111 protein-coding genes, 2 tRNA genes and 1 pseudogene (1 of these 114 only partly in view) are annotated in these 112,143 nt (G+C 63.6%); 60 read left to right on the forward strand and 54 right to left on the reverse strand.

Annotation, left to right across the window (positions count from 1 at the left end; genetic code table 11):
- The 3 genes from FJ988_RS00005 to FJ988_RS00015 form a co-directional block, all read left to right on the forward strand.
- Positions 1-3,426: S-layer family protein (locus FJ988_RS00005; protein ID WP_140814535.1), on the forward strand; the 3,426-nt coding region annotated here is incomplete at its 5' end.
- A 93-nt stretch (positions 3,427-3,519) separates the two neighbouring features.
- Positions 3,520-3,888 (forward strand): hypothetical protein, encoded by a 369-nt coding sequence (locus tag FJ988_RS00010; protein WP_140814537.1) that lies wholly within the window; start codon positions 3,520-3,522, stop codon positions 3,886-3,888.
- A 42-nt stretch (positions 3,889-3,930) separates the two neighbouring features.
- A complete protein-coding gene (locus FJ988_RS00015) occupies positions 3,931-5,310 on the forward strand; it encodes a penicillin-binding protein activator (RefSeq protein WP_140814538.1) in 1,380 nt (459 codons plus the stop codon).
- Between the two features lie 12 nt (positions 5,311-5,322).
- On the opposite strand, the gene FJ988_RS00020 is transcribed toward FJ988_RS00015, so the two are convergent.
- From FJ988_RS00020 to FJ988_RS00055, 8 genes are all read right to left on the reverse strand, one after another.
- Positions 5,323-6,462 carry a hypothetical protein gene (locus tag FJ988_RS00020; RefSeq protein ID WP_140814540.1) on the reverse strand — a complete coding sequence of 380 codons (1,140 nt, stop codon included), beginning with the start codon at positions 6,460-6,462 and terminating at the stop codon, positions 5,323-5,325.
- A 2-nt stretch (positions 6,463-6,464) separates the two neighbouring features.
- Entirely contained in the window at positions 6,465-7,136 is a 672-nt protein-coding gene (locus FJ988_RS00025; protein ID WP_140814542.1) for an isoprenylcysteine carboxylmethyltransferase family protein, read from the reverse strand.
- Entirely contained in the window at positions 7,126-7,971 is an 846-nt protein-coding gene (locus tag FJ988_RS00030; RefSeq protein WP_140814544.1) for a sterol desaturase family protein, read from the reverse strand. Before FJ988_RS00030 ends, FJ988_RS00025 begins: the two co-directional genes overlap by 11 nt.
- 91 nt (positions 7,972-8,062) lie before the next feature.
- Positions 8,063-8,584 (reverse strand): prepilin peptidase, encoded by a 522-nt coding sequence (locus tag FJ988_RS00035; RefSeq protein ID WP_140814545.1) that lies wholly within the window; start codon positions 8,582-8,584, stop codon positions 8,063-8,065.
- A gap of 8 nt (positions 8,585-8,592) precedes the next feature.
- Positions 8,593-9,129, reverse strand: coding sequence for a tetratricopeptide repeat protein (locus tag FJ988_RS00040; RefSeq protein ID WP_140814547.1), 537 nt, complete (start codon positions 9,127-9,129; stop codon positions 8,593-8,595).
- 17 nt (positions 9,130-9,146) lie between these two features.
- Positions 9,147-10,097 carry a type II secretion system F family protein gene (locus tag FJ988_RS00045; RefSeq protein ID WP_140814548.1) on the reverse strand — a complete coding sequence of 317 codons (951 nt, stop codon included), beginning with the start codon at positions 10,095-10,097 and terminating at the stop codon, positions 9,147-9,149.
- 15 nt (positions 10,098-10,112) lie between these two features.
- Complete coding sequence (locus tag FJ988_RS00050; protein ID WP_140814550.1) at positions 10,113-11,084, reverse strand: type II secretion system F family protein; 972 nt, start codon at positions 11,082-11,084, stop codon at positions 10,113-10,115.
- Complete coding sequence (locus FJ988_RS00055) at positions 11,084-12,463, reverse strand: CpaF family protein (protein ID WP_140814551.1); 1,380 nt, start codon at positions 12,461-12,463, stop codon at positions 11,084-11,086. The genes FJ988_RS00050 and FJ988_RS00055 overlap by 1 nt, the downstream gene beginning before the upstream one ends.
- A 499-nt stretch (positions 12,464-12,962) precedes the next feature.
- Here FJ988_RS00055 and FJ988_RS00060 point away from each other — a divergent pair, with 499 nt between their 5' ends.
- From FJ988_RS00060 to FJ988_RS00110, 11 genes are all read left to right on the forward strand, one after another.
- Positions 12,963-13,151, forward strand: a complete 189-nt coding sequence (locus tag FJ988_RS00060; protein ID WP_140814553.1) for a Flp family type IVb pilin — start codon at positions 12,963-12,965, stop codon at positions 13,149-13,151.
- Positions 13,152-13,249: 98 nt separating this feature from the next.
- Complete coding sequence (locus tag FJ988_RS00065; protein ID WP_140814555.1) at positions 13,250-13,441, forward strand: Flp family type IVb pilin; 192 nt, start codon at positions 13,250-13,252, stop codon at positions 13,439-13,441.
- 129 nt (positions 13,442-13,570) lie between these two features.
- Positions 13,571-14,614, forward strand: a complete 1,044-nt coding sequence (gene cpaB, locus FJ988_RS00070; RefSeq protein ID WP_140814556.1) for a Flp pilus assembly protein CpaB — start codon at positions 13,571-13,573, stop codon at positions 14,612-14,614.
- Between the two features lie 52 nt (positions 14,615-14,666).
- On the forward strand, positions 14,667-16,112 hold the full coding sequence (locus FJ988_RS00075; RefSeq protein ID WP_140815310.1) for a type II and III secretion system protein family protein: 1,446 nt from the start codon (positions 14,667-14,669) through the stop codon (positions 16,110-16,112).
- On the forward strand, positions 16,099-16,410 hold the full coding sequence (locus FJ988_RS00080) for a hypothetical protein (RefSeq protein WP_140814558.1): 312 nt from the start codon (positions 16,099-16,101) through the stop codon (positions 16,408-16,410). The genes FJ988_RS00075 and FJ988_RS00080 overlap by 14 nt, the downstream gene beginning before the upstream one ends.
- A 66-nt stretch (positions 16,411-16,476) precedes the next feature.
- On the forward strand, positions 16,477-17,931 hold the full coding sequence (locus FJ988_RS00085) for a pilus assembly protein TadG-related protein (RefSeq protein ID WP_140814560.1): 1,455 nt from the start codon (positions 16,477-16,479) through the stop codon (positions 17,929-17,931).
- Positions 17,932-17,936: 5 nt separating this feature from the next.
- Complete coding sequence (locus FJ988_RS00090; protein ID WP_246688392.1) at positions 17,937-18,461, forward strand: TadE/TadG family type IV pilus assembly protein; 525 nt, start codon at positions 17,937-17,939, stop codon at positions 18,459-18,461.
- A 41-nt stretch (positions 18,462-18,502) separates the two neighbouring features.
- Entirely contained in the window at positions 18,503-19,099 is a 597-nt protein-coding gene (locus tag FJ988_RS00095) for a TadE/TadG family type IV pilus assembly protein (RefSeq protein WP_246688393.1), read from the forward strand.
- The gene (locus FJ988_RS00100) at positions 19,096-20,259 is read left to right on the forward strand and encodes an AAA family ATPase (RefSeq protein ID WP_140814564.1); all 1,164 of its coding nucleotides are present in this window, start codon (positions 19,096-19,098) and stop codon (positions 20,257-20,259) included. The genes FJ988_RS00095 and FJ988_RS00100 overlap by 4 nt, the downstream gene beginning before the upstream one ends.
- Entirely contained in the window at positions 20,246-20,827 is a 582-nt protein-coding gene (locus tag FJ988_RS00105) for a L,D-transpeptidase (RefSeq protein ID WP_140814565.1), read from the forward strand. The genes FJ988_RS00100 and FJ988_RS00105 overlap by 14 nt, the downstream gene beginning before the upstream one ends.
- The gene (locus FJ988_RS00110) at positions 20,824-21,384 is read left to right on the forward strand and encodes a hypothetical protein (protein WP_140814567.1); all 561 of its coding nucleotides are present in this window, start codon (positions 20,824-20,826) and stop codon (positions 21,382-21,384) included. The genes FJ988_RS00105 and FJ988_RS00110 overlap by 4 nt, the downstream gene beginning before the upstream one ends.
- A gap of 29 nt (positions 21,385-21,413) precedes the next feature.
- Here the strand turns inward: FJ988_RS00110 and FJ988_RS00115 are convergent, their stop codons facing one another.
- Positions 21,414-21,950: a hypothetical protein gene (locus tag FJ988_RS00115; RefSeq protein ID WP_140814568.1), complete on the reverse strand. Its 537-nt coding sequence runs from the start codon at positions 21,948-21,950 to the stop codon at positions 21,414-21,416.
- A 207-nt stretch (positions 21,951-22,157) separates the two neighbouring features.
- On the opposite strand from FJ988_RS00115, the gene FJ988_RS00120 reads away from it, so the two are divergent.
- Both FJ988_RS00120 and FJ988_RS00125 read left to right on the forward strand, forming a co-directional pair.
- Positions 22,158-22,862 carry a thermonuclease family protein gene (locus tag FJ988_RS00120; protein WP_246688394.1) on the forward strand — a complete coding sequence of 235 codons (705 nt, stop codon included), beginning with the start codon at positions 22,158-22,160 and terminating at the stop codon, positions 22,860-22,862.
- A gap of 267 nt (positions 22,863-23,129) precedes the next feature.
- A complete protein-coding gene (locus tag FJ988_RS00125; RefSeq protein ID WP_246688395.1) occupies positions 23,130-23,876 on the forward strand; it encodes a GGDEF domain-containing protein in 747 nt (248 codons plus the stop codon).
- Between the two features lie 45 nt (positions 23,877-23,921).
- Here the strand turns inward: FJ988_RS00125 and FJ988_RS00130 are convergent.
- Positions 23,922-23,996, reverse strand: a tRNA-Thr gene (locus FJ988_RS00130).
- A 326-nt stretch (positions 23,997-24,322) separates the two neighbouring features.
- Here FJ988_RS00130 and FJ988_RS30710 point away from each other — a divergent pair.
- The 10 genes from FJ988_RS30710 (at position 24,323) to FJ988_RS00180 (ending at position 30,630) form a co-directional block, all read left to right on the forward strand.
- Complete coding sequence (locus FJ988_RS30710; protein WP_181183379.1) at positions 24,323-24,499, forward strand: hypothetical protein; 177 nt, start codon at positions 24,323-24,325, stop codon at positions 24,497-24,499.
- A 140-nt stretch (positions 24,500-24,639) separates the two neighbouring features.
- Positions 24,640-25,932: a UDP-N-acetylglucosamine 1-carboxyvinyltransferase gene (gene murA / locus FJ988_RS00135; protein ID WP_140814572.1), complete on the forward strand. Its 1,293-nt coding sequence runs from the start codon at positions 24,640-24,642 to the stop codon at positions 25,930-25,932.
- A gap of 346 nt (positions 25,933-26,278) precedes the next feature.
- Complete coding sequence (locus tag FJ988_RS00145; protein ID WP_140814574.1) at positions 26,279-26,713, forward strand: DUF2948 family protein; 435 nt, start codon at positions 26,279-26,281, stop codon at positions 26,711-26,713.
- Positions 26,714-26,715: 2 nt separating this feature from the next.
- Positions 26,716-28,008 carry a histidinol dehydrogenase gene (hisD, locus tag FJ988_RS00150; protein WP_140814576.1) on the forward strand — a complete coding sequence of 431 codons (1,293 nt, stop codon included), beginning with the start codon at positions 26,716-26,718 and terminating at the stop codon, positions 28,006-28,008.
- 2 nt (positions 28,009-28,010) lie between these two features.
- Positions 28,011-28,496: a UPF0262 family protein gene (locus FJ988_RS00155; protein ID WP_140814578.1), complete on the forward strand. Its 486-nt coding sequence runs from the start codon at positions 28,011-28,013 to the stop codon at positions 28,494-28,496.
- Between the two features lie 32 nt (positions 28,497-28,528).
- Positions 28,529-28,948, forward strand: a complete 420-nt coding sequence (locus FJ988_RS00160) for a low molecular weight phosphatase family protein (protein ID WP_407067692.1) — start codon at positions 28,529-28,531, stop codon at positions 28,946-28,948.
- Between the two features lie 198 nt (positions 28,949-29,146).
- Positions 29,147-29,365, forward strand: coding sequence for a translation initiation factor IF-1 (gene infA, locus FJ988_RS00165; protein ID WP_006200926.1), 219 nt, complete (start codon positions 29,147-29,149; stop codon positions 29,363-29,365).
- Positions 29,366-29,377: 12 nt separating this feature from the next.
- Complete coding sequence (locus FJ988_RS00170; RefSeq protein ID WP_140814581.1) at positions 29,378-30,004, forward strand: Maf-like protein; 627 nt, start codon at positions 29,378-29,380, stop codon at positions 30,002-30,004.
- Complete coding sequence (gene yacG, locus FJ988_RS00175) at positions 30,001-30,222, forward strand: DNA gyrase inhibitor YacG (RefSeq protein ID WP_140814583.1); 222 nt, start codon at positions 30,001-30,003, stop codon at positions 30,220-30,222. Before FJ988_RS00170 ends, yacG begins: the two co-directional genes overlap by 4 nt.
- A gap of 332 nt (positions 30,223-30,554) precedes the next feature.
- Positions 30,555-30,630 (forward strand) — tRNA-Phe (locus FJ988_RS00180).
- A gap of 181 nt (positions 30,631-30,811) precedes the next feature.
- Here the strand turns inward: FJ988_RS00180 and FJ988_RS00185 are convergent.
- Positions 30,812-32,389 (reverse strand): XylR N-terminal domain-containing protein, encoded by a 1,578-nt coding sequence (locus FJ988_RS00185; RefSeq protein ID WP_140814584.1) that lies wholly within the window; start codon positions 32,387-32,389, stop codon positions 30,812-30,814.
- Between the two features lie 362 nt (positions 32,390-32,751).
- Here FJ988_RS00185 and FJ988_RS00190 point away from each other — a divergent pair, with 362 nt between their 5' ends.
- The 10 genes from FJ988_RS00190 (at position 32,752) to FJ988_RS00235 (ending at position 41,946) form a co-directional block, all read left to right on the forward strand.
- The gene (locus tag FJ988_RS00190; protein WP_246688397.1) at positions 32,752-33,552 is read left to right on the forward strand and encodes an SDR family NAD(P)-dependent oxidoreductase; all 801 of its coding nucleotides are present in this window, start codon (positions 32,752-32,754) and stop codon (positions 33,550-33,552) included.
- A 62-nt stretch (positions 33,553-33,614) separates the two neighbouring features.
- A complete protein-coding gene (locus tag FJ988_RS00195) occupies positions 33,615-34,916 on the forward strand; it encodes an ABC transporter substrate-binding protein (protein WP_140814587.1) in 1,302 nt (433 codons plus the stop codon).
- Between the two features lie 13 nt (positions 34,917-34,929).
- Positions 34,930-35,658 (forward strand): ABC transporter ATP-binding protein, encoded by a 729-nt coding sequence (locus FJ988_RS00200; protein WP_140814589.1) that lies wholly within the window; start codon positions 34,930-34,932, stop codon positions 35,656-35,658.
- Complete coding sequence (locus FJ988_RS00205) at positions 35,655-36,383, forward strand: ABC transporter ATP-binding protein (protein ID WP_140814591.1); 729 nt, start codon at positions 35,655-35,657, stop codon at positions 36,381-36,383. Before FJ988_RS00200 ends, FJ988_RS00205 begins: the two co-directional genes overlap by 4 nt.
- The gene (locus tag FJ988_RS00210; protein WP_140814592.1) at positions 36,370-37,227 is read left to right on the forward strand and encodes a branched-chain amino acid ABC transporter permease; all 858 of its coding nucleotides are present in this window, start codon (positions 36,370-36,372) and stop codon (positions 37,225-37,227) included. The genes FJ988_RS00205 and FJ988_RS00210 overlap by 14 nt, the downstream gene beginning before the upstream one ends.
- A gap of 4 nt (positions 37,228-37,231) precedes the next feature.
- Positions 37,232-38,260, forward strand: a complete 1,029-nt coding sequence (locus FJ988_RS00215; RefSeq protein WP_140814594.1) for a branched-chain amino acid ABC transporter permease — start codon at positions 37,232-37,234, stop codon at positions 38,258-38,260.
- The gene (locus tag FJ988_RS00220; protein ID WP_140814595.1) at positions 38,257-39,294 is read left to right on the forward strand and encodes a zinc-binding dehydrogenase; all 1,038 of its coding nucleotides are present in this window, start codon (positions 38,257-38,259) and stop codon (positions 39,292-39,294) included. The genes FJ988_RS00215 and FJ988_RS00220 overlap by 4 nt, the downstream gene beginning before the upstream one ends.
- On the forward strand, positions 39,291-40,070 hold the full coding sequence (locus FJ988_RS00225; RefSeq protein WP_140814597.1) for an alpha/beta fold hydrolase: 780 nt from the start codon (positions 39,291-39,293) through the stop codon (positions 40,068-40,070). Before FJ988_RS00220 ends, FJ988_RS00225 begins: the two co-directional genes overlap by 4 nt.
- Before the next feature lie 42 nt (positions 40,071-40,112).
- Positions 40,113-41,342: an acyl-CoA dehydrogenase family protein gene (locus tag FJ988_RS00230; protein ID WP_140814598.1), complete on the forward strand. Its 1,230-nt coding sequence runs from the start codon at positions 40,113-40,115 to the stop codon at positions 41,340-41,342.
- A 28-nt stretch (positions 41,343-41,370) separates the two neighbouring features.
- Positions 41,371-41,946: a flavin reductase family protein gene (locus FJ988_RS00235; RefSeq protein ID WP_140814600.1), complete on the forward strand. Its 576-nt coding sequence runs from the start codon at positions 41,371-41,373 to the stop codon at positions 41,944-41,946.
- Between the two features lie 131 nt (positions 41,947-42,077).
- On the opposite strand, the gene FJ988_RS00240 is transcribed toward FJ988_RS00235, so the two are convergent.
- Entirely contained in the window at positions 42,078-42,578 is a 501-nt protein-coding gene (locus tag FJ988_RS00240) for an SDR family NAD(P)-dependent oxidoreductase (protein ID WP_140814601.1), read from the reverse strand.
- Between the two features lie 11 nt (positions 42,579-42,589).
- Between FJ988_RS00240 and FJ988_RS00245 the strand changes: the two are divergent.
- Positions 42,590-42,808 (forward strand): annotated as a pseudogene (locus FJ988_RS00245) (NAD-binding protein); the annotation flags it as partial.
- 158 nt (positions 42,809-42,966) lie between these two features.
- Here the strand turns inward: FJ988_RS00245 and FJ988_RS00250 are convergent.
- From FJ988_RS00250 to FJ988_RS00290, 9 genes are all read right to left on the reverse strand, one after another.
- On the reverse strand, positions 42,967-43,848 hold the full coding sequence (locus tag FJ988_RS00250; RefSeq protein ID WP_140814605.1) for an intradiol ring-cleavage dioxygenase: 882 nt from the start codon (positions 43,846-43,848) through the stop codon (positions 42,967-42,969).
- A gap of 8 nt (positions 43,849-43,856) precedes the next feature.
- Complete coding sequence (locus FJ988_RS00255) at positions 43,857-45,611, reverse strand: FAD-dependent monooxygenase (protein ID WP_140814607.1); 1,755 nt, start codon at positions 45,609-45,611, stop codon at positions 43,857-43,859.
- Positions 45,604-46,686, reverse strand: coding sequence for a branched-chain amino acid ABC transporter permease (locus FJ988_RS00260; protein WP_140814608.1), 1,083 nt, complete (start codon positions 46,684-46,686; stop codon positions 45,604-45,606). The genes FJ988_RS00255 and FJ988_RS00260 overlap by 8 nt, the downstream gene beginning before the upstream one ends.
- Positions 46,687-46,688: 2 nt before the next feature.
- On the reverse strand, positions 46,689-47,552 hold the full coding sequence (locus FJ988_RS00265; RefSeq protein ID WP_140814610.1) for a branched-chain amino acid ABC transporter permease: 864 nt from the start codon (positions 47,550-47,552) through the stop codon (positions 46,689-46,691).
- Positions 47,549-48,259 carry an ABC transporter ATP-binding protein gene (locus tag FJ988_RS00270; RefSeq protein ID WP_140814612.1) on the reverse strand — a complete coding sequence of 237 codons (711 nt, stop codon included), beginning with the start codon at positions 48,257-48,259 and terminating at the stop codon, positions 47,549-47,551. Before FJ988_RS00270 ends, FJ988_RS00265 begins: the two co-directional genes overlap by 4 nt.
- Positions 48,259-48,978, reverse strand: coding sequence for an ABC transporter ATP-binding protein (locus FJ988_RS00275; RefSeq protein ID WP_140814614.1), 720 nt, complete (start codon positions 48,976-48,978; stop codon positions 48,259-48,261). Before FJ988_RS00275 ends, FJ988_RS00270 begins: the two co-directional genes overlap by 1 nt.
- A gap of 156 nt (positions 48,979-49,134) precedes the next feature.
- The gene (locus FJ988_RS00280; protein ID WP_140814615.1) at positions 49,135-50,412 is read right to left on the reverse strand and encodes an ABC transporter substrate-binding protein; all 1,278 of its coding nucleotides are present in this window, start codon (positions 50,410-50,412) and stop codon (positions 49,135-49,137) included.
- A gap of 22 nt (positions 50,413-50,434) precedes the next feature.
- Positions 50,435-51,496, reverse strand: a complete 1,062-nt coding sequence (locus FJ988_RS00285; RefSeq protein ID WP_140814628.1) for a maleylacetate reductase — start codon at positions 51,494-51,496, stop codon at positions 50,435-50,437.
- Entirely contained in the window at positions 51,493-52,347 is an 855-nt protein-coding gene (locus FJ988_RS00290) for a dioxygenase (RefSeq protein WP_140814630.1), read from the reverse strand. Before FJ988_RS00290 ends, FJ988_RS00285 begins: the two co-directional genes overlap by 4 nt.
- Positions 52,348-52,425: 78 nt before the next feature.
- Between FJ988_RS00290 and FJ988_RS00295 the strand changes: the two genes are divergently transcribed.
- Positions 52,426-53,376: a LysR family transcriptional regulator gene (locus tag FJ988_RS00295; RefSeq protein ID WP_140814632.1), complete on the forward strand. Its 951-nt coding sequence runs from the start codon at positions 52,426-52,428 to the stop codon at positions 53,374-53,376.
- A gap of 105 nt (positions 53,377-53,481) precedes the next feature.
- Here FJ988_RS00295 and FJ988_RS00300 read toward each other — a convergent pair whose 3' ends face one another.
- The 8 genes from FJ988_RS00300 to FJ988_RS00335 form a co-directional block, all read right to left on the reverse strand.
- On the reverse strand, positions 53,482-54,264 hold the full coding sequence (locus FJ988_RS00300; protein ID WP_140814634.1) for an ABC transporter ATP-binding protein: 783 nt from the start codon (positions 54,262-54,264) through the stop codon (positions 53,482-53,484).
- A gap of 13 nt (positions 54,265-54,277) precedes the next feature.
- Positions 54,278-55,129: an ABC transporter permease gene (locus FJ988_RS00305; RefSeq protein WP_140815313.1), complete on the reverse strand. Its 852-nt coding sequence runs from the start codon at positions 55,127-55,129 to the stop codon at positions 54,278-54,280.
- A gap of 23 nt (positions 55,130-55,152) precedes the next feature.
- Positions 55,153-56,154 (reverse strand): ABC transporter substrate-binding protein, encoded by a 1,002-nt coding sequence (locus FJ988_RS00310; protein ID WP_140815314.1) that lies wholly within the window; start codon positions 56,152-56,154, stop codon positions 55,153-55,155.
- 283 nt (positions 56,155-56,437) lie between these two features.
- The gene (gene hutC, locus FJ988_RS00315; RefSeq protein ID WP_140814636.1) at positions 56,438-57,169 is read right to left on the reverse strand and encodes a histidine utilization repressor; all 732 of its coding nucleotides are present in this window, start codon (positions 57,167-57,169) and stop codon (positions 56,438-56,440) included.
- Positions 57,170-57,200: 31 nt separating this feature from the next.
- Positions 57,201-58,223, reverse strand: coding sequence for a zinc-binding dehydrogenase (locus tag FJ988_RS00320; RefSeq protein WP_140814637.1), 1,023 nt, complete (start codon positions 58,221-58,223; stop codon positions 57,201-57,203).
- A gap of 12 nt (positions 58,224-58,235) precedes the next feature.
- On the reverse strand, positions 58,236-59,558 hold the full coding sequence (gene hisD / locus FJ988_RS00325) for a histidinol dehydrogenase (protein WP_140814639.1): 1,323 nt from the start codon (positions 59,556-59,558) through the stop codon (positions 58,236-58,238).
- Between the two features lie 93 nt (positions 59,559-59,651).
- Positions 59,652-60,425 carry an SDR family NAD(P)-dependent oxidoreductase gene (locus tag FJ988_RS00330; RefSeq protein ID WP_140814640.1) on the reverse strand — a complete coding sequence of 258 codons (774 nt, stop codon included), beginning with the start codon at positions 60,423-60,425 and terminating at the stop codon, positions 59,652-59,654.
- 153 nt (positions 60,426-60,578) lie between these two features.
- On the reverse strand, positions 60,579-61,502 hold the full coding sequence (locus FJ988_RS00335) for an SMP-30/gluconolactonase/LRE family protein (RefSeq protein WP_140814642.1): 924 nt from the start codon (positions 61,500-61,502) through the stop codon (positions 60,579-60,581).
- Between the two features lie 131 nt (positions 61,503-61,633).
- Between FJ988_RS00335 and FJ988_RS00340 the strand changes: the two genes are divergently transcribed.
- From FJ988_RS00340 to FJ988_RS00350, 3 genes are read left to right on the forward strand one after another with little or no spacing between them, the layout of a single operon-like run.
- On the forward strand, positions 61,634-63,127 hold the full coding sequence (locus FJ988_RS00340; protein ID WP_140814643.1) for a sugar ABC transporter ATP-binding protein: 1,494 nt from the start codon (positions 61,634-61,636) through the stop codon (positions 63,125-63,127).
- Positions 63,128-63,136: 9 nt separating this feature from the next.
- Positions 63,137-64,231, forward strand: coding sequence for an ABC transporter permease (locus FJ988_RS00345; RefSeq protein ID WP_140814645.1), 1,095 nt, complete (start codon positions 63,137-63,139; stop codon positions 64,229-64,231).
- Positions 64,232-64,244: 13 nt separating this feature from the next.
- The gene (locus tag FJ988_RS00350) at positions 64,245-65,342 is read left to right on the forward strand and encodes a substrate-binding domain-containing protein (RefSeq protein ID WP_140814647.1); all 1,098 of its coding nucleotides are present in this window, start codon (positions 64,245-64,247) and stop codon (positions 65,340-65,342) included.
- 76 nt (positions 65,343-65,418) lie between these two features.
- Here FJ988_RS00350 and FJ988_RS00355 read toward each other — a convergent pair whose 3' ends face one another.
- From FJ988_RS00355 to FJ988_RS00365, 3 genes are read right to left on the reverse strand one after another with little or no spacing between them, the layout of a single operon-like run.
- Positions 65,419-66,438, reverse strand: a complete 1,020-nt coding sequence (locus tag FJ988_RS00355) for a LacI family DNA-binding transcriptional regulator (RefSeq protein WP_181183380.1) — start codon at positions 66,436-66,438, stop codon at positions 65,419-65,421.
- 48 nt (positions 66,439-66,486) lie between these two features.
- The gene (locus tag FJ988_RS00360; protein WP_140814648.1) at positions 66,487-67,521 is read right to left on the reverse strand and encodes an L-idonate 5-dehydrogenase; all 1,035 of its coding nucleotides are present in this window, start codon (positions 67,519-67,521) and stop codon (positions 66,487-66,489) included.
- Between the two features lie 13 nt (positions 67,522-67,534).
- Positions 67,535-68,482 (reverse strand): 2-hydroxyacid dehydrogenase, encoded by a 948-nt coding sequence (locus FJ988_RS00365; protein WP_140814650.1) that lies wholly within the window; start codon positions 68,480-68,482, stop codon positions 67,535-67,537.
- Between the two features lie 78 nt (positions 68,483-68,560).
- Here FJ988_RS00365 and FJ988_RS00370 point away from each other — a divergent pair, with 78 nt between their 5' ends.
- Genes FJ988_RS00370 through FJ988_RS00385 form a run of 4 tightly spaced genes read left to right on the forward strand, consistent with a single transcriptional unit; the run spans position 68,561 to position 71,034 of the window.
- The gene (locus FJ988_RS00370; protein WP_140814652.1) at positions 68,561-69,316 is read left to right on the forward strand and encodes an SDR family oxidoreductase; all 756 of its coding nucleotides are present in this window, start codon (positions 68,561-68,563) and stop codon (positions 69,314-69,316) included.
- Positions 69,285-69,821: a gluconokinase gene (locus FJ988_RS00375; protein ID WP_140814653.1), complete on the forward strand. Its 537-nt coding sequence runs from the start codon at positions 69,285-69,287 to the stop codon at positions 69,819-69,821. The genes FJ988_RS00370 and FJ988_RS00375 overlap by 32 nt, the downstream gene beginning before the upstream one ends.
- Positions 69,818-70,702 (forward strand): NAD(P)-dependent oxidoreductase, encoded by an 885-nt coding sequence (locus tag FJ988_RS00380; RefSeq protein WP_140814655.1) that lies wholly within the window; start codon positions 69,818-69,820, stop codon positions 70,700-70,702. Before FJ988_RS00375 ends, FJ988_RS00380 begins: the two co-directional genes overlap by 4 nt.
- Positions 70,699-71,034: a hypothetical protein gene (locus FJ988_RS00385; RefSeq protein WP_140814656.1), complete on the forward strand. Its 336-nt coding sequence runs from the start codon at positions 70,699-70,701 to the stop codon at positions 71,032-71,034. Before FJ988_RS00380 ends, FJ988_RS00385 begins: the two co-directional genes overlap by 4 nt.
- Before the next feature lie 36 nt (positions 71,035-71,070).
- Here FJ988_RS00385 and fghA read toward each other — a convergent pair whose 3' ends face one another.
- Positions 71,071-71,904: an S-formylglutathione hydrolase gene (fghA, locus tag FJ988_RS00390; protein WP_140814658.1), complete on the reverse strand. Its 834-nt coding sequence runs from the start codon at positions 71,902-71,904 to the stop codon at positions 71,071-71,073.
- Between the two features lie 176 nt (positions 71,905-72,080).
- Here fghA and FJ988_RS00395 point away from each other — a divergent pair, with 176 nt between their 5' ends.
- On the forward strand, positions 72,081-72,866 hold the full coding sequence (locus FJ988_RS00395; RefSeq protein ID WP_140814660.1) for an SDR family NAD(P)-dependent oxidoreductase: 786 nt from the start codon (positions 72,081-72,083) through the stop codon (positions 72,864-72,866).
- Positions 72,867-72,888: 22 nt separating this feature from the next.
- On the opposite strand, the gene FJ988_RS00400 is transcribed toward FJ988_RS00395, so the two are convergent.
- From FJ988_RS00400 to FJ988_RS00415, 4 genes are read right to left on the reverse strand one after another with little or no spacing between them, the layout of a single operon-like run.
- Positions 72,889-73,542, reverse strand: coding sequence for a hypothetical protein (locus tag FJ988_RS00400; RefSeq protein ID WP_140814661.1), 654 nt, complete (start codon positions 73,540-73,542; stop codon positions 72,889-72,891).
- A 1-nt stretch (position 73,543) separates the two neighbouring features.
- Positions 73,544-76,435 (reverse strand): 2Fe-2S iron-sulfur cluster-binding protein, encoded by a 2,892-nt coding sequence (locus tag FJ988_RS31345; RefSeq protein ID WP_140814663.1) that lies wholly within the window; start codon positions 76,433-76,435, stop codon positions 73,544-73,546.
- A gap of 1 nt (position 76,436) precedes the next feature.
- Positions 76,437-76,688, reverse strand: coding sequence for a sarcosine oxidase subunit delta (locus FJ988_RS00410; protein ID WP_140814664.1), 252 nt, complete (start codon positions 76,686-76,688; stop codon positions 76,437-76,439).
- Between the two features lie 7 nt (positions 76,689-76,695).
- Complete coding sequence (locus FJ988_RS00415; RefSeq protein WP_140814666.1) at positions 76,696-77,937, reverse strand: FAD-dependent oxidoreductase; 1,242 nt, start codon at positions 77,935-77,937, stop codon at positions 76,696-76,698.
- Positions 77,938-78,066: 129 nt separating this feature from the next.
- Between FJ988_RS00415 and FJ988_RS00420 the strand changes: the two genes are divergently transcribed.
- Positions 78,067-78,960: a LysR family transcriptional regulator gene (locus tag FJ988_RS00420; RefSeq protein WP_140814668.1), complete on the forward strand. Its 894-nt coding sequence runs from the start codon at positions 78,067-78,069 to the stop codon at positions 78,958-78,960.
- An 18-nt stretch (positions 78,961-78,978) separates the two neighbouring features.
- The gene (locus FJ988_RS00425) at positions 78,979-80,898 is read left to right on the forward strand and encodes a M23 family metallopeptidase (RefSeq protein WP_140814669.1); all 1,920 of its coding nucleotides are present in this window, start codon (positions 78,979-78,981) and stop codon (positions 80,896-80,898) included.
- Between the two features lie 4 nt (positions 80,899-80,902).
- Here the strand turns inward: FJ988_RS00425 and FJ988_RS00430 are convergent, their stop codons facing one another.
- From FJ988_RS00430 to cyoA, 7 genes are read right to left on the reverse strand one after another with little or no spacing between them, the layout of a single operon-like run.
- Positions 80,903-81,448 carry a response regulator transcription factor gene (locus FJ988_RS00430; protein ID WP_140814671.1) on the reverse strand — a complete coding sequence of 182 codons (546 nt, stop codon included), beginning with the start codon at positions 81,446-81,448 and terminating at the stop codon, positions 80,903-80,905.
- The gene (locus tag FJ988_RS00435) at positions 81,426-82,766 is read right to left on the reverse strand and encodes an ATP-binding protein (protein ID WP_140814672.1); all 1,341 of its coding nucleotides are present in this window, start codon (positions 82,764-82,766) and stop codon (positions 81,426-81,428) included. The genes FJ988_RS00430 and FJ988_RS00435 overlap by 23 nt, the downstream gene beginning before the upstream one ends.
- Positions 82,763-83,554, reverse strand: a complete 792-nt coding sequence (locus tag FJ988_RS00440; protein WP_140814674.1) for an SURF1 family protein — start codon at positions 83,552-83,554, stop codon at positions 82,763-82,765. Before FJ988_RS00440 ends, FJ988_RS00435 begins: the two co-directional genes overlap by 4 nt.
- Positions 83,551-83,928, reverse strand: coding sequence for a cytochrome o ubiquinol oxidase subunit IV (cyoD, locus tag FJ988_RS00445; RefSeq protein WP_140814676.1), 378 nt, complete (start codon positions 83,926-83,928; stop codon positions 83,551-83,553). Before cyoD ends, FJ988_RS00440 begins: the two co-directional genes overlap by 4 nt.
- Positions 83,925-84,551, reverse strand: a complete 627-nt coding sequence (gene cyoC, locus FJ988_RS00450; RefSeq protein WP_140814678.1) for a cytochrome o ubiquinol oxidase subunit III — start codon at positions 84,549-84,551, stop codon at positions 83,925-83,927. Before cyoC ends, cyoD begins: the two co-directional genes overlap by 4 nt.
- A gap of 9 nt (positions 84,552-84,560) precedes the next feature.
- Positions 84,561-86,558, reverse strand: a complete 1,998-nt coding sequence (gene cyoB, locus FJ988_RS00455) for a cytochrome o ubiquinol oxidase subunit I (RefSeq protein ID WP_140814679.1) — start codon at positions 86,556-86,558, stop codon at positions 84,561-84,563.
- A gap of 10 nt (positions 86,559-86,568) precedes the next feature.
- Positions 86,569-87,744, reverse strand: coding sequence for a ubiquinol oxidase subunit II (cyoA, locus tag FJ988_RS00460; protein ID WP_140814681.1), 1,176 nt, complete (start codon positions 87,742-87,744; stop codon positions 86,569-86,571).
- 198 nt (positions 87,745-87,942) lie between these two features.
- Here cyoA and FJ988_RS00465 point away from each other — a divergent pair, with 198 nt between their 5' ends.
- Together FJ988_RS00465 and FJ988_RS00470 are read left to right on the forward strand one after the other, a co-directional pair.
- Complete coding sequence (locus tag FJ988_RS00465; protein WP_140814683.1) at positions 87,943-89,262, forward strand: MFS transporter; 1,320 nt, start codon at positions 87,943-87,945, stop codon at positions 89,260-89,262.
- Between the two features lie 190 nt (positions 89,263-89,452).
- Positions 89,453-89,893 (forward strand): hypothetical protein, encoded by a 441-nt coding sequence (locus FJ988_RS00470; RefSeq protein ID WP_140814685.1) that lies wholly within the window; start codon positions 89,453-89,455, stop codon positions 89,891-89,893.
- 33 nt (positions 89,894-89,926) lie between these two features.
- Here FJ988_RS00470 and FJ988_RS00475 read toward each other — a convergent pair whose 3' ends face one another.
- The gene (locus FJ988_RS00475) at positions 89,927-90,829 is read right to left on the reverse strand and encodes a LysR family transcriptional regulator (protein WP_140814686.1); all 903 of its coding nucleotides are present in this window, start codon (positions 90,827-90,829) and stop codon (positions 89,927-89,929) included.
- Between the two features lie 145 nt (positions 90,830-90,974).
- Between FJ988_RS00475 and FJ988_RS00480 the strand changes: the two genes are divergently transcribed.
- Genes FJ988_RS00480 through FJ988_RS00490 form a run of 3 tightly spaced genes read left to right on the forward strand, consistent with a single transcriptional unit; the run spans position 90,975 to position 92,648 of the window.
- Positions 90,975-91,298, forward strand: a complete 324-nt coding sequence (locus FJ988_RS00480; protein WP_140814688.1) for a MoaF-related domain-containing protein — start codon at positions 90,975-90,977, stop codon at positions 91,296-91,298.
- 59 nt (positions 91,299-91,357) lie between these two features.
- Entirely contained in the window at positions 91,358-92,257 is a 900-nt protein-coding gene (locus tag FJ988_RS00485) for an MBL fold metallo-hydrolase (protein ID WP_181183382.1), read from the forward strand.
- Between the two features lies 1 nt (position 92,258).
- Complete coding sequence (locus FJ988_RS00490; protein ID WP_140814691.1) at positions 92,259-92,648, forward strand: nuclear transport factor 2 family protein; 390 nt, start codon at positions 92,259-92,261, stop codon at positions 92,646-92,648.
- Between the two features lie 62 nt (positions 92,649-92,710).
- Here the strand turns inward: FJ988_RS00490 and FJ988_RS00495 are convergent, their stop codons facing one another.
- Both FJ988_RS00495 and FJ988_RS00500 read right to left on the reverse strand, forming a co-directional pair.
- On the reverse strand, positions 92,711-93,853 hold the full coding sequence (locus FJ988_RS00495) for an NAD(P)/FAD-dependent oxidoreductase (RefSeq protein WP_140814693.1): 1,143 nt from the start codon (positions 93,851-93,853) through the stop codon (positions 92,711-92,713).
- A 120-nt stretch (positions 93,854-93,973) separates the two neighbouring features.
- Positions 93,974-94,639, reverse strand: coding sequence for a peroxiredoxin (locus FJ988_RS00500; RefSeq protein ID WP_140814695.1), 666 nt, complete (start codon positions 94,637-94,639; stop codon positions 93,974-93,976).
- Positions 94,640-94,753: 114 nt separating this feature from the next.
- Here FJ988_RS00500 and FJ988_RS00505 point away from each other — a divergent pair, with 114 nt between their 5' ends.
- The 3 genes from FJ988_RS00505 to FJ988_RS00515 all read left to right on the forward strand — a co-directional run bounded on the left by FJ988_RS00505 (position 94,754) and on the right by FJ988_RS00515 (position 97,965).
- On the forward strand, positions 94,754-96,457 hold the full coding sequence (locus FJ988_RS00505; RefSeq protein ID WP_140814697.1) for a BTAD domain-containing putative transcriptional regulator: 1,704 nt from the start codon (positions 94,754-94,756) through the stop codon (positions 96,455-96,457).
- Positions 96,458-96,618: 161 nt separating this feature from the next.
- Complete coding sequence (locus tag FJ988_RS00510) at positions 96,619-97,104, forward strand: hypothetical protein (RefSeq protein WP_246688398.1); 486 nt, start codon at positions 96,619-96,621, stop codon at positions 97,102-97,104.
- 108 nt (positions 97,105-97,212) lie between these two features.
- Complete coding sequence (locus FJ988_RS00515; RefSeq protein WP_140814698.1) at positions 97,213-97,965, forward strand: pseudouridine synthase; 753 nt, start codon at positions 97,213-97,215, stop codon at positions 97,963-97,965.
- Between the two features lie 258 nt (positions 97,966-98,223).
- On the opposite strand, the gene FJ988_RS00525 is transcribed toward FJ988_RS00515, so the two are convergent.
- A complete protein-coding gene (locus tag FJ988_RS00525) occupies positions 98,224-98,805 on the reverse strand; it encodes a histidine phosphatase family protein (RefSeq protein WP_140814702.1) in 582 nt (193 codons plus the stop codon).
- 158 nt (positions 98,806-98,963) lie between these two features.
- On the reverse strand, positions 98,964-100,301 hold the full coding sequence (locus tag FJ988_RS00530) for a dicarboxylate/amino acid:cation symporter (protein WP_140814704.1): 1,338 nt from the start codon (positions 100,299-100,301) through the stop codon (positions 98,964-98,966).
- 236 nt (positions 100,302-100,537) lie between these two features.
- Here FJ988_RS00530 and FJ988_RS00535 point away from each other — a divergent pair, with 236 nt between their 5' ends.
- From FJ988_RS00535 to FJ988_RS00545, 3 genes are all read left to right on the forward strand, one after another.
- Positions 100,538-102,403: a sensor histidine kinase gene (locus tag FJ988_RS00535; protein ID WP_246688399.1), complete on the forward strand. Its 1,866-nt coding sequence runs from the start codon at positions 100,538-100,540 to the stop codon at positions 102,401-102,403.
- A complete protein-coding gene (locus tag FJ988_RS00540; protein ID WP_140814706.1) occupies positions 102,400-103,749 on the forward strand; it encodes a sigma-54 dependent transcriptional regulator in 1,350 nt (449 codons plus the stop codon). Before FJ988_RS00535 ends, FJ988_RS00540 begins: the two co-directional genes overlap by 4 nt.
- Positions 103,750-104,008: 259 nt before the next feature.
- On the forward strand, positions 104,009-104,356 hold the full coding sequence (locus FJ988_RS00545; protein WP_246688400.1) for a hypothetical protein: 348 nt from the start codon (positions 104,009-104,011) through the stop codon (positions 104,354-104,356).
- A gap of 52 nt (positions 104,357-104,408) precedes the next feature.
- On the opposite strand, the gene FJ988_RS00550 is transcribed toward FJ988_RS00545, so the two are convergent.
- The 5 genes from FJ988_RS00550 to FJ988_RS00570 form a co-directional block, all read right to left on the reverse strand.
- Positions 104,409-105,287 carry a hypothetical protein gene (locus FJ988_RS00550; protein ID WP_140824739.1) on the reverse strand — a complete coding sequence of 293 codons (879 nt, stop codon included), beginning with the start codon at positions 105,285-105,287 and terminating at the stop codon, positions 104,409-104,411.
- Entirely contained in the window at positions 105,251-106,042 is a 792-nt protein-coding gene (locus tag FJ988_RS00555; protein WP_140814709.1) for a hypothetical protein, read from the reverse strand. The genes FJ988_RS00550 and FJ988_RS00555 overlap by 37 nt, the downstream gene beginning before the upstream one ends.
- Positions 106,043-106,246: 204 nt before the next feature.
- Positions 106,247-107,980, reverse strand: coding sequence for a gamma-glutamyltransferase (ggt, locus tag FJ988_RS00560; protein WP_140814711.1), 1,734 nt, complete (start codon positions 107,978-107,980; stop codon positions 106,247-106,249).
- Positions 107,981-108,079: 99 nt separating this feature from the next.
- On the reverse strand, positions 108,080-109,372 hold the full coding sequence (rhaI, locus tag FJ988_RS00565; RefSeq protein ID WP_140814712.1) for an L-rhamnose catabolism isomerase: 1,293 nt from the start codon (positions 109,370-109,372) through the stop codon (positions 108,080-108,082).
- A gap of 95 nt (positions 109,373-109,467) precedes the next feature.
- The gene (locus tag FJ988_RS00570; protein WP_140814714.1) at positions 109,468-111,570 is read right to left on the reverse strand and encodes a bifunctional rhamnulose-1-phosphate aldolase/short-chain dehydrogenase; all 2,103 of its coding nucleotides are present in this window, start codon (positions 111,568-111,570) and stop codon (positions 109,468-109,470) included.
- A 188-nt stretch (positions 111,571-111,758) separates the two neighbouring features.
- On the opposite strand from FJ988_RS00570, the gene FJ988_RS00575 reads away from it, so the two are divergent.
- On the forward strand, positions 111,759-112,143 hold the 5' end (the start) of the coding sequence (locus FJ988_RS00575; protein ID WP_140814715.1) for a DeoR/GlpR family DNA-binding transcription regulator. Its footprint extends 425 nt past the window's final position; the window shows 385 of its 810 coding nt (coding positions 1-385); its start codon is at positions 111,759-111,761; its stop codon lies beyond the right edge, outside the window.

Raw genomic sequence — 112,143 nt, forward strand, 5'->3', positions numbered from 1 at the left:
TTCACCTACAGCTATACGCTCGGCGCCGCGCAGACCCATCCTGCCGGCAACGGCAACAACACGCTGCCCGACAGCGTTTCGGTCGCGGTCGACGGCATCGGCGGCACCCATGGCGCCGGCAGCGTAAACATCACTATCGTCGATGACATTCCGAAGGCCAATGCGGACACCGGCAATGTGACGGAAGGCGCGCTGCTGCAGGTCAACGCCGCCAATGGCGTGCTGTCGAACGACGTGTCGGGCGCGGACGGCTATGCCGCCGGCGGCGGCGTGGTCGGCGTGCGCGCCGCAAACGGCGACACCACCACGGCGGTGGCCACGGGCATCAACACCCAGATCGTCGGCCAGTACGGCACGCTGACGCTGCAGGCGGACGGCTCGTACTCATACAAGGCGACCGCGAACGCAATCTCGTCGAACGCGACCGACACGTTCGTCTACACGGTCAAGGACGGCGACGGCGACACCTCGACCACGACGCTGACCATCAATGTCGCCAACGTGACGCTGGCCCCCGTCAACCAGACCGGCCAGGTCAACGAAGCCGCGCTCGACCTGACCAAAGATCCAACCGACCTTGCCGCCGGCACGGTGACGGGCTCCACTCCGGCAAGCACTGCCGAGACGGTGACGGGCCAGCTTACGGTGGCGGGCACGGGAATCGCCTACACGCCGATCAGCCAGACGACGGCGCATGGCGTGTTCGAACTGCAGGCAAACGGCGCCTGGACCTACACCTTGACCACGCCATTCAACAGCGGCGCGGTCCAGGGCGCCAACACCGTGGCGGGAGCCGAAAGCTTCACCTACACGGCCACCGACGCCAACGGCAACACCGTCCAGGGAACCGTCAAGATCGACGTCGTCGATGACATTCCGAAGGCCAATGCGGACACCGGCAATGTGACGGAAGGCGCGCTGCTGCAGGTCAACGCCGCCAATGGCGTGCTGTCGAACGACGTGTCGGGCGCGGACGGCTATGCCGCCGGCGGCGGCGTGGTCGGCGTGCGCGCCGCAAACGGCGACACCACCACGGCGGTGGCCACGGGCATCAACACCCAGATCGTCGGCCAGTACGGCACGCTGACGCTGCAGGCGGACGGCTCGTACTCATACAAGGCGACCGCGAACGCAATCTCGTCGAACGCGACCGACACGTTCGTCTACACGGTCAAGGACGGCGACGGCGACACCTCGACCACGACGCTGACCATCAATGTCGCCAACGTGACGCTGGCCCCCGTCAACCAGACCGGCCAGGTCAACGAAGCCGCGCTCGACCTGACCAAAGATCCAACCGACCTTGCCGCCGGCACGGTGACGGGCTCCACTCCGGCAAGCACTGCCGAGACGGTGACGGGCCAGCTTACGGTGGCGGGCACGGGAATCGCCTACACGCCGATCAGCCAGACGACGGCGCATGGCGTGTTCGAACTGCAGGCAAACGGCGCCTGGACCTACACCTTGACCACGCCATTCAACAGCGGCGCGGTCCAGGGCGCCAACACCGTGGCGGGAGCCGAAAGCTTCACCTACACGGCCACCGACGCCAACGGCAACACCGTCCAGGGAACCGTCAAGATCGACGTCGTCGATGACATTCCGACATTGGGCACGGTGCAGAGCCAGCAGGCAAGCAATGATCCGCTGCAAGCACCAGCGGTCGGAACGCTCCACTTCAGCGCGGGCGCCGATGGGGCCGGGGCCGCCATGACGATCACGGCCAACACCACGGGCATTACCTCCGGCGGGCACAACCTCATCACGGAACAGGTGGGCAATGTCTTGACCGCCTATGCCGACAACAACAACAACGGCTCGCATGATGCGGGCGACACCGCGGTCTTCACCATCACTGTAAATCCCAACGCCGGCACGTCGGGCCAGTATACATTCGACCTCCTGGCGCCGCTGGACGGCACCGTGAGCAATGTATCCATCGCGTCGAGCGGATCCTACGGATCCGGGCCCAGTAATTCTATTGTCGTGACGGCCGGTGGGCAGAACGTCGTGATGGTGACCGGGTGGGCTCCAGCCGGAGGCTTCAATGAAGCAAACTGGCTTGCCGGCGGCAATCCGGCGCTGACGCAGACCTCAAATGTCAACGGATCGAACGCCGGTTGGGGACTTGGCAACAACAATTTCGATGCCGGCGAGTTCATGCGTTTCGATTTCGGCACGCCTAACGACTATGATGGTGCCGGCGCATACGTCCCTCCTGCCATCACCATTGCAAGCGTCAGCTATGCCAAGTTCACGTTCGATGCGGTTTCGGCAAGCGACAAGATCGAGTTCGTCGCCCACTATACAAATGGAAGCACCGCTTCCTTCATCCCGACCACCGGTGCGACGTCGCTAACGATCAACTCGCCTGCGGGCCTACAGATCGCATGGGTCGACGCGTACGAATCGTCGGGCAAGACCAAGCTCAACCTGACGGATCTCGGCGTCAGCAGCACCACCGTCGACCATACCATTCCAGTAACGCTGCAACTTACGGATGGAGATGGCGACAAGACCGGTACGGCGAATTTCACTGTCCACGTGGCCGCCGGCCTGACGCCTTTTACCGTAGCTGCCCCGGTCGTGCTCGATCTCAACCATGACGGGATCCACACCACCGACCTTACGCATTCGACGGTATCGTTCGACTACAATGGCGATGGCGTCGCTTCGAAAACCGCCTGGGTCGATTCCCACGACGGCATCCTCGCGATCGATCTCAATGGCGACGGCAAGGTCAACAACGGTTCTGAAATCGTGTTCACGCAGCATGTTGCTGGCGCCGCGACCGATCTTGCCGCACTTGAGCAGCTCTACGACACAAACCATGACGGCAAACTGACCGCCGCCGACCACGATTTCTCGAAGTTTGGTGTCTGGCAGGATGCCAATGGAAACGGTGTCGCAGATGCTGGCGAGTTCAAGTCTCTTGCCACCCTGGGCATTGTAGAGATCGGTCTCGAAAGCAACCACCAGCAGTCGATTTCGGCTGACGGCTCGGTGGTAACCTATGGCGAAGCGACCTTCACCACTGCCGACGGTCAGACCGGTGCGGTCGCCGACATCGGCTTCGGCAACTACGATGGTGCCGGCTCTGGCGGCAATTCGACCCTCGCCGGCACCTCGGGCGCCGACACGTTCAAGATCGAAAATCTGAACATAAAGGATCTGATCAGCGACTATCACGGCTCCGAAGGCGACAAGGTCGACCTATCCGCGCTGTTCGAAAAGGCACCGGCTGGCAACATTGCCGATTATGTCCACTACAACAGCGCAACCAGCACCGTCAGCGTCGACACCAGCGGCTCGGGCAATCCGGCCAACTTCGTCGACGTCGCGGTGCTGCAGAACGCACCTGCCGCCGGAACGATCAACATTCTCTACGACGACTCGAACCATCAGCAGCACACGGCCACGATTTAGCACCTATGTGTGGCGGCTCGGCACTTATGTGTGGCGGCATTCCCATGCTATGCATTAGCGAAGCGTGAATTCGTAGTTTGGAGAGGGACTTACATGAAGCGTTACGCAAGATTGCTGGCTTCGGCCACGGCGCTGCTCTTGGCCGGATCGATAGGTTTCGCCGCCGACATCATCGGTGAGCCGGCGATCAATTACTGCCGTACCGTCGGCACCTCGGACCTGGTGCTGACCGACAACATGGTCGAGCTCAAGGACCATGTGGTGAAGCTGATGGATGAATCGGTCGCCGTCGCCAACAGCCCGGAATGGATCCACTCCTCGCGCCCCGCCTTCGTCTGGGCTTCGGAAGCCAAGGTCGCCTGCGGCATGGCCTATGGCTACCTCAAGACGAACTACAAGGACGAAGATACGCTCAACAAATGCGAGTGCTTCCACGACCGCATGGTCGAGTACATGCACTGAGCTGATGGGCGTGCGCTGCGCCGACCGGTTGCGATGATGGATATGAGAGCCTGGGGGGAGGCGGACGCCTGCGCGACCCTAGCGCCGACTGCAGCCCATGCCGGCGTGACACGGCCAGCCGGCTTCCGACGCGAGCCTTGGCGAGCCCTGGCGCTCGTCTTCGTCGTTGCCGCGGCCGCCTCCGGCTGCCAGTCGAAAAGCGGCGCGTCGGACGTGCTCGATCCATCGGCGATCGCGGCGCCGACAGGCCAGGCAGGCAGCGCGGCCGCGCCTGCCCAGCAGGCAAACAGCACGGTTCAAAGCGACTCGGCCGTGGGCAGTTCGGCTCTGGCCGGTCCGCCCCAGGGCAGCGCGACCGCGGGCGGCCCGACTTCGGCCGCCGCCGCGCAGGCCAATCTGACACTCGGCACCGGGCCGACCAGGGTGGCCATGCTGCTGCCGCTTTCGGCTCCCGGAAGCGCGGGCGAGAACGGCCGCAAGATGTATGACGGCGCGCGGCTCGCCATGGCCGATCTCGGCGACAAGCTTCTGACGCTGACGATCCAGGACACACGCGGCGACAGCGGCTACGCCAAGGATCTCGCGATGAAGGCGATCACGTCGGGCACGGCGAAGGCCGTCATCGGCCCGTCGGAGCTGGCGGCCACGCAGCATCTTGCCAAACTGTCCGGCTCGAAGCGGCCGCCGGTGCTGGCGCTGGCCGACAATTTCGCCGGCGGCCCGGGCGTCTATGCGGTGCGGCTCAGCGAAGCCGACAGCGCCGCCGCCGGCGCGGCTGCAATCGCCGGCAAGGGCGCCAGGAAATTCGTGCTGATGGTGCCGGCGGGCGCGGACTCGAGCGCGATCGAATCACGGGTCGCCAATGCGCTCAGCATCTATGGCGCGACGCTTGCGGTGACGCTGCCCTATTCGGCGACGGATGGCGGCGCCAAGGTGGTGTCGGACATGAGCTCGCTGGTCGAGGCGCCCGACGCCGTCGTCGTCGCCTGCGGCGACGGCAACCCGACGGCGGTGCTTGCGGCGCTGAAGGCGAAAGGCATCCCGGGCAAGACGGTGACGCTGATCGGCACCGACCGCTGGCTCGAGCGCCCGATGGATCCGCTCTACGAAGGCGCCTATATCGCAACGCTCGACCAAGGCGAGACCGGGCCGATCGCCGACCGCTTCAAGGCGACCTACCACTACCAGCCGGACATGAATGTCGCCTATGCCTACGACATGGTGGCGCTGAGCGCGGGCATAGCGAGCGCGGCCGGCCCCGACGGCTTCAACAAGCAGGTGCTGGAGAACGCCCGCGGCTTCCGCGGCTCGACCGGCCTATTCCGCTTCCGCGCCGACGGCTCGAGCCAGAGGTCTATGCCGTTTTTCAGGGTGGAAAAGGGGCAGCTGAAGCTGGTGGAGAAGTCGACGTCGGGGTTTTGAGGGGATCTATGTCTATTTGAATAGATATCTTGACACCTCTGGGTTACCTCGCCGCCACATCACGTTGTCAAGAAAATAGTGATGAACGTTGATAAATACCCAAAAAATAAATAGAAATATTGTAGAACCCATAACCTCCCTATTATAGGGAACCAATTGGTTCAACGCCATTGGAACCAACCAAAATCCTAAAGCTCCGATTATTCCACCGACAATGATAAAGGCTGCAACACGAAGCTTGTACCTTGGTGAAAGCGGAGAAAGTATCTTAAGTTCAACACCCTGTCCCGCATCTTTCTGATCCCGCTCGACATTGGTCTGGTAGCGCCAAACCACTGCCAGATACTGTGTCGAATGCAGCGCCGGTATCACTAGCAACCAGAGTGGATTGTATGTGCCGAGCAGTATCCAAGCGTACAGGGACACACTGTATGCAATGACACCATTGTACGGGAGCGTGTTGCCGTTCTTGCGCCAGCGGTTGATCAGCATCACTATGGTGGCAGCGGTTGAAGCCGCCGCCGCGGTTATCACAACATTTATGATCCAAGATGGGGCGGAGAACGTATAGTAGTTTAATCCCCAGAGTTCAAGCCTCGTAATTACTGAGTTTACTTCTAGCCAAGCTAATATCCATACGGCATAGCTATTGATCAGTAGCACCTTCTTATCGCCGTCGTTGAAGAATTTCCTTTTAAGCACAGCGTCGACCATGAGCATTCCATAGCCTTGTTTGACGTAGTGCCAGCCGACAAAAAACGCCATTGCGTTGCTCGCATAGCCCAGCAGCCGAGTGTTTCCGGTGCCAAACGCGTATGCGAAAAAGACAACCATAATGATTGGAACGATAATTCCGGCAAAGATGTAACGAACCTGCAGGTCCTTTCCGTATCCTTCTCCACGGACCTTTCTGCCAAAATTCCGATAGAATATCTGATACGAGTGAGCAAAATGCGGATGATTTATCAGGTTCGCCAGCAAAAGCATCGCTGCAGAAATCACGCCCTCATATCGGAGCGGAACGAAAAATAGTGGAGGCAGAAGAACGAAGGCGCTGCCGCCAAGCATCAGGAAATCAACGATCGGCCCGAAGAGATAAGCCTTTCTTTGCGTTACCTCCGGCTCCGATTTCGCTGCGGCCTGAAGTGTCATAGTTACACCTCCGTGTCGGACGAGAGCGCCGGCGCTGGGGCAAGCCAAGGCACCAGCATCGGCACGCGCTTGGCATATTCTTCATACTCCGGAAAGGTCTGGCGTAGGATGAGTTCTTCGTATCTGGCGCGCCTGAACTGCAACAAAAACTGGATGATTCCCAGCGCCAGCATGATCGCCGAGAAATGCGAGACAATCATCCCAAGAACAAAGACGGCCTCGCACACGTACAAGGGATGGCGCACGATCGAATAGGGCCCGGTGGTGACCAATCGGCGTGCCGTGGCCATGATCGAGAAGGAGCGGCCAAGCCAAAACAGGCAAAAAATCGAGCTCGCCGTGCCAACCAGAATCAAGCAAAGCGCCACCACTTGCAGCAACTCGCTGTCGACTGGCTCGGTCAAGAACATGGCCACCAGCATCATAAACGAGCCTGCCACTGATATTATTCTCGGCTTGACGCCCGCTGCCGTCCCCTTCGGCGGAAGACGGGCAGTGGTCATGATAATCTGCAAAAGCAGCAACGTTACGGAAAATATCTTTGTAGTAAAAGCAAGAATACTCGCTGGCGTTTCTCCATTAAAATGAAATAAAAGCGCGATGAAACTTAGTACAGCTAACACCGTTGTGACGACAACGATCAGAATTCTTCCAATAAAATCCTCAGTCAACATTCGCGCCACCCTCTTGGATAGATCCAGGGAGCGGTTCCACGCTATAACCGACCCTTCCGTTCCTTTTCCATTCCCATTTTGGAGCCAGTGGATAAACGAGTTGTTCGACGTAGGTCGGGGGAATCGGCTCATCGACACCGTACCGCTCCGGCACCGCGTTGCCAGGCAGGTGCATCGTACCGAAGAGCGCATCGATAAGTGAAACCTGGGCGGCGAAATTCTTGTCGTATGCGGCGCGGTCATTGGCATGGTGCCAATGATGGAATTGAGGGGACGCGATCAGCCACCGGAAAGGCCCGATGTTGAGCTTGATGTTGGAATGCAGAAGAATGGCGTGGCCACAGGAAATGAACGCAAATATTGCTATCGCTTCGTTGCTGAAGCCCAGCAAAAAAACCGGCACCAATGACGAGCCCTTCATAAGAATCTGGTCGACTGGATGAACCCTTGATCCGGCAAGCCAATCAAGCTCTTCAATGCTGTGGTGAATCGCATGAAAGCGCCACAGGACCGGAATGGCATGAAAGGCACGATGCGCCCAATAGAGCCCGACGTCTGCAACCAGGACAATCTCAAAAACCTGCAGCCAGACCGGCTGCGAAGATACTGCGGCCGCAACATAGGCGGGCAGCAGTTGCCCTATCGTGCCCGTCGCCAGCGCAAGAAGCGCTGCCATGCCAAGTTTGATGGGAACACCGTTGAACAGGGCGTAAATGAGGTCGTTGAAAAACGCCTTCCTCAATATCTTCTGGTGCGGTCTTAGGGCGAGCAGGTGCTCAAGCGGCAAGAAGATCATAGCCGCGATCAAAAGACCCTTCAAATTCAGGATGTCCATACAGCACCCTCACAGCCAAGCTCCGATTCAACCATCTGGCCAATTTCAGCGCAAGCTAATGGTTTCCAAAGGGTTAACCGGCAGCGTCTTGTCAAACCGGCATAACGAACGCGCCAGCGCTGACCGCAACTTGAAACGCTATTGTGCAGATTGCGGCGGCGGCGATCGGCACACCAAACGGTACCACCCCCTTGCGGTCCAAATGCTGGATATAGACGCGGAAGGCACCTTCCGGCAGCATGAAGGGAAATTTCATGACCATAGCGGTGGCGAGGGCAAGCACCAGGAGCAGGATGGAAAAGAGGGCGAGGCCGCTGCCTCCGATCAAAAACGGCATGACAGCCATAAGCTTCACGTCGCCGGCGCCAAGCTTGCGCAAAGCCCAGAACGGAAAGAGCACGACGAAGAGCAGCAATCCCGCGAGCGTGCTCATTCCCATGTCCCACCAGGACCCGGACTCGACGGACATGAGTTGCAGGGAACCGAGCCCCAGGCAGAGCAGGACGCCTACATTGCCGTTGGATATTTTTTGGGTTGTGAAGTCCGTCCATCCGACTCTTGCGAGCACCGGGATGGCAAGAGCCTTGAGGATAATCGATACGGCGAGAAGCATGGCCTGCCCTACCGCTCGATGTTCTGCACGCTGGACGACAACAGCTTCAGATTGTTCGCTACGGTAGGATCGTTTGGCGCCAGCTCGTATGCCTTGAGAAAATTCGTCCGCGCCTGCTGTAGCTTGCCGCGCAGCAGATAGGAATAGCCGACATTGTTGTAATATTCCGGCGTCGCGCCGAGCAGTCGATAGGCTCGGCCATAGGCCATATCGGCCAGATCGAAGCGCCCTATGCGGTCACAGGACGCGGCGAGACCAAGCCAGGCGACACCATCATTCGGCGCGAGCCTGGTTGCCTTGTAGAACAAGGCGCCGGCGTTGCCGTAATTTTCGGAACGGAACTGGGTCTTGGCCTCGGTAACCGCCTGGTCCGATGCGTAATAGTCGACATCGCTCACCGTCTTCAGCCCGTCGAAGGCGTCACCGAAGGCGGTGTAATCGCCCTTGGCGGGTTCGTTGGTGCGCACGACCCCGCCGGTGTCGGACTGACAGCCGGCAAGTGCTATCATCAACAGGCCGGCCGCGGCGGCAATCAGCTTCTTCATGTGGCTTCCCCGTTCAACTAGAAGAAAATGCCTTTCATCCGGATTATCACCGGTAGCATCACGACCATCATCACCACCGGGAAGATACAGAGACCCAGAGGGATCATCATCTTCACCGGCAAAGCATTCGCCCGCTCTTCAGCCCGCAGAATGCGTTGTCCTCGCATTTCGTCACTGTAGATACGAAGCGCCTCCGTAAGGCTGGTGCCGAGTTCCTCGGACTGCCGAAATAAGACGGCCAAGGCCTTCGCTTCATCGAGACCGATACGATCGGATAATTCGCGCAGTGCCTCACGCAGTGGTTTGCCGGCCCGCAACTGCAAATTCATGATGGCAAGCTGAATGCCGAGCCACTTGTGAGTTCCAGCAAGCTCGGCGCCGACACGCTCGACTGCCGCCTCCAGACTCATGCCGGCATCGGCGCAGGTGATCATCATATCCATGAAGTCCGGAAAGCTTCGCCGATAAATCTGCTTCTGGGTGCTCTCGAAGCGGTCCAGCATAATGCTGGGGATGACAAGGCAACCGAGCCCGAGCATGGCCGCACCGAGGAAAGCAAGAACACTGGGCAGTTGGGGCGGCAGCAGATAAGAAAATAACACAAAACTAACAAGAAATCCGACGCCTACGGCACCGAGGCGACAAATCGTATAGATGATCGGGGCGCTCGGTTGATGGAAGCCGGCGCGAAATAACTTTGCTTCTAGCGCGTTTGGTTCGCCTCGTTCCTTTTCCAGAGCTTTGAAATACGCATCGACGGGCCGTTGGGCTGAGATCCTGTTTATTTCCTGTTGTGCTGTAAGAGAACGACGACTGACGAGACCCTCGGATACCAGGCGGTCCGCGATTCGCCGCCTCGTTTCGAAGACCGGCACCAAGATCAGAGCTGCAACCAGAAAGATCGCGCCCGCCGCCAGAAACACAGCGATCGACAACAGCAGCGGCGAATTTCCGAGATCATTTAGCAAGATTTGCGCCCGGTCCTAAAAGTCGAAATTGACCATCCGATACATGATGTAGTCGCCAAGAAGCGCCCAACCTCCGAACAAGACGAAGACTGGCAGTATGAGGGGGCTACCCCAAACATCTCCATAGTAACTCGGCGCGATACCCCAAAGAACTAGGAACATCAGCACCGGAAACAGAGAAATGATCCAAGCCGACATTCTTCCCTCGGCCGACAGCGACTTGATCTTCAACCTGAGCTTCCGTCGCTCCCTCATAACCGAAGCAAGATTGGACAGTATCTCGGTAAGGTTACCGCCCGTTTTCGCCTGAATGGAGAGCGATACGGACAAAAGCTGCACCCCTTCGAAGCCAACCCGCTCGGACAACTTGCGCACTGCCTGCTCTAAGCTAAGACCGAACGAGATTTCATCGAACACAATGCCGAATTCGGTACCAAGCGGGTCAGGCATTTCGCGCGCGACAAGCCCAATAGCCACGGTTGTGGGGTGGCCGGCGCGCAACGAGCGGACGATCATGTCGAGCGCATCTGGGAGTTGAGCCGCAAACTTGTTGATTCTTCTGTTTTTGGCGCGCCTCATCACAAGCAAGGGAAGGGCCAATCCCACGAAGAGGAAAATCAGGCTCGCTACCAGGACCGAGGAGCTCAACAGTAGAATTGCGATCAAGGCAAGCACAAGGCCAGCCAACGCGAAAACCGCTGCAAAGCTCACCGGACTGCCGGTTATGCCTGACTGTGTATAAAGTCGATTGAGGGCTACAGCGCCAAAAGCGAAATCGCCCGATGCCGTCAGGCCACGTTCCTGCAGAAGGCTTTGCAGACTTTGTTCCGCCGGGGCGTCCTGGCCGATGAATTGAAGGCGGCGATTGATAACGCCGGCTCTTGCACGAGTGCCGGCAATGGAAAGGTACATGACCTCCACGGCGATAATAACTGATGCCGCCGCCAGCACGTAGATGAGGTACAGCAAAGTCTGGCCCGTCAACATCAGAGCGGAACCTGCGGATTGAAGGCATCCTTGACGAAATGATGCCCGAGGGTGGCGACTTCAGCCGCAAAGCGCGGGCGCACGCCGGTGGCGCGGAATTCGCCCGTGATGCTGCCATCCGCAGCGACGTCGCGTCGAACGAAATGATAGATTTCCTGGAGTTGGACGACGTTGCCCTCCATGCCTGTGATCTCGGAAATGGAGACCACACGCCGGCCGCCATCCGAGAGGCGCTGGGTCTGCACTATGATGTCGATGGCCGACGCTATCTGTGCCCGGATCGAATCATTCGTCATCGGCATGCCCGCCATGCCCACCATCTGCTCGAGCCGCGAGATCGCATCGCGTGGCGTGTTGGCATGGATCGTCGTCATCGAGCCTTCATGGCCGGTGTTCATGGCCTGAAGCATGTCGAAAGCTTCCTCGCCGCGCACCTCGCCGACGATGATGCGGTCGGGCCGCATGCGCAGCGCGTTTTTCAAGAGTTCGCGCTGACGGACTTCGCCCTTGCCTTCTATATTGGGCGGTCGCGTTTCCAGCCGGCCGACATGCGGCTGCTGCAGTTGCAGCTCAGCCGCGTCCTCGATCGTGACAAGACGTTCCTTCGTCGGAATGTAGCTCGACAGCGCATTCAAGAGCGTTGTCTTGCCGCTGCCGGTGCCACCCGACACCAGGATCGACTTGCGCGATTGCACAGCGATCCTCAGCAGGTCGACCATCGGCGCCCGGATCGAATTGAAGGCAATCAATCGCTCCAGCGAATATGGACGCTTGGAGAATTTGCGGATCGACACCAAGGGGCCGTCGACCGAAATCGGCCGCACGGCAATGTTGACGCGCGAGCCGTCGTCGAGGCGCGCGTCGACCATCGGCGTCGACTCGTCGACACGCCTGCCGATGTTCGATACGATCTTGTTGATCACCCTCAGAAGATGCGCCTCGTCGCGGAAGCGGATCGACGTTTCCTCGAGCACGCCGCGCCGCTCGATAAAGACCCGCTTGTGGGTGTTGATCAAAATGTCGGCAATGGAATCGTCCTTGAGCAGCGGCTCGATCGGGCCCAGGCCGAGCATCTCGTCGGCAGTGTCGCTGGTCAGCTGGTCGAGCTCGCGCGCATTCAGCGGCACGTTCCGGGCACGAACGAATTCGCGCACGATCGGGCGAATGTCGTTCAATATCTCTTCCTTGCTGGCCGACTCCAAAGCCGCAAGGTTGAAACGGTCGATGAGATGGCGGTGCAGATCGACCTTCAGCGCCAGAAAGTCGTCATCCTTGGTCTCGACCTCGAGCTGAGTGTCCGTCGACGGCGATGAAAGTGATGACGCCACGGGCTGCGGCAACCGCGCATCGCCCTGCCCTTTGATGAAGCGACCCAACATGCCGCACAGCCCCTTATATATCCCCTCCTTGGAAACTATGCGTTAACCACGGGAGGCACAAGCGGCGCGAAGCCATGAAGCGTGTATTACTTGCAACATAGTTAAGGAAACAAACGCCCTAACTGCCGATCTATTTACAATTGGTCCGCCATGTCCCCGACCAAGGTCCTAGGACCTTTGGTGACATGTGGCTGGATATCCCATTAAACCCTTAGATATAAAGCCTTATATTCAATCTCTAATACCTCCTCACTTGGGGTGGCCTTGTGGCCGAATTGTGAATGAATGGTTAAGATCGCTTGAAAAATGAAGCGAATCAAAGCGTTGTCAAAACTTAAAGTGCCGCGGATCGAGTATTGAAAGGTTAAAGCTCCGTTAATCCGTTTGACACTGCTTTTTCGCACGACCTAGGATTGAAGGTGACGGGGGATGCTTGGGTATGGGGTTCATCCTTAGCTCTGTCTCGTCGGGTTCAAACCTCCAAAGGGAGATATTTCGCATGAACAAGCTCATGACGATGGCCCGGCAGTTCCGCGACGATGAAAACGGCGCTGCTATGGTCGAGTATACGGTCCTGCTCGGCATCATCACGGTTGCCGTGATCGCCACTATCATCACCGTGGGTGGCTGGGTCTCGGGTCGCTGGTCGGCTCTCAACAGCGCCCTGCCCACCACGCCGGCCTCCTGATGTTGCCCGCCCAAGCGATAATGTCGCTTGGGCGTACCACTAGTCGAGACAAGGCCTCGGCTAGTGGCTGGCTTAAGGCTTCGAAGGGAACAGTTGCGATGATAACGCTCGTTACGATGGCCAAGCAGTTCCGCGACGATGAGGACGGTGCTGCCATGGTCGAATATACCGTCCTGCTCGGCATCATTACCGTCGCGGTTATTGCCACGATCATTGCCGTGGGTGGGTGGGTCAGCGGTGAGTGGACGACGCTTAACACGTCGCTCGCTTCAGCGACTCCAGCTTCTTAATTGGAACTTCTGGGACAACAGAAGAGCAACTAAGGCGGCAACACTAACTCTGGATGCCGGCGCAATTGCCCCGGCGTCCAGGGGCAGCAACGTAAAAGCAAGGCAACAAGCGTTCAGGCGGGGGCCAAAATGCGCGCAAACACGGTGATAATGATTATCCTGGCTGGCGTGTTCGGCGTGCTGGCTGTCGTGCTGGCCAATATGTGGCTGGCTAACCAACGCAGCGCCATGGCAAAGCCCGGCGACCTGCCGCGCGATACGATCGTCGTGGCAGCGACGCAGCTCAAATTCGGCGATTCTTTGAGCGCCGACAAATTGCGCGAAATACCATGGCCGGCCGGCGCCGTTCCGGCAGGCGCCTTCAAAACGACGAAGGATCTTCTGGCCGGCGACGGCGCGAAGCAGGCGCTTCAGGCGATCGGCGTCAATGAACCGGTGCTTGCGACCAAGATCACCGGGCCAGGTCAGCGCGCCACGCTATCGGCCGTACTGGCGGAGGGCATGAAGGCCGTCTCAATCCGCGTCAACGACGTGCTTGGCGTCGCGGGCTTTGTATTCCCCGGCGACCGCGTCGACGTGCTTTTGACGCGCACTGTTCGCAGTGACGAAGGCGCCGACAAGAGCTTCGTCGATGTGCTTTTGCAGAGCGTGAAAGTGCTGGCCGTCGACCAGGTGGCCGATGAAAGCAAGGACAGCCCGACGGTCGTGAAGGCCGTGACGGTCGAAGTCAACACCAAGGATGCACAGAAGCTGACCCTTGCCGCCGGCGCCGGTCAATTGTCGCTGGCGTTGCGCCAGGCGGCGGCCAACAAGGCGGAAACCACCGAGCGGATCACCCTCTCCGACCTTTCCGGCGACACGCCGGATGACGTCGCCAAGCGGCAGGCGGAAGCCCAGAAGCAGGCAGCGGCCGACGCCGCGGCTGCAGCCGACCGCCAGCGGGCCGACGACCAGCGCAAGCAGGCCGACGCCAAGATGGATGGACTGGCCAAGGCCGTGGAGCGCGTTGGAAGCCAGGTGGATGAGCTGAGCAAGAAGCCTGCAACGATCGTGCAGGCGGCGCCCGAGGCCGAGCCCTTAAAGGTCGTTCAATCCGAACCGCCGGTACGGGCAACGGTCGGGGTGTTTCGTGGAGTGAAACTCGAGACGTACGACGTGCCGCGCCAACCCTAAAAGGGGGGCGGCAAACGAGGGCTGCCAAGTGGCAGTGTATGGGGAGACGGGGATGAGTTTGTTTTGGGTCAGGATGGCCGCGGCCGCGCTATCCTTTTTCGGATTGGCGGCGATCTTTGGCCAGGCGGCCAATGCGGCCGACCGCTTCATCGACGTGTCCCGCCCCTCGCTCCACCGGGTGTTCGTGCCGGTTTCCCAATCCGCCACGATCCAGGTGAATGCCACGCTGGGCGATATCGTCGTCGGCGACGAGAAGATCGCCGACGCGCAGCCGATGACTGACAAGACGCTTTACATTATCGGCAAGGCTGTTGGCACCACTACGGTGAACCTGTTTTCGGACGACAAGCGCTCGCTTGGCACCATTCAGATTGAAGTCGGCCAGGATGTCAGCGACATGGCGGCGGCGATCCGCCAGGTGGCTCCGAAAGCCCGCATCGAGATTGGTTCCTTGAACGGCAAGGTTCGGCTTTCCGGTCACGTCAAGGATGCCGCGACGCTCGCGCAAATCATGGAGGTCGCTCAGCAATATGGGCCCGAAGGCGTCATCAATTCGGTCTCCATCGACGACAGCCAGCAGGTAAACCTGTCGGTTCGCATTCTGGAGGCCAAACGCAATGCCGGCCGCGATCTGGGGGTCTCGCTCAGGGGCTCCAACAAAAGCGGCAAAACCATATTCGGAACCGGCGATGCGACTGTCGACAAGGATGGGACGGTGCTGGGCGCCGGTGATCTGGTAAGCGGTCTTCTTTCGGGCAGCAATCCGTTCGGCGCTTTGATCACCCGCGTCATCGACAGTAACATCAAGGTGGATTTGATCATCCAGGCGCTGGAGTCGAAAGGCGTCGTGAGACTGCTGGCGGAACCCAATCTTACTACCCTTTCGGGCGAGACCGCGAGCTTCAATGCCGGCGGCGAAGTGCCCATCCGTCAGGTTGTCAACAACGACCAAGTGACCATCGTCTACAAGCAGTTCGGTGTGAACCTGAACTTCACGCCGGTGGTGCTTGACGATGACAAGATCCATATCAAGCTTTCTCCGGAAGTAAGCGACCTCACAGGGTTCACGACGGCCGGCGATCCGATTTTCACCAATCGCAAACTCGACACGGTGGTTGAGCTGCGCGACGGCCAGAGCTTCGCAGTCGGCGGGCTGCTGTCGAGCAAGACCACCAAGGAACAGGATCAGGTGCCGTGGCTCGGGCAGGTGCCGATCGTCGGCGCTTTGTTCCACAATTCCAGTGCACAGAAGGAAGAGACGGAGTTGGTCGTCATCGTGACACCGCACCTGGTGCGGCCGGTGAAACCAGGCGAGCAGTTGGCAACTCCGCTCGACAAAACCAGGCCAGCCAACGACCCGGAACTTTTCCTGCTCGGACAGCTCGAAGTCAGCAAGGACATGATCCGCAGGTATGAGCATGGGGACGGCGTCACCGGCCCCTATGGCCACATGCTGGACGTCAAATCGAAGGACAAGCTGGTCTATGTCAAGAAATAAGCTCCTCCTGGTCCTTCTCAGCTCTGGCCTGCTCGCCGGCTGCGCGGCGGACTATCTGAACAACTACGACACGATGACGCTGGCTTCCGGCGATGCGCAGAAAACCAACCAGCTGCTGCAGACCGTCGACTCGTACAATCCGGCGTCCAACAACACGAAGATCGAAGGCGATGGCGCACGGTCCGTCGGCGTCGTCCAGAAATACAAGCTGCCGCCTAGCACGCCCGCACCAACCACGAACATGACAGTTAATGTCGGCGGCGGGGGTGTAAGCGAGCCGCCAACGGCGGCGCAGTGAGGTGAACCGCAGTACGCGGCCAGGTCAGGCGAGGAGGGCCTGAGCGGGAGAGTAGAGGGTGGGGTAATGTTGGGGACCGTTCGCAAGTTCTGGCGCGATCAAAGGGGTGTAGCGCTCCTGCTGGTAAGCATCATGCTGCCAGCGATCATCGGCTTCTCGCTGCTGGCGATCGACATGAGCCGGGTCAACAACCTGCACGCCGATCTCCAAAAAGCCGCGGATGCGATGTCGCTCGCCGCGGCGGCGGAGCTCGACGGCCAGTCCGACAGCATCACGCGCGCGAATCGCGCTATCGCTAACCTGGTCGCCAACAACTACACCTTCTCCACAGCCGGACCGCCGCAGATCTTGCAGCAATCCGGGATCACTACGCGCTACCTGAAGTCGTTGCCTGTCAACGACACCACGGCCGTCGCCACGTCCATGGTCATCACCGACGAAGTCACCGACGCCGCGCTTGCCCGGTTCGTGGAAGTCACCGTCACGCCGGTGGGCTTCTCGGCGATATTCCCGGTTTCCTACATCTCCTCCACGGCCAGCGGATCGTTCAACGTCGGGGCCAAGGCCATCGCCGGATTCAGCACCTCGGTCTGCGACTACACACCGGTTTTCATCTGCAATCCGTATGAAGGCAATCCGGGTGGCGTGTCGTTGGAAATGGCTGCCCAGCAGCGCCAATATCGCCGCCGGCAGATCATCCTGCGCAACAATGGCGCCTGGCAGAACGGGAACTTCTCGTTCCTCGCCTCGCCCGACGGCAATGGCGCGAACCAGCTTGAATTGTCGCTTGCCAGGGTGAAGCCGTCGGGCTGCTATGCGCAGGACGGCGTCGACACAGAGCCGGGACAGAATGCCGGCCCCGTTCAGGACGGGCTCAACGCCCGGTTCGGCATCAGCAAATCCTATATCGGCACAGCCAACGGACCGGCCCTCAATGTCCGCATGGGCCTGAAGAGCTTCAACTGCAACAACAAGACCACATTCGAGACCGATCCCACGAAGGGCATCGGCCTTGAAGAAGACCCCTGCATCTCCGCCGGCAACTGCACACTGATGGGCGGCCGGATGGGCGAAGGCAACTGGAATCTCGCGAGATATTGGTCCGCCAATCACCCGACGCGCGGCGCCCTGCCATCGGCTCTTTCGGGGACCGGCAACGATCTGCCGACCCGCTACGAGACCTATAGGTACGAGATCGATCCCAACGGCGACGGAAACACGTCCGATAACATTATCGGCGACGCCTCCGTCGGCGGCGAGACCGGAAATCCATCCTGCAGCCAGACGCCCGTGACAACGGTCGACCGGCGCATCCTATACGGGGCAATCATCGACTGCACCGCCAACGGCTTCAACGGACGCGCGACAAGCGTCCCGGTCCACGCCTTCGGCAGTTTCTTCATCACCGAGCCGATCAAGGACGGCAAGGACATCTATGTCGAGTTGGTCGACATCACCGGCAAAGGCGGTCGCGGCACGCTGGACAATTTCCTCCGCGACGAAGCGCAGATTTATCGGTGACAGCGATGTTTCGGTCGATTGCGCGTCAGTTCAGGAAGTTCCGGAAGGACCAGCGCGGGGCGGTGCTCGTCGAAATGACCATTGTCGCGCCTGTGATGCTTGTGCTGTGCGCCGGAGTCTTCGAGTTCGGCAATCTGATCCACGACAAATTGTTGATGCAGGCGGGACTTTCCGATGCAGCCCGCTACGGAGCTCGCTGCAACACCAAGCTCTATACCGACGCCGGCTTGGCGATCAACTGCGCTACCGTCGCCTCGAACATCGCGCTGTATGGCAATGTGGGCGGCACCGGGACCGCGCGCGTTCCGGGTTGGAACACTCAGAGCCCCAACGTGACCGTGACCATCGGAACCAACTGCAAGGACGCGGTTGTCAGCGGTGTCACGCAATATCGGTCGGTGACGCCGCAGGTTTGCGTCGTCAGGGCCGACGGCACCTATGCCTATAGCGGCGTTGGCCTGCTCTCGCTGGTCGGGATCGGCACGATCACGCTCACCGGCTACCACGAGGAGCGGTTGATCCGGTTTTGATGATGATCAGGCGTTTCACAAAAGCAGAGGACGGCGCGGCAATGGTCGAAATGACCATCGTGTCCACTCTGCTTTTTGCGATCACGCTTGGCTTTGTCGACTTCGGCTACGCCTTCTACCAGTGGAACGCAGCGACCAAGGCCGTGCAGGTCGGTGCCCGACTGGCCTCGATTTCCGACCCCATCGCAACCAATCTGACGACAGCGGGCCCCACTACCACGCCCGGCGCACCAGTCGTCGCGGGCGCGTACGGCCCGTTTGCCTGCAGCTACACCGGGACGACAGGCTCCTGCACCAACAGCGGGACGTTCAACGCGACCAACTTCAGCCGCATCTTTCGCGGTGACACGGCAGTGACCAATGACGATGCGTGCCCCGCGCTCACTGGAACGCAGAGGCCGGGCATGTGCCATTTCTTCCCCGGACTGCTGCGCACAAATGTGGTCGTCACCTATGCGGCGACAGGTCTCGGCTACCAGACCCGGCTTGGTGGCCCCGTGCCGACCATCACCGTCAGCCTTCAGAACCGAACTTTCCAGTTCTTCTTCCTCCAGGGACTGATGGGATTCGCAAACATCAACATGCCCTCCATGCTTAGCACGGTTACGGGCGAGGATATGAAAACCACTTGGCCATGAACGCGATCGACACCAGAGTTGTACCCACCAAAAGAAAGCAGGTGGCGCTGTTTTCGTCGGATGCGAATTTCAAGCGCGACGTCACCACCCGTCTCGATGCGCTGGCGATTTATGACGTCAAGGTTTCGGACGCAGCGGAATTCCTCAAGGGGCCGCCTGTCGACAGCCGCCCCGGCATCATCATCCTCGATCTCGGAAATGGCGAGCTGCTCGGCAATCCGGCAATCGTCGAGGCACGGGCGGCCTGGGCTTCGGTGCCGCTGATCGCGATCTCCGACGAGCTCACCTCCGAGCAGACGCGCGTTCTGGTGCGCATGAACGCGTCCGACTGGCTGCACAAGCCGCTCGATGCCAAGGAGTTGCTCAACGCCGTCACCTTCCACGACACCGGCAGCCAGGGCACCAAGAGCCGCATCGTCACCTTCATCGCCGCCAGCGGCGGCGCCGGCGCGACCACGCTGGCAATCTCGGCGGCGGAGCACCTTGCCTCGAAGTCGGGCGAGCGTGCGGCCTCGACCTGCCTGGTCGACCTCGACTTCCAGAGCGCCAATTGCGGCGCCTATCTCAACCAGTTCAACCAGTTCGACCTCTCCGGCATCATCGCCCAGCCGGAGCGGCTCGACGTCGAGCTGATGGACGTCATCAAACTGTCGCGGCCGTCCGGCCTCACGCTCTATTCCTTCGAGCGGCCGCAATTACCGTTCGAGCCGCATGGTTCCGACTTCGTCTTCCGGCTGCTCGATCTGGTCGCCTACCGCTTCGACGACATCGTCATCGACCTGCCCAACATCGAGACGCCCTGGCACGATTCGGTGCTGCGCACGAGCGACGAGATCTTCATCGTCTTCGAGCTCAACGTCGCTTCGCTCAGGCAAGGCAAGCGGCTCTACAAGAAGATCCGCGAGTTGCGCGGCAACAAGGTCAACATCACGCTGGTCGCCAACAAGCACAAGCGCAAATGGTTCGGCAACCACTTCTCGCGCAGCGAACTGGAGAAGATCTTCAAGGCGCCGCATATCAAGTCGCTGGCGCTCGACAATGCGCTCTTGGCCGACTCGCTCAATCGCGCCATCCTGCCCTCCGAGGTGGACGGGCGCGCGCGCTTCAACAAGGACCTGAAGCGCATGTTCAAGGAACGGCTGGACAATGCCCAGGGTTAGCCCCGACCGGCGGATGGCGACGCGGCTTGCGGGCGCCTGCCTGATCGGCCTGGCGCTGGCTTCGGCCTGCGATTTCGCGCAAGCCGGATCGGCACTGCCGACGCTGCCCGCGATGGGGCCCAGCCTGCGCAAGGCGGTCGCCTTCCAGACCGGCGAGCCGCCCGGCACGATCGTCATCCGCAAAAACGAGAAGGCGCTCTATCTGGTGACGGGACCGGGCCAGGCGCTGCGCTACCAGATCAGCGTCGGCCGCGACGGTTTCGGCTGGACCGGGACGGTCACCGTCGCCTCCAAGACCGAATGGCCTGAGTGGCGTCCGCCCAAGGAGATGCGGGCGCGCCAGCCGGAACTGCCTGCGATGGTGCCGGCCGGTCCGTACAATCCGCTCGGCGCCAGGGCGCTTTATCTGGCGCGGGACGGGCGCGACACGCTCTATCGCATCCATGGCACCAACGATCCCAAGGGCGTCGGTTTCGACGGCACGTCCGGATGTTTCCGGCTGACGAACACCGATGTGATCGATCTCTTCAAGCGCGTCGCAGTGGGCGCAAAGGTGGTGGTTGAATGACTATGATCAGCGACCCGGACGTTCCGGCAATCGAACTTAGCCAACGCGAGGCCGCTCCGGGAAGGCCCAGCCGGGCCAGACTGATCGGTGTCGTTGCGGTGAGCGCCTTGCTCGTCACCGTCGTCAACGTGACGGCCGCGATCTATCTCTATCGCGGCGTCAACGACCTCAAGGCGATCGAGGCACGGCTGGATGATCTCGGCCAGTTCGAACAGCGGATCGGCGCCCGCATCGACACCGTCAACAACGGCTTCCAGAGCCGATTCGAGACGCTGGACCGCCAGTTGCAGGCGAGCTTCGGCCAGATCAACGGCAATGTTGCCAAACTGGGGCAGGGCCAGCCCGTGGCCGCCAGCGAGCCGGCGCCCAGCGTGGCCGAGCCGAGCATGCTGGAAAACACCACGGTGGCGGATGCATCCCAGGTCGACGACAGCGGAGCCGGTTTCGCCGACGCGCAACCCTCGTTCAAGCGCAAGGTCTCGCCTCCAGGCCCCAACCCTTCCTATCAGCGCATCCAGCAGCCCGACGGCAAGGTCTATTACAAGAAGATCAACTGAGCTCGCGGATTGCCGCCGGAACCGAGAAACTACAGATCGCGCTGCAGCGCCAGCATACGGACCGCGCGGGTCTCGGCGCGCGCCTTCGCCTCGCGCAGGAACGTGACGTGGCAGTAGGCGCAGGCCGCGAGGCCGAGGCACAGCACCAGGCAATTCTGCAGGTTGAAATCGACCATAACCGAGAACTGAAGCCGGGGAGACATGGTGAAGGCGGCAATGGTGCTCGCCGTCTCGGCATGGCTGCTCAACGCCATCATCAGTCCGGCGAACATCATTGCAGCATGGTTGGCGAGGAAGAAGCCGGCGGATCTCCTTGCCTGGCAGACCATCCAGCAAGCGCCGGCAGCGAAAACAAGAATGGCGGCGTCGATGGCCAGCGATCCGCCGAGATAGGCATGGACCTGCTGCCAGAACGTCGTCGAGAACGGGCGCAGCTCCAGCCACGCGTGCCACACGGCGGGGCTCGCCGGATAGAAGCCGAGAAGCATTGACGCCACCCGCTCCGCCGCCAGCAGAAGCAGCACCAGTGCCGGAAAGGCAAAAAGCAGGATCGGCTTGCGCGTCATGTCATCCCCTCGACATCCGATGGTCGATTGTAGGACGTATTGGTTGCGCGAGACTTAACGCAACGCCTTGCTTTTCAAGGAATGTCGCTTGCGTCTAATGTATGATCCGGTGCAAACGGTCGGGGCGGCGGGCGTGTTGACGCAATCCATCGGGTTGGGTTCGAGAGGCATCGCCGGCGGTCGGCCTGGCCCCGCGAGGCCGCGCGCGTGAGCCCGGCCGAACTGCGCCGACTGCTGGCGCCGGCGCTTGGTGGTCTGGGACTGCTCACCGGCGTGCTGCTGATCGCCGAGGGCAAACGCTGGCTGCCGCCCGCCCCGCCTTCGATCGCACGGGGCCAGGGCGCCGGTGAGCAGCAACCGGCGTCCTCTGTCCTGCTCCACGACACGCGACCGGGCCAGCCGGCGCGCAGGATCGCCGAGGATCGTATCGCGCCGCCGCCGCTCGACCCATCCAGGATCGAGCGCATCGGGCCGCGCCCTCCCCTTGGCGAACTCGGGCTCGCGCAGTGGCCAAAGACGCCGATGCCGCAGGATTGGCAGGAGGCGCTGCTTTTCCGACCGGTCGCAACCTCTTCCGCGGTCTTCGAAGCCATGGGGCGCACAATCGCCATCAGCGGCACGCTCGAGATAGGCCCCGACCAGACCTGCACGTTCGACACCGCCGCGTGGCCCTGCGGCCAGCGCGCCCGCGCCGCCTTCAACGGCTGGCTGCGCGGCCGCGCGCTCAAATGCCTGCTGCCGCCGGACGCCGACCGCTTCGCCATCGCCGCGCCCTGCATGCTCGGCAAACAGGATGTCGGCGCCTGGCTGGTCTCCAACGGGTGGGCGATGGCCGCTCCCACCGGCATTTACGGCAAGGCGGAAACGGTGGCGAGAGAAGCCGGGATGGGGATTTTCGGGCCGCCGCAATAGTGTGAAGCGGGACAGTCGGGACCGGCTTCGACCCGGAATTGCGTGAAAGCAGAATGGTCGGAGCGGGCCGGCGCTTCTAGAATCACGGCCTGTTCGAACCTCACGTAGGTCACCAGACGCAGCAGCCGCGGCTGGGGCCGCTTGCAGGGACGGGATCCTGGCCTGCCACGGAGAAGACGTCGACTTTGCATCAAATTGTCGGCTTGCCTGAAGCCGAAATCGTAACGGACCTCCTGTAAGCCGATGCGTCGAACAGGAGATTGGCCCGTGATTCCGAAAACCCAGACCGCGCCGGTTCGGACCTGGAAGCAGGTCGTTTGGCTGACCTTGCTCGGCACCGCCGCCTGCGTCGTCCTTTCGCTTGCATTGAACTATTTGCTCATGTTCAGCGACGGCCTGACGCCATTCGTGCGCGGGGCGGCGACGGCGATCATCGTGCCGATCGCCATCGGACTGCCGCTGTTTGCCCTACTCGGTTGGCAACAGATTGAAATCCGCCGCTACCGGCAGGAACTGACCAGGTCCGGCACCTATGACCAGTTGACCGGCTGCCTGAACGGCAAAGTATTCACCTCGATGGTCGACCGAAGGGCCGCAAGACCGGCCGGCCCCCGCTCCGGCGCCTTCCTGGTGATCCATCCGCAACATCTGGCATCGATCAACCTGCGCTTCGGCCTGGAATGGGGTGACGAGGCCTTGCGGCTGATCGCGTCGGCCATCCGGTCCGCGGTTCGCAAGGACGACCTGATCGGCCGGCTCGGAACCTCGATGTTCGGCGTCTTCCTCCCGGGCGCGAGCGAGCAGGACGCCAGGGATATCGGCGAGCGCATTCGCGGCGCGGTCGGCGAAATCTATTTCGCGCCGAAAGGCGACAAGGACGTGCTGGCGATCAGCGTCGGCGGCGTCGTCTTCGAACACGAACTCGATTTCGAGGACATGTACCGCTTCGCCGAGGAAGGCATGGCAGAAATCCCGGACGAAGCCGGCATGCGGCTATCGCATGTCACCAACTGAGCCGACGTGGTCACTGCATAGGGTTGGCTTGATGTATCGGGAAGCTGGTGCTGCGAGAGAGGATTGAACTCTCGACCTCTCCCTTACCAAGGGAGTGCTCTACCACTGAGCTACCGCAGCCTGCGATGGCGGCGCTTCTGCCATATCGAATCGGCAAGCGCAAGGCCAAGAAAAACCCAAAGCGTCGCATGTGATTGCCGCTGCAATCGTGAGGTTTGAGGCGGCTGCGCGGGTAATCCACAGCGCGAAACCCGGCCTGGCTGCCGCCTTCCATGACAGGAGCGCGCCAAAATGCTAAAGCGCGTCGCGCTGAAACGGATTCCGGCGACGCGCTTTAGGTTCTTGTTTTTATGCATGTCGTTCTCCCAAACCGATGTCAATTTTGGGCGACATGCATTAGCCATTTTGGATTCGCAGCCGGCTGACAATCGGCGAGGGACGAGACGATGGACGACAAGGCAAATCCACCGAAAAAGGCAGAGGCCGGGCGCAAGGACCGGCTCGCCGAGGCGTTGCGCGCCAATTTGCAGAAGCGCAAGGCGCAGGCGCGTTCCAGGCGGACCGGCAGTGCGGACGAGCGGCCGGAAGGGTTGCCGGCTGCTGGAAAAATGCACAAGGACTGACCAAATCAGCCATACTGGCCGGCGATAGTCGGTTCGGTTTTAAGAAAATGCTATTTCTTGAACCAAGCCGGCCAATGGTCTAAGCCGGGCACCACTCAACCGATTGAAGCGGCCTGTTCGGGCCGAGGGGATTTTATCTCATGGATCGCATCAGAATTGTCGGCGGCAATAAGCTTGCCGGTACCATTCCGATCTCGGGCGCCAAGAACGCGGCTTTGCCGCTGATGATCGCCTCGCTGCTCACCGACGACACGCTGACGCTCGAAAACGTGCCGCATCTGGCCGATGTCGAGCAGCTGATCCGCATCCTTGGCAATCACGGCGTCGACTATTCCGTCAACGGCCGCCGCGAAAAGCAGCAGGAAGGCTATTCGCGCACCATCAATTTCTCGGCCCGCAACATCGTCGACACGACCGCCCCTTACGAGCTGGTCTCGAAGATGCGCGCCTCCTTCTGGGTGATCGGGCCGCTGCTTGCCCGCATGGGCGAGGCCAAAGTGTCGCTGCCCGGCGGCTGCGCCATCGGCACGCGCCCGGTCGACCTGTTCCTCGAAGGCCTGCAGGCGCTGGGCGCCGAGCTCGACGTCGACAATGGCTATGTCATGGCCAAGACCCGGAACGGCCGTCTCACCGGCAACCGCTACGTCTTCCCGAAGGTCTCGGTCGGCGCCACCCATGTGCTGATGATGGCCGCCTCGCTGGCCAAGGGCGAGACGGTGCTGGAAAACGCCGCGCGCGAGCCGGAAATCGTCAATCTCGCCGAATGCCTGATCGCCATGGGCGCCAAGATCCATGGCGCCGGCACGGCCACCATCACCATCCAGGGCGTCGAGGCGCTGTCCGGCGCGCGCGTCAGGGTCATTCCGGACCGCATCGAGACCGGCACCTATGCCATGGCCGTGGCGATGACCGGCGGCGACGTCATGCTCGACGGCGCGCGGCCCGACCTGTTGCAGAGCGCGCTCGACATTCTCGTCGAGACCGGCGCCGAGATCACGCCGACCAATGAGGGCATCCGCGTCAAGCGCAACGGCGCCGGCATTTCGCCGGTCGACGTCACCACCGCCCCCTTCCCCGCCTTCCCGACCGACCTGCAGGCGCAGTTCATGGGGCTGATGACCATGGCCAAGGGCAAGTCGCGCATCACCGAGACGATCTTCGAGAATCGCTTCATGCATGTGCAGGAACTCGCCCGCCTCGGCGCCCACATCACGCTTTCCGGCCAGACGGCGATCGTCGACGGCGTTTCCAAGCTCAAGGGCGCGCCTGTGATGGCGACCGACCTGCGCGCCTCGGTGTCGCTGGTCATCGCCGGCCTTGCCGCCGAGGGCGAAACCACCGTCAACCGCGTCTACCACCTCGACCGCGGCTTCGAGCGGCTGGAGGAAAAGCTCTCCGGCTGCGGCGCAGTGATCGAGCGCATTTCGGGCTGAACGACTGCAAGCAAGCCTTGCAGATAAGAGTGGCCTTTCCCTGCTGGAAGGCCAATGGCCGAGGTCGGCGCCGCCCCTCATCCGCCCTTCGGGCACCTTCTCCCCGTAAACGGGGAGAAGGCCGCGACTGCAGCTTTGGCGACTTTCCTGCACGTTCGCGATTGGCGAAATCCTCGCGAAAGCGCTCCTTCTCCCCGTCACTATACGGGGAGAAGTGCCCGGCAGGGCGATGAGGGGCAACGCCGACCTGACGTGATTACCTTTGGCCGGATCCGTACCGAGGTTGCACGGACCCGAAAGACCGCCTAACAGAGGGCTGAAATCAACCTTCAGGTGCGCATTCCGCATGGCAGCCCTCAAGCTCATCGCGCTCGACGACCAGGATCTGAGCATCGTTTCGGCGCATGTCCAGGACGCCGTGATGAAGGTCTCCGACCTACAATATCTGCCTGCGGCCAAGCGTTTCGTGCTGACCATGAACCGCTTCGTCTGGGAGGCGAAATCCGGCCTGTTGCGCCAGCATAACGAGCGGCGGCAGGCAGTGCTGCATTTCGACCGCGTGCTCAGCGCCAAGACCAGCGGGATCCCGCGCGACAAGCCGGCCGAGGTGTTGTCGCTGCTGGCGATCAGCTTTATCGCCATCAGCAAGCCGGCCGGCATCGTCGAGCTGGTGTTTTCCGGCGGCGGCACCATCATGCTCGACGTCGAATGCGTCGAGGCGCGGCTTGCCGATATCGGCGGTTCCTGGGAAGCCACCTCGCGACCTGTGCACAGGGGCTGAACATGGCCATCACGCTTAGCCAGACCGACGCCGATTTCGAGCAGCGTTTTGCCGCCTTCCTCACCACCAAGCGTGAGGTTTCGGCCGATGTCGAAGCGGTGGTGCGCGACATCATCGCCCGCGTGCGCGCCGAGGGCGACAAGGCGCTGATCGACTACACGCTGAAATTCGACAAGGCCGATCTCGGCAAGCTCGGCATCGCCGTCTCGAAGGACGACATCGCCAAGGCTTACGCGGCGGCCGATCCGGCAACGATCGAGGCGCTGAAATACGCGCGCGACCGCATCCGCTCGCATCACGAGCGGCAGAAGCCGAACGACGACCGCTATACCGATGCCGCCGGTGTCGAGCTCGGTTCGCGCTGGACCGCGGTCGAAGCCGCCGGCCTCTATGTGCCGGGCGGCACGGCCAGCTATCCGAGTTCGGTGCTGATGAATGCGGTGCCGGCCAAGGTCGCCGGTGTCGAGCGTATCGTTATCGTCGTGCCGGCCACAGGCGGCGTCATCAACCCGCTGGTACTGGTGGCGGCGGATCTCGCCGGCGTTTCGGAAATCTACCGCGTCGGCGGCGCGCAGGCAGTTGCCGCGCTCGCCTACGGCACCGAGACGATCCGGCCGGTGGCAAAGATCGTCGGCCCGGGCAACGCCTATGTCGCGGCGGCCAAGCGCCAGGTGTTCGGCACGGTCGGCATCGACATGATCGCCGGCCCGTCGGAAGTGCTGGTGGTGGCCGATCGAGACAACGATCCGGACTGGATCGCCGCCGATCTTTTGGCGCAGGCCGAGCATGACGTCTCGGCGCAGTCGATCCTGATTACCGACAATGCAGAGTTCGGCAAGGCGGTGGAGCAAGCGGTGGAACGCCAGCTCAAGGTGCTGCCGCGCGGCGAAACGGCGGCGGCAAGCTGGCGTGATTTCGGCGCCGTCATCCTGGTGCCGACGCTTCAGGCCTCGCTGCCGCTGGTCGACCGCATCGCGGCCGAGCATGTCGAGCTCGCCTTCGACGATGCCGAGGCGTTTCTCGCAAAAATGCGCAATGCCGGCGCCGTGTTCATCGGCCGGCATACGCCGGAAGTCATCGGCGACTATGTCGGCGGCTCCAACCATGTGCTGCCGACGGCGCGCTCGGCGCGTTTTTCTTCGGGGTTGTCGGTGCTCGATTTCGTCAAGCGCACTTCGATCCTCAAGCTCGGGCCAGAGCAGCTCAAAGCGCTGGCGCCGGCCGCCATCGCGCTCGCCAAGGCCGAAGGCCTCGACGCGCATGCGCGCTCCGTCGGCATCCGGTTGAACATGTAGCCATGCCGGGCCACGACCAAACCCGCGACAGGCTGATCGACGTCGAGCTCGACGAGACGATCGGACGCTCCACGCCCGATGTCGAGCATGAGCGGGCGGTGGCGATCTTCGACCTGATCGAGGAAAACAGCTTCCGGCCGGTCAATGACGACGGCGCCGGCCCTTACAAGCTGAAGCTGTCGCTCGCCGAGTCGCGCCTGGTCTTCGCCGTCAGCCGCGAGGATGGCGCCGACGTGGTCACCCATATCCTGTCGCTGACGCCGCTCAGGCGCATCGTCAAGGACTACTACCTGATCTGCGAAAGCTACTACGAGGCCATCCGCTCCTCGACGCCGAGCCACATCGAGGCGATCGACATGGGCCGGCGCGGCCTGCACAATGAAGGCTCGCAGACGCTGATGGACCGGCTCGCCGGCAAGATCGAGATCGACTTCGACACGGCGCGCCGGCTGTTCACGCTGGTCTGCGTGTTGCACTGGCGAGGCTAGTCCTGACAGTCCTGCCCCACTCGATCCTGTTCCTGTGCGGCATGAACGTCGTGCGTTCACCGATCGCCGAGCAACTGGCGCGGCGCATGCTTCCAGCCACCACCTTCGTCGCTTCGGCCGGCGTGCGCGCCGGTGAGCGCGATCCCTTCGTCGACGCGGTGCTGGCCGAAGACGGGCTTTCGCTCGGCACGCGCCAGCCGCGAACCCTGGACGATCTGGAAGACGACTATTTCGACCTGATCGTGACGCTGGCGCCGGAGGCGCATCATGCCGCGCTCGAGCTGACCCGCTCGCTCGCCGTCGAGGTCGAATACTGGCCGATGCCCGACCCGACCGACACCGGCGGCACCCGCGAGCACATCATGGCCGCCTATCGCGACGTGCGCGAGCGGCTGAAAACGCGCATGAGCCGACGTTTCCTGCCCCCGGTGGCAAAAAACCCGGCGGATTAAGCGTGTTCACAAGCGCACGATTATCATATAGGTTCCGCCGCAATTTCCGGCCGGAGTCGGATGGTTTCAGGTCGAACGGACCTGAAACCATCCGACTCCGGATCGAAGACGTAGAGCACGATGCCGTCCGAAAACCGCTTCACACTTTTCGGCATCATGCTCTAAGTGCCGGAACTACCATCCAAGCAAAGGTATCGAATGCCGAAGGAAGAAGTCCTCGAGTTTCCAGGTGTGGTCACCGAACTGCTGCCCAATGCGATGTTCCGCGTGAAGCTCGAAAACGAACACGAAATCATCGCCCACACCGCCGGCCGCATGCGCAAGAACCGCATCCGCGTGCTGACCGGCGACAAGGTCCTGGTCGAGATGACGCCCTACGACCTGACCAAGGGCCGCATCACTTACCGCTTCAAGTAACAGTTCGGCGCGATGAGCATCCTGCAGAAGCTCGTGCTTGCCTCGGGTTCGCCGCGCCGCATCGAATTGTTGCAGCAGGCCGGCATCGAGCCGGACCGCATCTTGCCAGCCGATGTCGACGAGACGCCGTTGCGCGCCGAGCATCCGCGCTCGCTGGCCAAGCGCCTTGCCAAGTACAAGGCCGAGAAGGCCTTTGCATCGCTGAAAAGCGAGGAAGATTACGCGCCGGCCTTCATTCTCGCCGCCGACACGGTGGTGGCCGTCGGACGCCGCATCCTGCCCAAGGCGGAAACGCTGGACGATGCCGCCAACTGCCTCGGTCTGCTTTCCGGCCGCTCGCACCGGGTCTATTCCGGCATCTGCCTGATCACGCCAGGCGGCAAGCAGCGCTTGCGGCTGGTGGAGACACGTGTCCGCTTCAAGCGTCTGCCGCGCGAGGAGATCGACGCCTATGTCGCTTCGGGCGAATGGCGCGGCAAGGCCGGCGGCTATGCCGTGCAGGGCCTGGCCGGCTCCTTCGTCGTCAAGCTGGTCGGCTCCTACACCAATGTGGTCGGCCTGCCGCTCTACGAGAGCGTGGCGCTGCTTTCCGGCGAAGGCTTCAAGGCGCATCAGAACTGGCACGCCGCGCGCTCATGAGCCTGGACGACAAAGTGACGCCGCTTCGGCCGAAGCGGCCCTGCCCCGAATGCGGCAAGCCATCCTCGCGCGAGCACTATCCGTTCTGCTCGGCACGCTGCAAGGACATCGACCTCAATCGCTGGCTGAAGGGTGCCTATGTCATCCCCGGCCGCGACGGCGAAGAAGAAGAGGACGACGCGCCCAAGCCAGTTCCCGAACCCAAGGACGGGGATTGAGCGGCGCGAGGCGCTGTCTTCACTGATTTTCTTTCCCGACCAAAATCTATGGCTCGCTAAGCCTTTGTTTTCATGCGATTCCGGAGCGAAAAACGCCGCGCATTTTTCCGGGATTTGCGCTTACTTTTCTCGCAATTCCGGACGGAAAACCGCCGAGCACTTTTCCTGGAATTGCGCCTAACTTTCACGCAATTCCGGACGGAAAACCGCCGAGCACTTTTCCTGGAATTGCTCTGGACAGGCAGGATTGCCGTGCTATAACCCACGCGCTTTCAAGGGGCGCCGCTAGGCGTCGCCGTGAAACCCGGCAGACGATCCGTTAGCCGGCACAGGCCCAGATAGCTCAGTTGGTAGAGCAGCGGACTGAAAATCCGCGTGTCGGTGGTTCGAATCCGCCTCTGGGCACCATGTTCCCTTCTCAGCCGGTGCCAGATAAGATCAAAAGCAGCGAATTTCGCTGTGCTTCCGGTGCCTTATCTGTACTTTGAGCCGAACTGACGTCCAAAGTCGCCTTACACCGACCCGACCGGATGGAGAGGTGCGGCAGTCCGATCTGCCGCATTTCGACACCGGGTTCAGGACGTCGGCTTCATGAACCAAGCCGGTATGCAAGCTGCGGACGAGACAAGCCAAGGAGGCGCGCGGCGGCGGAAAGGTTCCCATCGGCCAAGTCGACAGCGGCTTGGTAGACTGCACGCTCCATGTCGCTCAACGAAACCTTGTTTCTTTCCATCAGTTCGAGCATCTGCCGGCCCAAGCCTTGCGAAGCGTCGTCATTCGGAGTCGGGCCACTTGCCCATTTCGCAAGTTGGACTTCTATCTGCTCTCCCGTAATCGAGCCGCCCTGATGAAGGGCAAGCACGGAGGTCAGTACGCCGCGCAATTGGCGCAGATTGCCTCGCCATTGCGTTTGGGCGATCACGCTTGTCGCCGTTTCGTCGAATTCAGGCAGATCGATGCCCATCCGTGACGCGAGCAACCGGACCATAATGCCAGCCAGGTTCAAGCAATCCTGCCTTCGCTCCACAAACGACGGCATGCGAACATGCAGGGGCGAAAGCACGGACCAGAGCGCCGGCGACAATCCAAAGAACGCGTCGACGCTATCGGCAAGCGCAATTACCCTTGGTCCGCCGAGCAGGATGCCGTCCTCAATGGCGCGGGAAAGGCGCGATTGCATCTCCACAGGAATGGCTTGAGCCTCATCTATTATCACCGTTTTCGGAATCGGACCGCGTCGGCTTTGCTTACCCGGCTGGGCAATCTCCGAACACAGTGCAACGTCAACGTCCGAGCCAATGACATGGCGCGGCTCCGGCGGGGAACTGTGCCCTAGGCGGTGGAGATAACACGCCGCGCGGCTGCGCCCTGTGCCAGCGGCACCGGTCACCAGCACCGGAAGTCCCATCATGGCAAAACGGTCCAGCAGATCCTTCACCGGCCTGAGCAAGACGCCGTCAAGCTCGGAAAGATGGCTATGGGCAATGTGAGTCCGCGCCACCGACACAGACGGCGTTATCTCTTGCTGCCCGACGACCCGCTCACGGAAAAAGATGACCTCAGGGTCAGAGGCGCCCCAGGCACTCGCCGGCTTGCCCACGACCCGGCAGTGTCGGTGGCCCTGGGCAGCGCATTCGATTTCCTTGTAGATGACCAATGTATTGAAGAATTCGGTCGCGTAGCCGGACGCATAACCAATCTGTGTCCAGCACATCGGCTCCGCGGCATGGTGCGGGTTACGAAAATGCGAGGCCTCGACGCTATCGTGCCAAAGGAATTCCGCCGCAAAGCGTCCTTTGCGGAAATCGAAGTCGTTGTAGACGGTCTCGACGCGTACGACGCCACTGAAGGTGTGCATGCGGGTCCCGGCCGTAAAGGCGTCCCCGATATCAAGATGCGGCCAGCGCGTACGTACAAATCGGGCGTCCGCCTGACCGGTTAGAAATCCCAGCCGGATCAGGAATACCTTTGCCTCCTCGGCGCCGAGCAACCGGATCAGTTCGCGCCGTAGTTCGGAACCGACCGCAGCCCGTTGCACGACTATGCGATCACCGTTCAGGCTGATTGTTCCGTCGACCGGATTGAATACCAGGCTGCTCAGTAGTTCGCGCACCGTCGGGCGGCCGCCCCGATCGAGGAGCTTGGACGGCTCGGCCTGGGGTCTCATCGTAAGCTCCTCGTCAGATTCGGCACGGCATTGGTGGAAGCCAATTCATCAAATCATAAAATCGATTTGGTTATTTGATCAATCGCCTCGGTCATCATTCTTCATATCATACACCGGTCGGAAAATAATTATCTAACGATCCCAATGCTTTAACTTGAAAATCCGTACTCCGGTCCAACTCCGCTCGCAGTGAGTTTGACAGCACCCCCCTACCGGAACTCCTAATCTCCTCAAATCGGGAGGCAGCGAAGAGTGGAGCCCACAGGACCTTACGCGTTTCGGCGCGCGAGACTGGATCGTGCGTCCGGTCGTGGTCCCCGGTGAGGTCCCAACGCGGAGGGCGCATGGCGAGCTTGCATCAAATGTTTGACGTGGGCGGCAAGTCGGTGATCGTGACCGGCGGAGCCAGCGGCATAGGACGCGCTTACGCGGAGGTCATGGCCGAGAACGGCGCGCGCGTCTGCATCTTCGATCTCGACGCCGAGCGCCTCGACAAGGTGATTTGCGAGATGAAAGCCGGCGGGGGCGACGTCTGGGGACAGACATTGGATGTCGCCGACCGTTCGCGGATGGCATCGGCGTTCGACACTGTTGCGGACAGACATGGTCGGATCGACGTGGTTTTCGCCAATGCCGGCATCGATGCTGGCCCGGGGTTTCTCTCGACCGAGGGACATCGCATTGCCGAGGGTGCGATCGACCTGCTCGAGGACCACCATTGGGACCGGGTCATCGAGGTGAATCTGACCTCGGTCTACACAACGGTGAAGAACGCGGCCAGGCACATGAAGCAGACTGGCGGGGGCCGCATCATCGTCACCTCATCGATCGCCGCGCAAATCAACGAGGCAATCGTCGGCACGCCATATATGCCCGCCAAGGCCGGTGTAGACCACTTCGTCAGGCAGATGGCGATGGAACTCGGCACGTACGGGATCCTGATCAATTGCATCTCGCCCGGCCCCTTCATGACCAACATCGCCGGCGGCAGGCTGCAGATACCGGCCGACCGAAGGGCCTTCGAGCAGCAGTCGCTGATCGGCAGGATCGGCGATCCGGAAGACATCAAGGGGCTGGCGCTCTACCTGGCCTCCCCATGTTCGTCCTACGTGACGGGGAGCCAGATCGTCATCGATGGAGGATCGATGCATCGCATCAAATGAACCTGCGGCGGGAGGCCGTAAGGTGGAGGAAGTCAACCTATCAATACCAGAGGGAGGAAACCATGGTTGAACTGAAATCACGCGACGCGCGCGTGTCGCGGCGCACCATAATCAAGGGAATCGGCGCGGGTACCGTGGCCGCGGCACTCGGCGCTCCTATGATCGCCCGTGCGCAGGACGCGGGCACCATCAAGCTCGGGTTCCTGACGCCGACGACAGGTCCGCTGGCCCTGTTCGGCGAGACCGACGGCTGGGCGGTCGGCAAAGTCAAGGAACTCCTCAAGGATGGACTGGAGACATCGACCGGCAAATATGCCGTCGACATCCTGGTGCGCGATAGCCAGTCCGATCCAAACCGTGCCGCCGAGGTCGCAGGCAACCTGTTGCTGAACGAGAATGTCCATATGCTGCTGCCGGCTTCGACCACCGACACGGTGAGCCCCGCGGCGGATCAGGCTGAGTTGTACGAATGCCCATGTCTGTCGACCGGCGCTCCGTGGCAAGCCATAATCTTCCCGCGCGGCGGCAAGGATAAACCGTTCAAGTGGACCTATCATTTCTTCTGGGGCCTTGACGAGGCGCTCAACACTTTCGTCGGCCTTTGGAACACGATCGAGACGAACAAGAAGGTCGGAATGCTGTTTCCGCAAAACGCGGACGGCGAGACCTGGGGCAACAACGACTACGGGCTTCCGGTTCCGACACAGAAGGCAGGCTTTCAAATCGTGGTGCCCGGCTTCTTCCAGCCGCGCACCAATGACTACACGGCGCAGATCAAAGCATTCAAGGATGCCGGCTGCGACATCGTGGGAGGCATCACATATCCCGATGACCTCAAGACTTTCGTGAACCAGTGCGCCCAGCAAGGCTACAAGCCCAAAGCGGTGACAGTTGCCGCCGCGTTGTTGTTTCCGTCCGGTGTCCAAGCGCTTGGGCCGCTCGGCGACGGTATGTCCTCGGAGGTCTGGTGGACCCCCGCATTCCCGTTCAAGTCGACTATCACCGGGCAGACCAGCAAGGACATTGCCGGTCAATGGGAAAGCGAGACCAAAAAACAATGGACCCAGCCTCTCGGCTATAGCCACGCGCTGCTTGAGATGGCCATCGACATCCTCAAGCGCTCGAAGAACCCGCTAGACCGTGAAGCAAACCGCGAGGCTCTCGCGGCGACCAAGATGCAGACCCTGATCGGCCCGGTCGATTTCACATCAGGTCCGCACCCGAACGTCTCGACGACGCCGATCTTCGGCGGCCAGTGGGTCAAGGGCGAGAAATGGCCCTACGACCTGAAGATTGTCGACAACTCAGTCAACAAGCTGTTCCAGCCGGAGCAGAAGATGAAGCTGATGAGTTGGCCGGCCTGAGGAGTTCGGACCTATGGCCGATGGCGCACTTCTCGAAGCGCGAAGCCTGGGCAAGTCGTATGGGGCACTGCGTGTCCTGCACAACATCAGCTTCGACGTGCGCCGCGGCGAGGTGCTCGGCGTTCTCGGCCCCAACGGGGCCGGGAAAACCACGCTGTTCAACCTGGTCAGCGGCGACACCAAGACAGACGAGGGCGATCTGTTCCTCGACGGCCAGACGCTGGTCGGACAGCCGCCATACCGGCGCTGTCGGATGGGGATCGGGCGAACCTACCAGATTCCACGTCCCTACGTCGGACTGACGACCTTCGAAAACCTGCTCGTCGCCGCGTCCTTCGGCAGCGGCAGCTCGGAGGCAGAGTGCTACGGTCGCTGTGCCGAGATACTGCGAGGTTGCGAGTTGGGCGGCAAAGCCAATCGGCTGGCCGGGTCCCTGACGCTCCTCGACCGCAAGCGGCTCGAGCTCGCCCGTGCGCTTGCGTCCGGGCCGAAGCTTCTGCTGCTTGACGAGATAGCCGGCGGGCTGACGGACGAGGAAGGCAAGGACCTGGTTGCCCTCATCCGAAGAATTCGGGCCAACGGGGTGACGATCATCTGGATCGAACACGTACTGCATGCCCTGCTCGCCGTTGCCGACCGCATGATGGTGCTGAACTTTGGCGAGAAGATTGCCGAAGGCGTGCCGGATGAGGTTATCAAGGACCCCGAAGTGCGCCGGGTCTACATGGGGATCGAGGCATGAACACTCCCCTTCTCTCGACCCACGGGCTTGTTGCCCGGTACGGTGACTTCCAGGCGCTTTACGGCATCGACTTCGAGATCGGCAAAGGCGAGGTCGTGGCGTTGATAGGCGCCAACGGCGCAGGCAAATCCACCCTGCTCAGGTCTATCATCGGCTTGCTGCGTGTCGCGCCCGAAATGGTGATTCTGGACGGCCGTCCCGTCGGCGGCTGCCGCCCCCACCGGATGATCGCCGACGGAGTCGCCATCGTGCCGGAAGGCCGCCGGCTTTTCACCGGCATGTCGGTCGAAGACAATCTCCGCGTGGCGATCGACCACGCCAGGGTGACACGCAACGCTGCCTGGACGCTCGAAGGGATATTCGCCCTCTTCCCGATCTTAAGGGAGAAGCGTCGCGTTCCGGTGGAATCGCTCTCGGGTGGACAGCAGCAGATGGTGGCGATCGGACGCGCCCTGCTCAATCAGCCGCGACTGCTTTTGTGCGATGAAATCAGCCTTGGACTGGCGCCCAAAGTGGTCCGCGAAATCTATCAGTCGATACCGTCCATCTCCCAGAGCGGCACGTCGATTGTGCTGGTCGAACAGGACGTGGGGCTGGCAAAATCCGCTTCCGACCGCCTCTATTGCATGCTGGAGGGCCGGACGACTTTGACCGGGCGATCGCGCGACATCTCGCGCGAAGCCATTGCCGAGGCGTATTTCGGAGGCTCGCATGCATTGGCTTGACGGGCTGATCCAGGGCGTCCTGCTCGGCGGACTTTATGCTCAGTACGCGCTCGGCATGGCCCTGATGTTCGGCGTCATGCGGATCGTGAATCTGACGCATGGCGACTTGATGATCCTGCTCGCTTTGACAGGCATCAGCCTCGCTGCCAGGTTTGCGCTCGGACCATGGCCGGTTCTGGTCATCCTCGTCGTGCTGGGGGCGATCATCGGCCTGCTGCTGCAGCGTCTGGTTCTGGATCGCGTGGTGGGGTCCGATCCACTGCCTTCGCTGATAGCGACCTTCGGTCTTTCGATGGCGCTGCAGAACGCCATGCTGCAGTTTTGGTCGGCCGACACGCGCTCGCTCGGCGCCGGCGGAATCGCGCAGGCGTCGTTCCAGATCGGCTCGCTCTTTGTCGGCGTCCTGCCGCTGATCGTGCTGCTGACGGCAACCGTTCTGACCGGCTCCCTCGATGCAACGCTGCGCCACACCCGCTTCGGTCGCGCCCTGCGCGCGTCTTCGGTGGATGTCGAAGCGGCGGCAATGACCGGCGTAAACCCGAAGAACGTCTACGCCGGAGCCACCGCCATCGCCGTTGCGATCCTCGGTTTTGCCGCCGTGTTCCAATCCATGCGCGCCACGGTCGCCCCAGCCGATGGTCCCTTCCAGCTGATCTATGCCTTCGAAGCGGTGATCATCGGCGGCATGGGCTCGATCTGGGGAGCCTTCCTCGGAGCGATGGTGCTCGGGATCAGCCAGTCGATCGGGTTTCGCATCGATCCCGGCTTCGGCATCCTGGCAGGGCATCTCGTCTTCCTGCTCGTGCTCGCATTGCGGCCGCAGGGCCTCATGGGAAAGGTGTGAGGCCATGACCGAAACGGTTGCAATCAACAGCGACGGACCGGGCATCGTGCGCGTCCAGCGTCAAACGACATCCGGCTTCGTCGCCATGGCGCTGGGCACGAGCATGATCGCAGCTATTGGCTCCATGCCGTGGTGGGCGAGCCAGGGACAAATCCGCGATGTCGTCGAACTGTGCTGCTACATCGCCGTGGCTGCGATGTGGAATCTTCTGGCCGGTTACGCCGGCCTCGTGTCAGTCGGCCAACAGGCCTTCGTAGGCGTAGCGGCTTACGCCATGTTCGTGATGGCCCAACTCTGGGGCGTCAATCCCTTCTTCGCCGTCATTCTCGCGGTGAGCGCACCGGCGCTGCTGGCCATTCCGACCTATGCTCTCCTGCATCGGCTGGATGGCCCCTATTTCGCGATCGGCACCTGGGTCATTGCCGAGGTCATGCGGCTTGCGACTTCCATTTTCGCCTATGTGAACGCCGGTGCCGGAATGAGCCTGCGGGTGATGACTGGTTACTCGGCCGATCAACGGGCGATGGGCGTTTCGTTCCTATGCGCCTTCATGCTGCTCGTCACGGTGGGCGGTTCCTATCTGCTGCTGCGCTCCCGCTATGGGCTGGCGCTGACCGCGGTCCGCGACAACCCTGTTGCCGCCGCCAGCCAAGGCGTGAACGTCGGTCGTCTGCGCTTTCTGATCTGGATGGCCGCGGCGGTCGGAACCGGATTGGCAGGTGCAGTCTATTTCCTCGCGCAACTGCGCATCACGCCGCCCTCCGCCTATGATCCCAACTGGGCCAGCATCGCAATTTTCGTCGTCATGGTGGGCGGGCTGGGCTCCTTGGAGGGGGTGATCATCGGCGCGTTGATCTACTTCTTTGCCGACCGCTGGTTTGGCGAATATGGCGCCATCTATCTCGTCGTGCTCGGCCTTCTCACCCTGTTCATGGCGATCTTCGCGAGAGGCGGCGTGTGGGGCGTGATATGCAAGATCGTCGACGCGCCCTGGTTTCCGACCCGACGGACGCTGCTGGAGGACAAGCCATGAGAGCTGCCCTCTTTCATGATATTCGGGAGCAGCTGCGTATCTCCGAGCTGGCGCTCCCGACACCGTCGCCAGACGAAGTCCTGCTTCGGATCGCCGCCTGCGGCATCTGCGGTTCGGACCTGCATATGTCCGACGATCCGGCCACTTTCGGGGTCAATCGGGGCGACGTGCTGGGGCATGAGTTCGCCGGCGAGATCGTCGAGTGTGGCCGCGATGTCACCGGTCTCAAGCCGGGCGATCGCGTTGCCATCGCGCCGATGCGCGGCTGCGGCCACTGCGCTTCATGTCTTGGCGGCGAGCCTGCCTGGTGTGCGCAGATGCGACTGATCGGCGGCGGATACGCCGAATATGCCGCTGTCGCGGCCCGGCAATGCCGCATCCTGCCTGACGACCTGCCGACGGCAGAGGGCGCACTGGCCGAGCCTGTTGCAGTCGGCCTGCACGCAGTCGCGCGTTCCGGCCTCAGGCCGGGGGATCGCGTGCTGATCCTGGGTGCCGGACCGATTGGCTTGCTGGTTGCCTTCTGGGCCCGGCGGCTCGGCGCGCGAGATGTCGTCGTCGCCGATCTCAACCGCCACCAGGAATCGCGCGCGGGGGCCATAGGCGCGACTGCATTCGCTCTATCGGGACCGCGCCTGTCTGACGAGTTCCTGGCTCTGAGCGGAGGAGAGCCGGACGTCGTGTTCGAATGCGTCGGCAAGCGCGGGCTGATCGACTTCGCCTGCCGCCTGGTGCGCCCCCACGGGACGGTCGTCGGCGTGGGGCTTTGCGTGGGTGGGGATGACTGGGACCCTTTTGCCGCGCTGTCGAAAGAGATTCAGATCGTGTTTGCCGTGTTCTTCACTATGGCAGAATTCGAGGCCGCTCTGGACGCGCTAGGCCCGGGGCAGTTTCAGCCGCAGTCACTAGTCACCGGGCAGATCGGCCTCGTGGACGTGCCCGAAATCTTCGAGGGCCTCAAGCGACGCACGACGCAGTGCAAGGTGCTTATCCGGCCAGACTCGACCAGCGCGACGCATCGGAGGAACTCATGACGTTCGAAACGCTCTCCTACGAGATCGACGGTGTACACACGGTCGTGAAAGCCATCGGAAATGGCCCCGCCGTCTTGGCATTGCACGGGGCTGCAACCATCGAGGGGCACGATTGGGCGCGAGGCCTGGCTGATCGCTTCCGCGTCTATCTCCCTTTCCATCCAGGGTTCGGCGAAAGCGGTGATGCCGCGCATGTGTGCGGTATGCAGGACATGCTGGTGCACAATCTAAGGCTCGTTGCCGTGCTTGGCCTCGACCGTCCCCATCTCGTTGGTCATTCGATGGGCGGCTGGATGGCGGCCGAGATGGCCGTGCTTGCTGGAGAACGCTTCGGCAAGCTCGTGTTGAACGCGCCGGCGGGGCTGAACCATCCAGACCATCCGGCGACAGACCTTTCGTCGATCGAACCGGAGGCACTGCCCGGCTATCTTACAAACGACGTCGCCGTGGCACTGCACTACTTCCCCGGCGGCGCGCAGTGTCCGCCGCTTGAAGAGTTCGTCGCCGCGCGCGCGAAGGAAGCAAGAGGGCTCGAACGCATCCTCAACCCGCACGGAATGGGGCACCCGAACCTCGGCCGGTGGCTGCCCCGCATTCCAAACCGGACCTTGATCGTGTGGGGCGAGGCGGACCGTCTGGTTCCCGCCTCGCAGGCTCCGATCTGGGCCGAGCGCATCCCGAATGCCAACATGTTCATCGCGCCGGGCATCGGACATCTCGCAATGCAGGAAGACCCTAAGATCGTTGCGGCGATCGGCGATTTCCTCGCCGCATAGCCGCAAATCGCAACGAAGATATCCATGCAAGGAGGAAGAGGCATGAACGCACCATTGAATCACCGTTCCGGATATTGGGGGACCACGGCCGATCTCCCCTCGCTGCTTGCGCAGATTCACAAGATCGGGCCGATCCTCGAAGCGAACGCACCCGAGAACGACAAGCTCGGCAAGTTGAACGACGCGACCTTCGAAGCACTGAAGCCACTGCGCATGTCGCACATCTTCGCCGGTGAAGATATTGGCGGGTCGCAGCTCTCGCCCACCGATGGTCTGCAGTTGATCGAGGCGATCACCTACTATAGCGGTGCGGCCGGCTGGGTCTCGATGGTGCATGCGTGCATCGGCGCGATGTCTGCCGCCTTCCTACCCGATACGGCGATCGCACGCCTGTTCGGCGGTGATATCGACAATCGCTTTTCGGGCCAGGGCACGCCGACAGGCATGCTTAGGAAAGTGGATGGCGGTTACCTGCTGAACGGTAAGTGGTCCTATGCGAGCGGTATCTATCACGCCACATATACCCACACCGCGGCATTGCTGGACGATGGAAAGGGGCAACCGGCAAAGGACGAGGACGGCAACGTGATCGTGCTGTGCGCGCATGCGCCGGTCAGCGATCATCAGTTGCTTGGCAACTGGGATGTGCTCGGCCTGAAAGCGACCGGCAGCATCGACTACGGCGCCAAGGATGTCTTCATACCCGACGACATGGTGTTTCCGATCATGACGGCGGAACCGCAGCGGCTGAAGGAGTTTTTCAGCCTTGGCGTCGTCGGGCTTGCCGCGATCGGTCATTCGGGATGGGCCATCGGTGCGTCCCGGCGAATGCTCGACGAGATGGCGCGTTATGCCGTTTCAAAAACCGGTCGCGCCGGCCTGCTTGGCGAGAGCGACAAATTCTGGTTCGACTACGGGCGGGCCGAGGCTCGAGTGCGTGCCGCGCGAGCCTTCCTGTTCGAGGTCTGGCGCGACGCCGAGTCGTCCATCGAGGCCGGCGACCGCGTCTCGACGCGCCAGGTCAGCCTCATTCATCTCGCCAAGTCGGAAGTGCACGAGGCAGGCGTCGATGCCTGCCAGTTCGTCTACCGCGCAGCCGGCGGCGCATCGCTGCGCGAGGGCATCATGCAGCGCACCTATCGCGAGATGCTGACCGCGGCCAACCACTTCACGATCAACCCCAATATGGTCGCCGCAGCCGGGCGGGATCTGGGTGGCCTGTGGAGCGAGCGCAGCTGGCAATTCTACGACCTTGTCGACAAGAAGAAATAGCACTCTCTGCCAGAGGGTGGATGATCGAATGACAAAGAACGGCGCAACAGACTCGGCCGCACAGGTGGCGGAGGCCTTCCTCACGGCCTTCCGCCATCACCCTTCCGGCGTAGCGATCATCACCGCCGACCCCGGCGACGGACCGGTCGCGCTGACCATCAGCTCACTCATTTCCGTCAGCGTCAAACCGCCCACCATTGCTTTCTCGCTCTCGGACATTTCATCCAGCGCGCAGGCAATCCGGCAAGCTGCCACCGTCGTCGTCCACTTCGTCAAGCGCGACGACATGCAGCTGGCGCGGTTGTGCGCAACGAGCGGCGCGGACCGTTTCGGTCCCGATGTGGCCTGGGCACGGCTGCCGACGGGAGAGCCCCATTATCCCCAAGTGGACCTGTGGTTCCGGGCCGTTATCCGCGGCAGGCTGGCCGTGCCGGGCGCGGGCCTCGTAACGGCTGAACTGATCCAATCTTCGACACATGCACAGCGCACCGATGAGCACGACGCGCTCGTCTATGCCAATAGGACCTGGCACGGCCTGCGGCCGATCGCCGATTCAATCCGGACGCCGCTGATCCTTTGGCCAGACGATTCCGCAACGTTCTGAACTGCCTGCGGCAGCCTCTTAACCGTGGCATTTCGCCGAGGCTGGCGTCTGAGAGAATAGATATCGAGTTCATTGTCCATCAGGCCGCGCTCCGCCTGATGGACATCAAATCGACCGGATGTCACGCCTGTTCAATTGTAGACGCCGCCGTCGATAGAATAGGCCTGAGCGGTGATATAGACGGCTTCGTCCGACAGCAGGAACGTGTATAGCGGCGCGATTTCTTCCGGTGTCGACTGGCGGCCAAGCGGCACCATGGCCTTGACCAGCTGGGCCTGAGCTTCACGTCCGCCCATGAAATCGATGGCTGGGTTGTTGAAAGGTGTATCGATAAAGCCGGGGCAGATAGAATTGACGCGAATGTTGTCCGCCGCAAGCTCGAGCGCAGAAGCGGTGGTGAAAGCCATGACCGCCCCCTTGGACGCGGCATAGGCCGTGATACCGGGGCCACCGCGCTTGGCAGCCAGCGACGCCGTATTGACGATTGATCCGCCCCCAGCCTTTCTCAAGTGAGGGATGGCGAAGCGGGTGGCGAGATAGACACCTCTGGCGTTGACGGCCATCAGGGCGTCCCAGTCCGCAAGCGCGGACGTCTCCAGCGGTCCGGCCTTCTGAAGGCCGGCATTGTTGATTCGACGCCGGCTTCGGGCTTGATCTCATGGTGAAGGATCTGGGAATTGCGCTCGGTGTTGCGCAAGCCACGGATACGCCTGTGCCCTTCGCCGGCCTCTGCCATGACCTTTGGTCAGGCGCCCAGAAAGTGCTCGGCAAAGGGCAGGATCACACAGCCGTGGCTCGCTTTGCCGAATTGCTGGCTGGAACAGAGCTCACCGGCGGATCGGGATCGTCCGAGCAGCCATAAGAGAGCAGTCGCCGCAGGAGCGGCTGGCGACCGCTTGCGCATGCATTGGAGCCGGATTGGATCGGATGCGCCACGATCGAAGCGACAGCGACCGGCAAAAACTCGACCGAAACCGCCGAGCGGCAGGCACGCTCAGTCGGCGGGCCTGCCGCTGTGGTTCAGCCGCAAGGCGCCAGTACGAAATCGTACTCGACGTCCCAGAACGGCCCAGCGAAGTCGAGTTCCTTCGAGCGAACCGGATCCTGCACGCGCTTGAACTCGGCAAGCAGGCTTTCCTTCACGCCGAAGACGGCATCCGAATTGATGTAGGGATCGTCAGGGTCGAAGATATGCGTGGTCAGCGTCTCGAAACCGTCGGCCTTCAGGATGAAGTGGAGATGCGCCGGCCGATAAGGATGGCGGCCGAGCGCATGCAGCAACTGGCCGACCGTGCCGTCGTCCGGGATAGGATAGAATTTCGGCTTCACCGCCCTGAACCAATAGCGGCCGTCGACGCCGGTGCGGAACACGCCACGCAGGTTGAAGTCCGGCTGGATACCTTTCTGCTGCACGTCGTAGAACCCCTCGTCGTTGGCTTGCCAGACATCGAGAACGGCGCCCGCCACCGGCTTGCCTTCCGTGTCAAGGATGCGGCCATGGATCGCCATGTCCTCGCCCTTGCTGTCGAGGCAGATGTTGGCGCCCATCGGCAGCTCCGGCGCGTCCGCGATGTGGAAAGGCCCCAGCACCGTCGATTCCGACGCGCCGTTCGGCTTGCGGTTGTTGATCGCGTCGACCAGCATCGACACGCCGAGCACGTCGGAAAGCAGGATGAACTCCTGTCGCCAGTCGGTGCAGAGCTGTCCGGTCCTGGTCAGGAACAGGATCGCCTGCATCCATTCGTCCTGCGTCGGTTCGATCTCCTTGACCGCCTCATGCAGCTTGCGGGTTATCACTTCCATCACCTGTTTCAGCCGCTCGTCCCTGGCGTTCTTATTGCGGCCGGTGACGACCTCGACCGAGTTCTCCTCGGTGAAGAAACCTTTTTCGTGTGCGTCCATCGTGAACCTCACAAGGCCAGAACGGATTTCAACGCGCGGCGCAGCTCGGCGACCGGATCGTCGGCGATTGCTTCGCGCCGCCAGCAGACATGCTGGTCGGGCCGCGTCAGCACGATGCCGCTGTCGCGCACCTGGCGCAGGTTCGCCCAGTCGCCGGTCAGGTCCTGCCAGGCCTGCCGCGGCCCGATGACATGCGCGTTGATGTCGATGCCGAGTTCCTTGCCGAGCATCTTCGCCGCGTCGGCCCAGCCCTTGCCGCCAATGCCGGTGAAGACGGTGAAGCGGCCCTTGCCGCACAGGTCGAGCGTCGAAGCCTTGGCGCCGCCTTCGCCGAACACCCAGGCATGTGGCAGGCGCGCGCCGGGCCACGTCGTCGGCTGGTAGTGCAGCTCGGCGTCCTTCTCGAAGGCCGGCTCCTCCTGCCCATCGGTCAGCACAGCCGTCGAGAGGTAACGCTGGTTCATTTCGACGCCATGCGCGTCGAACTCGTAGACCTTGAAGGCTATGGTCTCGCGGATCTTGCGGCGCTGCTCCTCGGCGGCCGGCGTGTCGTCGCAGCGCGCATCCATGTTCTGCTGCATCTTCACCGGGTCGATCGAATCCAGCAGGCCGAGCGCCTTGAAGATCGGCCCGAACTCCTCGATCGACTTGTTGGCACGCGTCACGATCTGCTTGGCCACCGGCGCACGCTCGACCTGGAAACTGTCGAGCAGTTTCGTGCCCGCCTTGCCGGTCAGCACATAGGCAAGCTTCCAGGCAAGGTTGAAGGCATCCTGGATCGAGGTGTTGGAGCCGAGCCCGTTGGACGGCGGATGCCGGTGCGTGGCATCGCCCATGCAGAAGACGCGGTCGTTCTGCATGGTGGTCGCGTACATGTTGTTCACGGTCCAGGTCGAGACCGAAAGGATATCGATGTCGAGTTCCGGATCGCCGACCAGATCGCGCGCGACCTTGGTGGCGAAGGCCTTGTCCACCACCGGCGCCGGCTGGTTGATGTCGTAGCCCCAGACGATCAGCCATTCGTTCCAGGGCCGCACCATGCGCACCAGCCCCATACCGATGCCGCCGACATCGGCGCCCGGCTGCACGACCCAGTAGAGCACCGAGGGGCGGTGAGCGACATATCTGGAGAGGTCTGCCTTGAACAGGATGTTCATCGAGCCGCCGACGCCCATCTTGCCTTCGAAGGTCAGGCCGGCGTCCTCGGCCACCTTCGAATTGCCGCCGTCGGCGCCGACCAGGTACTTCGAGCGGATGGTGAAGTCCTTGCCGGTCAGCCGGTCGTGGCAGGTCGTCGTCACGCCGTCCGCATCCTGGACATGGCTGAGATACTCGACCGACATGCGCCCCTGCGTGCCACGCGAGCAGGCGGTCTTGTAGAGCAGCGGTTCCATGAAGGTCTGCGGCAGGTCGTTCATCCGCGAAGGGGAGGAAAGCTGGTGCTCGGCACGCGAATTGGGATGCTTGCCCCAGGTCTTCAGCCGGCCGATCTCTTCGCCGGCAAGCGAGGTGCAGAATACGTTCTCTCCCATCAGGTCTTGCTCGCTGGCGAACATATAGGCCTCGTCCTCGACATCCCGGCCGAGGTCGCGCAGCACCTCCATGGTGCGCTGGTTGGTGATGTGCGCGCGAGGGGTGTTCGCCAGCCACCGGTAGCGGTTGATCACCATGTTCTCGACGCCATAGGTGGCGAGCAGAGCGGCGCATGCCGAGCCTGCGGGCCCGGTGCCGATGATGAGAACGTTGGTGGTGATGTCAGCCATGCGGCACTCCCTTGGTTTTCGTTGGCGCGCCCGTCAGGATGCGACGGACGGGAAAGAGCTGGATCCCAGTGCGGTCCGCGAACAGGCCCCACAAGCCGCGCGGTGCGACCAGCATCACTGCGATGCCGATCAGGCCGAGGATGAGCAGGTACCATGAGCCGTAGTCGGCAAGCACATTGCGCAGCACGAAGAAGACGATGACGCCGACGACCGGCCCTTCGATCGTGCCGATGCCGCCGATCACCACGATGAAGATGACATAGGCGGTCCAGTCGGTGACCGAGAAGGCGGCGTCGGGCGAGATGCGCGCCTTCTGTACATAGATCAGCGCGCCGGTGACCCCGCTGACCAGACCCGCGAGCAGATAGACGGTCGACTTCATCCAGCGCGGATCGACGCCGACGGCGCGTGCCGCTTCCTGATTGTCGCGCACGGCGGCGAGGCCGAGCCCCTGCCTGGAACGCAGAAGCCAGTGGATGAACAGGATCGTGGCAGCGGCCAGAGCCAGCGCCAGCCAGTAGCAGAGCACGTCGGTCGCTTGCGAGGCGCGCCAGCCGAACAGGTCGGCGATCCATCTGACGCCGGCCATGTCGCGGGTGGCGCCGGAAGGCAGCGAGGTTCCGGTGCCACCGCCGAGCGCCTTCCATTGCGCGAAGGAAAGCCGCACCACCTCGGCGATCACCCAGGTGCCGATGGCGAAATAGGCGCCCTGCAGCCGGAAGACGAAGAAGCCGGTGGGGATGGTGAGCACGGCCGCCAGCAGCCCAGCCAGTACTATGCCGACGAGTGGATCGAGGCCGAGCAGAATGACGGCGGCGAACATCGCATAGGCGCCGAAGCCGACAAAGGCCTGCTGGCCGACGGAGACGAGACCGGCGAAGCCGGCGAGCAGGTTCCAGCATTGCGCCAGCACCAGCATCGTCAGGATGAAGAACAGGTCCTGGACCACGGCACGCGAGGTGAACAGCGGTGCGGCGAAACCGAGCGCCAGCACCGCGACGGCCACGACGAGGAAAGCCGACGACAGCCGCGTGCGCGTCTCGACCTTGAAGCTTGGCAACGCGTCGACCGCCATCTTCAGTCCACCGCCCTTGGAAAGAGACCGCGCGGCCGCGCCAGCAGCACCAGCAGGAACGCGATGTGGCCGGCCAGGATCTGCCATTCCGGATTGATCGACGCGCCGGCGGTCTGGGCCACGCCGATGATGATGCCGCCGGCAAGCGTTCCCCAGAACGAGCCGAGACCACCGATGATCACCGCCTCGAAGGCGTAGATCAGCCGCGCCGGGCCGATGGTCGGATCGAAATTGGCGCGCGTGCCGAGATAGAGCGCGGCGATCGTTACCACCACCATGGCAAGGCCCGTGGCGATGGCGAAGATGCGATCGGGCCGGATGCCCATCAGGCCTGCCGTGACGCGGTCGTCGGAGGTGGCACGAAAGGCTCGGCCGAGCGAGGTGCGGTAGAAGACCAGGTTCAGCCCGATGATCACTGCGATTGCGGAGAGGAACGTGAGCAGCGGCATCGTGCCGATATTGATCGGCCCGAACTGCAGCGACGCGGTTTCCAGCGCGCCGGCCGAGACGCGACGGCTGTCGGCGGAGAAGCGCTCGAGCAGAGCGTTCTGGATGACGATCGACAGGCCGAAGGTAACGAGCAGCGGCGGCAGGATGTCGGGACCAAGCGTACGGTTGAGCACCAGATATTGCAGCGCGAAGCCGAGCGCGAACATCGCCGGCATGGCGACCAGTGCCGCCACGAACGGATTGAGCCCCAGCGCCGTCACCAGAACCAGGATCAGGAAGGCGGCAAGCACGATGAGATCGCCATGTGCGAGATTGACCAGCCGCATGATGCCGAAGACGAGGCTCAGGCCCGCGGCGAACAGCGCGTACAGGCCGCCCAGCAGAATCCCTTGGACGATGGTGTCGAGCCACATCATGGCGTCTTCGCCCCGAAATAGGCGGCGTGGATATCGTCGCGGCCGACCTCGCCTGGCCTGCCGGAAAGCGTGATGCGTCCTTCCATCATGCAATAGACCCGGTCGGCGACTTTCAGCGCCTGGCCGATGTCCTGCTCGACGATGACGATCGAGGCTCCCGCGGCGCGGATTCTCGGGAAGGCGGCGTAGATGTCCTTGATGACCACCGGCGCCAGACCGAGGCTTATCTCGTCGCATAAAAGCACGCGCGGATTTGACATCAGCGCGCGGCCGATCGCCACCATCTGCTGCTGGCCGCCGGACAGTGCCGTGCCCGGATTGCGCCGGCGCTCCTTCAATACCGGGAAGAGGTCGTAGACCGCCTCCAGCGACCAGGCGCCGGAAACCGTTCGGCCATATTTGCCGATCAGAAGGTTCTCCTCGACGGAGAGCGACGGGAAGAGTTTGCGACCCTCCGGCACCATGGCGATACCGAGCGCGACGATCTCCGGCGCCGGCAGCCCGCCGATCGGCCGGCCTTCGAACAGAATCTGGTCGACCCCGTTGGCCAGCACGCCGGAGATCGAGCGCAGCAAGGTCGACTTGCCGGCGCCGTTGGCGCCGATGATCGCCACCGTCTCGCCGGCGTCGAGCGCCACGTCGACGCCGAACAGCGCCTGGAAGTCGCCGTAGAACGCCGTCAAGTTCCGGGTTTCGAGCAGCGCCATCAGACCTCGATCCCGAGATAGATTTCGCGCACGGCCTGCGAGGCCATGATCTCGTCCGGCCTGCCGATGCCGATCACCTTGCCGAAATTGAGCACCAGCAGCCGGCCGACCACGGAATTCAGCGCATTGAGCACGTGCTCGATCCAGATGATCGAAGCGCCGCGGCGGTGGATCGCCTGGATGGTTTCGACGAGCTGGTGACATTCAGCTTCGGTCAGGCCGCCGGCGATTTCGTCGAGCAGCAGCACCTTGGGCTGGGTGGCAAGCGCGCGAGCAAGTTCCAGGCGCTTGCGCTGGAGCAGGCTGAGGCCTCCCGCAGGCTGGTTGGCGCGGCTGAGCAGTCCGGTCTCCGCAAGGATCAAGGCGCAATCGTCCGAGACCTCGCTTTCGCGCTTGCGGGCCCCGAAGGTCGCAGCCACCAACAGGTTCTCGAACACCGTCAGTTTCTCGAAAGGCTGCGGGATCTGGAAGGTGCGGCCGACGCCGGCGAGGCAGCGCGCCATCGGCGGCTGCCGCGTGACGTCGGCACCATCGAAGGTCACGCTGCCCGCATCGACGCGGATGTTGCCGGTGATCAGGTTGAACAGCGTCGACTTGCCGGCGCCGTTCGGTCCGATGATGCCCAGCGCCTCGCCGCTTTCAAGCGCGAACGAAACCTTGTCGGCGACGGTCAGCGCGCCGAAGCTTTTCGAGACGTTGTCGAGGGCGAGGATGGGCATGTGATTAGGCTTTCTTCTCCCAGTTCTCGGGGAGAAGATGCCGACAGGTAGATGAGGGGCAGCGCAAATCTGCCAAAGCCAGGCGCCGCCCCTCATCCGACCCTTCGGGCCACCTTCTCCCCGTAAACGGGGAGAAGGAAGATTTCGTCAAAGCGCTCACGCGATGGCTTCCATCTTACCGCCGGTCGGGATGTTCGGCGCCGTCTTGTTCTCGGTGATGACGAGATCGTAACCACCGCCGTCCTTCAGCCGCCACTGGCCGCCGACCAGCGGCGTCTTGGCGACGTTCTTGGCGGCGAAGGGCGGCAGGTTGGCGCCGTTCCAGGCGATCGGGCCGACGATGGTGTCGAGCTTGGTCGCGGCGATCGCGTTGATCACGGCGGCATTGTCGCCGGCGTCGGCTCGCTTCATCACATCGGCAGCGAGTTCGAACAGCGCATGCACGAAGCCGATCGGCTGTGTCCACGGCCTGCCGGTCGCTTTGGTGAAGCCTTCCGCCAGTTGCGCCGAGCTGTCGCCGGTCAGCGACGACTTGAACGGATGGCTGGGCGTCCACCAGACTTCCGAGGACAAATTGTTGCCGGTCTTGCCAAGCGCCTCTACCGCCTGTGGGAACAGGATCGCCTTGCCGATCGAGGCAACCTTCGGCTTGAAGCCCTGCTGTTGGGCCTGATTCCAGAAGGTGGTGAAGTCAGGCGGGATCATGACGCCGGTGATGATCTCGCAGTTCGCCGACTTGAACGCATTGATCTGCGCCGAAAAGTCGTCGGTGAGGTTCTGGTAGCGGCCGGGATCGTTGAGCGTGTAGCCGCCCTTGTCCAGCACCGGCGGGAAGCCGACGACCTTGTCGCCCCAGGCGTTGCCGTCGCCATCATTGGGGAAGAGGCCGCCGACCTTCTTGTTGGTTTCGACCTGCGCCCACATGTTGGTGTAGACGGCGATTACGTCCTCGAGCCCCCAGAAGAAGTGGAAGGCGCTCTTGAACGGCTTCCAGGACGCCGGGTCGGCGGGATTGCCCTGCTGGCCGATGAACCACGGCTGCCACGGCGCGACGGTCGAGATGCAGGGAACTTCTTCCGCCTCGCAGGTGGTGGTGACCGGATTGGTCGTCTCCGGCGTCGAAGCGACCAGCATCAGGCTGACCTCGTCGTCGACGATCAGTTGCTTGGCGACCTCGGCCGCGCGGTTGGGATTGGACTGGCTGTCCTTGACCACGACCTGATAGTCGAGCCCGGCGGCCTTCGTTGCGGCCAGGAAGCCATCGATGATGAATTTGTCGGCTTCGGCGAAGGCGGCAAGCGGTCCGGTCTGCGGGCTCACATAACCAAGCTTGATCGTGGCACCCTTGGCAAGCGCCGGCATAGCCAATCCGCCTGTGCCGGCGAGCAGTCCGGTGGCGGCGGCGGTCTTCAGCAATTCGCGTCTGGTAATCATCTTGTTCTCCTCCCGATAGAACTCAATGCGGTGGACGTTCTCCCTGCCATGCGCTTTGCAACAGCGAGCGGATGGAAGCGCGGTCGAACGGCCGCGGATTGGGGTAAGGGCTTTTTGTGGCGATCTCGGCCGCGCGGTCGAGCTCGCTCGCCTTCAGGCCGAAATCCTTCAGCGCCAGCGGCGAGCCGATCGATTTGGCGAAATCGTAAAGCGCCTGTCCGGGCGAGCCGCCGAAAATCTCGGCCACCGGCCGCAGCAGCTCAGGTACGGCAAAGGCGTTGAAGCCGATCGTGTGCGGCAGCATGATCGCATGCGTCTCGGCATGCGGCGTGTCGAAGCTGCCGCCGAGCGTGTGGCAGATCTTGTGATGCAGCGCCATGGCGACCTGGCCCAGCACCGTACCGCAGAGCCATGCGCCGTAGAGCGCCTTGGCGCGCGCCTGCGCATCGCGGGGTCTGGCGACGATCACCGGCAGCGCTTCCTTCAGCGCGCGCATGCCCTCGGCTGCCATCATCGAGGTGATCGGGTTGCGGTCCTCTGCATAGAGCCCTTCGGCGGCATGGGCGATGGCGTTGAGGCCGCTGGTCACACTCATGCCGACCGGCAGGCCGAGCGTCAGTTCGGGGTCGTAGATCACGACTTCGGGCAACACCTTGGGGCTGCGCAAGGTGGTCTTGGCGCCGCCTTCGGTTTGCCCGAGGATCGGCGTCACCTCCGATCCGGCATAGGTGGTCGGGATGACGATCTGGGCGATGTCGGTGCGATAGGCGATCGCCTTGCCGAGCCCGGTCGTCGATCCGCCGCCGAGCGACACCACGCAGTCGGCTTTGAGTTCGGCGGCGTTGGCGACCGCCCGCCCGGTGACGTCGACCGGCGTGTGCATGGTGGCGCCGGAAAACGTGCCGACGCAAAGCGCACCGAGCCGATCGGCCAATGCCTGCGCGTCCACGGCCTGTTGCGGTGTCGACAGGACAAGCGCGCGCCGGCAGCCGAGCATCTCGACGTGGCTGGCTGCCTGCGCCGATGCGCCGTTGCCGAAGACGATGCGGGCGCTGCTGCCCTGATAGGTGAAGCCCAACGTCATGCCGCCCGCCGCTCCTTCCTCGCCCGCACCATCACGAAGGTGAAGTCGAGCGCCCAGTGCACGTCCTCTCTGCGAAAGGCGCCGAGCAGCTCCTGCTTGACGCCGAACAGCGCATCCTCGGAGAGCAGCGGATCGCCGGCGTCATAGACATGCGTACTGATGGTTTCGAAGCCGTCGGCTCTGACAATGAAATGCAGATGCGCCGGCCGGCGCAGCGGATAGCCGATGCCGCCGAGCATCTGGCCGACCGGGCCGTCCGCCGGCACCGCGTAGCCGCAGGGCTTGACGGTGCGGTAGTGAAAGCCGCCGTCCTTGCCGGTCTGGAAGACACCGCGCAGATTGAACTCCGGCTGCAGGTCCGGCTGCTGGTTCTCGTAAAACCCTTGCGCGTTGGCCTGCCAGGTTTCGACTGTCGCGTGGGCGACCGGCCCGCCGTCGAGATCGGTGACGCGGCCACGCACCTGTAGGGTTTCTCCTTTGCCGTCGAGCGAAATGTTCGCGCCGAGCGAGAGGCGCGGTGCGTCGGCGCGGTAGAACGGTCCGCGCACGGTGTTGGGAGTGGCGCCCTTGGGCCGGCGCGAGTTGATCTCTTCGATCAGCGCCGTGACGCCGAGCAGATCGGAAAGCAGCACCCATTCCTGGCGCTTGGCATCACTGGCATGACCGACCTCCGTGAGGAACTTGATCGCGTTCCGCCAATCCTCGGCGGTGGGACGAGTTTCCCGTACGGCAAGGTGCAGATGCTCGACGAGCGAAACGAGGAATTTCGGCAGCGCCCCGTCGGCGTGTCGCTTCAGCCGCTCGACGACGAGCTCGGCCGAATTTGCCTCGCTGAACCAAGTGTCTGCCATGCTTCCTCCCGCAACGAAGCTAACAGGATGGCGCGTAGCACTTGATGATTTCTGAAGAAATTAATATAACAATCTGCTATGAAATTGGACGAACGCCATCTCGTGCAACTCGCAGCCGTGGTCCAGGCCGGCGGTGTCACCGAGGGCGCGGCCATGCTCGGACTGACTCAGCCGGCGCTTTCGCGGACCTTGTCCATGCTGGAGAAACGGCTCGGCGAGCCGCTGTTCCTGAAGGGGCGACGGCCCTTGCAGCCGACGCCGCTCGGGCGGGCTCTGGCCGATCACGGTCAGGCCATGCTGGTGGCCTCGCGCAAGGCCTCGACGCTGGTCGAGAGGTTTCGCCAAGGCCGCACCGGCGTGGTGCGCGTCGGCGGCACGCCCTTCTTCATGGATGCGCTGATCTCCGGCATGATCGCCGAATTCCAGAACGGCTCGCCGGATGTCCGCATCGACCAGAGCTACGGTTACCTGCCGGATTTGCGCGAGGCGTTGAACGCCGATCGCATCGACCTCGCCATCTGCCCGATCGACATACTCGACGAAGGTTCGGGCATGCACTTCAAGGAGATTCTTCCCGGGCGCAACGTCGTTGCCTGTCGCGCCACCCACCCGTTGCTGCTGAAGCGGAAACTCGATGCGCGCGAATTGCTCGACTATCCCTGGATCGCTCCGCCGCCCGGCAGCCCGCTGCTGGCGGATCTTCGAAGTCTAGCGCTCTCGCTTGGAGCGACCGAGATCAAGATCCGCTATGCCGGCGGCTCGCTGACCAGCGCGGTAAACTACATGAAGGCCAGCGACGCGCTGACCGTGCTGCCGCATAGCGTCGTCTTTGCGTTCCGCAACGAAAAGGCGATAACCGCACTCCCGGTCAACATTCCGCATCCGGAGCGCGCGCTCGGTTTGCTAAGGCGCACCGACGACCTGCGCGCACCTGCCGTTGAGGCGTTTTCCGCCCATGTCGGCAGAAGCTTCGAGAACCTGCGGCATCTGATCAAAAGGCACGAACAGGCTATCGTCTGGGGCATGTGACCGAGCGCGCCAGAAAGTCCGAAAGCCGGCAGCCGGACAAAATCAGCGTACGCCACGCCGATTATCGCAGCGGCTGCTGCCCCGTGCGGTTCAGCGTGACCTGCGTCAAGCCATTTCGGGGCGCCTGGAGGCCTCGCGGATGGCTTTGTGGACATTGCGCTGCAGGTCCATGAAGGCGGCACTCTCCATGACCTCCTCGCGGCGCGGGCGCTCGATGCCTACGTCGAAGGTGCGCATGATGCGGCCCGGTCCGATGCCCATGACGACGATGCGGTCCGACAGGTAGACGGCCTCTTCGACATCGTGGGTGACGAACAGCACGGTCAGCCTGTGCTCCTCCCAGATCTGGGTCAGCAGCTCCTGCATCTGGTGCCTGGTCAGGGCGTCGAGGGCGCCGAAGGGCTCGTCCATCAACAGCATCTTGGGGCGGTAGGAGAGCGCGCGGGCGATGGCGACGCGCTGCTTCATGCCGCCCGACAATTCGGATGGATAGAGATTGGCCGAATGCGTGAGCTTGACGAGGTCGAGATGCTCGAGCGCGATCCTGCGGCAGGTGGCGCGGTCATGGCCGGCGGCCTTGAGGGCGAACTCGATGTTCTGTTGCGCCGTCAGCCAGGGCAGCAGCGTGTAGGACTGGAAGACGACGCCGCGGTCGAGGCCGGGCTTCAGGATCGGCGACCCGTCGATGTCGAGATCGCCGGAGTCGAAATCCTGCAGTCCGGCGACGATCGACAACAGCGTGCTCTTGCCGCAGCCCGAGGTACCGACCAGCGATACGAACTCGTTGTCGGCCAGTTCGAGGTCGATGTCGCGCAGCACCTCGGTGCGGCGCGCGCCGGTGCCGAAGCTCTTATGCAGGCCCTTGATCCTGAGTTTGGGGGAATTCATCGGCCGCACCTCGTCATGAACGGCTGTCCTGCCGGAACAGCACCTTGCCCAGCGCTTTCATGACCTGGTCGGTGACGAGACCGAGCATGCCGAGCAGAAGGATGTAGCCGATGATGGTGTTGGTCTGGAAATAGCGCTGCGACACGGTGATGCGATAGCCGAGCCCGGACGTCGCCGCGACGAGCTCGGCCAGGACCAGCCAGGTCCAGGCCCAGCCCAGGCTTATTCTCAGCGTATCCCAGATGCCCGGCAAGGCGCTGGGCACGACGATGCGGGTCAGGATCTTGCGATCCGGCAGGCCGAGCGTCCTGCCGAGGCCGACGAAATCGGCCGGCACGCGTTTGACGTTGTCCATGATCATCAGCACCTGCTGGAAGAACGTGCCGATGAAGATGATCAGGAATTTCTGGGCATCGCTCGTCCCCGCCCACAGGATGGAGAGCGGCACGAAGGCGACCACGGGCATGTAGCGGATGAAGTCGACCAGCGGCTCGATCGCCGCTTCCCAGGTCCGGAAGCTGCCGATCAGCACGCCGATCGGAATCGACAGCGCCGAAGCGATGAGAAAGCCGACCGAAATGCGGTAGATCGAAGCCTTGAGGTCGATGAGCAGCGTGCCGTCGGCCCAGAGCTTGCCGAGCTGCGTCACCACGCTGGCGGGCGACGGCAGGAAGATCGGCTTGACCAGTTCGAGGCCCGTCGCCGCCCCCCAGGCGAGGCCGAGGCCGGCAAAGACGGCCACGGCGATAACGAGGAAGCGCGAACGCGCGATGGGCGCGCCGATCCCGGTGGATCGGCGGCGCCGCGTCGCCTGCTTGGCAACAGGGCCGGGCGGGTTCGCTTTGACGGCAGGCTCGTCGGGCATCTCGGCGACCGCCACGACCCGGTCTACTGCGCGGCCTTGACGAAGGCCGGATCGATCATCTGCTCCGGTGTCACGTCGGCCTGAAGCAGGCCAGCATTCTTGGCGGCGGCCTCAACGTCGGCGAATGTCTTGGTGGAGAAATCGCCGGTCAGGGCGCTCTTGTTCTCGGCCAGCGAATAGTAGCGCACGCCGTCGAAGGCGGTGTTGAGATCCTCGACGCTCGAGCCGACCGCCTTGGAGATGATGGCGCGGCCGCCGGGCGTGTCAGAATTGTAGTCCTTGAGCGCCGCGTCCCAGGCCTTGATCATGGCAAGCACCTGGCCGGGCCGCGACTTGATGACCTCGTCGCGCACCACCAGCACGTCGCTGATCAGACCGGGATCCTCGCCGGCGGTGAACAGGAGCTTGACGTCCTTGTTCTGCGCCTTGGCGGTGGTGAGATAGGGCTCATAGGTGACGGCGACCGGGACGCGACCGGCAATCAGCGCGCTGCCGGCATCGGCCGCCGGCATCGGCACCGGCTGGACGTCGGCGATCGACATGCCGTTCTTGGCGAGCGCGTATTTGAGCAGGATGTCGCTGGTCGTGCCTTCCTCGAAGGCGACCTGCTTACCCTTGAGATCGGCGACCGAGTTGATGTCCTTGCCGGCGATCATGGCGTCGGCCGTCATCGAGACGTCGAGCAGCAGCACGATCTTGACCGGCAGGCCGGCCGCAACCATGCCCATGGCGGTGTGGGTGGCGATGTTGGCCGCATCGAGCTGACCGCTCGCCAGGGCGGCGTTGATGTCCTTGTCCTCGGAGAAGTTGACGATCTGGACGTCCGAGAGACCGCTCGCCTTGAACAGGCCCTTGGCCTCGGCGACGTGCCACTGGCCATAGCCGAGCCACGGCTCGATGCCGATCTTGAACGATCCCGCCTCGGGCGTCGTGGGAATGGCCGTGTCGGCCGCGTGGGCCAGCGGGGCGAAGCCGATGGCCGCAGCCACCACGAGCGCACGGAATTGTCCTGTGAGGTTACGCATCATCTTTGTTCCCCTTGATGATTTCAGACCGCTTTTGAACCAAACTTCCTGTCCGGCGAGAATGCGGCTTCTGCTTCTTGCGGCATTGTGCATCGGCATCTTACCTGCCACGTCGACGGAAGTGCGATGATATTCAACGTCGGCGACAATGGATGTCAAGGCTAAAATACATACATGCATATACAAGTTGGAGAGGCGGATTTCTGGACCCTGACGGGAGTTGGACAGTCGATCGCGGGCTCCTTCACGACCAGCGCCGGAGGCACGAACAGTCCGAACCGTTTCAGCTCTTGCGGGACGGAGAATAGCGGCTGCCGAGCGAATAGCGGCTGCCGGCGTAAGTCAGCTTGCTGATGGTGGCGACAACCGCGCCCGTCCAAGTCCGGCGATGCAGGAGCAGGCAGCAGGCGCCGACGTCGATGGCCAGATGCCGCGCCGTTTCGGCATCGGCGGGGATTGCTGAAATGATGTGCTCGACCTCGGTCACCGGCGTCTTCTGCATCAAATAGTCATAGGTCGCGGTCTTGGAGAAATCCTGCTTGTCGTAATCCGGTATCAGGCTCGGATTGACGAAGCGCTCTTCCAGTTGGACCGGCAGGTCGTTCTCGAAATTGACGACCACCGAATGATAGATCGCCGCGCGCTTGGCGAATTCGAAGGACAGCGAAAGTTCCTTGGTCGGCGTGATCTTTTCGAGGACCAGAACCTGCGAGCGATGCCTGTTGCCGCGCGCGACGATCTCGGCCGCGATGTTGTTGATCTCGATCAGCGTCGATTGCGGCCGGGGCGGCGCGATGAACGTGCCGACGCCCTGCAGCCGGATCAGGAAACCCGCCGAGGTCAGTTCCCGCAAGGCGCGGTGAACGGTCATCCGCGACACGCCAAGCGCGGTCACGAAGTCATTCTCGGACGGCAGCTTGCTGTCCTTGCTCCACTTGCCGGTTCCGATGTTGGTCAGGATATAGTCCTTGACCTTTTCGTAGAGGGGGCTGGCCGTATCGGGCAAACTATTCATTTCAAAAGTCCTTTCCGGCAAATATCGGAAATCAGGCGCCGGCAGGTTGCCGCACCCGGATAATGGTTTTCAAGCCGTCGCCCTGCCCCGCCAGCAGTCGCTCATAGGCGGCGGGAACATCGTCCAGGCCGATCTCGCGATCGATCAGGCTGATCAGCGGCCCGGACAGCTCGCCGAGCATTGCGATGGCGTCGGGCAGTTCGTCGGCAAAGGCATGGCATCCGAGCAGCGCGATCTCGCGCTCGACGAGCATGTTGGGGTCGATGTCGAGCCGGCCATGGAAAATGCCGACTAGCGCGACCGCGGCGCCCGAACCGAGAACGCCCAGCAACTGGTTGAGCGCGGCAATGCTGCCGGTCGCCTCGACGGCGGCGAGCAAAGGTGCGCCGTGGAGGGCGGCGGCAATAGCGTCGCGGTCGAGATCGACGATGGTGGCGCCGGTCACGCCTGCGACACGCGCACAGCGCGCCTTGTTGCGGTCGGCGATCAGCAGCTTGCCGGAGAAGGTCCGCGACAAGAGCAGCGCCGCAAGACCGCCGATGGTGCCGCAGCCGACGACCAGCACTGAACCCGCCGTCTTCGGCAGGCGCCGCACCGCGTGCAGCGCCACGGCGAGCGGCTCGGCCATCGCCGCAACCCTTTCGTCGAGCGCGGCGTCGATGACATGCAGCAGCCGCACCGGCAGCACCGTCTGTTCGGCAAAGCCGCCGTCGCAAACCTCGCCGACGAAGCCCAGCACGGCGCACAGATGCCACCTGCCGGCGCGGCATTGCAGGCATTCTCCGCACCAGAAGCGGGAATCGGCGACCACGCGGTCACCCACGGCGATGGTGTCCACCCCCTCGCCGACCGCGACCACCGTGCCAGTCAGTTCATGGCCGGCCGTCGAGGGCACGCGGCTTATCCATTGTCCGGTGCGGAAATTGTGGAGGTCGGAACCGCAGATTCCGGCGGCATCGACATTGAGCTTCACCCAGCCCGCCTCGGGAGCCCCTGGCGCGGCGATATGCTCGACGCGCAGGTCGCCGGGGCCATGGAGTCTGGCGGCCTTCATCGCGGCGGCCCGTCAGCCGCCGAGATAACGGTCGCGGATTTCCGAGACCGCGTTCTCATGCGAGCTGAAGCCTTCATAGCGGGCGAGCCTGCGGGCATGGCTGGCAAGCTCCGGATAGGCTGCCGAGGTCACATAGCCGACCGACGAGCGTTTCAGGAAATCCGTCACCGAAAGCGGTCCGTAGGTGCGCGCCCAGCGGCTTGTCGGCAGCACCGCATTCGGCCCAAGGACGAAGTTGGCTAATGTCACCGGCGTATGCGGACCCATGAGAATCTCCGCCGCCTCGGTGATGTGGCCGAGATGCGCGAACGGCTCCGTGGACAGGATTTCCAGATGCTCGGGCGCATAGTCGTTGATGAAGCGGTAGCTGTCCTCCAGCGAGGCGGTCAGCACGATGCCGCCACGCTTGCCGGTCAGCACCGCGCGCGAGAACTCGACGCGCTGCTCGCTCATGCGCGACCAGTGCTCGGGCAGTGCCGCCAGGGCCGCTTCGGCGACCTTGCGGCTGTGCGTCACCAGATAGGCCGAGGAATCCGGCCCATGCTCGGCCTCGATCAGCAGGTCGAGCGCGGCGAGGCCGCCGTCGACGCTGCCATCGGCGAAGATGATTGCTTCCGACGGACCGGCCGGAAGGCCGGTGTCGATGATCGAGGACAGCAGGCTCTTGGCCGCAACCACCCAGGGGCTGCCCGGGCCGACGATCTTGAGCGCGGGCTTCACCGTCTCGGTGCCGTAGGCGACGGCGGCGACCGCATGCGCGCCGCCGCATTTGTAGACAGTCTCGACCCCGGCCAGGCGCGCGGCGACCAGGGTGGCGGCATCGACGGAACCGTCCGCGGTCGGCGGTGTCACGATGGCGATCCGCGGCACGCCGGCGATGACGGCCGGAACCGAGGTCATCATTGTCACCGACGGGAAGGCGCCCTTGCCGCGCGGGACGTAGAGCGCGACCGAGGCGATCGGCGTGTAGCGGTCGCCGGCATAGGCGCCGGGGCGAACCTCCTTGAGCCACATCGTCTCCGGACGCTGTTCCTCATGGAAATGCCTGATGTTGCCGATGCCGAAGCGGATGCTGTCGACGACCTCCTTGTCGACCTTGCCGAAGGCCGCGTCGAACTCCGCTTCCGAGACCTTGAGATTGCCGGCGGCGACATCGGCCTTGTCCAGATCCCTGACGAAGCGCAGCAGGGCCGCGTCGCCTTCGGTCCTGACCGCTTCGAGGATCGGGCGGACCTTGTCGACGAAGACCGACAGGTCGGCCTCGGCGCGCTTCAGCAGGCTCGCCCGCTGTTCGCCGCTCGCGGATGAGAGGTCGTGGAGGCTGACGTCGGACATGGCTGCTCCTCAGAAACGCAGGAAAAGTATATACATGTATGTATAATGGTCGCCAGCCTTTTCTGCGCTTTGCCGCCAAGCTGGCAAGCCGCGTCAGATCGAGGCAAGAAAGCCGCCGTCCACCGGGAAGCACTGGCCGGTGATGTAGGCCGAGGCATCCGAGGCGAGGAAGACCGCAATGCCATGCAGGTCCGAAAGGTCGCCGAAGCGATGCTGCGGGATCTTGGCGAGCATCGATTGCTGCCACGCCTCGTCGGCGTAGAACGCCTCCGTCATCGCCGTTCTGAAATAGCCGGGAGCAATGGCATTGACCCTGATGCCGAGGCCCGCCCATTCCGCCGCCAGCGCCCGCGTCATGCCGAGCAAGCCAGACTTCGAGGAGCCGTAAGGCACAGCCGTAGGAATGCCAACCTCCGAGGTCAGCGAGCACAGATTGATGATGGCGCCGGGCCGGCCGGCGTCGCGCATACGGCGGCCGGCGGCCTGGGCACAGAAGAAAGCACCCTTGAGGTTGGTGTCGACGATCCGGTCCCACAGCGCCTCATCGACATCGAGCGAAGGCCTGACTTCTTCCATGCCGGCATTGTTGACCAGGATATCGAGACCGCCGAGCAGGCTGGCGGCCTCGTTGGTCGCGGCGCGGCAGCGGGCGACGTCGGTGACATCAAGGGCAATGGCATGCGCAACGCCGCCGGCGGCCCGGATCGCCGCCGTCGTCTCCTCAAGCGAAGCAAGGCTGCGCGCCGCGACCGCGACATCGGCACCCGCCGCGCTCAGCGCTTCGGCGATGCCGCGCCCGATACCGCGGCTGGCGCCGGTGACGAGCGCCTTCCGGCCCGACAGGTCGAAGAGGGAAGCATTGCGCATGTGATCCTCCTTGGCCATGCCGGCCACACCACGAGACCAGCCGATGATAGGTTACATATACAAGCACATACAAATGATTTCGGACTGGATAATGCGCAAACCTTCTCCGGCGGATGATATCAGCGCGTCACAGTCGGCAAGTTTTCCAATGGCTCAAGATCGCGCCGCGGCATTGGCCACCACGAACACCGCATAAAGCGACTGCCGCGCGGTGATGAACAGGCGGTTGCGCTTGGGTCCGCCGAAGGTGAGGTTGGCCACCGTCTCCGGGATACGGATCTTGCCGATCAGCGTGCCGTCTGGATCGAAGCAATGGACGCCATCGCCGGCGCCTGCCCAGATGCGGCCGGCCGTATCCACCCGGAACCCGTCGAACAGGCCGGACGTGCAGGTGGCAAGAACGCCCAGTTCCTTGAGCGTGGCGCCTTCGACGGCGAATTTGCGGATGTGCTTCGGCCCGTCCTTCTGGTGCGTGACGCCGGTGTCGCCGACATAGAGGATCGTATCGTCCGGCGAGAAGGCGAGGCCGTTTGGCTTGGCCATGGTCGAGACGACCCGCACCACCTCACCCGTGGCTGGGTCTGCGCGATAGACATGGCAGCCCTCGATCTCCTGCTCGGCGCGGTCGCCCTCGTAATCCGTCGCGATGCCGTAGGGCGGATCGGAAAACCACACCGTGCCGTCCGAACGGACGACCACGTCGTTCGGCGAATTTAGCCGCTTTCCCTCGAAGCGGTCGGCGATCACCGTGATCGACCCGTCATGCTCGGTGCGGGTGACGCGGCGCGCGCGGTGCTCGCAGGTCACCAGCCGCCCCTGCGTGTCGACCGTGTTGCCGTTGGCATTGTTGGCCGGCGCGCGGAACACCGAGACCATGCCGCTGGTGTCGTCATAGCGCATGATGCGGTCGTTCGGGATGTCGGAGAAGACCAGATAACGGCCGGCCGCGAACCATGCCGGGCCCTCCAGCCAGCGCCCGCCCGTCCACAGCCGCTCGACCGCGACATGGCCGACGAAACAACTCGCGAAGCGCTCGTCGAGAACCTCGAAACCGGCACCTTCGATATCTCCAAACATGCTCTTGCTCCCACGAAACCGGCCCATCGATAGCCTTCGCCGAGTCTCGTTTTCAAGACTTGACCTGCAAAAATGTTAGCGATAACATCGATCGCAGTTCAGTCCGTTCGTTTGGCTTGGGAGGGCCATGGATGCGGCCCAAGCTCATCGAATTCATCGACATCTCGAAGCGCTTCGGCGGCACCCTGGCGCTGAAGTCGGTCTCGCTCGACATCCACGAGGGCGAGATCGTCGCGCTGCTCGGCGAGAACGGCGCCGGCAAGTCGACGCTCATCAAGACGCTCGCCGGCATACACAAGCGCGACCAGGGCGCGATCCGCTTTCGCGGCGAGGATTATCAGCACCGCCCGCCGCGCCCCAACCAGCCGCAGAAGGTCGCCTTCATCCATCAGGATCTCGGCCTGATCGAATGGATGACGGTGGCCGAGAATGTCGGCATGGCGCAGGGCTTTTCGCGGCGCTCCGGCCTGATCGACTGGCGCGACACCGAAAGCCGCGCCGAGCGCGCGCTGGCGCTGGTCGGCTGTGCCTTCGATCCGGCGACGCGCGTCCAGGATCTGTCGCGCACGGAAAAATCGCTGGTGGCGATTGCCCGCGCCTTGGCCACCGAAGCCGACGTTCTGGTGCTCGACGAGCCGACGGCCAGCCTGCCGGCGGACGAGGTCGAGCGCCTGTTCGAGGCGCTGCGGCCGCTGCGCCAGCGCGGCGTCGGCATGATCTATGTCTCGCACCGACTGGATGAAGTCTTCCGCATCGCCGACCGCGTCGCCGTCATGCGCGACGGCCGCATGGTCGCGGTCAAGCCGGTCGCCGAGACGACGCCGCAGGAACTGGTCGACCTGATCGTCGGCCGGCCGGCGCATCAGATGTTTGCCAAGTCGCAATGGCAGGACGGACCAGAGCGGCTCAAGGTGGAGAACCTCACCTGCGGCAGCGTCGGTCCGGTAAGCTTCGAGGCGCGCTCCGGAGAGCTGCTCGGTCTCGTCGGCCTGCGCGGCGCCGGACAAGAGGCCGTCGGGCGCGCGCTGTTCGGCGCCGAGCGTTTCGACGGGCTGGTCTCGCTCGACGGCAAACGCCTCGACCTCTCCTCGGTCGGCACCGCTCTTGCCGCCGGCGTCGGGTTGATCGCGCGCGACCGCACCGAGGAATCGGTGGCGCTGTCGCTCTCGGTGCGCGAGAACATGTATCTCAATCCGTCGGCGGTCGGCCGCGGGCTGTTCTCCTTCATGAAGCCGGCGCAAGAGAGCGAGCTGACGCGCGAACTCGGGACGCGGCTGGGCTTGAGGCCGAACGACCCGCATCTGCCGATCGAGGCGCTTTCCGGCGGCAACCAGCAGAAGGTCGTCGTCGGCCGCTGGCTGGCGACAGGCCGCAAGCTGTTGATCGCCGAGGACCCGACCGCCGGCGTCGATGTCGGCGCCAAGGCCGAAATCTACCGGCTGATCGCCGCGGCCGTCGAGGCAGGGCTCGCGGTCATCGTCGTCTCCACCGATTTCGAGGAGGTCGCCCATATCTGCCATCGCGCGCTCGTCTTCTCGCACAACCGCATCGTGCGCGAACTAGCCGGCGATGCCCTGACGACGGCGGCGCTGATCCGCGCCGCCTCCGTGTCCGAAGCCGCCTGAGGAGTATCCATGAACTCGATCAAATCGACGGCGCTGGAGCCGACCCGCTCGGAACTTTCCGGCCTGAGCTTCGGCCAGAAAGCGGCGCGCTATCTGCCGGTCTACGGGCTGCCGATCCTGATGGTGCTGTTGATCCTGCTGTTTTCGCTGCTCCTGCCGCGGACCTTCCCGACGCTGCTCAATTTGCGCTCGATCGTCTCCGACAAGGCGATCATCGCGATCCTGTCGCTGGCCGCGATGATCCCGATGGCCGCGGGTCGCATCGACCTTACCGTCGGCTACGGCATCGTGCTCTGGCATATTCTCGCCATCAGCCTGCAGACCGCCTTCGGCGTGCCGTGGCCGATCGCGGTGCTGATCGTCATCCTGCTCGGCGTAGTGACCGGCTTCATCAACGGCCTGCTGGTCGAGGTGGCGCGCATCGATTCCTTCATCGCCACGCTCGGCACCGGCACCGTGCTCTACGCCTTGGCCATGTGGTACACGGGCGGCCGCCAGGTCGTCGGCGTGCTGCCCAACGGCTTTCTCTCGCTCAACGGCACGATGCTATTCGGCCTGCCGATCACCGGCTACTACGTGATCGTGCTGGCGCTGGTGATGTGGCTGGTGCTCGAATATCTGCCGATCGGCCGCTACCTCTATGCCATCGGCGCCAATCCGAAGGCCGCCGCGCTCAACGGCATTCCGGTGCAGAAATTCGTCATGGGCGCCTTCGTCGCCTCCGGCGCGCTGACTGCGCTGGGCGGCGTGCTGCTCGCCTCCAAGCTCAGGATCGGCCAGGCCAGCGTCGGCCTCGAATATCTCTTGCCGGCGCTGGTCGGCGCCTTCCTCGGATCGACCACCATCAAGCCCGGCCGCGTCAACGTCTGGGGCACGATCGTCGGCGTCGTCATCCTCGCCGTCGGCATCTCCGGCATCCAGCAGTTCGGCGGCTCGTTCTGGGTCGAGCCGCTGTTCAACGGCGTCACCCTGCTCGTGGCGATCGGCATTGCCGGCTACGCGCAACGCCGCCGCGGCGCGGTCGTGCCGCCCCATTCGTCCAGTCAACCAACCGCCAGTCAACCACCCGCCAGCCAACCGACAAAGACAAACGACAATGCTTAATGGGAGAAGAAACATGCATCGCAGAACAGTCCTTCAGCTCGGCGTCGCCTGCCTGGCGCTCGGCATCGCCTCGCCGACGCTCGCCGACCCGATGGCCGACGCCAAGGCGGTCGTAGACAAATATGCCAGCAAGGTCGACAAATGGGACGGCCCGACGACCGGACCGAAAGGCGCCACCGGCAAGACCATCGTCGTGCTTGGCGCCGACATGAAGAACGGCGGCATTCTCGGCGTCACCAAGGGCGTCGAGGAAGCAGCGGCAGCACTTGGCTGGACGGTCAAGACGCTTGACGGCGCCGGCTCCATCGGCGGCCGCACCGCCGCCTTCGGCCAGGCGCTGGCGCTCAATCCCGACGGCATCATCATCAACGGCTTCGACGCCGTCGAGCAGAAGCCGGCGATGGAGCAGGCCAAGGCGGCCAAGATCCCGATGGCTGCATGGCACGCGGCCCCGACGGTCGGCCCGATCGACGATCTCGGCATCATCGCCAATGTCTCGACCGATCCGATGGAAGTGTCGAAGGCGGCGGCCGACTGGGCCTTCGTCGACGCCAAGGGCAAGCCCGGCGTCATCATCTTCACCGATTCCACCTACCAGATCGCCATCGCCAAGGCGGACCGGATGAAGAAGGAGATCGAGGATCTCGGCGGCAAGGTGCTCGAATATGTCGACACGCCGATCGCCGAAACCTCGCAGCGCATGCCGCAGCTGACAACCTCGCTGCTGCAGAAATACGGCGACCAATGGACCCATTCGCTGGCCATCAACGATCTCTATTTCGACTTCATGGGGCCGTCGTTGGCGGCGGCCGGCAAATCCGGCACCGACGCGCCGATCAACGTGGCGGCGGGCGACGGTTCGGAATCGGCCTACCAGCGAATCCGCTCCGGCCAGTTCCAGAAGGTGACGGTGGCCGAGCCGCTGAACCTGCAGGGCTGGCAGTTGGTCGATGAGCTAAACCGCGCCATGGCCGGTGAGAAATGGTCGGGCTACATCTCGCCGCTGCATGTGGTGACGTCGGACAATGTCGAGTTCGACGGCGGCCCGGACAATCGCTTCGATCCCGGCAACGGCTACCGCGACCAGTACAAGAAGATCTGGGGCAAATAAGAAAACTCAGGCAACAGCTTGCCGCGCAGGAACGGCCGGCGGTCATCCCGCCGGCCGTTTCCATTTCATTGTTTGCTCAGGCTGTTTGACGCACGATCACCTTGGGCGTCATGCCGACCACCACCCGATCCTCGGGCGCGTGACGTCCATTGAGCAGGTCGAGCACCAGTTCGGCGACGCGGATGCCGATCTCATGCGCGCCGACATCGATGGTGGTGATCGGCGGCACCGACTGCTCGGAGAGATCGTAGGCGCCGAAGCCGGCGATCGCCACGTCCTCGGGCACGCGGATGCCGCGCCGCACGCACTCCATCAGCGCGCCAAAAGCGGAAAGATCCGACACGCACATCACGGCTTGCGTGTCCGGCCAGCGCGAGATCATCTCGACCATGGCGGCCGCCCCCTCCCGCATCGAGATCGGCGGCACGCCGGAAGCGATCACGCGCGAAGCGTCAAGGCCGCGGTCCTGCAGCGCGGCGATGAAACCGCGCCGGCGGTCGAGGCCGCGCGTGTCGCGCGAGGTGTCGCCGCCGATGAAGCCCAGCCTCGAATAGCCGCGCGCGACGAAATGCTCGACCATCAGCCGCCCGACCTCGGCGTTGGAGAAGCCGACGACATGGCCGATCGGATCGCTGGGCAGGTCCCAGGTCTCGACCACCGGCACGCCGGCATTGGCGAGCATCTTGCGGCAGCGCGGCGTGTGCCGGCCGCCGGTGACGATGATGGCTTCGGGCCGCCGCTGCAGCAATTGCCCGACCAGGCGTTCCTCTTCCTCGACATTGTAGTCGGTGAAGCCGAGCAGGATCTCCAGCCCGCTGTCGCGCAGGCCCTCGGTCATGCCGCGCACGGTGTCGGCGAAATTGGCGTTGTTGATCGAGGGAATCGTCGCCGCCACGAATCCGGAGCGGCGCGAGGACAGGTTGGCGGCGATGCTGTCGAAGACATAGCCGAGCTCTTCAGCCGCCTTGAGGATGCGGTCGCGCGTGTCGGCGCTGACCGACGTATCGCGCTTGAAGGCGCGGGACACGGTCATCGTCGAGACATTGGCGCGATGCGCGACATCGGCCATGGTCGGGCGTTTTGGCGAAGGCTGCATGGCCGTACGTTATCGATATCACAGCGGAATGCAACGCGCCGTTGCGGCTCACGCGAAGGCTATCTGGACCTTCATCGCCTGGCTGCGATCATTGGCAAGCTCGAAGCCGGAAAGCGCTTCGTCCAACGCCACCGTATGGGTGATCAGCGGCTTCACGTCGATCAGCCCCTTGCGCATCAATTCGACGCCGACGGCGAATTCCGGGTGGAAGCGGAACGAGCCGTTGATCGTCAGTTCCTTGGCGGTGACCGTCGACATCGGCAGCGCCATCTCGGCGCCACCAAGGCCGAGTTGGACGATGGTGCCGCGTGGGCGCGTCGCCGCAATGCCCTGCGCCAGCGCCGCCGCCGCGCCTGAGCATTCGTAGAGGATGTCGAAGGTCCCCTTGTCGGCGAGATAGGGCGCCAGCCCTTCCGGATCGGCGCGGGTGTTAATCGCCTTGTCGGCGCCGGCGAGCTTCGCCATCGCCAGGGTGAAGTCGGTGATGTCGACGGCGACGATCTCGGCGGCGCCGGCGCGCCGCGCGCTGAGGATCGACAACAGGCCGATCGGGCCGCAGCCGGTCACCAGAACGCGCTTGCCCAGCATCTCGCCGGCCCGGCGCGTGGCGTGAAGGCAGACCGCCAGCGGCTCGGCCATCGCCGCCTCGCCGGCGCTCAAGCCGTCGGCCGGCACACATTGTGGCGCGTCCGCCACCAGCATTTCGCGGAACGCTCCCTGGATGTGCGGGAACGGCATGGCGCTGCCATAGAAGCGCATGTTGAGGCACTGGTTGTGCATGCCTTCGCGGCAATAGCGGCAGGCGTAGCAAGGCCGCGACGGCGAGACGGCCACCAGTTGCCCACGCTGCAGCCCGCTGACGCCGGAGCCGATCTCCTCGATCACGCCGGAAACCTCATGGCCGAGGATCATCGGCTCCTTCAGACGCACCGTTCCGAAGCCGCCGTGATTGTAGTAGTGCAGGTCGCTGCCGCAGATGCCGCCGGAGGCAAGACGCAGCAGCACCTGGCCCGGTCCCGGTTCTTCGACCGGCCGGTCCTCGATGCGCAGGTCCTTGGCGGCGTGGATGACGATGGATTTCATGACGGGCGAACTCCTACAGCACCGGTGTAATAAGCGGCTGGCCGGCGAAATGGGCGGCGAGGTTGTCGCGCACCAGCTTGCCCATGGCCTTGCGGGTTTCGACCGTGCCCGACGCATGGTGCGGCTGCAAGAGCACGTTGTCGAGCGCCAGGAAGCGTGGATTGAGCTTCGGCTCGCCCTCGAACACATCGAGCGCGGCGGAACCCAGCACCTTGGTCTCGAGCGCATCGAGCAGCGCCTCCTCGTCGATGTTGGAGGCGCGCGAGATGTTGATCAGCATGCCCTCCTCGCCGAGCGCCGCGAGCACTTGCTTGTTGACGATGTGGCGCGTGGCGGCGGAGGCGGCGAGCGTAACGAACAGGAAGTCGGAGCGCCCGGCGAGCGCGACCGGATCGGCGACGAATTCCCAATCCGGGGCAAAGTCCTTCGGCGCGACGTCGCAATAGGCGATGTCCATGCCGAAGCCAGCGAGACGCTTGGCCACCTCGTAGCCGATGCGGCCGAGGCCGAGCACGCCGGCGCGGCGGCCCCATACGCGGCGCTTCAGCGGATAGAGGCCCTTGGCCGCCCAGCTGCCGTCGCGCACCCAGCGCTCGGCGCCGATCATGCCGCGCGACAGGCACAGCATCATGGCGATGCCGAGATCGGCGACGTCGTTGGTCAGCACGTCCGGCGTGTTGGTGACGCGCACGCCATGCTCGCGGCACGCCGCGAGATCGACCGCGTCGAAACCGACGCCATAGACCGACACCACTTCGAGCGCGGGGCAGGCCTCGATCATGGCGCGGTTCGCGCCAAGCTCGCCGCGTGTGGCGATGCCGCGCACCTGCGGTCCGACCTCGGCGAGGAAAGCCTGCTTGTCGTCGGCGGCGAAATAGCGATGCACCTGGAAGGCTTCGTTGAGCGGCTCCTCGTCCCATGCGGGATAGGGTCCAACCTGAAGGATGTGAGGCCGCTGCATCGCTATTCGCTCCACTTGACTTGACAGATGATGTTATCGATAACATAAGACGCTCAGCGACGAGAGGCAATCAGGAAAATGTCGTCCAATCTATTCGATCTCAGCGGGCGCACCGCGCTTGTGACCGGCTCCTCGCAGGGCATAGGGTTCGCGCTGGCCAAAGGCCTGGCCGAGGCCGGCGCCAAGGTCGTGCTCAACGGCCGCGACGCGGCAAAGCTCATCGCGGCTGCCGGGCAAATTCCAGGCGCGGCGACGCTCGCTTTCGACGCGACCGACCATGACAAGGTCCGGGCGGCCATCGACGCTTTCGAGCAGGCCGGTACGCCGATCGACATCCTCGTCAACAATGCCGGCATGCAGTTCCGCACGCCGCTGGAGGACTTTCCCGCCGACGCCTTCGAGCGCCTGCTGCAAACCAATGTCGCCAGCGTCTTCCATGTCGGCCAGGCGGTGGCGCGCCACATGATCAAACGCGGCCGCGGCAAGATCATCAACATCGCCAGCGTGCAGACGGCGCTGGCCCGCCCCGGCATCGCGCCCTATACGGCGACCAAGGGCGCGGTCGGCAATCTGACCAAGGGCATGGCAACCGACTGGGCCAAGCACGGGCTGCAATGCAACGCGATCGCGCCGGGCTATTTCGACACGCCGCTCAACGCCGCGCTGGTCGCGGATTCCGCCTTCAGCGCCTGGCTCGAAAAACGCACGCCGGCCGGCCGCTGGGGCAAGGTCGAGGAGTTGGTCGGCGCCTGCGTCTTCCTCGCCTGCGACGCATCATCCTTTGTCAACGGACACATTCTCTATGTCGATGGCGGCATCACGGCTTCGATCTGACCCGCCGCCGCGCATGGTGGTGATGGGCGTCACGGGTTCGGGCAAGACCACGGTCGGCGAGGCGCTTGCCGAGGCGATCGGGGCGATCTTCGTCGACGGCGACAGGCTGCATCCCGAGGCCAACATCGCCAAGATGAGCGCCGGCATTCCGCTTGACGACGACGACCGTTGGCCATGGCTGGCCAAAGTGGGCGAAACGCTGCGCCAGCAACCCGCTCCGGTTATCGTCGGCTGCTCGGCGCTGAAGCGTGCCTATCGCGATTTCATTGCCGAGCGGGCCGGCGCGCCGGTGCTGTTCATCTATCTCGCCGGCTCGCGCGAGCTGATCTCGAGCCGCATGCACGAGCGCACCGGCCATTTCATGCCGACCAGCCTGCTCGACAGCCAGTTCGCGACGCTGGAGGCGCCGGCCAAGGACGAGAATGCAATCGCGGTGCCGATCGATGCGCCGCTCGACCGGATCGTCGCGGATATAACGGCCAAATTCGGGGAGCGAGCATCATGACGAACAAAGTCGCCTTGATCGGCGCCGGCGCCATGGGCGGGGCGATCGGCGAGCGCCTGCTTGCCACCGGCAATAGTCTTGCCGTGTTCGACCTCGACAAGGCCAAGATGGAGGCGCTGGTCGCCAAAGGGGCGGTCGCCATGGCGAGCGCGGCCGAGGCAGCGGGCGCGGCCGACAACGTCATCCTCAGCCTGAATTCGGCAGCGATCGTGCGCCGCGCCGTGTTCGGCGACGGCGGCGTGGCCGCCGGCGCCAAGCCCGGCACGCTGATCATCGACATGTCGTCCATCGATCCCGACGCGACGCGCCAGCTCGCGGCCAATGCCAGCGAGAAGGGTCTGCGCTGGGTGGACTCTCCGCTCTCCGGCGGCGCACCGAAAGCGCTGATCGGCGAGCTGACGCTGATGGCGGGCGGCGAGGCCGCGGACGTCGCCGACGCCCACAAGGTGCTGCGCGACGTCGCCTCCAACTACACCCATATGGGTCCGGCCGGCGCCGGCCAGACCACCAAGTTGATCAACCAGGTGCTGTGCGCGCTGAATTTCATGGCTGTCGCCGAGGCCACCAAGCTGGCGCTCGATGCCGGCGTCGATGCGCTGAAGATACCGCAGGCGCTCAAAGGCGGCCGCGCCGACAGCGCCATCCTGCAGGAATATTTGCCGCGCTTCGTCACGCGCGACTACCGGCGCACCGGCCGGATCGACAACATGGTGAAGGACCTCAACGCCGCGCAGGACCTGGCGCGGCGCACGCATACGGCGATGCCGCTGACGGCGCTTTGCGCCGAGGTGCACCGCTTGCTGACGGCCGCAGGACTGGGCGGCGAGGACCAGGCCGCATTGATGGAATTTTTCCGCCGCAAGGACGAGGACAACACATGATCACGCGCTACGCATTGTTCGAGGGCAAGGTGAAGGACGGCCAGACGGAGGCGTTCCGCAAGGACGTGATCGAGACGATCCTGCCCAAGTGGAAGGCGTTCCCGGGCGCGCTCGACGTGCGCGTCTCCTTCGCCGAGAAGCGCGACGACGGCGCGCCGGAATTCCCGTTGATCCTGGCGATCAACTATCGCGACATGGCTGCGGTCGACGCGGCGCTCGCCAGCCCGGTTCGCGCCGAATCGCGGGCCGCGACCGAGGCTGTGCTGTCTAAATATTTCGAAGGCCGCATCCACCACCACGTCACGATCGCCAACGAGTTTCCACTCGCCTGAGACCAGCCGTGGCAGGGAGCGCGGCAATTTCCGAAATTAGGCCAGCCGCGCGGCGTGCCACTTCAGATGATCGTCCATGAAGGTGGAGATGAAGTTGTAGGAATGGTCGTAGCCTTCTTGCATGCGCAGGGTCAGGTCGATGCCTGCCTTCTTGCACGCCTCTTCGAGCAGCCACGGACGAAGACCGTCCTGTAGGAAGCCGTCCACCGTGCCCTGGTCGGCGAGAAACTCCGGAAACCGCTTGCCGTCCTCAATCAGAAGCGTCGAGTCGTAGGCACGCCAGCTCTTCTCGTCCGGCCCGAGATACTTTTCGAAAGCCGGCCGCGACCAGCCGGCCGTGCTCGGCTGCACGATCGGCGCGAAGGCCGAACAGCTCCTGAACCGCTCGGGGTTCTTCAGCGCGATGGTCAGCGCGCCATGCCCGCCCATCGAATGGCCGAAGATCGACTGGCGCGACATGTCGACCGGGAAATTGGCGGCGACCAGCGCCGGCAGTTCCTCGGTGAGGTAGGAGTACATGCGATAGTTCTTCGCATAGGGCTGCTCGGTCGCGTCCAGATAGAAGCCGGCGCCGCAGCCGAACTGCCAATTGTCCTTCTCGTCGGGAATTTCGGGACCGCGCGGGCTGGTATCGGGGCAGACGATGACCAGCCCGAGCTCGGAAGCCAGGCGCCGGTATTCGCCCTTGTCCATGACATTGGCATGCGTGCAGGTGAGGCCCGACAGATACCACAGAACCGGAAGCGGCCCATGCTTGGCCTGCGGCGGCACGAAGACGGCAAAGGTCATGTCGCAGGCGCAAACCTCCGAGGCGTGTGAATACACGCCTTGGACGCCGCCATGGGATTTGGACGTGGAAACGACCTTCATCGGGTTCTGCCTTCTTGTTACCTCTCGTCCGGCATAGCTGCCGGCTAGGCCGCTCGCAACCTTGCGCCCTCGCAAAACCGCGCCATAGATTGCCACTTGCCCCCGACCTGTTACACCCGGCCGACCCACACCCGACTGCATCGACCGGTTTCCAAGCGAATGAAGGAGTTTCCGCAATGAAGGATTTCGACGGCAAGGTCGCCCTGGTGACCGGGACGACCGGCATCGGCCTGGCAACCGCCAGACGCCTCGCGGCGGGCGGGGCCGCGATCATCGCCTGCGGCATCGACCGCGCGGCCAACGCCGAGATGAAAACGCAATTGGACGGCGTCGGGGCGGCCGCGCTCGTCGTCGAGACCGACGTCTCCGTTTCCGATCAGGTGCGCGACGCCGTCGCCGCCGGCGTGGCGCAATTCGGCGGGCTGGACGTCATCGTCAATTCAGCCGCTGTGCACCCTTATGGAACCGCGACGACGACCGACTGGGAGACCTGGAACCGGGCTATGACGGTCAACGTCGGCTCGATCTACCTTACGGCGCATTTCGGCATCCCGGAAATGATCAAGCGCGGCGGCGGCGCCATCGTCAACGTCGCCTCGGTGCAGGGCTTCGCCTGCCAGCAGAACGTTGCCGCCTATGCCACGACCAAGGGCGCGATCCACACGCTGACCAGGTCGCTGGCGCTCGACTACGCGGCGGCCGGCATCCGGGTCAATTCGGTCAGCCCCGGCTCGATCCGCACACCGATCCTGGAGCGGGCCGCGCGCGTCGACCAAGGCAGCGATACCGATGTCGAGGAAGCCTTCAAGCGCTTCGGCGCGGCGCATCCGCTCGGCCGTATCGGCGAGCCGGAGGAAGTGGCCGAGCTCATCGCCTTCCTGTGCTCGTCGAAAGCCGGCTTCTGCACCGGCGCGGATTACAAGATCGATGGCGGGCTGACGGCTGGCCTCGGTGTGAGGTAGAGGTGGGGCTCGACGTCGCCGTCTACGCCGCAAGCCTGACGAGCCGGAAGCCCGCATCGAGCCCCTCGGCGGTTTCGGTCAGCACATCCAGCGCGAAGGCCGCCGAGGCAATGTCGAAGAAGATGTCATAGGAAACCGCACCGAACCGGTCGAGGCGCGCGACCACCACGTCGAGATGCAGCGCGCGGGTCTGCGCGACCTGGCCTGCCTTCAGGCTTTCCGGCCTGAGATCGGCCATCGAGATGCGACGCATCAAGGCCGGAGCGGCGGAGCCGGAAACGACGAACCAGGCCCAGCCCTCGTCGCGATAGGCGTCGTATCCCTTGGATGGCAGCGCACTCTCGCGCCATGCCCGGCGCAGTTCGCGCAGCCTTTCGCCGCTAGCGCCGGGAGGCGCCATCAACAGCATCTCTTGCTGTCCCAGCCGCAGCACGCCGGTGCCGCATGGCAAGGCGACGGCGGTGTTCACTGCCTCAGGGGCGGCAAGACCTTCAGCGGCAAGCCAATCCATCGTGCCCGGCCCGCGCAGACCGAGACGCTCCGTGTCGGTGCAATCCAGCACAAGATTGTCGCTCGCGCCCGGCGAACCGGCCTGCAATGGCAGGCGATGCGCAATGGCGTTGCGGCGCAGTGCCGGATCGGCGCCGGCGAGGTCGACTGATCCATTTGCGACCATACTACATCTCCTGCCGGTGGTTTTCGGGATCGTAGAACGGCGTCGCCACGGCCTTGGCCACGATCTCCCTGCCGCACAGGCCGCGGATGCGCAGGCTGGAGCCCGGCGCGGCATCCCGCGGATCGGCATAGGCAAGCCCGATCCACTTGCCCAAGGTCGGCGAGAAGAAGGTCGAAGTGACGAAGCCGACGGGCCGGCCGTCGCGCAGCACAAGGCAGGATTCGGCGAGCCTTATCCCGTGCCCCTCGGGCAGTTCGAAGCCGCAAAGCCTGCGCTTCAGGCCCAGCCTGCCGCGCGCTTCGATGGCCGTCTTGCCGACGTAGCGCTGCTTGGTCTTGGACAACGCCCAGCCCATGGCAAGCTCGTCCGGCGTCGACAGCGCGTCGGTGTCCTGGCCGATGATGATGTGGCCCTTTTCCAGGCGCAGGATGCGCGAGGCCTCCAGCCCGTAAGGTTTCAGGCCGTGCGGCGCGCCGACCTCGAGCAGCTTGCGCCACAGCGATCCGCCGAAGGATTGCGGCACATGCAATTCGTAGCTCAGTTCGCCGGTGAAGCCGATGCGCATGATGCGCACAGGGCAGCCGCCGATCACGCCGCTGCGTCCATTGAGATAGGGAAAGCCTTCGGAAGACAGGTCGATGTCGCTGCCCAGCGCCTCCAGCACTTTTCGCGCCGAAGGGCCGGTGACGTTGACCGCGGCGAAGGCGGCGGTGACGTTCTGGATGTCGACCTGCATGCGCCATTGCGCGTTCAAAAACAGCATCTCGCTGAAGACGCGGGCTACGGCGCCGGTCGTGGCCGTCACATAGAACTCGGTCTCCGACAGGCGATAGGCGACGCCGTCGTCGATGACCGAGCCCATGTCGTTCAGCATCAGGCAATAGCGGACGCGGCCGACCGGCTGCTTGAGATGCGCCATGGTGTAGATCCGGTCGACGAAGGCCGCTGCATCCGTTCCGCGGATCGCCAGCTTGCCGAGCGTCGAGACATCGAGCATGCCGACCTGGTTGCGCACCAGGGCGACCTCGTCGGCGATCTTGCTGCGGACATCGCCCTGCCCTGCGTAATGCAGCGGACGCCACCATGCGCCGGCCGGCGTCAGCTTTGCGCCGGCGGCGACATGTTCGGCATGCATGGGCGTCTGGCGATAAGGCACATGGTTCGGGCCGGCGAGCAGGCCGAGCTTTTCCGGCCCGAAGGGCGGGCGCGATGTGGTGATGCCCACCTCGCCCACCGTGCGGCCTGTTTCGGCGGCGACGATCCTGGCGGTGGTCAACGCGGAATGCCGGCCCTGCGACGGCCCCATGCCGACGGTGGAATAGCGCTTGACCAGCTCAAGCTCGCGATAGCCGTCGGCGACGGCATTCCGGATATCCTTGACCTGCAGGTCCTCGTCGAAATCGACGAAGTCGCGGCCCTTCGGATGGGCCAAGAGCTGGTGGAAATGGTTCATGCCCGGCGCAATCGGGTCCGGGATCGGCTCCGGCTGAGCGATGTCGCAACCAATGAGTTTTGCTGCCTTGGCGCCTGCGGCCTCGCCGCTGCGCAGCACCGCGTGCAGATCGAAAAATCCCGCCGCCGAACCGGCGATGTGAAGCCCGTCCGGCAGGTTGTGCAGGACGAACTGCTTGCGCGCCTCGTCGTAGTTGAGCTTGGCGCCGGCATGCAGCGGCAACTGATAGGCCGGCGTATAACCGGCGGCGATCACCAGGTGATCGCAATCGAGCTGCTCAGCGCTGCCGGGGGTCGTGAACCGAACGGCGCGGACATGGCGGTTGCCGGCGGCGCCGACGGCTTCTGTCACCGTCGCGCTGTGGACGATGCGCAGCTTGCGTTCGATCAGGCGCTGCGCCAGGTCTGGAAAGGCCGGACTGGCGGCGGGATCGAGGACAGCGGCAATCGTCACGCCGGCCTCGGCCAGGTCGAGCGCCGCAAGATAGCCGTCGCGGTTGCCGGCGAAGACGACGGCGCGCCGGCCGGGGCGGACCGCATAGTGGCGCATCAGGCGCTGCGCCGCCGACGACAGCAGGATGCCCGGCAGGTCGTTGTTGCGGAAGACCAGCGGCTGTTCCTGCGATCCGGCCGCGACGACCACCTGCTTTGCCCGAACGCGGTAAAGCCGGTCGCCCTGAAGTACGGGAAGAAAGTTGTCGGCAAACCAGCCATTGCAGGTCGCCTGCGTCATGACCTGTATGTTGGGCAGGGCTTCGACCTTGGCGCGCAACGCGTTCAGCGTCGCCTGCGCCTCGGCATTGTCAACGCCGAAACGCGCATAGGTCAGCGCGCCGCCGAGTTCCGGGTTGAGGTCGACCAGCAGCACCGACGCGCCCGCCTCCGCCGCCGTCACCGCTGCCGACAGGCCGGCCGGACCGGCGCCGACGACGAGCACGTCGGTATGGAGGTTTTCCCTGACATAGTGGCCGGGAGCCGCCGCCGGATCGACCTTGCCGAGACCCGCCGACCTGCGGATGATCGGTTCCCAGAATTTTAGCCAGCTTTTCGCGCCCGGACGAAAGAAGCTGCGATAGTAGAACCCCACCGGCATGAAGCGGCCGAGCCTGTCCAGCACCGCGCCACGGTCACGCTCGGCGGTGCCGCTGACATTCTGTGCCGTGACCTGCATGCCGTCGATGGCGGCGCGCAGATCGGCCCGCACATTCGGCTCGTCCGGCAATTGCACCAGCGTGTTGGCGTCCTGCCCGGCCATGGTCAGGACGCCGCGCGGGCGGTGGTATTTGAAGGAACGCGACAGGATCCAGCGGCCGGCGCCGGCAAGCGCCGAGGCGATGGTATCGCCGGCAAGGCCTTCGACCGGCTGGCCGTCGAACCGGAAACGGATTCTTCGCGCACGGTCGAGGCGTGACCCCCAGGGAAGCGGCAGTCGTTCGGTCATGTCAGGCGGGCTTCTGGTTGGGAAGATAGGTGGCGACGATCCGGTCGGTGACAGTGTGACGCTCGGCGATCAGGATGGTGTTAGAAGGCATGTGCCGCCACCATTCGTGCATGATGCCGAGCGGGTTCTCCGCATAGAACAGCGCCTCGATCAGTTGCCCGGGCTCCTCGGCGCTGGCGGCGCGCACCGGGCCGAGATACTGGAACTCGGCGATGTTGCGGGGCCCGTTCACCGGGCAGGTCAGTATCTTCATGGACCCCTCAATGGCTGGCAGCTGTCGCGCCCATCTCGTTCAGCAGCGCGAAGCTGTCGAAACGGCGCAGGTCAAAGGGTTTCAGGATGTCCGGCACCTTGCCGGTGGCGATGGTTTCGGCCATGCGCTTGCCGGCCACCGGCGTCGCCTTGAAGCCCCAGGTTCCCCAGCCGCAATCGAGCCAGTAATTCGCCAGGGGCGACGCGCCCATGATCGGGCTGTAATCCGGCGTCATGTCGGTGATGCCGGCCCATTGCCGCAGAAGCTTGACCTTGTGCAGGAAGGGAAAGAGGTGCAGCGCGCCCTCGGCCAGATGTTCCTTCTGGTCGAGCGTGGAGCGGGTCGACGCCAGTTGATAGGGATCGGAGCCGCCGCCGATGACGACCTCGCCGCGCGAGGACTGCACCAGATAGGTGTGCAGATTGGCCGACGAGACCAGCGTGTGCAGGAAGGGTTTGAGCGGCTGCGTCACCATCGCCTGCAACGGAAAGCAACGGATCGGCAGGCGGATGCCGGCCAGCGCTGCCACCTGACCGTTGAGGCCGCCGACGGCCTGCAGCACTTGGCCGGCGGCAATGGTGCCGCGGTTGGTCCTGACATGGGTGACGCGGTCACCGCTGACGTCGAAACCGGCGACTTCGGTGCGCTGATGGATCTCGACGCCGCGCCGGCTGGCATGCCTGGCGTAGCCCCAGGCCACCGCGTCGTGCCGGGCGGTGCCGCCATCGGCATGCCAAAGCCCGCCCAGCACCTCGTGCATGCCGCCGATGTCGAGGTTGAGATGCGGGACCAGTTCCTTGACCGTCCTGGCATCGACCACTTCGATGCGCGTGCCGACATGCTTGCCCATCTCGGCGCGCAGATGGAAACTGCGCATCGTTGCGTCCGAATGCGCCAGCGTCAGCTGCCCGCGCTGCGAGTACATGATGTTGAAACCGAGGTCCTGCGACATGGTCTCGAACAGGCGCACGCCCTCGGCGTAGAAGCGGACCGATTCCTCGGTCATGTAGTTCGAGCGGACGGTGGTCGTGTTGCGCGCCGTGTTGCCGCCGGCGAGATAGCCCTTTTCCAGTACCGCGACATTGCGGATGCCATGCACGTTCGACAGGTAATAGGCGGCCGCCAGACCATGCCCGCCGCCGCCGACGATCACGACGTCATAGGATCGCTTCAGCGCCGGCGTCGAAGGAATATCGCCGAAGGACGCGTGCTTTGAGCGCAGGCCGTATCTGAGCAAGGTGAAGGGCATATCTGGCGCGTTCCGTTCGGAAGCTGGACGACGCCTTAAGGAAGCCGTGAGACGCAAAATCCGCAAGAAATCGATCTTTACCCGCTGACCTCGTTTTCATAATGTCTGAAAAAGAAAAACAGGGTCTTGATGAGAAACCTGCCGCATCTGAGCTATCTCGAAGCCTTCGAGGCGTCGGCGCGGCATCTGAGCTTCACCCGGGCGGCCGAAGAGCTGAAATGCACGCAAGCCGCGATCAGCCAGCGGGTGCGGGCGCTGGAGCAGTTCTTTGCCCGGCCACTGTTCCACCGGCTGCGCAACGGCCTGGAACTGACCGAGGTCGGCACTGCCTATCTGCCGGGCATCAGCGAGGCGCTCGACCGCGCCGAGGCCGCGACGCAGGGGCTGATGGGAGCGCGCGCGCAGACGAGCCTGACGGTGTCGGCGCCTCTGAGCTTCACGACCCTGTGGCTGGCCAGGCATCTGGGCAGCTTTTCCGCCGCGCATCCTGAGATCGAAATCCGCCTCAACAGCACGATCTGGACCGACCCCAATGTCGAGCTGGCGGATCTCAGCATCCTGGTGCTCGATCCCTCGCAGCAGATGCCGGCCGCGGTGAGGCTTGGGCAAGAGCGGCTGACGCTCCTGTGCGACCCCGCGACCGCCGGCAAGGCCGGCGCCAAACCCGACAGCCACTGGTTCAACGCCGCGCGGCTCATCCATGTGCAGGGCCGCGTGCAATTGCTCGATCAATGGGCCAAGAGCAGAAAAATCGCCATTGCGCCGAAACTGGCGCCGATCAAGGCGGACAATGCGGCGGCCGCTCTCGAACTGGCGGCCTGCTCGGGCGGCATCGCCGCCACGCTCTCGACCTATGCCGCCGCCTATCTGCAATCGGGCCGACTGGTCGCGCCGTTCGGGCTGGGGGATGCGCTGGCGATTGCGTTGCATATCGTGCCGAACCCGCAACGCCGGCCGTCGAGGTCTGCCGCGCTGTTCATCGCGTGGCTGTCGCAGGCATTCTCGTCAAGCCAGGAGACATAGACCGCGGCAACCCACGGCATGACATTTCATGCACGAAAAGTTGAGGCTTGGGCGGGTGCCCATGGGTTCATGCTTGTCGTAGAGGGCGATAGCATTCGGCTCGGGCGGGCTGGAATCAGGGCAAGAAAGAGAAGAGGGGAAGCCTGCTCGATGGCAGTGCCTATTGCGCCGCCCGTTGAAGGGAAACCTGATGCGGGCTCTCCCAGCCGTTCCAGCAGATTCCGCTATGGCGGAATCGATCTTAGCTACGGTCCCTTGCGTGGCATCCATTGGCGGGAGCGCATTGTTCGCTTCTCGATGCGGACGCATGCCCGGCTCGCGCTTGCCGTGCTCCTGGCCAGTGTCGGAGCCACGGGCGCGTTTCTCGGCACGCTGCGTGTCGCCGTTCGCCCCGCGGCCGTCGCGCAGGCGGTTCCGGCAACACCACAGCGGGTGAAACAGGTATCCACTGCCAAGGGCGATCGGCTGCCGCCGCCGAAGCTGGCAAATCGCGATGCGACGGCGGCTTTGGTGGAGGCGGAACCGGATGGATCCGCGGACGAATTCACCTACCGCCGCGTCAAGGTTTCCCTCGGCGAGTTGGCCGACAACGCCACGGATGATGACCAACCCCTGCTCTACCAGGATAGCGAGCCGCCCGCGAAGACCAGTCCTTTCGATGTGTTGCTGGCAAGGCCCGGCCTTGCGGCGGCTTCGCTGCCATCACCGACGGCTTGGCGTACGGATGGCCGGACGCCCACGATGCGGAGTGTTCCGATCAACGTCAGCACTGCGGCTGAACAGCCGCCGCCACAGGTCGAGCGCGTCGCGGCAATGCCTAACGCCACCAAAGATGTCGACAGCCTGCTGGCCGCGGCCGGCGTCAGCGAGACCGACCGGCACGCGCTGGCCGATGCGTGGAGCAACCGCACGCTCGACCCTTCGGACCATCTCGATCTGATCATGGAGAGGCCCGCATCGCCGGATCGGCCGCCAAGGTTGGCGGCGGTGCGTTTTCATCGCCGCGACGAGGCGGAGATGTTCCTTGCGCGAAGCGACGACGGCAGCTTCCGGCGACTGGCCAGCCGCGAGCTCTACGACCGCATCGCCGCCGAAGCGGCCGATGTGGACTGCGGCGCCGCGCACCCGGACCGACAGCCGTCACAGCGGCGCCTCGGGAAGGCGAAAGTGCCCGCCGATGTGAGCGCCGAGATCGTCAATCTGGCGCGAGCCAACGGCTTGAGCGCCGACAAGACCGCCGGCCGGTCGATGGACCTGATCTTTCGAACCGGCACCGACGGCCGCTCCACGCTGATCTCCGCGACATTCCATGGCGGCGACGGCGACAAGATCTTCTATCGCTATCAGCCGTCAGCGACCGGACAAGCCGAATTCTTCGACGAACAAGGCAGATCGGTTTCGAAGATGCTGATGGCCAAACCGGTGGCCAATGGAAGGCTGGGCGACGGCTTTGCCTGGCGCGTGCATCCTATCCTCAAGCGATGGCTGCATCACAATGGCGTGGACTATGCCGCGCCTTACAATTCTCCGATCGTGGCCGCGGGCGACGGACGCGTCGTCAAGATCGGCTGGGAGTCCGGCTACGGCAAATATGTGCGCCTGCAGCATGACGGCGACTATTTCACCACTTACGCCCACATCTCCCGCGTGCCCTCGAGCCTCAAAGTCGGCCAACGCGTGAAGCAGGGGCAGACCATCGCCTATATCGGCTCGACAGGTCTCTCGACGGGCCCGCATCTCTACTACGAACTCAGGATCGGCGGCCGCTACTACGATCCGACCGCGACCCGGCTGTCGGCGGGAACGCGATTGACCGGAGACGAGCTGGAAGCCTTCCGCAGGCAGATCGACCACGTAACGAGAATTTCACGCTACATCGAACGGGGGCCGACGGTCGACGGGGAAGCAGGGGCCGCCATGGCGCCGGCGCACAGTTAACTATCTACTGCACCACGCGCTTCTCAAGCTTGCGGGCGAGAGTGCGCCGATGCAGGCCGAGCCGCCGCGCTGTCTCGGAGATGTTGAAGCCGGTCTCGACCAGCGTCTCGTGAATGCGTTCCCATTCGAGGTTCTTGATCGAGGTGGGACGGCTTGTGAGCGCCACGGACGTGTCGCCCTCGGCGCGGCCGAAAGCGGCTTCGATGTCGTCGGTGTTGGCCGGCTTGGCAAGATAGTGGCAGGCGCCTAGCTTGATCGCCTCGACCGCCGTGGCGATGCTGGCAAATCCGGTCAGCACGACGATCCGGATCGATGGATCGCGGGCGTTCAGGAGCTTGACGCATTCCAGACCCGAGCCGGCGCCGAGCTTGAGATCGACCACGGCATAGGCCGGCACCGCCGTTTCCAGCGCGGCGTGCAACGCCTCGCGGTCCGGGCAGACCGTGACCGCGTAGTCGCGCTTTTCGAAGGAGCGTTTAAGCGTCTTCGCAAAGGTGGCGTCGTCCTCGACGATAAACAGCGATCGATCAGCCATGGTGATCGGTTCCATCGGTCAGCGCCGCCAGCGGCAGCGAAAGGGTGACGCTGGCGCCTTCGGTCATATTGCGCACCGCAATATCGCCGCCAAGCTTGCGCACCACGTTGAACACCAGGAACAGGCCGAGCCCGCCGCCCGGCCTTCCCTTGCTCGACATATAGGGCTGGCCGAGCGCGGCCAGAATATCCTTGTCGAAACCCGGTCCGCGATCGGTCACGGAAAACACCAGCTTCTCGTCGTCCTGCTTGACGGTGACGCCGACCCAATCGTGCGATGCCTCAAGGGCGTTGTCGAGCACATTGAAGATGACCTGCTTCAACGCCGTGTCGGACACCATCTCGCCGTCGGGGTTGAAATCGTTTCGGTAGTCCAGCTTCAAGGGCTGGCGGCTGACGCGCCACTCCTGGACGAGGTCGTCGAGGAAATGGCGGATGGTGGTGCGGATCGTGCCCTCGCCGCGCGCCTGTCCCGAAGACATCAGGATGCCGGTGACGATGCTCTTGCAGCGCTCGATCTGCGCCAGCATCTCGGCGACGTCTTCCGACAGTTCGCGGTTGCGCTTGATGCCGCGCATATGGCGCCAGTCGGAGAGGATCACGGAGATGGTCGAGAGCGGCGTGCCGAGTTCGTGCGCGGCGCCGGAGGCGAGCAGGCCCATGCGCACGATGTGGTCCTCCTCGGCCGAGCGTTGGCGGAGATCCGCAAGGTAAGCATCGCGCTCACGCAGGTTGCGGTTGATGCGCGTCATGAAGATGACGATCAGGCCGGCGGCCAGCACGAAGCAGATGAACATGCCGCGCAGGTGCAGCGCCAGGAGGTCGCTGCCGCCATGATGCGGGATGGCGATGGGCTGGAAGACGAATATCAGGAAGACGAAGCAGGCCGAGGCCGCGGCCACCAGGATCCAGGTGGACCACGGCGTCAACAGCGCCGCGCCGAGCGTGATCTGCAGCAGATAGAGCGAGACAAAGGGATTCGAGGCGCCGCCGCTGAGATAGAGCTGCGTGGTCAGCGCCGCCATGTCGAAGATCAGCGCGACGAAGAGCTGCGTGTTGGAGATGCGGCGGTTGCCGCGCAGCGCAAGCAGGCTGAAGATGTTCAGCCCGACGAGGAACAGCACCACGGCCGCCATCTCCGGCAGCGGCAGCGGGATGTCGAACCAATATTGCGTTACCAGAATCGTGAGCACCTGCCCGGCCACCGCCAGCCAACGAAGTTGGACGAGCAGAAGCAGGTTCTTGCGGTTCGTCGCGTCGGAATTCGAGCTGCCCTGGCCGGCAGGAGAAGCAGCCATGGACGGCTTGTCGTGATGCGGCCACGCGATGTTCATCGCGCTGCGTTCCGATTGCGCGCGAGTATCGGCCTGGCAAGCGCGATCGCCAGCATCGCCGCCAAAGCGAACCAGGTCAAAGCATAGACCAGATGGCTGTTGCGGAAGGCGACGACGGTGAGACCGCCACGCGGCCAGATGTCCGCGCCGGACGCTTCGGCGTCGACGAAATAGGGCGCGACATCGGCGAGGCCGCGCGCCTTGGCGATGGCCGCGACGTCGCGCGAATACCAGCGGTTGCCGGCCGCGTCGTTGCTGCGCAGGAAGCCGCCGCCGGGCTCGCTGATGCGCAGCAGGCCGTCGACCGTCGCCGGCGCGGCGATGCTGCTTTCCTGCTGGAACTCCGCCTTGCGCTCCTGCGGAACGAAGCCGCGATTGACCAGCACCGTGAAGCCATCGTCGGTGCGCATCGGCGTCAGCACCCAGTAGCCGCCGCCAAGCTCGGTCACCGCCTGCACCAGCGTGTTGGCGCCGCTCTGGAACTGCCCGCCTAACCGCACATGGCGGTATTCATAGCCGGCCGCGTCGATGGCGCCCCAGGCTGCGGGGCCTGGCGCGTCGACGACCGGGGCATGGATGCGCTGGTCGACACGGGCGATCAGGTCGAGCTTCCAGACCCGCCTTTCCAACTGCCAGATGCCGAGGCCGACAAACACCAGGACGCCGACGAGCCCGAGCAGCGGCAGGAACAATCGCGACGCCGAGCCGACACCCGGCGGCGATGCGAAGCCGGCACGGCCGGCCATCTCATCCGCCTTTGTCCTCCCGGCGCTCGACACGTGGCTCATGGCATCTGCTGCATCTCGTGGAGGCCGGGCATCATGTTGGCGTTGAGGTGGTACATCACCCATAGCGAGCCGCTGAGCACGATGACGACGAGGATGACCGTGAAGATCAAGGCCAGCATCGACCAGCCGCCCTCCGAGGCGGGGGTCATGTGCAGGAAGAAGATCATATGGACGATGATCTGCACCGCGGCGAAGGCCATGATGATGACGGCCGTGGCCTGCTTGTTGTCGATGACGCCGTCCATCACCAGCCAGAACGGAATGGCCGTGAGGATGACCGACAGGAAAAAGCCGATCAAGTAGCCCTTCAACGAGCCGTGCGCGGCGCCGCCATGGCCGTGGTCGGCGTGATCGGCATGATCGTGAGCACTCATCGCAACGTCCCCATCAGATAGACGAAGGTGAAAACGCCGATCCAGACGACGTCGAGAAAGTGCCAGAACATTGAAAGGCACATTAGCCGGCGGCGGTTGGCCTCGATGAGGCCATATCTCGCGACCTGGATCATCAGCGTCACCATCCAGACGATGCCGAAGGTGACGTGCAGGCCGTGCGTGCCGACCAGCGTGAAGAAAGAGGACAGGAAGGCGCTGCGCTGCGGCGTCGCGCCCTCATGGATCATGTGCGCGAACTCGTAGAGCTCGATCGACAGGAAGGCGAGGCCGAACAGCATGGTGACGCCAAGCCAGGCTTGCGTCGCGCCGACACGACCCTTGACCATGGTCAGCATGGCAAAGCCGTAGGTGATCGAGGAGAGCAACAGCATGGTGGTGTTGACGGCCACCAGGCCGAGGTCGAACAAGTCCTTCGGCGCCGGGCCCGCCGCGTAATTGCCGCCGAGCACGCCAAAAGCCGCGAACAGCATGGCGAAGATCAGGCAGTCGCTCATCAGATAGAGCCAGAAGCCGAGCATGGTGCTGCTGCCTTCGGCATGCGCATGCTCTTCTTCCAGGTGGAAGACCGGTCCGGCGTCGGCCGTGGTTGCCGTCGATGCCATGATCAAACCCTAGCCCTGTGCTGCAAGGAGCTTTGTCCTCGCCTCTTCCGTTTGCGTGACCTCGGCTGCCGGAATGTCGAAGTCGCGGTGATAGTTGAAGGTGTGGCCGATCGCGGTGGCGATCAGGCAGACGAAGCTCAGCGCCGCCAGCCACCACATGTACCAGATCAGCCCGAAACCGAGCGCGACGCTGAACACCGCCAGGATGACACCGGTGCCGGTGTTGCTCGGCATGTGGATCGGCTTGTAGCCGGCGAGCGGGCGCTTGTAGCCGGCCTTCTTCATGTCCCACCAGGCGTCGTTATCGCGGATGACCGGCGTGAAGGCGAAGTTGTAGGCCGGCGGCGGCGAAGACGTCGACCATTCGAGCGTGCGGCCGTCCCAGGGATCGCCGGTGACGTCGACCAGTTCGGCGCGCTTGCGGATCGAGACATATATCTGCACCAGGAAGGCGGCGATGCCGCAGGCGATCAGCACCGCGCCGAAGGCGGCGATGACGAACCATATCTGCAGCGAGGGGTCGTCGAAGACCCGCATGCGGCGCGTCACGCCCATCAGGCCGAGGATGTAGAGCGGCATGAAGGCGAACCAGAAGCCGAGCACCCAGCACCAGAACGAGACCTTGCCCCAGAATGGATCGAGCTTGAAGCCGAAGGCCTTCGGCCACCAATAGGCGATGCCGGCGAACAGGCCGAACAGCACGCCGCCAATGATGACGTTGTGGAAATGCGCGATCAGGAACAGGCTGTTGTGCAGGACGAAGTCGGCCGGCGGCACGGCGAGCAGCACGCCGGTCATGCCGCCGACGGTGAAGGTCAGCATGAAGGCCACCGTCCACATCATCGGCAGTTCGAAGCGGATGCGGCCGCGATACATCGTGAAAAGCCAGTTGAATATCTTCGCTCCCGTCGGGATCGAGATGATCATCGTGGTGATGCCGAAGAAGGAATTGACGCTGGCGCCGGAGCCCATGGTGAAGAAGTGGTGCAGCCAGACCAGATAGGACAGGATGGTGATGACCACCGTGGCGTAGACCATCGAGGTGTAGCCGAACAGCCGCTTGCCAGAGAAGGTCGCGGTGACTTCGGAGAAGACGCCGAACAGCGGCAGGATGAGGATGTAGACCTCCGGGTGACCCCATATCCAGATAAGGTTCACATACATCATCGGGTTGCCGCCGAAGTCGTTGGTGAAGAAGTTGGTGCCGACATAGCGGTCGAGCGCAAGAAGCGTCAGCACCGCCGTCAGCACCGGGAAGGAGGCGACGATCAAGACGTTGGTGCAGAGCGAGGTCCAGGTGAAGACCGGCATGCGCATCATGGTCATGCCGGGCGCGCGCATCTTGATGATGGTGCAGATCAGATTGATGCCCGACAGTGTCGTGCCGACACCCGCCACCTGCAGCGCCCATATGTAATAATCGACGCCGACATCGGGACTGTAGCCGATGCCGGAAAGCGGCGGGTAGGCCAGCCATCCAGTGCGGGCGAACTCGCCGACGAACAGCGAGGCCATGACGAGGATGGCGCCGCCGACCGTCATCCAGAAGCTGAAATTGTTGAGGAAGGGGAAGGAGACGTCACGCGCGCCGATCTGCAGCGGCACGACGAAGTTCATCAGTCCGGTGACGAAAGGCATCGCCACGAAGAAGATCATGATCACACCATGCGCGGTGAAGATCTGATCATAGTGATGGGCGTTGAGATAACCTTCCGAGCCGTTGAAGGCGATGGCTTGCTGCAGGCGCATCATGATCGCGTCGGAGAAGCCGCGCAAAAGCATGACCAAGCCGAGCACCATGTACATGATGCCGATCTTCTTGTGGTCGACGCTGGTGAACCACTCGCGCCACAGATAGCCCCAGAGCTTGAAGTAGGTGATGGCGCCGAGAAGCGCCAGGCCGCCGAGCGCCACGACGATGAAGGTGCCGACGACGATCGGCTCGTGCAGCGGCAGCGAGTCCAGCGTGAGGCGGCCGAAGATGAACTTGGTCAGCGTCTCGGACATCTTCTATCCCTCATAATTCCAGACGCAGCAGGCCGAGCGACGGCCTGTCCGCCTCGGCCTGGCGGCTGCCGGCGCCGGGTTTGAGCAGCCCGACGCCGCGCAGCGGCGACAGGTCCCTGACCGGCCAGTCCTGGTCATCGGCATCGCGGGCCGCGCGCGAAGCGGCGGCCGCTTCCTCGGCCGTGCAGATGCTAGCGACATAGGACGGCCCGTCGCCGAACACCGCGCCGCGCCGCGCGACCTTGTCGTATTGCAGCGGCAGCGTGTTGCGCACGCCGGCAAGGCCGAGTCCGCCCTTGGCGTCGATCGACATCATCTCGTTCATGCACATCTTGCCGCGCTCGACGCACAGATTGAGGATGGCGCCGTAGAGGTCGGGATCGACGGAGGCATAGCGACGGACCGGCTCATTCTCGCTCGGCTTTTCGAGCGCGAGATAGCTTTCACGCGTCAGCGTGGCCTGCGCACCCTTTGCCTGCGCCACCCAGTCGGTGAAGGCCTGGTCGGACAGGCCGCGGAAAGCGAAGCGCATGCCGGAGAAGCCGGCGCCGCTGTAATTGGCCGAAAAGCCGGTATAGCTGCCCGGACGGTTGATGACGGCATGCAGCTTGGTTTCCATGGCCGGCATTGCATAGATCTGCCCGGCCAGGGCCGGAATGTAGAAGGAGTTCATCACCGTCGAGGAGGTGATGCGGAAGTCGATCGGCTGGTTGACCGGCGCCGCCAGCTCGTTGACCGAAGCAATGCCGTAGTCCGGGTAGATGAAGAGCCATTTCCAGTCGAGCGCGACGACCTCGACCTTGAGCGGCTTGTGGTTCTGTGTCACCGGCTGCCCGGGCTCGATGCGGTCGATGCGCCGGTAAGGGTCGAGCAGATGCGTGCCGAGCCAGGTCAGCGCGCCCAGGCAGATGATGATGAGCAGCGGCGCCGCCCAGATCACCAGCTCCAGCTTGGTCGAATGGTCCCAGTCGGGCGTGTAGGTGGCGTCCGTGTTGGACTGCCGGTAGCGCCAGGCAAACAGCACCGTCAGCGCCATGACCGGCACGATGATGAGCAGCATCAGCAAGGTGGAGACGACGAGCAGATCGCGCTGCTGCGCCGCCACGTCGCCGGCGGGCGCCAGCACGACGAAGTCGCAGCCGCTGAGCAGCACGGCCAGAGGAAGCAGAAGCAAGGATCGTTTCATCACGTTGCCCTCGATGGCGCGGCGGCAGGCCCTTACGAATTACGGCGCGATATCGGCCAACGGCTACTGCCGCCGCCGGCGCGACGACATTGGACAATTTGTCCAATGCCCGATTGCTATGGCTTTGGCGAAATTGTGCACGCATAATGGGACGACGACAATCGCGTTCCGAAGTTGAGCTCGGTGGCGACGGACAAGATGGCTGAAACTTCGACTGCCGAAACGGACAGCAAGCTGATCGGCTCGCATCACGGCCAGGTCAGCGCCGGCGATATCGCGGTCGGCGTCATCATCGGCCGCACGTCGGAGTTCTTCGATTTCTTCGTCTATGCGATCGCTTCCGTGATCGTCTTCCCGAAGCTGGTGTTTCCGACGCACGACCCGCTGACCGGCACGCTCTATTCCTTCCTCATCTTCGCGCTGGCCTTTGTCGCCCGTCCGTTCGGCACGGTGCTGTTCATGGCCATCGACCGCGCCTATGGCCGCGGCGCCAAGCTGACCATCGCGCTTTTCCTGCTTGGAACCTCGACCGTCGCCATGGCCTTCCTGCCCTCCTATGAGGACGTCGGCGCGGTTGCGGCCTGGCTGCTGTCGCTGACCCGCTTCCTGCAGGGCCTGGCGCTCGGCGGAACCTGGGACGGGCTGCCCTCGCTGCTGGCGATGAACGCGCCGCAGAACCGGCGCGGCATCTATGCGATGATCCCGCAGCTCGGCGCGCCGATCGGGCTCATCGTGGCAAGCTCGCTGTTTGCCTTCTTCGTCGCCAATCTGTCGGCCGACGATTTCTTCTCCTGGGGCTGGCGCTACCCCTTCTTCGTCGCCTTCGCCATCAATGTCGTGGCGCTGTTCGCCAGGCTGCGCATCGTGGTGACGCCGGAATTCTCGAAGCTCTACGAGAGCGGCGACCTGCAGCCGACGCGCATCCGGGACATGGTCGGCACCGAAGGCCGCAATGTCGTCGTCGGCGCCTTCGCGCCGCTGGCAAGCTTTGCGCTGTTTCATATGGTAACCGTGTTTCCGCTGTCCTGGGTGTTCCTCTTCACCAATGAGGGGCCGGAGCGTTTCCTGCTGATCGAAGCGGTGAGCGCGTTCTTCGGCATCGCGGCGATCGTCGCGTCGGGACCGCTGGCCGACCGCATCGGCCGCCGCAACCTGCTCGGCGGCTCGGCGATCACCATCGCCATCTTCAGCGGCTTTGCCCCGCAGTTGCTGAACGGCGGCGCCGTCGGCGAAACCGTGTTCATGGTGCTGGGCTTCATCCTGCTCGGCCTTAGCTTCGGCCAGTCCTCCGGCATCGTGGCATCGAGCTTCTCGCGTCATCACCGCTATACCGGCTCGGCGGTCACCTCGGATCTGGCCTGGATGTTCGGCGCCGGCTTCGCGCCGCTGGCGGCGCTGCTTCTGGCCGGCACTTTCGGCCTTATCGCCGCCGGCGCCTACCTGCTGTCGGGCGCCGTCTGCACGCTGATCGCACTCTGGATCGACAGGCAGGCCACCACGGTCGGCGGAACCAAATAAGCCGGAGCCGGACGCGAGCCGGCCTTCTTCGAAGAGACCGGGCCTTTGCCCGACGCGTTCGCGGGCGCCGCCTGGATACTGCGCGCTTCAGCGAAATGCGTTTGCGCGGATAGGCCCGATCGCGGATTTGCATTTCTTGGTGATCCCTCCTTCCTGGTGCAAACTGCTACCGGGGCTGTCAGGAGGAGAAATGAGAGCACGCGCAGCGACCCTCGGAGATCTCGAAGATGTGTTCCGCGACCTGTCCCAGCGAATGTCGGACGAATATGTAGCCGCCGGCAAGGACAGCAAAAGCGCCTACGACAATCTGATGATGAATTTGAAGGAGGGCCGGGCGCACGCGCTCGTCGAGGGCGACGAGACGGTCGCCATCATCGCCTGGCACGAAAATGCCGACGCCGCCGACACGCTGTTTGCCGCGCAGGAAGGTTTCTTCAGCGCGGCGACGCTGCGCTTTTGCAAGCGGCACATCCGCCACGTCCAGGCGCTTGCCGGCAACCTTCCGGTACATTCGCGCAGTTGGCTGGAGCGGCCCGACGTCACGCGGTGGTTTCACATCATCGGCTATGCCCAGATCGGACGCGACAACGGCGCCACCTTGTTCGAGCTGCCGCCGGCTTCCAGCACCTGAAGGCAATCCTTCTCACAAGAGCGTTTCAGCGTTTCACGGAACAGGTGAAACGCCTCCGCTGCTCTTGCCGACCAGCATCTCCACGAAGCGGGTGACCTTGGGTGGACGGAAGCGGGCAGCCGGAAAGACAGCGTGGATGCCGCCGGAGGGCGGCGTCCAGGCAGGCAGGACATGCGCCAGCCTGCCGGCGGCCAGATGCTCCTCGACAAGGAAATCGGGGAGGATCGACATGCCGGCGCCGGCCAGCGTTGCCTGCAGCACGGCCGGCGTGGCGTTGGCCGTCATGCCAAGCCTCATGCGCACCGTGCACCGGTCGCCGCCGCCGCGCGTGAAGCGCCATACCAGCGGCTCCTTCAGCGCGACATTGGCGACGAAGGGCAAGCCGGCCAGATCCTCGGGCTCTGCCGGGGACAGGGCAAGCTCGGGCGCGGCGACCAGAAACTGGCGGAAGGAGCCGACCCTGCGCGCCTGGAGGCTGGAGTCCGCCAGCCAGCCGACGCGGATCGAGAGATCGACCTGATTGGCAACAAGATCGATCCTGGCGTCCGAAAGCATGAGGTCGACGCGGCATGCCGGATAGGTGCGGCAGAAGCGGGCCGCCAACGGCGCGATGGTGGTGGCGCCATAGTCATTGGGAGCGGTGATGCGCAGCACACCTATCGGCTGGGCGTTTGTCCGGGCAAGCTCGTCAAAGGCCTCCTCCGCCTCGCGCAGGATCATCACGCATCGCGCATGGAGTTGGCGGCCCGCCTCGGTCGGCTCGACCCGCCTTGTCGTGCGCAAGAGAAGGCTCGTCTTCAGCTCCGCTTCGAGCCTGACGACCTGCTGGCTCACCACCGTCTTAGTGATGCCAAGCCGCTCGGCGGCGCGCGTGAACGAGCCGGCATCCACCACCGCCGCGAAATAGGCCAATCTGTTGAGGTTGATGGTTTCCATGGTTCGCCGCCTCGCAATGATTGTGTGCTTATAGCTCACATTCAATCCAATTCATCGATATTTATCGATCAATCGAAACGATCCATCTTCGGTGCGTCGGGTTCGGGCCGCTTCGGCCTCCCAACCGGTTCGAAGGAGGTATCACATGGTCACGACTGAGACTTTCCCGGCCATTGGCCATGTCTACGAGGCGCGTTTCGGCGAACTCGCCTTCCATCTGCAGTTCGACGCCAACGGCTCGACCATGCGGTTCGCTCCCGCGGACGCGCCGGACTTCGCCGAGGCGGAGGCCGTGACCTACCGGGCGACTGCCATCCGTGCCTGCGTCTTCATGGTGACCTGGAGCGAGGCCGACGGCACGACCGTCACCCATGTCGAGGATTTCGAGAACGGCATCGTCCACACCAACATCACCAAACCCGACCACAGCTTCCTGAATTTGTCCGGCGGCTGGAGCCTTCTGACCTGACCACCCCGAGCCGGGCAAAGCCCGGTTCTCAACCCCACAATCCGAGAGGAGAGCCCCCCATGATCACGAGGAGACACGTTATGAAAACCACGCTTGCCATCGGCGCCATTGCCGCTTTTGCCCCGGCCGACATTGGCCACGCCGCGGGCTCGAAACTGAGCTGGAAGCATTTTCCGGCGGGTCCGAACGGCTTCTTCCGCGCCCCTGTCCTGCTGTCGGGCGCGACCGAAGCGCTGCTGATCGACGGCGGCTTCAGCTATCCGGACGGCCGCGCGCTGGCCGAGTCGATCAGAGCCACCGGCAAGAAGCTGACGACCCTCTACATTAGCCAGTCGGACCCGGACTATTACTTCAGCCTGAAGCCGGTCCGCGAGGCGTTCCCGGACGCCAAGGTAATCGCAGCGTCCGAAACGGTGGCTGCGATCAAAGCTTCGGTCGACAAGAAGCTCGCCGTGTGGGGCCCGCAGCTCAAGGAAAACGGCCCGCAGACGCTTGCCGACATCGTCCTGCCGGAAGCCTTTGACGGCCCGTCACTGACGGTCGATGGCGAAAAGGTGGAGATCGTCACGGCCGAGGGCTTGGCCAACCGCCGTTATCTGTGGGTGCCTTCGCTGAAGGCCGTGTTCGGCGGCGTGCTGATCTTCAACGGCGTCCATGTCTGGACGGCCGACACGCCGACCAAGGAGCAGCGCGCCGCCTGGGTCACCAATCTCGACAAGATCGCCGCGCGCAAGCCGGCCGTCGTGGTGCCCGGCCACCTCACCCGGGAAGCTGCGACCGATCTCTCCGGTGTCGAGCACACCAAAAAATACCTGCTCGCCTTCGAGGAAGAACTCGCCAAGGCCAAAGACGCCGCCGCCCTCAAGGCCGCCATGGAAGCCCGCTTCCCGAACCTCGGCATGGGCGTCGCGTTGGACATCGGCTCGAAGGTCGCCACGGGCGAGATGAAGTGGGGCTGAGATGAGGGCCAATCTCGATCTGATCCGGAGGACCTATGAAGGGTCCTCCGAGGAGAACGGCAACAACCTGCTTGCCGTGCTCTCGCCATCGGTCGAATGGACCGAGGCTGCGGGCTTCCCCTATGCCGGCACCTATGTCGGCGTGGACGCGCTGATGAAAGGCGTATTCCAGAGGCTCGCCACGGAATGGACCGGCTACCGGGCCGACGTCCATACCTACCTTGTCGACGGCGACCGCGTCGCCGCATTCGGCGTCTATTCCGGCACCTACAAGGCGACCGGCAAGCCGATGACCGCAGCCTTCGCCCACCTCTATGAGGTCAAGGACGGCAGGATCGTGCGCATGACGCAGTATGTCGACACCGCCATGGTGCAGAAAGCCCTTTCCTGAGGATCACCGATGGGGCCCGGAATGCCGGGCCCCGCTTGCCGTCCGACATAGATGATAGGTGGCTACAGTCCAAACCACCGCGACCGCCGGCTCGAACCGAACATCTCCTTGTCGGCGCGAAGCGCAACGGAAGGCTCATAGTAGTTGCCGGTCGGCGCCGGGCCGGAGAAGAAATCGACTTCGACCTTGCCGATGCGGCCGCCGCCGAATTCGATGTAGCAGGTGCCGAAGCCGTCATAGAGCGTGCCGCTGCCGCCTTGGCGCAATTTTGCAACCAGTGTGGTGGCCACCGCCCGTGCAGCACCCTCGGCGAATACCCCGGCCTTGGGCGTCCCGGTGTTGGCGCCGTCGCCGACCGCGTAGACATTCTCGTATTTGGTTTCGAGCGTGCGCGGATTGACGGGAATCCAGCCATTCTCGGACATGCCGCTTTCAAGCACCACCGGCGGCACGCGATGTTTGGGAACGCCTAGAAAAAGGTCGAACGGCATTTCGGCGCCGTCATCGAGCACCGCCACGTTGCGAGCATTGTCGACCGAAGCGACGCGACGGCCGGGAATGAAATTGATGCCGCGCTCGGCGAAGGCGGCAAGCAGCGCCCGCGAGGTATCGGGCGACGGGGGCACGGGGCTGCCGAGCGGCAGCACCAGCGAGATCTCGCAGGCCTCGCGTACGCCCTGCCTCACCAGATAGTCGTGCAGCATCAGCACGCATTCGCTGGGCGCGGGCGGGCACTTGTAGGGCGCGCCGCACACGCCGACGATCGCCCTGCCCTTCCTGAAGGTCGGCAGCACGTCGCGAAGCCGCTCGGCGCCGGGCACGGAATAGAACTCGTTGGTGCCGGAAAGGCCGGGCGTCGCGTCGAAATCATATTCGGCGCCCAGCGCCACGATCAGATAGTCGGCGTCGAAGACCCCGTCGTCGGTGGTGACACGGCGCGTCTGCGGATCGATCGCGGTGATGGTGCGCTTCAGCATCTTCACGCCGGGCTTGGCGTAACGGCTGTAAGGCATGCGCACCGCCTCCGGCTTCTTCAGGCCGAACATGACGTCGAGCTTGGAAAAGCCGAAGATGAAGGAATCGCTCTTGTCGATCAGCGTCACGTCGATGCTGTCCCCCATCGCCTCCGAAAGCAGCGTCGTCAGTTCGAGGCCTCCAAAGCCTGCTCCGAGAACGACGACGCGCGGTTTGTTTGCTGTGTTCATCCCAGTTCCCCATTGATGTTCCTGGCGCCGCGCGGCGGTCCAGATCGTTCACTTCTTCGCCTGGTGGCGGCGAGGCGCGTCCATGCGCATCACCTCGCCGCCATCGCCCTCACCGCCAGATCAGGTGAGCACCGGCTGCGGCACGATGCGGATATAAGGCTTCGGCTCCTTCCAGCCCTGCGGGTAGAGCTGGCGCGCCTCGTCGTTCGAGACCGAACCGGCGATGATCACGTCGTCGCCAGGCTTCCAGTTGACCGGCGTCGCCAGGCGGTGCTTGGCCGTGAGTTGCAGGGAGTCCACCACGCGCAGCACCTCGTCGAAGTTACGGCCCGTCGTCATCGGGTAGGATATGACGAGCTTGATCTTCTTGTCCGGGCCGATGACGTAGACGTTGCGCACCGTCTGGTTGTCCGCGGCGGTGCGGCCGTCGGCGCTGTTGCCGGCCGAGGCCGGAAGCATGTCGTAGAGCTGCGAAATGGCAAGCGTCGGGTCGCCGATCATCGGGAAGTTGGGCGCCATGCCTTGCGTCTCGGCGATGTCGTTCGCCCAGCCGGCATGCTTCTCCACCGGATCGACCGAGAGGCCGATGACCTTGACGCCGCGCTTGTCGAATTCAGGCTTGAGGCGCGCCATATAGCCGAGTTCGGTCGTGCATACGGGGGTGTAGTCCTTCGGGTGCGAAAACAGGATCCCCCAATCCTTGCCAAGCCACTCATGAAAGGAGATCGGGCCTTGCGTGGTGTCGGCGGTGAAGTCGGGGGCGATGTCTGCGATACGGAGTGACATGGTTGCGTTCCTTTCCGGTTGGAATTCGATTGCGGGGCTAAATTAGGAAATCTATGTTCCGCCAGCGTTCCCCGGCGTTCCCTGTCTGGTGACGGTCTTCCTGGTGGTGCCCCCATGCGCATTTCCATCCATCTGCTCGGCCGCTTCGCCGTCAGCGTCGATGGCCGGTCGATCCCGGCCGCCGACTGGCGGCGTGACCGCGCGGCAGCGCTGGTCAAGCTGCTTGCGCTGAAACCCGGGCATCGCATCCACCGCGAGCAGGCGATGGAGACGTTCTGGCCCGACGCCGACCCCGAGGCAGCGGGCGCAAGCCTGCGCAAGGCCATCCATTTCGCTCGCCGGGCGCTCGGTTCCCACGACCTCATCGCGGTCAGCAATGATATCATCGAGCTTGCACCCAATGCCGAGCTCGATATCGATGCCGAAGGCTTCGAGGCCGCCGCCAAGACCGCGCTCCGGGGTAGCGAAAAGAGTGCTTTCGAGCGCGCCGCCGACCTCTACGGCGGCAGGCTTTTGCCGGACGATATCTTCGTCGAATGGCTGGACGCTCCCCGCGCGCAGCTGCAGCAACGCTACGGCGACCTCCTGCGTGCGGGCGGGCTCTGGCAGCGGCTGATCGCACTCGATGCGGCGGACGAGCAGGCGCAGTGCGCATTGATGCAGGCGGCGCTCGACGCCGGCAACCGCGTCGAGGCGATCCGCCAGTTCAACCAGCTGCGCGACAATCTCCATGCCGAGCTCGGGGTCGGGCCGAGCGCCGCGACGATCGCGCTCTACGAGAAGGCGCTGGCGCTTTCAGGCGCCGACACGGCGAGCGCCACCGAGCGCGTTCGCACCTCTCTGGCCTGGGGCCTCGTCCACCTGCAGAGCGGCGAGTTCGACAAGGCGAGCGAAATCGCCAGGCAGACCCGCGACCTGGCGCTGGGAGCCGACCTGCCGCGCGAGGTGGGCGAGGCCAGCGCGCTGCTCGGCATCGCCTCGATGATGCGCTCGCAATGGCCGCAGCTGTTCCGCTCCGAATTCATCGAATGGGTCCGCGCCAAACCGGCCCTCGTACAGCATGTGTTCGACGGCCATCTGTGCCTTTCGGAGTTCTGTCTTTGCAGCGCCAAGGGCCATGCCGAAGTTGCCGGCCTCGCCAGGGAGTTGCTCACCGTCGCCGAGGACGCCGGATCGGATGCCGGGCGCGGGCTCGCCTGCCTGCTGCTTGGCGAAGCGGGGCTGTTCTCGGGCGAGCTCGACGAAGCCGAACGCTTTCTCGGCGAAGCCGAAAAACTGCTTTTGGCGGCCGACGCCGTTGCAGGCCGCGTGCTTGCCATCGAGCGGCTCGCCGAGATCGCGCTCGAACGCGGGCAGAAATGGCGCGCCAGCCGGCTGATCAAGCGCGGCCTGGCCGATGCGGAACGCTCGTGGCTGTCGCCGCATCTCATCATGCGCATGCAGGCGCTGGCGGTGCGGGCCGCCGCGACACCGAAGATGGTGGCCGAGGAGATCCTTGCCGGCGACCGACTGCTGACCCCCGGCGCCTGCCAGCCCTGCTCGATGGCGCTGCGCACGGCGTCCGCGATCGCGCTGGCCGAGGCAGGCGAGCTCGAGCAGGTCGATCGCCGGCTGAACGACGCCGAGCGCATCGCCGGCATGTGGCATGGCGGTCCCTGGGCGGCGGCGCTTTGGGAGGCGCGCGGCGTTCAGCGGCGGGCGCAGAAAAACGAGATGCGCGCGCTCGCCGCCTTCGACGAGGCGGCCGGCCGCTACGAGGCGCTCGGCCGGCCGCGCGACCAAGCCCGTTGCCTGGCGCGAATGGGAAGCGTGGCCTGACGAGCCCGAAGACCAAGCGCCGCCTACCGGCACGGCGACATCGCCCAAGTGTTCTGTTGCCGGCAAACGCCTTGCGCCGAACGCCGATTGGCAGGATGGTAAGCGAAGGCACACCGGGGGCAGACCGGCACGCCGGAATTGCTGGCCGGTTGGGAAATCGAATGTCGCGAGCTTGCTTCGCCTTTCTGGGCTTGCTGGCCCTGATGAAGCCGGTGGAGGCTGGCGAGCGGTCGTCTCACCTGTTCGATCGCGCCGATCTGGCGACGGCCTATTCGCAAGGGTCGGATCTGTTGACGTCCTATACGACCGGCATGGCGCGCTACCGCCTGGAACTCGTTGGCCGCGGCGACATGTCCGACCTTGCGATGCCGCTCGAACCACGGCTGCTGCGGACCGAATTCCGCGCGCGGACATGGCGCGCGGCGGACGGCAGCCTGCTGCAGGGCTTCGTCGGCAAGGGTGGCTTTCGGCTAACCGTCGGCAATTGCGTCGCCCGTATCTGTGCGGCCGCCGAATGCAGCGACGACGGCTGGCCGGTCTATGCCTGCAGCGACGGGCGCAAGCGAAAGATGTCGGTCAAGGATTTCATCACAGCAAGCTTCGACAGTATCCCCTACCGGCGGCTAAGCGCGCCGCCGGAACCATGAACCGGCAGTGATCTGGCCGCGCCGTTCGCTCCTCGCCGGGGCGATAAGATGGTGGCCGTATCCCGACGAGGTTGCGCAGGCGCCGCCCTGCGTGGCATCTGTCGGCCGATGATGCGACGATCGCCCGACACCAAGCCACGGGCTTCCGCTGCCAAGGCCAGCCTTGACCGGGCCTTGTCGAAGCTCGGCTTCTGCTCGCGCAGGCAGGCGGAACTGTTGATCGCAGAGGGGCGCGTGCGGGTGGGCGGCAAGGTGGCGCGCAACCCGTCGCTATGGGTCGATCTCGAGCGCGACAACATCAGCGTCGACGGCGAGCGCATCGCTGCCGAGCGCAAGGCCTATCTGATGCTGAACAAGCCGCGCGGGCTGGTCACCACCCGTGACGATCCGCAGGGGCGCGGCACGGTCTATGCCTGCCTGGACGGGCTCGACCTGCCTTTCGTGTCGCCGGTCGGGCGCCTCGACAAGGCGAGCGAAGGCCTGCTGTTGATGACCAACGACACAGGCTGGGCGAGCCGGCTGCTCGATCCGGCCTCGCATGTCGCCAAGACCTATCATGTGCAGATCGCAAATGCGCCCGACGAGGCGATGCTCGAACGGTTTCGCAAAGGCGCGGAGGTGGACGGCGAATTGCTGACGGCAAGCTCGATCGCGCTGCTGCGCAGCGGCGGCCGCACCGCCTGGCTGGAGGTCGTACTCGACGAAGGCCGCAACCGGCAGATCCGCCGGCTGCTCGGCGCTTTCGACATCGAGGTGCTCAGGCTGGTGCGGGTGGCGATCGGGCGGCTGCAACTCGGCGAGCTTGCCAAGGGTCAGGCGCGGCATCTGACGGAGGAAGAACTGGCGATGCTTGTTGCTTGATGGCCGCGTCCGAACTTCGTCATCCACGGGCGGAGCGGGAGCGAAGCGGACGCACAGACCCGAGGATCCATGCGTGACCTCGCGCAAGGGGTAAAGACGGTGCAAGACAGAAGTCGTTCTGGACCGCCGCAACGCTCGTAGGTAACGGAATGGATCCTCGGGTCTGCGCCGCGTCGCTTCGCTCCTTGCTACGCCCGTGGATGACGACTTCATCAGCGTTTCGACCATTCGCCACGACCGAGCTGCTATGAAGCCGGACTATTTCTGATTCCACCGCCGGATGACCGGCTCGGTCAGATCGTGCTCGTAACCGAGGATGCTGAGGCTTGCCGTGTCGAGCACGAAATGCTCGCCGCCTTCGGGCGGAAGCCCAACCCAGCGCGCCGCGAAGACGCGCAGGAAATGCGCGCTGGAGAAGATCAGCACGTTGCCGGCGATTGCCCGCAGCCCGGCAATGATCGCATCGGCCCTTTCGCCGACATCGGCGGCCGTCTCGCCGCCGGGGCAGCCGTCGCGGAACACATTCCAGCCGGGTCTCTTGGCGATGATCTCTTTGGTGGTCACGCCTTCATAGGCGCCATAGTCCCATTCCTGCAGGTCCGGCATTTTTATCGCATGTTCGCCGAAGCCGGCGAGGCGGCAGGTGTCGAAGGCGCGCTGCGACGGGCTCGACCAGACGGCCTGGAAACTCAAGCCCTTGAGGCGTTCGGCAACGCCGCGAGCGGCCTCTTCGCCCTTCGCGGTCAGCGGAATGTCGGTGCGGCCGGTATGCCTGCCCGAGGCGCTCCACTCGGTCTCGCCATGGCGGACGAGATAGATCTCGGGATACGCACTGCTCATGGACCGGCCTCTCGGTTTGATTATGCCGGGAACCCGGCGCGCGCAGCCTATGCGGCGTCCACGAAAAAGAACAGGCCGCGGCTGAGCCGCGACCTGCACAGTTTTGGGAGGATGCCTTTTTTTGTCCAGGCAATTCCCGGATGCCTGAACGGCGTTGATCACTCCGCGGGCTGGAGACCACCCGACAGCGCGAGGTCGGCCTCTTCCGGCAGCTGGCCGGCCATTGCAGCGGCGAACTGCTTCTGGTCGAGTTCGCCTTCCCAGCGCGCCACCACGATGGTCGCCACCGCATTGCCAACAAAGTTGGTCAGCGCACGGCATTCCGACATGAAGCGGTCGACGCCGAGGATAAGCGCCATGCCTGCGACCGGCACCGACGGCACGACCGAGAGCGTGGCGGCCAGCGTGATGAAGCCGGCCCCGGTGATGCCGGCGGCGCCCTTGGAGCTCAGCATGGCGACGAGCAGGAGCAGGATCTGGTCGCCGAAGGTGAGCGGCGTGTCGGTTGCCTGGGCGATGAACAAAGCCGCCAGCGTCATGTAGATGTTGGTGCCGTCGAGGTTGAAGGAATAGCCGGTCGGGATGACCAGGCCGACCACCGAGCGGTTGCAGCCGGCGCGCTCCATCTTGGCCATCAGGCCGGGAAGTGCGGCCTCGGATGACGAGGTGCCGAGCACCAGCAGCAGCTCTTCCTTGATGTAGCGGATCAGCGCCAGGATCGAGAAGCCGTTGTACCATGCGACCGTGCCCAGCACGACCAGCACGAAGAGCAGCGACGTCAAATAGAAGGTACCGATCAGGAAGGCGAGGTTGGCGATCGCCCCGATGCCGTATTTGCCGACGGTGAAGGCCATGGCGCCGAACGCGCCGATGGGGGCGGCCTTCATCAAGATGGCGACGAGGCGGAAAATCGGCGAGGTCAGCGCCTGCAGAAAGTCTACTACCGGGCGGCCGCGCTCGCCGACTAGCGCCAGCGCCACGCCGAACAGCACCGAGAAGAACAGCACCTGCAGGATGTCGCCCTGGGCGAACGCTCCGATGATGGTGTCGGGGATGATGTTCATCAGGAAGCCGACGATGGTCGAGTCATGCGCCTTCTCGGTGAAGGTCGCTACTTTCGAGGCGTCGAGCGTCGCCGGATTGATGTGCATGCCGGCGCCCGGCTGGACGACGTTGGAGACGATAAGGCCGACGACCAGCGCCAGCGTCGAGAAAACGAGGAAATAGATCATCGCCTTGCCGGCGACGCGGCCGACCTTTTGCAGGTCGGAAACGCCGGCGATGCCGGTCGCCACCGTCAAGAAGATCACCGGTGCGATGACCATCTTGACCAGCTTGATGAAGGCGTCGCCCAGCGGCTTCAGCGAGGCGCCCAATTCGGGATAGAAATGACCGAGCAGGATGCCCGCGGCGATCGCGGCCAGGACCTGCACATAGAGATGCCGGTAAAAGGGAACCTTGCCGCGCGGTTCCGCGGCAGCGATTGCTGTCTGCATGATATCCTCCGTTCAGCCCCGATCGAGAAAGCTCGACCTCCCTGGGGCATTTGACCTCCACAGCCTCGCGACTGCTGCAAATGCATTTGCAACGCCCGTGCCAGATTGCGCCCGGCGACTCGTTCCATTGATTTTGCTGGATTTTTTGCGCTCGCGACGTTCAACTTGAAGACCACCGGTGCGGCTATCCGCATGGGCCGAATTGTGCTTTGTGCGAAAACATGCACAAATGCCGCATGCTGCAACGCCCTGCCGCTGCCCTTGCTTCGACGCCCGACCTGCTTGCCGGGCGAGCGCGGCGCGCCTGGCTTTTGTTCACGGCCGTGGCGCTGCTCATCGTGCTTGCGGCGCTCTACGGGGCCGGCCTTTACGGACGCTCGACCGAGGTCGAGGCTTTGGCCGCGCAAGGCCGCACGGACGCCAATCTCAAGGTCGCGCTGCTGCGCGCGGTGCTGGAAAATCCGCGCGCGCTGCCGCTGCTGTTGTCGGAGGACCAGCAAGTCAACGACGCGCTGTCGCAGCGGAATTCCGCCGCGATCGATGTCTTAAACCGCAAACTGGAAGGACTGGTCTCCGGCACCAAGGCCTCGGTGCTCTATGTCACCGGCACAGACGGCCTGGCGATCGCCTCCAGCAACTGGCGCGAGCCGGTGAGCTTCGTCGGCAGCGACTACAGTTTTCGCGCTTATTTCTCGACTGCCATGACGTCCGGCACCGCCGAATATTTCGCGCTCGGCAATGTCTCCAAGCGTCCCGGCCTTTATATCTCGCGCCGCGTCGACGGCGCTTCTGGGCCGCTCGGTGTCGTCGTGGTCAAGATGGAGTTCGACCAGCTCGAGGCCGACTGGCATGAGGCGAACCGCCCGGCCTATGTCAGCGACGCGCATGGCGTGGTGCTGATCACCAGCGTGCCGTCCTGGCGCTTCCTGACGACGGAACCGCTCAGTCGGCCGGTGCTGGCCGAGATCCGCGCCAGCCAGCAATTCGGCGATGCGCCGCTGGTGCCTTTGCCAATCAGCAGGCCACAGGCGCTGTCCGCCGATGTCGCGCTTGTCCATGCCGTTACGCCCGGCGGCAGCGACGCCGAGTATCTTCGGCTGTCGACGGCCGTGCCGTCGACGCCGTGGCGGCTCGACTATCTCGTTCCGGCCGAAACGCCGATCGCAGCGGCGCAGCGCGAGATGCGGCTGCTGGTTCTCGGTGTTCTCGTGCCTCTCATCGCTCTCGCCGCCTATCTCATGTGGCGCAGGCATTCCGGCCAGATGCGGATCGCGGCGGAACAGGCGGCGCGGGCCGAGCTCGAACGCCGCGTCGCCGAGCGCACCCAGGATCTCAGCCTGGCGCGCGACCGGCTGCAGGCCGAGATCGTCGACCACCGCAGCACGGAAGCAAAACTGCAGGTGATGCAGCAGGAACTGGTGCAGGCCAACCGGCTGGCGACGCTCGGTCAGGTCGCGGCGGGCGTCGCGCATGAGATCAACCAGCCGGTGGCAACGATCCGCGCCTATGCCGACAATGCTCGCGTCTTCCTGGAGCGCAAGCAAAGCGCGCCCGCCGAGGAGAATCTCGGCGCCATCGCGGCGCTGACCGAGCGCATCGGCTCGATCACCGAGGAGCTGAAGGCTTTCGCCCGCAAGGGCCGCACCGCGGCCGAGCCGGTCGAATTGCGCGGCGTCATCGAAGGCGCCGTGGTGCTGCTCAGGAGCCGTTTCGCCGGCCGGCTGGACGCGCTGGCGATCACGCTGCCGCCGCCAAGCGTCAAGGTAATGGGCAATCGTCTGCGGCTGGAGCAGGTGCTGATCAACCTTTTCCAGAACGCGCTGGAGGCGCTCGAAGGCCGCCACGACGCCAGGGTTGAGGTGTCGGCGGCGGAGACCGGCGATGATGTGGCGCTGACCGTTTCCGACAACGGCCCGGGCATCCCGCAGGCGATCCTGAAATCGCTGTTCACGCCCTTCAACACCTCCAAGGAAAAGGGGCTCGGACTCGGCCTTGTCATCTCCAAGGACATCGTCGCCGACTATGGCGGACGCATCGAGGTGGCGAGCAGCGGCCAGGGCACGCGTTTCACCATCCATCTTTCGAAAGCCGGCACGACATGACCAACGGCAATCCGATCATCCTGATCGATGACGACGCCGACCTGCTCAAGGCGACAAAACAGACGCTGGAACTCGCCGGCTTCGCGGTGTCGGCCTATTCCTCGCCAAGCGCGGCACTTGCCGGCCTCGATGCCAGCTTTGCCGGCGTCGTGGTGTCGGACATCCGCATGCCCGAAATGGACGGACTGGAACTCTTCGACCGCGTCGTCGACCTCGACCCGGATATTCCAGTCATCCTCGTCACCGGCCATGGCGACATCGCCATGGCCGTCAAGGCGATCAAGGACGGCGCCTACGACTTCATCACCAAACCCTTCGCCGCTGACCGGCTGGCGCAAAGCGTGTGGCGCGCGGCAGAAAAGCGCCGGCTGGTGATGGAGAACCGGGCGCTGCGCGAAGCCGCCGAACAGGCCCAGGAGGGGCTGCCGCTGATCGGCCAGACGCCGGCGATGGAGCGGCTGCGCCGCACGCTGAGACAAATCGCCGACACCGATGTCGACGTGCTGGTGACCGGCGAGACCGGTTCGGGCAAGGAGGTGGTGGCAAGCCTGCTGCATCGCTGGAGCCGGCGCGCCAAGGGCAATTTCGTCGCGTTGAACTGCGGCACATTGCCCGACACGGTCATCGAAAGCGAATTGTTCGGCCATGAGGCCGGAGCCTTCACCGGTGCGCAGAAGAAGCGCGTCGGCCGCATCGAGCATTCGAGCGGAGGTACGCTGTTCCTCGACGAGATCGAAAGCATGCCGGCCGCGACGCAGGTGCAGATGCTGCGGGTGCTCGAAATGCGCGAAGTGACTCCGCTCGGCACGAATGAGGTGCGCCCGGTCGACCTGCGCGTCGTCGCGGCCGCCAAGGTCGATCTCGGCGATCCGGCGCAACGCGGCGATTTCCGCGAGGACCTCTATTACCGGCTCAACGTGGTGACGCTGTCTATCCCGCCGCTGCGCGAAAGGCGGGACGACGTGCCCTTGCTGTTCGGCTATTTCGCCCAGCGCGCCGCCGCCCGTTTCCGGCGCCCGGTGCCGGTGTCGTCTGCCTCGACCCAGAGACACCTGCGGGAGCATGACTGGCCGGGCAATGTGCGCGAACTGGCGCATTTCGCCGAGCGTTTCGTACTTGGGCTGGAGGACGTTGCCGAAGCGCGTTCTCCCGGGACGGCGGAACGCGACACCACGATGCCTCTGCCGGAAAGGCTCGATCGTTACGAAGCCGAGATCATCCGCGAGACACTTGGTCGCAACGACGGGGACGTACGGCGCACCATCGAGGCGCTCGGCATTCCGCGCAAGACCTTTTACGACAAGCTGCAGCGGCACGGCATCGTGCGCAGCGATTTTTCCAGATAGATCAAATAGATCATGAAGGCGTTTCGTCGAAAAGCCAGCATGATCTGACTCTTTGTTGGAGCATGATCTTCTCCGAAAACCGGTTCCCACTTTTCGGGATCATGCTCTGGCTGGAACCGCGACGCTGCTTTGCCGTTAAACCTTCCCGGGAAACCGTGGCGCGTCGGCATCAGGCACGCTACGAACGCGGCGCTGCGACGGGTTTGCCGGGTTGCACTTGGCAGGCGTTGATGATTTGTTGCCGCTCAGCGGAGAATGAATGATGCGCGAATCCCTCGGTCAAGACGAATACGGCTCGACCAACCCTTTCGACCCGGACGACCTGCCCAATCTCAACGCGATGGGGCCGGCGATGGGCGGCGGCAATGATTTCGAGAAGTATGCGGTCGCCGTCATCATCGTGTTCGGCGCTCTGATCATCGGCGGTCTGATGGCCGCCTCGATGTCATTCGGCCACCGCAACGGCTTCCTCTTCGCGCTCGGCGGCGCCACCGCCGCCTGGATTTCCGGCAACGCTCTGCTGCTCGACAGGCCGCGCATCTACGCGCTGTTCGTCGGCATCGCCGCGATCCTGCTGATCGCCTCGACGATCACGCTGGTTGTTTGATCAACCTTCCAGTTGGTTTTGCGACAAAGCAGTTCATGATCTGACGGAGCGCTTACGCCCGCCATTCGACCACGTCGGCCTTGATCGGATGGTAAAGCATGGCCCGTTGCGTGAATGCGGTATCGTCTTCGTGAAAATAAGCCGTCATCGATGGGCGCCAAACGAACGTCCCCGGGCTGAGATAGGGATCCTTCGCCCTATTGAGATAGTTTCTTCTCCGTCGGCGCCAGGGCACGAACGGCCCGCTCCCGCCGATGTCCTCGATCCTGAGGCCACGAGCGCGCGCAATAGTCGGCACGAGGAATTCATAGTGCCCGCTCCATTCGCCTGTCGATAGCGCTTCCTCGTAGACGTCGAGCAAGCGTCTCGAAACGCGCATGATCGGCAGAAATGCTCTGGTGAACAGTGACTTCCGGCATGGTCCATTTGCCGAGTCCCAGAATGTCCAGCGCGGATCGCGGCGACGGGTATTGATCGTCGTCGTGAGCAAGTCGGCGTCATTGCTCGAAAACTGCTGAAAAAAGTCGAGCCATCGGCCGGCAAAGTCGACATCATATTCCAGAACCCAGACGAATTCCCGATTTGCAGACCTCGCCAGGGGGAAGAGGACGATGTCCATATAGCCCATCTGCAGACGCTCGTTTTTCATTGCCTGCCGCACTCGCGCCGAGCTTTCATCGATTTCGACTTCCCCTCGCCCGGCGACGAGGTCGCTCAACGTCCACGGGTTATGGACAAGCCGCCAGTCCATTATCTCCCGCGTTTCGCGGCAGAGACGGTCAAAATGAGCCTGTATCCGGTCGTTCAGCACATGCGTGATGAAGATACCCGCCGGCCTGCCGGTTGCCGGTGCGCGAAACAATCGCTGCCCGAATACTGCGAAGCGATCGAGGATCATCGGCCGGCGATCCTGCGCCAAAGCCGCTTCCATCCCTCGGTGGCTTCCACGGATGCTGCCCGGGCGCCATAGAGCCGGAGGGCCAGCGCCGATATGTCCGGATCATCCAGTGGGCTGAATTCATAAACGGCCGGATCGAAATCCTCGTAGAGATACTGATACTTGTGAGATTCAAACGTTCCCGGCTTTATCTTCTCGTAGAATTTCAGTTTGTCGGCCCGCTGCTCTCGGCTTCGCACGACCCAGTCGAAATGGTAGATGTGGCATTCCGAAGGCGCGTATAGGATGTCGGCTTCCTTGAATGAGAAGCCCGCCGTGTGGATATTCTTCCTGAATTTTACCGAACCGACGAGAAACCCTCTGAACTGAAAGTCTAGCGGGGTCATATTGGGTATATTCGCTGCGAAGACAGCGTTGGAATCAATAACGGCCACGGCACGCCGCGGAACGGCAATCACTGGCTTGTCTGTCTGTTCCGCAACGTCGCGTAGCCAAGTCAGTAGCGCATGCGAGGGAAATTCGTCGTCGTCCAGGCGGAACATACGCTTTGCGCGTGATGCGGCTGCAATCTTCGGCAATATTCCTTCGACATAAGAAGCGCCCCATCTGATCGGCAGCTTGGTGGCCGATTCCACGGTGCGAAGCACGTCTTTCACATATCGAGGCGATGAACGGCTATCGACGAAATATCGAACCTCAATCCCGAGCCGTCGATATTCCTCGGCAATGATCAGGCTGTGCGGCGCCCCGTCACGCGTAGGGACAGCCAAAGAAAAACGCTCACCCATTCATCGACCGCCGGCATAGCTCCGTTCCGAGGCACCCCGGCACATTAAGGCATGAACGAACAGCGTCTGCTACCGGGCCTTCCGGCGATTTTTAGCCAATCTTTGACTGCTTGACCCATCGTGGCGCACCCACAACGGTTTGGATGGTCTGGAGACCGGTACGTCCTCCAGGATTGCATTTCCGATTGCGGGGCGACGAACGCCCTAATACCCAAGCGCCTCGCCGGCGGCCGCGCGGCTGTCGATGGCGCCGTTGTAGCGCGCGCCGCCGCCCTTTTCGATTTCGCCGAGGCTCTTGCCGCCGACCAGGATGCCGGCGGCCTGACCCCAGGTCTGGTCGCTGAGTGTGAGGTTGTAGCCCATGCCGGCGAGCAGCCGCTCCGTGTCCGGCGAAAGCCCGAACGGTTCGACATAGACGGTGTCGGGCAGCCACTGATGGTGGATGCGCGGGGCGTCGATCGCCTCCTGGATGTTCATGCCATGGTCGATGACGTTGAGGATGGCTTCCAGCGTGATGGTGATGATGCGCGAGCCGCCCGGGCTGCCGATGACCATGAACGGCTTGCCGTCCTTGATGACGATGGTCGGGCTCATTGAGGACAAAGGCGTCTTCTTCGGCTGGATGGCGTTGGCCTCACCCTGCACCAAGCCGTAAAGATTGGGCACGCCGGGCTTCTGGGTGAAATCGTCCATCTCGTTGTTGAGCAGGATGCCGGTGCCGTCGGCGACGACGCCGGCGCCGAACGAGCCGTTCAACGTATAGGTGACCGCGACCGCGTTGCCGTCATTGTCGATGATCGAATAGTGGGTGGTTTCCTTGGACTCGCCAAAGCCTTTCGGCATCAGCTCTTTCGAAACGCCGGCGCGGAACGGATCGATCCTGTCGCGGATATCCTTGGCGTAGCTCTTATCGAGCAGTTTCGAGACCGGATTGTCGACGAAATCGGGATCGCCCAGCGCCGAGTTGCGATCGACATAGGCATAGCGCATGGCTTCCACCATGACATGGACCGTCTCGGCCGAGCCGGCGCCAAGATAGGACAGAGGATAGCCTTCCAGCACGTTGAGGATCTCGCAGATGATGACGCCGCCCGAGCTCGGCGGCGGCGAGGAGATGATCTCGTAGCCGCGATAGGAACAGGTCACCGGCTTCAACTCGCGCACGGCATATTGCTCGAAATCGACCTTGGCGAGAATGCCGCCCTTTGCGCCGCTTGCCTTGACGATGGCATCGGCGATTCCGCCTTTGTAGAAGGCGTCAGGCCCCTTCTCCGAGATCGCCGACAGCGAGGCGGCAAGGTCCGGCTGAACCAGCTTCTCGCCGATGCCGTAAGGCTTGCCGTCCTTCTTAAGGAAGATCGCGGCCGCCGCCGGGTCCTTGGCCAGCCGGTCGGCGCTGCCGGCGAAAGAGGCGGCGTCGCCCTGATTGAGGACGAAGCCGTCCCTGGCATAGGCGATCGCCGGTGCCATCAGATCCGGCCTGGACTGCGTGCCGTATTTCGCGCGCGCCAGCTCGAAGCCGGCGACCGAACCCGGCACGCCGACGGCGAGATAGCCGTCGAGGCTGGCGCCCTTCACCGGATTGCCTTGTTGGTCGAGATACATGGTTTTCGTCGCGGCGAGCGGCGCGCGCTCGCGGAAGTCGATGAAGGTGGTGCGGCCGTCCTTCATGCGCACGGTCATGAAGCCGCCGCCACCGATATTGCCGGCATTGGGATAGACGACGGCCAGCGCATAGCCGACGGCAACCGCGGCATCGACGGCGTTGCCGCCCTTCTTCAGCACGTCGACGCCGACTTCGGTGGCGAGATGTTGGGCGGTGACCACCATGCCGTGCTCGCCCTTGGCGGGAGCGGGCGATGCGGCAAAGGCGGATGGCGTGAAGATGATTGCGAGTGAAAGGGTGACGCCGATCAGCGTCCGGCGGGTCAAGGGCATGGCGGTGCTCCTGGCGTTGGGGACGCCCAGCAAAGACCCTGCCGGCAGACCTGTCCACCGCCAATAGCGCTGGACCAGATCAAATCGGATATCTGTCTGTCAGACGATGCCACCACCTCCGCCGGCGACCGCCGGCCGCTCGGCGGCAACCTTGGCGCGATAGTCGGCTTCGCGATAGGCGGCGACGGGATCGATGGCGCCGCCGGTGCGCAGCCTGGCCATCGCCAGGATCGGCTCGACATCGGTGCGATAGGCGCTCTTCAGCGTCTGCGTCGCCATCAGCGCGTCGTTGGCCTCCTGGAAACCTTCGAGCGCCTTGCGGTCGACCAGCAGCGCCTGCGCATAGGCGCGCTGCACCTCGACCGCTGACAGCATCAGGCTTTCGATCGGATCCGTCACATTGTGGCTCTGGTCGAGCATATGGGCCGGGTTGAAACCATCAGCGCCGGAAAGTTCGGCATCGACCAGCTCGTTGAAGACGAGGAACAGCCGGTAGGGATCGATCGAACCGGCATCGAGATCGTCATCGCCATACTTCGAATCGTTGAAGTGGAAGCCGCCGAGCTTGTTGAACTGGATCAGCCGCGACACGATCATCTCGATGTTGACGTTGGGCGCATGATGGCCGAGGTCGACCAGGCAGTAAGCCTTGTCGCCGAGTTCCTTGGCGATGATGTAGTTGGTGCCCCAATCCTGCACGACCGTCGAATAGAAGGCCGGCTCGTACATCTTGTGCTCGGTGAACAGCCGCCAGTCGTCCGGCAGGCCGGCATAGATGTCGCGCATGGCGTCGAGATAGCGCTCGAAGGCCTTGGCGAAATTGACCTGTCCAGGAAAATTCGAGCCGTCGCCGATCCACACCGTCAGCGCCTTGGAACCAAGCGTCTTGCCGATCTCGATGCATTCGAGATTGTGCTCGACCGCCTGGCGGCGTGTACCGGCATCGGCATGCGAGAGCGAGCCGAATTTGTAGGAAAGTTTTTGGTCCTTCGCATCGGAGAAAGTGTTGGAGTTCATGGCGTCGAAACCGAGGCCGAAGCGGGAGGCCGCCTGTTTCAGCCGGTTCGGATCGGCCTTGTCCCACGGAATGTGCAGCGAGACGGTCGGCGTCGCCTGCGTCAGCTGGGCGATGACGGCGCAGTCCTCGATCTTGTCGAAGATGTCACGCGGCTCGCCGGCGCCGGGAAAGCGGGCAAAGCGCGTGCCGCCGGTGCCGACACCCCAGGACGGGATCGCCACGGCGAATTTCTCGACCTTGTCGCGGATGGCGTCGATGGCGATGCCACGCCGGTCGAGGCGCTCGCCCAGCGAAGCGTAGTCGCGCTCGAGGTCGGGGGCGCGGGCGGCGTTGTGGCTGGCGACCAGGTCGGCGCGGATAATTGTTTCGGACAATGCTGTTCCTCCCAAGAATGCGTACGGCGGCGCTGCCCCTCATCCGCCCTTCGGGCACCTTCTCCCCGTGAACGGGGAGAAGGGAAAAGGGGCGCCTAGCGCGTAAAGCTTTGCGCGTTGCCGGCGTCGACGTTGACGATGTTGCCGGTCGACTTGGCTGACATGTCGGAGGCGAAGAAATAGATCGCCTCGGCGATATCTTCCGGGAAGACCGAGCGCTTCAGCATCGAGCGCGAGCGGTAGTGTTCTTCCAGGTCGTCGGTCGACATCTTGTAGGCGGCGGCGCGCTGTTCCTTCCATTCGCCGGTCCAGATCTTGGAGCCGCGCAGGACCGCATCCGGGTTGACCACATTGACCCGGATCTGCGCCTCCGCGCCCTCCAAAGCGAGGCAACGGGCGAGATGGATTTCGGCCGCCTTGGCGGTGCAATAGGCCGCGGCGTTGGGCGAAGCGGCGAGCCCGTTCTTGGAGGCGACGAAGACAACGTTGCCGCCGATCTTCTGGGCGCGGAACAGACGGAAGGCCTCGCGCGAAACGAGGAAATAGCCGGTGGACAGGATGCCCATGTTCTTGTTCCACAGCGCGAGAGTCGTCTCCTCGATCGGCGCCGAGGAGGCTAGGCCGGCATTGGAGACCAGGATGTCGATGCCGCCGAATTCGACCGAGGTTTCGGCAAAGCCGGAAAGCACCTGATCCTCGGAAGTGACGTCGATGCGCACCGGGCGGACGAAGTCCTTGCCGTAGGCCTTGCCAAGTTCCTCATTGGCGCTGGCGAGTGCTGCCTCATCGATGTCGGCCAGCACCACGCAGGCGCCTTCGCGCAGCAACCGGTTGGCGGTGGCGCGGCCGATGCCGCCGGCGCCGCCGGTGACCAGCGCGATCTGGCCGGCCAGCGCCTTGGGCTTCGGCAGGCGCTGCAGCTTGGCTTCCTCGAGCTGCCAATATTCGATGTCGAAGGCCTCCTGCGCCGGCAGGCCGACATAGGACGAAACCGTCGAAGCGCCGCGCATGACATTGATGGCGTTGACGTAGAATTCGCCGGAGATGCGCGCGGTCGCCTTGTCGCCGGCGAAGGTGAACATGCCGACACCCGGCATCAGATAGACCACGGCATTCGGATCGCGGATGGCGGGTGAATCCGGATGCTTGCAGCTGTCGTAATAGGCCTGGTAGCCGACGCGGTATTCGGCGATGTCGTCGACGAGGCGCGCAATGACGGCGTCGACGTCCGGCTTCGCCGGGTCGAATTCGATCACCAGCGGCCGGATTTTGGTGCGCAGAAAATGATCCGGACAGGAGGTGCCGAGCGCCGCCAGCGGACGCAGGTGCTTCGAATTGACGAATTCAAGCACCGCCGGCTGGTCGTCGAAATGGCCGAGCTTGTGGCTCTTTTCCGAAATCAGGCCGCGGATCCTCGGCATCAGCTTGGCGGCGATGGCGCGGCGCGCCGGCGCGTCGAGCGACTTGACAACCTCGCCGCCGAAGATCGCCTTGCCCTGCGACTTCCGCTCGAACCAATCGATCGCCTGGTTGATCACCGAGATCGTCGTTTCGTAGCACTCCTTCGGCGTGTCGCCCCAGGTGAACAGGCCGTGGCTCTCCAGCACGACGCCCTTGGCATCCGGATTTTCCAGGCAGAATTTCTCCAGCCAAAGGCCGAGCTCGAAGCCCGGGCGCTTCCACGGCAGCCAACCGATGGCGTCGCCGAAGATTTCCTTGGTGATCGCCTTGGAGTCCTTGGCGGCGGCAACCGCGATGATGGCATCGGGATGCATGTGGTCGACGCAAGCCTTCGGCACATAGGCATGCAGCGGCGTGTCGATGGAGGCCGCGCGCGGATTGAGGTTGAAGGTGCAGTGCGGCAGATAGCCGACCATCTCGTCCTCATGCTCAACGCCGCGATAAAGCGCTTTGATCGCGCGCAGTTTGTCCATGTAGAGCGTGGCGAAGCCGTCGAGCTTGATCGAGGCGCTGTCGCCGCCCGAGCCCTTGACCCACAGAACCTCGACGTCCTGACCGGTCAGCGGGTCCTTCTGCCAGACCTTGGATGATGTGTTGCCGCCGCCATAGTTGGTGACGCGCTTGTCGGAACCCAGCGTGTTCGAGCGATAGACCAGAAGCTCGGGACCGCTCAGACCTTCAGCTTTTGCATCGTCCCACAGATTGGCGAGGCGCGAGCCGGAGCGCTTGTCGAGCATAGGTATCCTCCCTTGGAGCGCCAACGCCGCGCCCCTCATTTATCGCCGGGAATGTCTACGCAAGCCGCCTTCTTGTCAATCACAAACGCTCAAGTTCAGTCATATTGCACTGCACAATGAAAATATATGATCGGAAATGATTGACACTGCGCGTTTTCTAAGGCCTCATGCTCAGGCAGGGAGGAACCATGCACGAGAAAGAGCGCCATAGGATCATTCTGTCCGCCGTCCAGGAAAAGCCTGTGGTGACGGTGCAGGAGATGGTCGAACTGACAGACTCCTCCGAGGCGACGATCCGGCGCGACATCGCGGCCCTCCATGTCCAGAAGCGCCTGCGCCGTGTGCGCGGCGGCGCCGAGGCGATCTCGCCGCCGCAGTTCATTGGCCTTGCCGGCCGGCCCTTTTCCGTCAACGAGACGCTGAACGCCGCGCAGAAGCGCGCGATTGCCCGGGAAGCGGTCAACCTTTGCACCGACGGCGAGCCGATCATCATCAATGGCGGCACCACCACCTTCCAGATGGTGCATTTCCTGACCGGACGGCGCATGCCGATCTTCACCAATTCCTTCCCGA

Origin of the sequence: Mesorhizobium sp. CU3, assembly GCF_006442965.1 — a bacterium.
Lineage (GTDB): Bacteria > Pseudomonadota > Alphaproteobacteria > Rhizobiales > Rhizobiaceae > Mesorhizobium.

Bases quoted from the DNA above. Each gene is read 5' to 3' on its own strand.
- FJ988_RS00555 (WP_140814709.1), bottom strand. From the start codon at position 106,042: ATGGGTGAGCGTTTTTCTTTGGCTGTCCCTACGCGTGACGGGGCGCCG.
- yacG (WP_140814583.1), top strand. From the start codon at position 30,001: ATGAGCCTGGACGACAAAGTGACGCCGCTTCGGCCGAAGCGGCCCTGC.
- hutC (WP_140814636.1), bottom strand. From the start codon at position 57,169: ATGAATAGTTTGCCCGATACGGCCAGCCCCCTCTACGAAAAGGTCAAG.
- ggt (WP_140814711.1), bottom strand. From the start codon at position 107,980: ATGCCCTTGACCCGCCGGACGCTGATCGGCGTCACCCTTTCACTCGCA.
- FJ988_RS00475 (WP_140814686.1), bottom strand. From the start codon at position 90,829: ATGGAAACCATCAACCTCAACAGATTGGCCTATTTCGCGGCGGTGGTG.
- FJ988_RS00085 (WP_140814560.1), top strand. From the start codon at position 16,477: ATGTTGGGGACCGTTCGCAAGTTCTGGCGCGATCAAAGGGGTGTAGCG.
- FJ988_RS00145 (WP_140814574.1), top strand. From the start codon at position 26,279: ATGGCAGCCCTCAAGCTCATCGCGCTCGACGACCAGGATCTGAGCATC.
- FJ988_RS00255 (WP_140814607.1), bottom strand. From the start codon at position 45,611: ATGGCTGACATCACCACCAACGTTCTCATCATCGGCACCGGGCCCGCA.
- cyoA (WP_140814681.1), bottom strand. From the start codon at position 87,744: ATGAAACGATCCTTGCTTCTGCTTCCTCTGGCCGTGCTGCTCAGCGGC.
- FJ988_RS00540 (WP_140814706.1), top strand. From the start codon at position 102,400: ATGACCAACGGCAATCCGATCATCCTGATCGATGACGACGCCGACCTG.
- FJ988_RS00285 (WP_140814628.1), bottom strand. From the start codon at position 51,496: ATGACGTTGGGCTTCACCTATCAGGGCAGCAGCGCCCGCATCGTCTTC.
- FJ988_RS00570 (WP_140814714.1), bottom strand. From the start codon at position 111,570: ATGCTCGACAAGCGCTCCGGCTCGCGCCTCGCCAATCTGTGGGACGAT.
- FJ988_RS00015 (WP_140814538.1), top strand. From the start codon at position 3,931: ATGAGAGCCTGGGGGGAGGCGGACGCCTGCGCGACCCTAGCGCCGACT.
- FJ988_RS00310 (WP_140815314.1), bottom strand. From the start codon at position 56,154: ATGCGTAACCTCACAGGACAATTCCGTGCGCTCGTGGTGGCTGCGGCC.
- FJ988_RS00040 (WP_140814547.1), bottom strand. From the start codon at position 9,129: ATGAAGAAGCTGATTGCCGCCGCGGCCGGCCTGTTGATGATAGCACTT.
- infA (WP_006200926.1), top strand. From the start codon at position 29,147: ATGCCGAAGGAAGAAGTCCTCGAGTTTCCAGGTGTGGTCACCGAACTG.
- FJ988_RS00525 (WP_140814702.1), bottom strand. From the start codon at position 98,805: ATGAGCAGTGCGTATCCCGAGATCTATCTCGTCCGCCATGGCGAGACC.
- FJ988_RS00535 (WP_246688399.1), top strand. From the start codon at position 100,538: ATGCTGCAACGCCCTGCCGCTGCCCTTGCTTCGACGCCCGACCTGCTT.
- murA (WP_140814572.1), top strand. From the start codon at position 24,640: ATGGATCGCATCAGAATTGTCGGCGGCAATAAGCTTGCCGGTACCATT.
- FJ988_RS00265 (WP_140814610.1), bottom strand. From the start codon at position 47,552: ATGATGTGGCTCGACACCATCGTCCAAGGGATTCTGCTGGGCGGCCTG.
- FJ988_RS00420 (WP_140814668.1), top strand. From the start codon at position 78,067: ATGAGAAACCTGCCGCATCTGAGCTATCTCGAAGCCTTCGAGGCGTCG.
- FJ988_RS00430 (WP_140814671.1), bottom strand. From the start codon at position 81,448: ATGGAACCGATCACCATGGCTGATCGATCGCTGTTTATCGTCGAGGAC.
- FJ988_RS00230 (WP_140814598.1), top strand. From the start codon at position 40,113: ATGAACGCACCATTGAATCACCGTTCCGGATATTGGGGGACCACGGCC.
- FJ988_RS00195 (WP_140814587.1), top strand. From the start codon at position 33,615: ATGGTTGAACTGAAATCACGCGACGCGCGCGTGTCGCGGCGCACCATA.
- FJ988_RS00425 (WP_140814669.1), top strand. From the start codon at position 78,979: ATGACATTTCATGCACGAAAAGTTGAGGCTTGGGCGGGTGCCCATGGG.
- hisD (WP_140814576.1), top strand. From the start codon at position 26,716: ATGGCCATCACGCTTAGCCAGACCGACGCCGATTTCGAGCAGCGTTTT.
- FJ988_RS00055 (WP_140814551.1), bottom strand. From the start codon at position 12,463: ATGTTGGGTCGCTTCATCAAAGGGCAGGGCGATGCGCGGTTGCCGCAG.
- FJ988_RS00170 (WP_140814581.1), top strand. From the start codon at position 29,378: ATGAGCATCCTGCAGAAGCTCGTGCTTGCCTCGGGTTCGCCGCGCCGC.
- FJ988_RS00205 (WP_140814591.1), top strand. From the start codon at position 35,655: ATGAACACTCCCCTTCTCTCGACCCACGGGCTTGTTGCCCGGTACGGT.
- FJ988_RS00395 (WP_140814660.1), top strand. From the start codon at position 72,081: ATGAAGGATTTCGACGGCAAGGTCGCCCTGGTGACCGGGACGACCGGC.
- FJ988_RS00220 (WP_140814595.1), top strand. From the start codon at position 38,257: ATGAGAGCTGCCCTCTTTCATGATATTCGGGAGCAGCTGCGTATCTCC.
- FJ988_RS00295 (WP_140814632.1), top strand. From the start codon at position 52,426: ATGAAATTGGACGAACGCCATCTCGTGCAACTCGCAGCCGTGGTCCAG.
- FJ988_RS00500 (WP_140814695.1), bottom strand. From the start codon at position 94,639: ATGTCACTCCGTATCGCAGACATCGCCCCCGACTTCACCGCCGACACC.
- FJ988_RS00095 (WP_246688393.1), top strand. From the start codon at position 18,503: ATGGTCGAAATGACCATCGTGTCCACTCTGCTTTTTGCGATCACGCTT.
- FJ988_RS00030 (WP_140814544.1), bottom strand. From the start codon at position 7,971: ATGGACATCCTGAATTTGAAGGGTCTTTTGATCGCGGCTATGATCTTC.
- FJ988_RS00075 (WP_140815310.1), top strand. From the start codon at position 14,667: ATGAGTTTGTTTTGGGTCAGGATGGCCGCGGCCGCGCTATCCTTTTTC.
- FJ988_RS00380 (WP_140814655.1), top strand. From the start codon at position 69,818: ATGACGAACAAAGTCGCCTTGATCGGCGCCGGCGCCATGGGCGGGGCG.
- FJ988_RS00465 (WP_140814683.1), top strand. From the start codon at position 87,943: ATGGCTGAAACTTCGACTGCCGAAACGGACAGCAAGCTGATCGGCTCG.
- FJ988_RS00100 (WP_140814564.1), top strand. From the start codon at position 19,096: ATGAACGCGATCGACACCAGAGTTGTACCCACCAAAAGAAAGCAGGTG.
- FJ988_RS00350 (WP_140814647.1), top strand. From the start codon at position 64,245: ATGCATCGCAGAACAGTCCTTCAGCTCGGCGTCGCCTGCCTGGCGCTC.
- FJ988_RS00275 (WP_140814614.1), bottom strand. From the start codon at position 48,978: ATGCCCATCCTCGCCCTCGACAACGTCTCGAAAAGCTTCGGCGCGCTG.
- fghA (WP_140814658.1), bottom strand. From the start codon at position 71,904: ATGAAGGTCGTTTCCACGTCCAAATCCCATGGCGGCGTCCAAGGCGTG.
- FJ988_RS00400 (WP_140814661.1), bottom strand. From the start codon at position 73,542: ATGGTCGCAAATGGATCAGTCGACCTCGCCGGCGCCGATCCGGCACTG.
- FJ988_RS00345 (WP_140814645.1), top strand. From the start codon at position 63,137: ATGAACTCGATCAAATCGACGGCGCTGGAGCCGACCCGCTCGGAACTT.
- FJ988_RS00365 (WP_140814650.1), bottom strand. From the start codon at position 68,482: ATGCAGCGGCCTCACATCCTTCAGGTTGGACCCTATCCCGCATGGGAC.
- FJ988_RS00290 (WP_140814630.1), bottom strand. From the start codon at position 52,347: ATGGCAGACACTTGGTTCAGCGAGGCAAATTCGGCCGAGCTCGTCGTC.
- FJ988_RS00515 (WP_140814698.1), top strand. From the start codon at position 97,213: ATGATGCGACGATCGCCCGACACCAAGCCACGGGCTTCCGCTGCCAAG.
- cyoB (WP_140814679.1), bottom strand. From the start codon at position 86,558: ATGTCCGAGACGCTGACCAAGTTCATCTTCGGCCGCCTCACGCTGGAC.
- FJ988_RS00235 (WP_140814600.1), top strand. From the start codon at position 41,371: ATGACAAAGAACGGCGCAACAGACTCGGCCGCACAGGTGGCGGAGGCC.
- FJ988_RS00110 (WP_140814567.1), top strand. From the start codon at position 20,824: ATGACTATGATCAGCGACCCGGACGTTCCGGCAATCGAACTTAGCCAA.
- FJ988_RS00330 (WP_140814640.1), bottom strand. From the start codon at position 60,425: ATGCGCAATGCTTCCCTCTTCGACCTGTCGGGCCGGAAGGCGCTCGTC.
- FJ988_RS00375 (WP_140814653.1), top strand. From the start codon at position 69,285: ATGTCGATGGCGGCATCACGGCTTCGATCTGACCCGCCGCCGCGCATG.
- FJ988_RS00505 (WP_140814697.1), top strand. From the start codon at position 94,754: ATGCGCATTTCCATCCATCTGCTCGGCCGCTTCGCCGTCAGCGTCGAT.
- FJ988_RS00435 (WP_140814672.1), bottom strand. From the start codon at position 82,766: ATGAACATCGCGTGGCCGCATCACGACAAGCCGTCCATGGCTGCTTCT.
- hisD (WP_140814639.1), bottom strand. From the start codon at position 59,558: ATGTCCGACGTCAGCCTCCACGACCTCTCATCCGCGAGCGGCGAACAG.
- FJ988_RS00105 (WP_140814565.1), top strand. From the start codon at position 20,246: ATGCCCAGGGTTAGCCCCGACCGGCGGATGGCGACGCGGCTTGCGGGC.
- FJ988_RS00250 (WP_140814605.1), bottom strand. From the start codon at position 43,848: ATGGACGCACACGAAAAAGGTTTCTTCACCGAGGAGAACTCGGTCGAG.
- FJ988_RS30710 (WP_181183379.1), top strand. From the start codon at position 24,323: ATGGACGACAAGGCAAATCCACCGAAAAAGGCAGAGGCCGGGCGCAAG.
- FJ988_RS00020 (WP_140814540.1), bottom strand. From the start codon at position 6,462: ATGACACTTCAGGCCGCAGCGAAATCGGAGCCGGAGGTAACGCAAAGA.
- cyoC (WP_140814678.1), bottom strand. From the start codon at position 84,551: ATGGCATCGACGGCAACCACGGCCGACGCCGGACCGGTCTTCCACCTG.
- FJ988_RS00225 (WP_140814597.1), top strand. From the start codon at position 39,291: ATGACGTTCGAAACGCTCTCCTACGAGATCGACGGTGTACACACGGTC.
- FJ988_RS00485 (WP_181183382.1), top strand. From the start codon at position 91,358: ATGATCACGAGGAGACACGTTATGAAAACCACGCTTGCCATCGGCGCC.
- FJ988_RS00090 (WP_246688392.1), top strand. From the start codon at position 17,937: ATGTTTCGGTCGATTGCGCGTCAGTTCAGGAAGTTCCGGAAGGACCAG.
- FJ988_RS00065 (WP_140814555.1), top strand. From the start codon at position 13,250: ATGATAACGCTCGTTACGATGGCCAAGCAGTTCCGCGACGATGAGGAC.
- cyoD (WP_140814676.1), bottom strand. From the start codon at position 83,928: ATGAGTGCTCACGATCATGCCGATCACGCCGACCACGGCCATGGCGGC.
- FJ988_RS00355 (WP_181183380.1), bottom strand. From the start codon at position 66,438: ATGCAGCCTTCGCCAAAACGCCCGACCATGGCCGATGTCGCGCATCGC.
- FJ988_RS00340 (WP_140814643.1), top strand. From the start codon at position 61,634: ATGCGGCCCAAGCTCATCGAATTCATCGACATCTCGAAGCGCTTCGGC.
- FJ988_RS00300 (WP_140814634.1), bottom strand. From the start codon at position 54,264: ATGAATTCCCCCAAACTCAGGATCAAGGGCCTGCATAAGAGCTTCGGC.
- FJ988_RS00060 (WP_140814553.1), top strand. From the start codon at position 12,963: ATGAACAAGCTCATGACGATGGCCCGGCAGTTCCGCGACGATGAAAAC.
- FJ988_RS00050 (WP_140814550.1), bottom strand. From the start codon at position 11,084: ATGTTGACGGGCCAGACTTTGCTGTACCTCATCTACGTGCTGGCGGCG.
- FJ988_RS00370 (WP_140814652.1), top strand. From the start codon at position 68,561: ATGTCGTCCAATCTATTCGATCTCAGCGGGCGCACCGCGCTTGTGACC.
- cpaB (WP_140814556.1), top strand. From the start codon at position 13,571: ATGCGCGCAAACACGGTGATAATGATTATCCTGGCTGGCGTGTTCGGC.
- FJ988_RS00415 (WP_140814666.1), bottom strand. From the start codon at position 77,937: ATGCCCTTCACCTTGCTCAGATACGGCCTGCGCTCAAAGCACGCGTCC.
- FJ988_RS00155 (WP_140814578.1), top strand. From the start codon at position 28,011: ATGCCGGGCCACGACCAAACCCGCGACAGGCTGATCGACGTCGAGCTC.
- FJ988_RS00010 (WP_140814537.1), top strand. From the start codon at position 3,520: ATGAAGCGTTACGCAAGATTGCTGGCTTCGGCCACGGCGCTGCTCTTG.
- FJ988_RS00215 (WP_140814594.1), top strand. From the start codon at position 37,232: ATGACCGAAACGGTTGCAATCAACAGCGACGGACCGGGCATCGTGCGC.
- FJ988_RS00335 (WP_140814642.1), bottom strand. From the start codon at position 61,502: ATGTTTGGAGATATCGAAGGTGCCGGTTTCGAGGTTCTCGACGAGCGC.
- FJ988_RS00200 (WP_140814589.1), top strand. From the start codon at position 34,930: ATGGCCGATGGCGCACTTCTCGAAGCGCGAAGCCTGGGCAAGTCGTAT.
- FJ988_RS31345 (WP_140814663.1), bottom strand. From the start codon at position 76,435: ATGACCGAACGACTGCCGCTTCCCTGGGGGTCACGCCTCGACCGTGCG.
- FJ988_RS00545 (WP_246688400.1), top strand. From the start codon at position 104,009: ATGATGCGCGAATCCCTCGGTCAAGACGAATACGGCTCGACCAACCCT.
- FJ988_RS00035 (WP_140814545.1), bottom strand. From the start codon at position 8,584: ATGCTTCTCGCCGTATCGATTATCCTCAAGGCTCTTGCCATCCCGGTG.
- FJ988_RS00280 (WP_140814615.1), bottom strand. From the start codon at position 50,412: ATGATTACCAGACGCGAATTGCTGAAGACCGCCGCCGCCACCGGACTG.
- FJ988_RS00440 (WP_140814674.1), bottom strand. From the start codon at position 83,554: ATGAGCCACGTGTCGAGCGCCGGGAGGACAAAGGCGGATGAGATGGCC.
- FJ988_RS00550 (WP_140824739.1), bottom strand. From the start codon at position 105,287: ATGGAAGCGGCTTTGGCGCAGGATCGCCGGCCGATGATCCTCGATCGC.
- FJ988_RS00480 (WP_140814688.1), top strand. From the start codon at position 90,975: ATGGTCACGACTGAGACTTTCCCGGCCATTGGCCATGTCTACGAGGCG.
- FJ988_RS00115 (WP_140814568.1), bottom strand. From the start codon at position 21,950: ATGACGCGCAAGCCGATCCTGCTTTTTGCCTTTCCGGCACTGGTGCTG.
- FJ988_RS00185 (WP_140814584.1), bottom strand. From the start codon at position 32,389: ATGAGACCCCAGGCCGAGCCGTCCAAGCTCCTCGATCGGGGCGGCCGC.
- FJ988_RS00080 (WP_140814558.1), top strand. From the start codon at position 16,099: ATGTCAAGAAATAAGCTCCTCCTGGTCCTTCTCAGCTCTGGCCTGCTC.
- FJ988_RS00490 (WP_140814691.1), top strand. From the start codon at position 92,259: ATGAGGGCCAATCTCGATCTGATCCGGAGGACCTATGAAGGGTCCTCC.
- FJ988_RS00305 (WP_140815313.1), bottom strand. From the start codon at position 55,129: ATGCCCGACGAGCCTGCCGTCAAAGCGAACCCGCCCGGCCCTGTTGCC.
- FJ988_RS00530 (WP_140814704.1), bottom strand. From the start codon at position 100,301: ATGCAGACAGCAATCGCTGCCGCGGAACCGCGCGGCAAGGTTCCCTTT.
- FJ988_RS00385 (WP_140814656.1), top strand. From the start codon at position 70,699: ATGATCACGCGCTACGCATTGTTCGAGGGCAAGGTGAAGGACGGCCAG.
- FJ988_RS00260 (WP_140814608.1), bottom strand. From the start codon at position 46,686: ATGGCGGTCGACGCGTTGCCAAGCTTCAAGGTCGAGACGCGCACGCGG.
- FJ988_RS00270 (WP_140814612.1), bottom strand. From the start codon at position 48,259: ATGGCGCTGCTCGAAACCCGGAACTTGACGGCGTTCTACGGCGACTTC.
- FJ988_RS00190 (WP_246688397.1), top strand. From the start codon at position 32,752: ATGTTTGACGTGGGCGGCAAGTCGGTGATCGTGACCGGCGGAGCCAGC.
- FJ988_RS00320 (WP_140814637.1), bottom strand. From the start codon at position 58,223: ATGAAGGCCGCCAGACTCCATGGCCCCGGCGACCTGCGCGTCGAGCAT.
- FJ988_RS00510 (WP_246688398.1), top strand. From the start codon at position 96,619: ATGTCGCGAGCTTGCTTCGCCTTTCTGGGCTTGCTGGCCCTGATGAAG.
- FJ988_RS00025 (WP_140814542.1), bottom strand. From the start codon at position 7,136: ATGTTGACTGAGGATTTTATTGGAAGAATTCTGATCGTTGTCGTCACA.
- FJ988_RS00410 (WP_140814664.1), bottom strand. From the start codon at position 76,688: ATGAAGATACTGACCTGCCCGGTGAACGGGCCCCGCAACATCGCCGAG.
- FJ988_RS00210 (WP_140814592.1), top strand. From the start codon at position 36,370: ATGCATTGGCTTGACGGGCTGATCCAGGGCGTCCTGCTCGGCGGACTT.
- FJ988_RS00470 (WP_140814685.1), top strand. From the start codon at position 89,453: ATGAGAGCACGCGCAGCGACCCTCGGAGATCTCGAAGATGTGTTCCGC.
- FJ988_RS00360 (WP_140814648.1), bottom strand. From the start codon at position 67,521: ATGAAATCCATCGTCATCCACGCCGCCAAGGACCTGCGCATCGAGGAC.
- FJ988_RS00495 (WP_140814693.1), bottom strand. From the start codon at position 93,853: ATGAACACAGCAAACAAACCGCGCGTCGTCGTTCTCGGAGCAGGCTTT.